The following is a 113,760-nucleotide window of genomic DNA, read 5'->3' on the forward strand; positions in this document are numbered from 1 at the left end:
CTACTACGGGGGGTAGGATTGCGGGGTGACTCGGCTGGGGGATCTTGAGCGTGCGGTGATGGACGTGCTGTGGGACACGGTTCCCGCCACGTCGGATGGTGTCACCGTGCGCGAGGTGGCCGAGGCGCTGGACGGACGCGAGTTGGCGTACACCACGGTGATGACCGTGCTGGACCGGCTGGCCGGTAAGGGCATGGTGCAGCGCGAGCGGGAAGGGCGGGCGTGGCGTTACCGTGCCGCGGCCAGCCGTGAGGCGTACATCGCCCAGCTCATGCTCGATGCGCTCGATCTGGGCGGCAGTCGGGACGCGGCGCTGGTCCGATTCGCCCGTTCGGTGACCGGCACCGAGGCCGACGTGCTGCGCGCCGCGCTCTCGGCACAGGCCGGGTTGGCGTCCGACACACCTGGGCAGGTGGCGGACAGCCCGGACCGCGGGCTGTCCGACCGGGTCGAGTCGCCACCAGACCGGTCGTCGCGCGCCGGCCTGGCCGACGAGGCCGCGGAACGGTAGGGGCGAGGCCGTGGCGCACACCCTGCACTTCGCCGCCTCGATGGTCGCGTGCTGGCTGCTCGCCCAGGTGCTGGCCCGCTCCACCTGGACGTGGCGCAGCCCTCGGGTGGCGATCCTGTGCTGGCAGGCGATCGGTCTGGGGGTCGGTCTCTCCGCGATGGGTCTGCCGATCGCGCTGGGTCTCGCCCCGTACCAGCGGGGCACCGGCAGTGCACTGCTGACGCTCGCTGACGACCTTTGGCACGGCACCCTGCCGGCCGGTCTCGGTGCCGTGCACCTGGGGCTGGTCGGCGTCGGTCTCGGCATCGGGGCGGTGCTGCTGACCACGACGGTACGCAGCATCCACGGCGCGGTACGCGCTCAGCGTCGGCACCGGGAGCTGCTCACCCTGGTCGCCCGACGGGATCCGACCGTGCCGGGCGCGCTGGTGCTCGACCATCCGGGTGCGGCAGCGTACTGCCTTCCGGGGGTCAAGCCCCGGGTGGTGGTCAGCGCCGGCACCCTCAGCCTGCTCGACCGGGCCGAGTTGGCGGCGGTGCTGACCCACGAGCGGGCGCACGCGCAGGAGCGGCACGATCTGGTGCTGCTGCCGTTCACCGCGCTCTGTCGGGCGCTGCCCTGGTTCCGCTGGGTCCGGGAGGCACACGAGCGGGTTTCGCTGCTGGTCGAGATGCGCGCCGATGACAAGGCCCGCGAGCTGCACGCCGAGGCCCCGCTGGCCGGTGCGCTGCGCCGGTTCGCCGCCGCCGGGAACCGGATCACGCCGGCCGGCGCGCTCGGCATGGGCGACCGGGATCTGGACGTACGGGTGCAGCGGCTGCTGGTCACCGCACGCCCGCCTCGGCTGCTCGGTGCCTTTGCACTGTCCGTGACCACGACCGTGGCCGCCCTGCCCGTCTCGCTCTTCCTCAGCTGACGGACCCTGAACTAACCCTGATCATGCCGGCCCGGCTCGCATTGCGGACCTATATGTAGCTTCGCTACGTGTAGCCTTCCTATCCGCATCGACGTCCGCCCCGGGAGAGCCGACATGGACACCCTGCTCCTCGCCCGCCTACAGTTCGCCACGACCGCCTCGATCCACTTCCTCTTCGTGGCTGTCACGCTCGGCCTGGTCACCCTGCTGGTCGGGATGCAGACCGCCTGGGTGGTGACCGGCAACCAGCGCTGGGAGCGGCTGACCCGATTCTGGGGTCAGCTCTACGTGATCAACTACGTGCTCGGCATCGCCACCGGCATCGTGATGGAGTTCCAGTTCGGGCTGAACTGGAGCGGGCTGTCGCGCTACGCCGGCAACGTCTTCGGCGCGCCGCTGGCGATCGAGACCCTGGTCGCCTTCTTCCTGGAGTCAACCTTCCTCGGCATGTGGATCTTCGGCTGGCACCGGCTACGTCGCGGCGCGCATCTCGCACTGCTCTACGGAGTCGCGATCACCGCGTACGCCTCGGCTTTCTGGATCATGGTGGCCAACTCCTGGTTGCAGAACCCGGTCGGCTACGAGGTACGCGACGGCGTGGCCCACCTGACCGGCTTCGCGGCACTGCTGACCAACCCGGCCCTGTGGATGGCGCTCGGGCACGTGGTGTCGGCGGCGCTGCTCACCGGCGGCCTGCTGATGGCGGCGGTCAGCGCCTGGCACCTCAACCGGCGCACCACCGACCACGCGCTGTTCCGCACCTCGCTGCGGATCGGGCTGGTCACCGCCGCGCTGGCGATCACCCTCGTGCAGGGGTTCGGCTTCGCCCAGTTCGGGCCGGTGGGCGGCGTACAACCCACCAAGTTCGGGGGCAACCCCGAAGCCGACGCGCTGATCGCCGACTGGACCGCCAGGTTCGGCCCCGGCGACTACCTGCCACCCACGCTGGCCAACGTCGGGCTCGGCTTCATGATCCTCATCGGTTTCGCCCTCGGCCTGCTCTGGCTGCTCGTCCCGCTGCTCTGGCGGGACTGGATCATCCGCCTCCGGTTCCCGCTCTGGCTGATCATGCTCACCCTGCCCCTGCCGTTCGTGGCGCTGATCCTCGGCTGGATCGCCCGCGAGGTCGGCCGCCACCCCTGGGTGGCGTACGGGCTGCTGCCGGTGGACCAGGCGGTCTCGCCGATCAGTCCGTGGTTGATGGCGACCTCGCTGATCGGCTTCACCCTGCTGCTCGGCACGCTCGCCGTCACCAACTGGACGCTGCTCGCCCGGCACGCCGCTCGGGGTGCTGGCGACCCCGCTCTCGGCCGCCCGCCGGCCCAACCGCCGGCCGACGACCCCCGCCCCGAACCCGCGTTCGCCTGAGGAGCCGGAGATGGAACTCGCCTGGTACGCCCTGCTCGGCCTCTTCTTCGCTGGCTATCTGGTGCTCGGCGGCTACGACTACGGCGTCGGCCTGCTGCTCGCCCGGGGTGCCGACGCGCCGCGCCGACGCGCCGCCCTCAACGCGGTCGGTCCGTTCTTCCTCGGCAACGAGGTGTGGCTGGTCGCCGCCGTCGGCATCCTGTTCGGCGCGTTCCCCGTGCTGGAGGGCGAACTGCTCGCCGGCAGCTACCCGGCGGTGGCCGCCGCGCTCGCCGGGGTGATCCTGGTGACCGCCGGGGTGCAGCTGCGCAGCCGGCCGGGCGGCAGATCGGCCCGAACCGCGTGGGAGCGGGTGATCGTGATCGGCAGCCTGCTCGCCGCGCTCGGTTGGGGCGTGGTGCTCGCCGGACTGCTCCAGGGGGTACCGCTGCGGGCCGATGGACACGTGGCCGGGGTGACGCACCTGTTCACCCCGTTCGCCGCCGCCACTGGGCTGGCCGTGCTGGCACTGGTCGTGGCGCACGGTGCGACCTTCCTCACCCTCCGGCTACCCACCGTGGAAAGTGACCGGCTCCGTCCGCTGGCGCGCCGTCTGCTCCTCACCGCGATCGTCGCGGTCGGCGCAGCCGCCGTCGTCGCTCTGTTCTCCGACCGGGTACGCACCGCCGCGCAGCGCCCCGCGGTCGGCGTACTGCTGGCGCTGTTGCTGGTGGCGGCCCTGCTGGCGGCGCGGGTGGCGCTCGGGCGGCGACGGCCCGGCGTGGCCTTCGCCGCCACCGCGACGGCGCTCGCGCTACCGGTGCTGCTGGTCGGGGTGACGCTCTGGCCGTACGTGCTGGTGTCGACCGTGGAACCGAGCGCATCACTGACGGTGACCGACGCGGCCGCCAGTGGTCCCACCCTGCGGCTGCTGGGCTGGCTGGCGGTTCCGCTGCTGCCGGCCCTACTAGGCTTCCAGGCGATGTGCTGGTGGATTTTTCGAGGACGAACCGACGGCAGGGCACCGGTGTACTGGTGAACCGCCGCCCCTTCGACCCGCGGCTGCTGCGCCGGGTTCCTGCTGCCCGACGCGACCTCGCCCTGCTCGCGCTGCTCGGCGTACTCGCCGCCGGGCTGGTCGTGGCGCAGGCGACCGCCCTGGCCGTGCTGCTGGCCACGGCCTTCACCGGGCAACTGGACCGCGCCGCGCTGGTCGGGCTGCTGGCCGCGGTCGCGGCCCGCTCGCTGGTGGTCTGGGCGCAGGGCGCGGTGTCCGCGCGGGTGGCCGCCACGGTCAAGGCGGCGCTGCGCGCCGACCTGCTGGGAGCCGTCGCCCAACACGGACCCGGCTGGGTGGCCGGACAGCGAGCCGGCCAACTGGCCACGCTCGCCGGTCGGGGTCTGGACGCACTCGACGCCTACTTCACCGGCTACCTGCCACAACTCGTGCTGAGCGTGACCGTGCCGGTCGCGGTGCTGGGCCGAGTCCTCTTCGCCGACTGGAGTTCGGCGGTGATCATCGCGCTGACGCTGCCGCTCATTCCGATCTTCGGGGCGCTGCTCGGCTGGCAGGCCCAGGCCGCCACCGAGCGCCAGTGGCGGCGGCTTTCCCTGCTCGGCGGGCACTTCCTGGACATGGTGGCCGGGCTACCCACACTGCGCGCGTTCGGTCGGGCCCGGGCGCAGACCGACGCGGTACGGCGGATGGCCGACGGGCACCGGATCGCCACCATGAAGACGCTGCGGATCGCCTTCCTCTCCGCGCTGGTGCTCGAACTCGTCGCCACCCTGTCGGTGGCGCTGGTCGCCGTACCGGTCGGCATCCGGCTGCTCGGCGGCGGGCTGGCCCTCCAGACCGCGCTGCTGGTGCTGCTGCTGACCCCGGAGGCGTACCTGCCGCTGCGCGCGGCCGGCAGCCGCTTCCATGCCAGCATGGAAGGGCTCACCGCGCTGGACGAGGCGCTCACCCTCTCCGGCTCGGCACCGCCGGCACCGGCGGGTCGAGCGGGCGCGCGACCGGACGGACCAGCCGAGATCCGCTTCGAATCGGTGACGGTGGCGTACGAGCGCACCACGGCGCTGCGCGACGTGACGCTTACCATCCGGCCCGGCGAGCGCATCGCGATCATCGGACCGAGCGGCGCCGGCAAGAGCACCCTGCTCAACCTGTTGCTCGGCTTCGTGCGCCCGACCGACGGCCGGGTCACCGTCGGCGGGATCGACCTGACCGAGATCGACCTGGACGGCTGGCGGCGACAGGTGGCGTGGGTGCCGCAAAGGGCGCATCTGTTCGCGGCGTCGCTGGCCGACAACATCCGGCTCGGCACCCCCGAGGCCACGCCCACCGCCCTCGCCGCCGCGGTCCATGCCGCCGCGCTGGACGAGGTGGTCGCCACCCTGCCCGACGGGCTGGACACAGTGCTCGGCGAGCGCGGGTACGGCCTGTCCAGCGGCCAGCGGCAACGGGTGGCGCTGGCCCGGGCCTTCCTGCGGGACGCGCCGGTGGTGCTGCTCGACGAGCCCACCGCGCGCCTCGACGCCGCCGCCGAGGCGGTGGTGCTGTCGGCCACCCGCAAGCTGGTCGCCGGCCGTACCGCCCTCCTGGTGGCCCACCGACCAGCGCTGCTCACCGACGTCGACCGCATTCTGCGGGTCGAGGACGGGCGGGTCACCGAACTGACTCCGGTACCGGCCGGTGAGCGCCCATGAGCGAGCGGATCGTGCTGCGGCTGGCCCGGCCGTACCTGAGACGCCTGATCGGTGCCGGGCTGCTCGCCGCGGCCACCGAGTTCGCCGGGCTTGCCCTGATGGCGACCGCGACCTGGCTGCTGATGACCGCCGCCGGTCAGCCCCCGCTGGATCGGCTCACCGTGGCGATCGTGGCGGTACGGGCGCTGGCGGTGAGCCGGGGCGTGCTGCGTTACACCGAACGCCTGGCCGGGCACGACGCGGTGCTGCGTCTGGTAACCGACGTCCGGGCCCGGGTCTTCGACACGCTGGCGACGCGGCGCGGCGCCCCGCCCCGCAGTGGGGACGCGCTGAGCCGACTGGTGTCCGACGTGGACGCGGTACAGGACCTGCTGCTGCGGGTGCTCGTGCCGGCTGCGGCGGCCGGGCTGGTGAGCGTACTGGCCGTCGGGCTGACCGCCCTGGTTTCGCTGCCGGCCGCGCTCGCGCTCGCCGTCGGGCTGCTGGTGGCCGCCGTTGCCCTGCCGGCGTTGGCGACCGCGCTGACCCGACGGGCCGCCGCGGAGGTGGCGCCCCTGCGCGGAGCGCTCGCCACCGACGCGGTCGATCTCACCCACGGTGCCGCCGACCTGGCCGCCTTCGGGGCGACCTCGGACGCGCTGGCGGCTGCCGGGCGGCGGGCCCGCCGACTGGCGCGGCTGGAGCGGCGACTCGCGGCGCTCGGCTTCGCCGTCGACGCGGCCGGGGTGCTGGTGGCGGGCCTGACCGCCGGGACGGTGGTGTACGTGGCCCTCGGCGCCGGTGTGGACGGGGTGCTGGTCGGCGTCCTGGCCGTCGGCACGCTGGCCGCCGTGGAGATCGCCCTCGCGCTGGTCGGCGCGGCCCGTCAATGGACCGGGCTGCGGTCCGGCCTGGCCCGGGTCGCCCAGCTCCTGGCACCTGGCGACGCCGGCTCCGAGGCCCCGGGGACCTCCATCAGCGCTCCTGCGGTCGACCCGGCCCCGACGGCCCGGTTCGAAGCGGTGACGGTTCGATACCGGGTCGGTGCTCCCGCCGCGCTCGACGGCGTCGACCTGGAGCTGCCACCCGGACGGCGGGTCGCGGTCGTCGGTCCGAGTGGCGCGGGCAAGAGCACCCTGGCCGCCGTGCTGACCGGCGCGGTTCCCCCCACCGCCGGGCGGGTCACCCTGAACGGGCGGGACGTGTCGGCGTACCCGTCCCAGGAGTTGCCCTACCTGGTCGGGGGGTTGCTCGCCGAGGCGTACGTCTTCCACGCCACCGTCCGGGACAACATGCTGCTCGGTCGGCCGAATGCGGACGAGGACGCGCTGCTCACCGCCGCCACCGCCGCCGGGCTGGCGGACTGGGTCCGGGCCCAGCCGGACGGCTGGGACACGGTCGTCGGCGAGGAGGGCGGACAGCTCTCCGGTGGTCAACGGCAGCGTCTCGCGCTGGCCCGCGCCCTGCTCGCCGCGCCGGGCGTCCTGGTGCTCGACGAACCCACGGAGGGCCTCGACCCGACCGCCGCCGACCAGGTGCTGGCCAGCGCGTTGGCCGCGACCGTCGGGCACTCGGTGCTGCTGATCACCCACCGGCTCAGCGGCCTCGCCGAACTCGACGAGATCGTGGTGCTGGACGCCGGCCGGGTCGTGCAGCGGGGCCGACACGCGGCGCTCGTGGCGACGCCCGGCTGGTACCGGGAGCAGTGGGTGTTGCAGCAGGCCGCCGAGCACGGCTACCTCGCGCTGTCGGGCTGATCCGTCGGGGCCGCCTCCGGGATGTCCCCGAGGCCCGGACGCCAGCGGACATGGCAGGGTTGGGGCCATGCCGGTCAGGGATGACGTGTTGGTCGAGGAGCACCTGCGGCAGCTCGCCGGCCGGCTCCGTGGGCCACGCCGGCTGCGGGCCGATCTGATCACCGAGGCGCGGCACGGGCTGCTCGACGCCGCCGAGGCGTACCGGGACAGCGGCCTGCCGGCGGGTGAGGCGTCGCGCCAGGCGGTCGCCGATTTCGGTACGCCGGATCAGCTTGCCCCGGCCTACCAGGCCGAACTCGCGGTGGCCGCGCTGCGCGGGTTGTCTCTGCGAGTGGTCGCAATCGCCGCGACCGGCTCGATCGCAGGTGACCTGAGCTGGCGAGGATCAAGCTGGAGCAGCGGACCGCGACCGCCCTCCGGTTACCTGCTGTTGTCGCAGTCGGTGGAGTGGATCTGGGCGGGTGCGTTCCTGCTCGGTCTGGCCGGACTCGTGCTGGTCGGGGCCACCGCCCGCTCGGCGCGTCCCGCACTGACCGCGCTGGCGCGCAGCGCCGGTGTCGCGCTGACCGGGACCGCTCTGCTGGGCGCGGTGGCCGGGGCCGGGCTGTTCACCTGGTCGATCGTGCTGTGGGACGCGGCCCTGACCTGGCCACCGATGATCATCGGCATGGCCGTCGGCGGCGCCGCCCACGTGTGGCTGGGCAGCGCTGCCCGCACCTGGCTGCTGGCCGCTCGCTGACGGGTCAGCCCGCCGGGGTGGGTGTGGTGCCCGGGTCCAGGAAGCGGCCGACCGTCGAACTGAACTCACGCCACCCCGACCGCTGGTCGGCCAGCGCCCGCCGCCCGGAGTCGGTCAGCTCGTAGGTCCGCCGTTCCCGCCCGTTGACGGTGCTCCACGCGCTGACCACGTGTCCGGCCCGCTCTAGCCGTCGCAGCGCCGGGTAGACGGTGCCGGTGGGCAGGTCGAGCCGACCGTCACTGCGCGCCCGCAGGGCCTCGATGATCGCGTAGCCGTGCCGGGCCCCCTGCTCCAGCACGGCCAGGAGCAGGGCGTCGAGGTGTCCGTGCAGCGCCTGGGCGTTCATGCGTAGACACGCTACTTGTTATCCGCGTGGCGAGCCATCGGGGTGCGGCCAGCGGTTACCGAGCGCAGCCAACTAGGGTATGTGCCCAGAGTCACTCACCGGCATCAGCGCCGGGGGTGGTAGCCCGACGCACACGGAGGTCACCGTGGCACGCCAGTCGCCCCAACGGCCGGACGCCGACGAGCCCGAGCTCGATGACACGACCGGCACCAGCGAGCCGGACGTCGCCGAGCCGGACGTCGCCGAGCCGGACGTCGCCGAGCCGGCCGACGCCGCGCCCGACGTCGCCGCGGCGGAGACCGCGAACCGCGCACTCTGGGACGAGCTGCGGATCGATCCGGTGGAGATCGCCCTGCCGGCCGGCACCGGCTTCACCCTGCGCGCGTACCGGTCGGCCCGTGAGCTGACCCCGACCGACGTTGCCGAGCGCGACGCCGACGACCCCTTCCTTGCCCGTCGACAGGTCGGCCCGACCGAGAGCGACGACGAGGAGGAGGGTGACGTCGTCATCCTCGACGAGGACGTCGCCCGCGAGTTCGCCGAGAGCGAGGACGAGGAGAAGCAGGCGCAGCGCGGCGACGCCGCCGAGGACGGGAAGGAAGACGCCGACGAGGTCACCGCCGACGAGGCCGGTGACGAGGAGGTGCCGGTCTTCCTGACCCACAAGGGTCGGCTGCTGCTGTTCAAGACGCCCGAGTCGCTTGTCAGTTTCGTCCGTTCCGGCGCACCCAACGATCTGTCTCAGCTGGACAGTTGGGATGAACTGTCCGAACGGGTGGAACCGGCCGACATCGCGCCGCTGGACGATGACGTCTACGAACTCGACCTCGTGGTGGAGAACCTCCGCGGCGGGCACGACACCTGGGACCCGACGCTGCTCATCGAGGCCGGCGAGGTCGCCCGCGACCTGGCGTACGCCCTGCGACTGCCGGCGGTGCTGGACATGCTCTCCACCGGCTCCAGTCTCGACGACCTGGACGAGGCGCTACGGGCATCGGTCGGCGGCGGCATCGGCGGCTTCATGGGACGGCGTAGGCTGAAGAAAATCGGGGCACAAACCGCAAGTTTGGGTTGGCGGACCATTGTCGGAAAGATCTCTGCGGTCGTGGACTGGCGCGACTGACCCGCACCAGGGAGCATCAGTCTCTGGCAGAGAAAGCCCTGTGTCCCGGGAGGAGGACGACGCCGTGGCGCTCGTGCGCGTGTACTGCGGTCTGACCTCGGCGGACCCGGCCGACCGACCGGTCTCGACCGGATCGGCGCTGACGTCCGCTGTGGTCGACGACGCAGGCCGTCTGCTGCATGTCTGCGAGATCGGCGACGACCCGACGGGCTACGCCCGGCTGGTCACGCTGCTCGTGGAACGCTCGGGCGGGCCGAGCGGTGCGGCGATAGCCGCCGACAGCGACGACCACACCATCACCTCTCTGCTCAGTGCCGCCGGTCGCCCGCTGGCGATCGCCGACGACGACTCGGTCGACGACTTCGCCGAACGGTTCGCCGACGACGACTCGCTGGAGGAGATGCAATCGCCGCCGGCCGTCCGGCGGGCCGTCGGTCTCGCCCGGGCGTTGCAGGCCGGGGCACTGTCGGCGGTGACCCTGCCGGCTCCCCGTGAACTCGCCGGGTACAAGCAGGTCCTCGCCGCACACGCCGCGCTGGCCAGCGGTCGGCACTCCGCCGCGGTCGCGCTGCGCGAGGTGCTCCGCGAGCTCTACCCGGCCGCGTTGCGCGCCTACCCCGACCCGGCCGAGTCGATCCCGCTGGCCGTACTGGACGCGCTGCCCGAGCCGGGCATGCTTACCGACGCGGCCGGCCGGGGCCGCGACGCCGCGGTCACCGCGGACGCCGTCACCGCTCAACTCACCGCCGAAGGGGCAGGCGACGCGGAGGCGATCGACGAGGCAGTCACCGCGCTACGCGTCGCCATCTCCGAGACCCCACGGCGGGCCACCGTCAACCGGGCCCTCACCTCAGCCGCCGCGGAGACCATCCGACAGGCGGTCGCCTCGGTCCGCGCCTGCGACGCCGGCTGCGAGGCGCTCGTCGGTGCGCTGCGCGCCCGTACCGCCGGACCAACGGCGGCGTCCGGCCGGCGAGCCGCCGCGCGACGCGGCGAACAGGTCGGCGAACTGTCGGCGAGCACTCCCGGCACCCAGACCGGCCTGCGGTCGGTGCGCCCCGGCGGCCCCGAGCCGGCCGGTGGCCGTCGCAGCCGGCCGGAGCCGGTGCCGGGCAACGCCCAGCCGGCCGCTCCGCGTCCACTCGGCCCCCCGCCGGTGGCACCCGCGCCGATGACTCCCCCACCGGTCGCGCCCGCGCCGGTGACGCCGGCCGCCGTGGCCGGCCCGCCCGCCTCGCCGTCGCGGGCCGAGTCGCACCCGTCCCGGGTGGACGGCCCGACCAACCGGCCGATCTCCGCGCCGCCACCGCCGCCGCCCGGCATCACGCCGATCGCGCCGACGCAGCGCGGCTCGATCCCGCCCGCCGAAGCGGGGGAGCCGTTCCGGCCGACCCTCACCACGGCGGCGATCAACAACGCCCGCGCCGAGCGCCAGCGCACCGTCATTCCGCCCCGGCCGAAGACGAACGGCGAGCCACCGACGCCGACCGGCGGATTCAGCGCCACCGACCTCAGCGTTCCGGTGCCGGCGCCCCGCCCCGAGCAGGAGAAGACCGCTCCCCCGGGATCCCGCTCGAACTGGCCTCTGGTCAACAACCCGGAGAACCCGGCCGACACCTCGCCCCGCAATCCGGTCGTCGGTTCGTACGACGACCGTGGTCGGCGCGGTGCTCCGGAGCCTCCCAGCAACCAGGGTGCAGACCGCCGGGTCACTCCGCCGTGGCTCGCCGACGACCTGCCGCCGGAACCGCCCGTGCTGCGGCTGGTCGAGCCGCCGCCGCTGGCCGACCGGGCGTTGCGCAACGGCACCCAGCCGCCGCCGGAGACGCCGCCGCTACGGCTCGTCGACCGCAGCGGCGCCGAACGCGGCAACCGGGGGGACGAGCGACTGGAGCTACCGGCCCGCCGTCCGGCGGAACCGCCGGTCGAGCACCGGCCGCCGCCGGTCTCCGACGAGGGCGACGGCGATCTGCTGATCTTCGCGCAGGCCCGTTCCGCCTGGTTCGTGGGGCACGGCGAAGAGGCCGACCTGGACTGGTCGACCACGGCCGACACCGGTTGGCAGGCCGCCGAGCAGGCGGCCCGTCCCGCAGTGGGGGCCGAGACGAACGCGGGGCTGCCCAAGCGCGTACCGCAGGCCAATCTGGTGCCCGGCTCGCCGCTACGGGAGGAGCGCCCGCTGCGGATAGTGCGTGACGCCGCCAGCCTGGCCGAGAACACCACCGGATACTTCCGTGGCTGGCGTCGGGGGCAGGAGATCGGCGGGTTCGCGGTCGGCGGGCGTCCCGGGCGGGAATCGGCCGGCGGCTGGGACTTCAGCCGCGACACAGGTGATCGCGACGACGACCGGGAGTACGAGTACCGCTCCGCCGGCTACCGTTCCTGACCCGCGCGCAGTGCTGCCGGTGGGCTGCCCAAGGCCGTTCACCTGCGTGTTTCTGCCCACACCCGGATAATTTGACGTCGGGTCGGCAGGGCCGGGAGCATACCCGCGAAACATCCGGCGGCAGTTCGCCGGGCGGGAAGGCGACTCATGGCGACACCGGTAACCGGCCCATCCGTGGTCACTCGACGCGGCGTACTGGCTGCGGCGGCGAGCACCCTGCTGCTGAGCGCCTGCGGGCGCGACGGCGGACGGGAGGACGCCGTCGCCCGGCCCACCCCCGGTCATGAGTTGGTCGTCGGTGCCACGCTGGAGCTGAGCGGCCCCGGTGCGGCGCTGGGCGTGCTCCAACAACGGGCGCTGGCCATCAGTGCGGCGGCCCTCAACGAAAAGGGCGTGGCGGTCGGCAACCTCCGCCGGACGGTACGCGTCGAGGTGCTGGACAACCGCAGCGACCCCCGACTGGCCGCCCGGCAGGCGACCGAGCTCGGCCGCCGGGACGACGTGCACGCCCTGCTCGGTGCCACCCTGGCGGAGACCTCCATGTCGGTCATCGGGGTGGCGCAGAAGCTCCGGCTGCCGTTCGTGTCGTTGGCGTTCGGCGACTCCATCGCCGTGCCGCTGGCCCAGCGGGCCTACGTCTACAAGGTCACCCCGGACGCTGGCGACGTGGCGCGGCGGCTCGCCCAGCTGATCAGCTCCGAAGGACTACGCCGGGTCGTGGTGCTGGCCGAGGACGGGCTGCACGGCGACTCGGGTGTCCGGGCCATGCGAGGCGCGCTGCGCACCGCAGAGGTCGGTCTGGCTCGCACTGTACGGCTGCCGGCCGGCAGGGCCGGCATGGCCCGCGCCGCCGAGCAGGCCGTCGCGGCCGGCGCGGACGGTGTGGTGGTCTGGGCCACCGCACCCCATTCCGGTGCCGCCGCACGGGCACTACGCGCGGCCGGACATGACGGCGAGTTGTTCTTCGACGCCGGGGCGGTGGCCGAGGAGACTCTGGACCGTCCCAATCTGCCCGCCGTCGAGGGCTCCTACGCGGTCCACCCGTCCTCGCTGGGCGGCTCCACCATCGCCAACAGCAGCGCCGCCGGGCGCGCCTACCGCGACCTCGTCTCGGCGTACATCCGCGCGCACGGCGCCTACCGTGGCTTCGCCCCGTACGCCTCCGACGCGCTGCTGCTCATCAGCACGGCGGCCCGGTTGGCCGACAGCGTGGACCGTGGTCGGCTACGGGCGTACCTGCAGAACCAGGTCACCGATGGCCTGGCCGGGATGTACTCGTTCACGCCGATCCGGCACAGCGGCATGGACCGCCACTCCCTCGGGGCGTACCGCGTCGACGGCGGTGCCTGGAACCGGCTCAGCTGACGACGGTGGGTGCCCTGGGGCACCCACCCACGTCACCGGGGCACCAACCAGCGCCCGGTGTCGGCGGTGGCCGTCACCGGACGCTGGTGCCGAACGTCAGGCGGGCGCGACGGCCCGGGAGCGACGCATCGTGAGCACGTACTCGACCAGCGAGATCAGTACGTGCTTCGTCGACTCCCGGTTCCGGGCGTCGCAGGCCACCACCGGCACGTCGCTGGAGATGGCGAGCGCATCCCGGACGTCCTGCGGATCGTGGTACTGCATCCCGTCGAAGCAGTTGATGGCCACCAGGTACGGCAGCCGCCGGTGCTCGAAGAAATCGATCGCCGCGAAGCAGTCGGCCAGCCGGCGGGTGTCCACCAGCACGACCGCGCCGATCGCACCCCGCACCAGCTCATCCCACATGAACCAGAAACGGGTCTGACCCGGCGTACCGAACAGGTACAGGATCAGGTCACGATCGATCGAGATGCGGCCGAAGTCCATGGCCACCGTGGTCGTCGTCTTGCCCGGCACCTGCCGGGTGTCGTCGACGCCGACTCCGGCGGAGGTCATGATGGCCTCGGTGGTCAGCGGCGTGATCTCCGAGACCGAGCCGACCAGCGTCGTCTTACCGACGCCGAATCCACCGGCGATAACGATCTTCGCCGACGTCACGCGCCCGCTCGGGGCCGGCGGCCGGTGCGACATGTCAGAGCCTGCGAAGTCCACTCAGCACCCTCTCCAGCAATTCAGTGCCCACCGCGTCGTCCGAGTCGTCCAGGATGGTCGGCTCGTGGACCGCGACCAGGCCGTCCGTCGCCATGTCGGCGATGAGCACCCGGGCCACGCCGAGCGGAAGCTGCATCCGCGCCGCGATCTCCGCGAGCGACTGCACGCGTCCGTCACACAGCGCGGCGATGTACTGGTGCTCACGGCCTTGGCCACCATTGCCAGTGGCAGCGGCCCGACCGCGCACCGTCGTCTCGACAAGCGCCTCCAGGGCGATGTCGAGGCGGGGACGGGTACGACCGCGGGTCACGGCGTATGGACGGACCAGCGCGCCGGTCGGCTCGTCACGATCAGCCATGTTGCCGCTCACCTCCTTCGTACCCGGCACCGGTTGGACCGGTGCTACCCGTCGTATGCAATGTTGTCGCCTCGCCTGCCCCCACCGGCCGGCGCGACGATCAGCCCATCATCCCCACAGCCGTACGCGGCTGCGGGGTCAGGGCGTCGCCCACCCGGTCAACGAGCAGGGCCATTTCGTAACCGACCTGTCCCACGTCGCAACTACGCGCGGCGAGCACCGCGAACGACGAGCCGTCGGAAATCGACATCAGGAACAGGAAGCCATTGTCCATCTCGACCACCGTCTGCAGGACGGCGCCTCCCTCGAAGCAACGGGCCGCACCCTGGGTCAGGCTGACCAGGCCGGAGGCGATCGCCGCCAGCTGGTCCGCCCGGTCCCGGGGGAGGTCTCGGGACGACGCCAGGAGCAGGCCGTCCGCGGAGACGGCGACCGCATGCGCGACACCGGGTACCCGATCGGCGAAGTTGGCCAGCAGCCAACCGAGATCCTGCGTACTAGTCATCCTTCTTGCTCCTTCTGCCCGCTCCCGGCCACCGGGCCAGAGCCAGACTGCGAGGATTGCTGCCCGCCCGGAGTTCCGTCCGGGCCGGTCGGGTTGCTGTCCGAGGGGTGACTACGTCCCCGTTGGACACCCCGGTGGTAGGCGGACAGCAGACCGCGTACCGATTCCGGGTTACGACGCTGCACCGAGGTGGTGGGCTTCTCCACCGCCCCCGGCACGAGCTGTGCCATCGGCGTACGCTTCGGCAGCCCGGTCTCGGTGGTGCCGGCCGCCGGCGCCTGGCTGGCGGCACTGGCCGCGCGCCAACCGTCGTCGGCCGCGGTCCGCCACATGTTCTCCTGAGGTGTCGGGCGGTGCGAGGGCGCGCTGTCGGCAGCGCCGGGCCGGGGCCCGCCACTCGCTGCCGCGCCGTTCCCGCCGGAAGCGCCCGCCCCCGTCGGAGTCTTTGGTGCCATCGGTGCGTTACCTGTCGTCCCGGTCGGGGTCTGCTGCTGGGCCGGCCGATTGACGACGTCGACCGTGGAGAGCTGCTGGGTCGTCGCGGCGGCCGTGGCGGACTGACGCGCGCCCGCAGACTCCTCCGGACCCGGCCGACGGGTGCGGAACCACGCCGACTCCAGCTCCCGGAAGATCGGCAGTTCCATCGTCTCGTCGGCGTACCGCTGCCGGTTCTGGGCCTGCGGCGGCGTGGGGGCGGTCGGCTGGTTCTGCGCGGGAGCGGGTCGGCCTGCCGGGGTCTGACGCTGCACCCGCGGCAGTTCGGTGGTCATGTCCAGGGCGGCGGCCAGCCGCTCGGGCACGGGCGGTGCGGCCGGCTCCCCGGCGACCGGCGGCCAGGCCGGGGGTGCCGAGGACGCACCCGCGCTGGGCGCTGCCGAGACGGGCCGCTGCGGCAGCGGACCACCGGGCGGAGTCGAGACGGGCGAGCCCGACACGGGGTGACCGGAGACCGGGGCCGCCGAGACCGGCGGGGCCGAGTACGGCGTGCCGGAGACCGGGGGCGACGACACCGGGGGCACCGGCGGCGCCGAAACCGCCGGCGGGGCGTACGAACCGGTCTCGGGGCTGCTCGGCAGCTGACGCGGGATGGCCGGTGGCTGACCATGCGGCTCGTCGGTGGACCGGCGCTGCGGCAGCGGATCGATCGGGTGACCGTTCGAGGTGAGCGGCGCGAAGCCGTTGCCGTTGCTGGTGCCGCTGGCACCGGTCAGATCGGACCAGGCGGGCAGGTTGCCGCCGCTGCCCACGGTGGTCGGCGTGCCGGAGCCGTTACGGCTGGCCGGGTCGAAGGGCCGACCGCCGAGGGTCACCTGGTTACCCGAGCCGCCCGGGGTACGCGCGGCGGGCGGGGCCGGTGGGTGAGCGCCGTTGCCGAGCGCGGCCAGCGCGCCGAACGCCGGGGTCGGCCCGGACGACGGGCCGGCTGCGGCCGGCAGTGCGGGAGGCTGCTGCCCCCGGCCGGACAGTGCCCGAGGCACCAGCACGGTGGGCGGCAGCGTGACCTCGGCGACGGTGCCCCGGTCGCCGCCAGGCCGCAGCTCGACCTTGACGCCGTGCCGGGAGGACAGGCGGGCGACCACGACCAGGCCCATCATCCGGGAGACGGCGACGTCCACCTGCGGCGGCGTGGCCAGTCGCTCGTTCAGCTCGGCCAGCTGCTCGCCGCTGATGCCGATACCTCGGTCCTCGACGTACAGCGAAGCACGGTCGCCGACCCGGCGAGCCTCCACCAGCACCTGAGAGTCCGGCGGCGAGAAGGCGGTCGCGTTGTCGAACAGCTCGGCGACGAGGTGGACGAGATCGTTGACCGCGTGTGCGGCGACCTCGATGTCCCGGTCGATCACCCCGAACTCGATCCGGGTGTAGTGCTCGACCTCGGACTGGGCGGCCCGCAGCACGTCGATCAGTGCGGCCGGCTCGCGCTGCACGCGGGTCGAGTCGGCGCCGGCGAGGACCAGCAGGTTCTCGTCGTTGCGGCGCATCCGGGTGGCGAGGTGGTCCAGCTGGAACAGCTCCGCCAGCCGGTCCGGGTCCTCCTCGCCGCGTTCCAGCCGGTCGAGGTGGCCGATCAGCCGGTCGACCAGGATCTGCGACCGGCGGGCCAGGTTGACGAACATCGTCGCGACCGACGACCGCAGCGCGGCCTGCTCGGCCGCGGTACGGACCGCCTCCAGGTGGACCGCGTTGAACGCCTCGGTCACCTGGCCGAACTCGTCCTTGCTGCGTACCGGCAGCGGCTCGGCGATCTGGTTGGCCAGCTGCACCGGCGAGAGCTGTCCGGTGACCTGCGGGTCGCGCAGTCGGGCCACGGCCTGGGGCAGCCCGTACTGGGCGATGGAGAGCGCACCCTGACGCAGCTCACGCAGCGAGCGGGCCATCGAGCGGGCCACCAGGAACGCCAGGAAGATGGCCAGCAGCAGCATCGTGAGCAGCAGGCCGGTCTCCAGGAACACCGTGCGCTGCACCTCGGAGCGCAGCTCGCCGGCCTGCTCCACCACGTCGGAGTCGAACTTCGACTCGACCGAGCGGATCAGTTGGCCGTTGGCGACCAGCGCGTCGTCCCACTGCTCAGGGGTGAACGAGATGCCGGCGAGGTTCTGCGAGTTGTCGGCGTTGACCTGGCTGATGTAGATCGTGGCCTGCCGGCGGTCACCGCCGCCGATGGTCTGGGCGTGGAACTCGGCCTCCGCCTCGGTGGCCACCGCGTCGAAGCTCTGCTGCGCCTGCTGCTGACCGGTCTCGCTGGAGATGTAGTCGGTCCGCAGGGTCGAGCTCATGCCGCCCAGGATCAGCGCCCGGTGCACGACCACCCGGCGGACGGAGAGCCACTCCTTCTCCCGGGCCACCGCGGCGGCGGCCCGCATCCGGTCGCTCAGGTCGTTGTCACCGGCCAGCTGGCTGGCCGAGTCGCGAACGGTGAGCAGCTGATTGATCAGCTCGTCGTACGACTGGATCGCGTCGGTGATCCGGAACTTGCCGTTCAACACCTGGCTGCGGGCGCCGGGCAGGTCACCGAGACCCTCGTCGATCTGCTCGAGCAGCCCGTTCAGGCTGACCGGCAGATCGCTGAGGTCGGACCGCTGCTGCGAGTAGGGGGCCTTCTCCTGGTCGACCCGCGACGAGACGTCGTTGTAGCGGGTGGCCGCCGCCTCCTTCTGCGCCGCGGTGGCCGTCTCCGGGTCCAGGCCCAGCAGCAGCACCGCCGCGGTCCGTTCGTCCTGCAGCCCGTCCACCAGGCCACCGGAGTGACTGATGAGTTCGGCGAGGTCGCCGGCCCGGTTGGCGTCGTCGAGCGCGTCCAGGTGGTCGACCAGACCGCTGGTACCCACGACGACCGTGGCGATGGTCGGCACGATCATGATGAGACCGAGCTTGGACCAGATCGGCATGTCGCGGAGCCGACCTGCCGGCCGGCGTAGACGCGACAGGAGAGAACCTGCCGTCTTCGGCCGTTTGCTCACGTCACCGCCCTCGTGATTGCAGCGTCCGCGTTGCCCCCGGACAACGCCCAGCAGCCGACCCGGCGGGTCGGACCATCCGAGATTCCATCACGCCGCCACGGAAAGAGAAAGCCCAGGTTGGCCGCAGCCGGAGGTGTGATGAGATGTTGATGCAATTTGATCGCGGTCCGTCTGTTCGGAGTTACTTGAAGTAATGAGCAACCCGCACCGAGTCGTCCTTCTCGCCGGCCCCTCCGGCTCCGGAAAGTCGTATATAGCGCAGCAAACCGGGCTGCCAGTGCTCTGTTTGGACGATTTCTACAAGGATGGCGATGACCCAACGTTACCGATACGGAACGGTCAGATCGATTGGGAGTCGCCCGATTCGTGGGACGCCGAAGCAGCGGTGGAGGTTATTGACCAATTGGTCCGACACGGCCGGGCGGACGTGCCGGTGTATGCCATCAATGAGGATCGCCGGGTAGCCACTCGGCGCTTCGAGCTGGCCAGTTCGCCACTTTTCGTAGCCGAAGGGATCTTCGCCGCCGAGATCGTCGGGGAGTGTCGGCGACGCGGGCTCCTCGCCGGGGCGTACGCCCTGCGCCGGCCGCGCAGCGCGACCTTCCTCCGTCGGCTGGCCCGGGATCTCGCCGAGCAGCGAAAAGGCCCACGGGTCCTGCTGCTGCGCGGCCTGGCGCTGCTGCGCGCGGAGCCGGCCGTGCTGCGTCGGCAGACCGGCCTCGGTGCGGAGGCCGCCCGTGGCCGGGATGTGCTGCGCCGGGTGGCCGGTCTGCTCGCCGCCGGCCACCCGCCGCAGATCGGCTGACCGCCGACCGGACGTCGGTCAGCCCAACAGCTTCGCGTACGCCGGCTTGATCACCTCGTCGATGATCCGTAGCCGCTCGTCGAAGGGGATGAAGGCGGACTTCATCGCATTGATCGTGAACCACTGAAGCTCGCGCCAGCCGTAGCCGAACGCGTCGACCAGCAGCGCCATCTCCCGGGACATCGAGGTGCCGCTCATCAACCGGTTGTCGGTGTTGACGGTCACCCGGAAACGCAGATCCCGCAGCAGTCCGATCGGATGCTCCGCGATGGACGCGGCGGCACCGGTCTGCACGTTCGACGACGGGCACAGCTCAAGCGGGATCCGCTTGTCCCGCACGTACGCGGCCAACCGGCCGAGTTGGGGCTGCGGGCCGGGGGTGATGTCGTCGACGATGCGGACTCCGTGGCCGAGGCGGTCGGCGCCACACCACTGGATCGCCTGCCAGATGGAGGGCAGTCCGAACGCCTCACCGGCGTGGATGGTGAAGTGGAAGTTCTCCCGCTGGAGGTATTCGAAGGCGTCCAGGTGCCGGGTGGGTGGGAAACCCGCCTCCGCACCGGCGATGTCGAAGCCCACCACGCCGTGGTCGCGGTGCCGTACGGCCAACTCGGCGATCTCCTGCGAACGAGCCGCGTGCCGCATCGCGGTGAGCAGCGTGCCCACCCGGATCGGTGTGCCGGCCTCGGCCGCGAGCGTGCTGCCCTCCACGAAACCGGCCAGCACCGCCTCGACCACCTCGTCGAGGGTCAGGTCCTGCTCCAGGTGCTGCTCCGGAGCGAACCGGACCTCGGCGTAGACCACCCCGTCGGCGGCCAGGTCGAGGGCACACTCCCGGGCCACCCGACGCAGCGCGGCGGCGGTCTGCATCACGGCGACGGTGTGCGCGAAGGTCTCCAGGTAGCGCTCCAGGGAGCCGGAGTCGGCCGCCGCCACGAACCAGCGCCCCAGCTCCGCCGGGTCGGTGGTGGGCAGTTCATGACCGATTTCCGCGGCCAGGTCGACGATCGTCGCGGGGCGCAGGCCGCCGTCCAGGTGATCGTGCAACAACGCCTTCGGAGCCCTGACGATGTCCTCGTACCCGATATCCGTGCTCATCGCCCCTCGCCCCGCTCACAGCCCATGCTCCCGACCCTAGTCCGCGCGTCCGGCCGGGTGCCCGCGCAGGGCGTGTTCGAGGCCCTCCGTCGGCCAGGATGGCTCCGATGCACGCCCTAGACTCGACGCGTGAGACAGCCGTGATGCCTTCCCGCGTCGTGGCGCGGCTGCGTTGCCCCGTCTGCCAGGACCCGCTCGCCGAGGTCGTCACCGGTGGATCCCGGGCGTTGCGGTGCCCGCGCCGACACAGCTTCGACATCGCCCGGCAGGGCTACGTCAACCTGCTCACCGGCCGCGCCCCGCACAGCGGTGACACCGCCGAGATGGTCACCGCCCGGGCGGACTTCCTGTCCGCCGGTCACTACGACGTCATCTCCGCCGCCCTGGCGGCCGCCGCCGACACCGCCCTCGCCGCCGCCGACCCGGGTGGCTCCGACGCGTACCCGCTGGTGGTGGACGCGGGCGCGGGTACCGGCCGGCACCTCGCCGCAGTGCTGGCGGCCGTGCCCGCGGCCGTCGGTCTCGCGCTGGACATCTCCAAGCCGGCGCTCCGTCGGGCCACCCGCTCCCACCCGCGGGTCACCGCCGCGCTGGCCGACACCTGGCAGCGACTACCGCTGGCGGACGCCTCGACAGCGCTGCTGCTGAACGTCTTCGCACCCCGGAATGGCGCCGAGTTCCGCCGGGTACTCGCCCCGGGCGGGCGGCTGCTGGTGGTGACCCCGGCCGCCGACCACCTCACCGAACTGGTCACCGCACTCGGCCTGCTGCGGGTCGATCCGGCCAAGGCGGACCGGGTGGCGGCCAGCCTGGCCGGGCACTTCACCGAGGAGTCGACGACCGTGCACCGGCAGGAGCTGACGCTCTCCGGCCCGGAGGTCGCCACCCTGGTCGGCATGGGTCCGAGCGCCTGGCACACCGATCCGGCGGGGCTGGCCGCCCGGATCGAAACGCTCGGCGAGCCGGTCCGGGTGACCGTCGCGGTGCGGCTCGGGACGTACCGCCCTTAGGTCGAGAGGTCGACCTCTTCCCAGCCCGGGGGCTCGTCGTGGTACGGCCCACGCAGGATCACCGCCCACTCCAGCGCCCACCGCCGCTGACCGATCGCGTTGGCGTCCACCAGCCCCGGCAGACTCCGGCCGGCACGGCTCACCTCCAGGTATGACCAGTCCAGGCAGTAGTGCAGGTCGAGCAGGGCAGCCGCGTCCGCCGGATGTTGCGGCGCGGCCAGGATCCGGGACCGCCACCGCCGGAAGGTCTCCCCCTCGGCGATGTGCGGCAGCCGCTCCACCAGCCGGTCGTCGGCCGGCATGGTGGGATCCAGCTGCTTGGTCAGGCCGAGCACCCAGGCCAGCGAGAACAGAGCGTCATGGTGCAGCACGAAGGAGCGGTGGTCGCCCTTGGCTCCGGTGACGAACTGGAACTCCGGTGGAGTGACCATCTCCACCAGGTGCGAGGCGAGCAGCCAGCTCATCGCGGCCTGGGGCGGCATGCCGAAGCACCGGGCCAGGATCAGGTGCAGCACCGCGATCCGCGCCTCGATCTCCGCCGTCGGCCGCAGCTCGATGTCATCGCCCGGCTCCCAGACCAGCGGAAACTGCGGCGGGGGCAACGGCAGCCGCAACCGGGACAGCTCGTCCAGGCTCGCCTCACGCACCTCGCGGGGGTCGGGGGCAGGCACGATCACGGCAACATCCCTGTCTGATCACGATGTCTCGGCGCCGACGGTCCCCCCTGGCCTGCGAGAATAGCGGCCCTCACGCTCCGACACCATGGCCGGGACCGGGGTTTCGTCACTCGACGCGTTCGATGACCAGCGGCACCGCGGCGGGTGGCCGGGCGGCGACGGTCACCGCCGGGGCGGCCTCCGCCAACGCCGCCGGGAGCAGCTCCGCCCGTTCGGCCCGCAGCTCGTAGAGGGGTTCCCCGGCGCGTACCGGGTCGCCGGGACGCTTGTGCAGCAGCACGCCGGCCGGCACGCTGACCGGGTCCTCCTTGCGCGCCCGACCCGCGCCGAGCCGCCACGCGGCCACCCCCATGGCGTACGCGTCGACCGCCGCGACGTGACCGTCCGTGTCGGCGCGGACCACCTCGACCTCAGGTGCCCTGGGCATCGGAGCGTCCGGGTTCCCGCCCTGTGCCTGGATCATCGACCGCCAGACGTCCATCGCCCGTCCGTCGCGCAGGGCGGCGGCGGGGTCGGCATCGGGCAGCCCGGCCGCGTCGAGCATCTCCCGGGCCAGCGCCAGGGTCAGCTCCACCACGTCCGCCGGCCCACCGCCGGCGAGCACCTCCACCGACTCGGTCACCTCGATGCCGTTGCCGATCGCCCGACCCAGCGGGGTGGACATGTCGGTGAGCAGGGCGACGGTCTTCACCCCGTGGGCGCCACCCAGCTCCACCATGGTGCGGGCCAGCTCCCGGGCGTCGTCGACCGACTTCATGAACGCGCCGGAGCCCACCTTCACGTCCAGCACCAGCGCGCCGGTCCCCTCGGCGATCTTCTTGCTCATGATGGAGCTGGCGATCAGCGGGATGGCCTCGACGGTGCCGGTGACGTCACGCAGCGCGTAGAGCTTGCGGTCGGCCGGGGCGAGACCGGAGCCGGCAGCGCAGATCACCGCGCCGACGTCCCGCAGTTGGGCGGTGAACTCCTCGTTGCTCAGCGCCGCCCGCCAGCCCGGGATCGACTCCAGTTTGTCAAGCGTGCCGCCGGTGTGGCCGAGGCCCCGCCCGGACAGTTGCGGAACCGCGGCGCCGCAGGCCGCGACCAGCGGGGTGAGTGGCAGAGTGATCTTGTCACCGACCCCGCCGGTCGAGTGCTTGTCGACGGTCGGCCGGGTCACCGAGGACAGGTCGAGCCGTTCGCCACTGGCGATCATCGCGGCCGTCCAGCGGGCGATCTCCGGGCCGGTCATTCCGTTCAGCAGGATCGCCATGGCCAGCGCCGACATCTGCTCGTCGGCCACCACCCCCCGGGTGTACGCGTCCACCACCCAGTCGATCTGCCCGTCGGAGAGCACTCCGCCGTCCCGCTTGACCCGAATGACATCAACCGCCGCAAAACCACTCATCAAAAGATCTTTCCTAGTCGTCTGCAATGCAAGATTCCCGCACCGTGCCCATCGAGGGACGAAATTGCCCTCACCGCCACGCGGCCGGTGACCACGACGGGCCGGGGGCCTGCCGTGCCCGGCGGAGGGATCAAGCCTGACCGCCCGGAGCCGGGTACGGCAGGCCCCCGGCCCCAACCGCAACCGCGGTCGCACGGTCGGCCCCGGCCCCAACCGCAACCCGCGACAAGATCAACCCCAGCGAACCGGGATCTCCGACGGCGGCTCGCCCTCACCGGCCCAGAAGATCGTGCCGGACGCGTCGACCACCACCACCCGGGGCGTACGCGCCAACCCCCAGCCGATCGCCTCCGCCGGGTCGTCCCAGCTCGGCCCCTCCTCCAGCACCCCGGTCTCGGCACCCGCGTCGTCACCGGCCGAGCGCTCCCAGTAGGCCGTCCAGACCTGCTGGCCGTCCGACAGGTCCGGGTGCACGAAGACGGTGCCCCGGCCACGCCAGGCGGCCAACCGGTCGGGCACCACCGGCACCGGCCGCTCCCCGGTGACCGCCTCGATGTCGGCCACGTCGAAGGCGTGCGGCAGCAGTTCGGCCATCCGCAGCGGGCCGCCCTTGGCTTCGACGAGACATTCCGGCCCGCCCTGCTCCCAGAGCAACTGCCGGCAGCGCCCGCACGGCATCAGCGGTTCGCCGGTGGCGTCGACGCAGGACAGCGCGACGATCCGACCGCCGCCGGTGGCGTGCAGTGAGGAGACCACCCCGCACTCGGCGCAGAGCACCACGCCGTACGCCGCGTTCTCGACGTTGCAGCCGACCACGACCCGGCCGTCGTCGACAAGCGCCGCGGCTCCGACCGGAAACTTCGAGTACGGCACGTACGCGTGCCGCATCACCTCGGTCGCGGCGGCCCGCAGCCGCTCCCAGTCGACCTCACTCATGCCAACATTGTGCCGCATGGCTGCTGACCAGCTTCAACGCGATGCCACCCACGGCATTGGATCACGCTCCCAAGATCCGCACAGTTTCCGGGATGTTGCTGCCTCAACTCCGGTCTCCGGCCGAGGCAGCAACATCAGGAAAGTTGTGTGGATCATGCGCGGTCAACCCTTGATGTACGGCTTGCCGTCGGCGGCCGGTGCTCGTACCCGACCGACCAGCCCGGCCACGGCCAGAATCGTCGCCAGGTAGGGCAGCATGGCCAGGAACTGGCCCGGAATCACACTGTTGATCGCGCTGAGGTAGGTGGCCAGCTGGTCGGCGAACCCGAAGAAGAGCGCGGCGAGCAGCGCGCCGGTCGGGCTCCACCGGCCGAAGATCAGTGCCGCCAGGGCGATGAAGCCCTTGCCACCGATCATGTTCTTGGTGAACGAGAAGAGCGCCAGCGTGTAGGAGGCGCCACCGATGCCGGCGACGGCACCGGCCATGATCACGTTGCGGTAGCGCAGACCGAGCACCCGTACGCCCAGGGTGTCCGCCGCCGTCGGGTGCTCACCGACCGACCGGGTCCGCAGGCCCCACCGGGTCCGGAACAACGCGATGTGGATCACGAGCACCAGGAGCAGGGCGAGGTAGAGGAAGATGTTGCCCCGGAACAGCGCCGGTCCGAGCAGCGGAATGTCCGACAGCAGCGGGATCTCCCAGTTGCTGAACCGCGGTGCGCTGTTGTACCGCGCGGCGTCGGTCTGCATCAGCCGCTCGTAGAGGAAGCCGGTGATGCCGACCGCCAGCAGGTTCAGCACGATGCCCATGACCACCTGGTCGACCAGGTAGCGGATGCTGAACACGGCCAACAGCAGCGAGATGAGCGAGCCGCCGATGGCGGCGGCGACGAGTCCCACCCAGACACTGCCGGAGATGCTGCCGAACAACGCGCCGCTGAAGGCACCCATCAGCAGTTGCCCCTCGATGGCGACGTTGACCACGCCGGAGCGCTCGCAGAGCACGCCGGCCAGCGAGCCGAAGATCAGCGGCAGGGCGAGCAGGAAGGTGCCCCGCACGATGTTGACAAGCGGCATGAAGTTCTGCCCGGTCGGTGCGGCGGAGACCTGCCAACACAGGAACGACAGCACGAAGGCGACCAGGCCGACGGCGAGCACCGGGACGAACCAGCGCTTCGGCAGCCCGGCGAGCATCGCGCCGCCGGCGGCGAGCGCGATCAGGCCGAAGACGATCGCGCCGACGGTGCCGTTGACCTCCAACGCGGCCCCGGCGGCATCCTCGCTGAGCGTGAAGCGGGCCTGCTCGCCGGTGGCGAGCGCGCCGAACAGCACGGTGGCCAGCAGGCCCAGGGCCACCAGCACCAGGCCGACCTTGCGGTTACGGGTCCAGAAGCCCTCGTCGACCGACGCGACCGCGACGTCGGGAACAGCCGTGGTGGACATGCCTCACCAGCCCTTCGCGAGGCTCGTCTGCAACCGGGCAGTGCGCGCGGCCCGGAGCTGGAAGATCGCCTTCACAAGTGCCGGCGCGGCGATGAAGATGACGATCAGGGCCTGGAGCACGGTGACCAACTCCAGCGAGATCCCCGAGTACGACTGCATCCGGTTGCCGCCGGCCTGCAACGCGCCGAACAGCAGCGCGGCCAGCGCCACGCCCCACGGTTTCACCCGGCCGAGCAGGGCGACCAGGATGCCGTCGAAGCCGATCTGGGCGACCACCAGGGGGGTCAGGGCCGCGGCGGTGGTGCCGAGCACCATCTGCGAGCCGCCGAGTCCGGCCAGCGCCCCGGCGAAGACCATGATCAAGACGTACGTCCGGGTGACGCTGATGCCGGCGGTGCGGGCGGCGTCCGGGTTGGCGCCCACCGCCCGCAGCTCGAAGCCGAGCGTGGAGCGGTTGAGCAGCCAGGCGACCGCCCAGGTGGCCAGCACGGCCAGGATGATGCCGGCGTGGGCGCGCAGCCCGTCACCGAAGAGTCGCGGCAGTTGCGCGGAGGCGTCCACCGGCCGGCTGATCGCATCGGTACGGTTCGGGTCCTGCACCCCGTTCTGGACGATGAGCCAGGTGAGGAAGTAGACCGCGATGTAGTTGAGCATGATCGTGTTGATCACCTCGTGGGCGCCGGTCCGCGCCTTGAGGATGCCCGGGATGAAGCCCCAGAGGGCCCCGCCGAGCGCGCCGGCCAGGACGGCGACCAGCAGGTGCAGGCCCGGCGGCAGCGGCAGCAGGAAGCCGGCCAGCGCGGCCAGGATGACGCCCATCGTCGCCTGCCCCTGAGCGCCGATGTTGAACAGGCCGCCGCGGAAGGCCAGCGCCACCGAGAGACCGGTGAAGACCAGCGGCGCGGTGTAGGTGAGCGTCTCCGAGATGGGGCTCAACGCCGCGTTGAAGCTGCTCGCGGCCGGGTCGAAGACCGAGCCCTTGAACAGGTTCGCGTACGCCTCGCTGACCAGCGTCCAACTGGCGTTGATCGCGTCCGAGGGGCGGGCGGTGATGTAGCTGTAGGTGGCCAGCACCTCCGGGTCGGAGATGATCATCAGGACGGCGCCGACGACCATCGCCAGCACCAGCGAGAGCAGGGTCACCGTGAAGGTGTTGGCGGCCCACAGGTTCTCCAGGAAGAGCCGCCCCAGCGTGGGGCGCGGTCCCGGCTCACCGGGGGTGGTGGCCGCCTCCGCGCGTTCGGTGTTGCCGACCGCGGTCCGGGCCGCCTGGTCCTCACTCGCCGGTTCCTTGTCCGGGGAACCCGGCTGGGCGTTGGGGTCACTCATGCCGGCAACTCCGCTCCGCTCCGTGCCGCCGCAGGGCCGCCGTGCCAGATGGTTCGCTCGCTCATCGGTCCTTCTCGTCTTCGCTGCCTGGCCCCTCGGCCGACACCACGCCGTCGGTGGTGGCCGGGACGTCCCGGTCGGTGGTCGCCGGGGTGCCCGCGTCGGACACGACGTCCGCGTCGGTGGTGGCCACCACGTCCGGGTCGGTGGTCGCGGTCGGCGCGGATCCGTCCGCCGGGGAGCCGCCCGTGGCGTCGGGAGTGATGCCGGCCATCAGCAGGCCGATCTCCTCGCGGGGGGTGTCCGGGCCGACCACGCCGATGATCCGCCCGCGGTACATCACCGCGATCCGGTCGGCCAGGCCGATCACCTCGTCGAGTTCGCTGGAGACCACCAGCACGGCGGTGCCGGCGTCGCGCTCGCGGACGACCCGGCTGTGGATGAACTCGATCGAGCCGACGTCCACCCCTCGGGTCGGCTGGGCGGCGATGAACAGCGTCAGCGGCCGGGCAAGTTCCCGAGCCACGATCACCTTCTGCTGGTTGCCGCCGGAGAGGGTGCCCACCGGCGCATCGGCTGACGAGGTGCGTACGTCGAACTGCTCGATCCGTTCCCGGGCCGACCTGTTGATCTCGTCTGGCCGCAGCGACAGGCCCCGGCCGAAGGGCGGCCGGTCGTACATGTCCAGCACCAGGTTCTCGGCGACGGTGAACTCCTTGACCAGGCCGTCGACGCTGCGATCCTCCGGCACGTAGCCCACGCCCGCCCGGAGCACCTTCTTGGTGGACCAGCCGTCGATCCGTTGCCCGTCCAGGCTGATCGTGCCGGCGAGCACCGGGCGCAGCCCCATGATCGCTTCGATCAGCTCAGTCTGTCCGTTGCCCTGCACTCCCGCGACGCCGAGCACCTCGCCCGCGCGTACGGTCAGGTCGACGCCGTCCACCGCCCGCACCTGACGGTCGTCGTCGACCACCAGGCCGGAGAGTTCCAGGACCGGCTCGCCCGGGGTGGCCGGGGCCTTGTCCACGGTGAGCCGGACGGTGCGGCCGACCATCAGCGCAGCCAGCTCGTCCCGGCTGGCCTCGGGCGAGGCCGTACCCACGGTCTTCCCGCGCCGGATCACCGTGATCCGGTCGGCGATCGCCTTGACCTCGCCGAGCTTGTGGGTGATGAAGACGATCGACTTGCCGGCGGCCTTGAGCGACCGCATCACGGTGAGCAGTTCCTCGGTTTCCTGCGGGGTGAGCACGGCGGTGGGCTCGTCCAGGATGAGCAGGTCGACGTCCCGGGTGAGCGCCTTGACGATCTCCACCCGTTGCTGGACGCCGACCGGCAGGTCCTCGATCACCGCGTCCGGGTCGACCCGCAGGTTGTACCGCTCGGAAACCTCGGCGACCTCGCGCCGGGCGCGGCGCCGGTCCAGGAAGCCGGCGATGCCGCCGCGCACCTGCTCGGCGCCGAGCATGATGTTCTCGGTGACGGTGAAGACGGGCACCAGCATGAAGTGCTGGTGCACCATGCCGATGCCGGCCGCGATCGCGTCGGAGGGGCCGCGCAGCCGCAGCGGCTTGCCGTCGACCAGGATCTCGCCCTCGTCGGGCTGGTAGAGCCCGTACAGCACGTTCATCAGGGTGGACTTGCCCGCGCCGTTCTCGCCGAGCAGGGCGTGGATCTCTCCAGGCTCCACCGTCAGGTCGATGTGGTCGTTGGCGACCAGATCACCGAACCGCTTGGTGATGCCGCGCAGTTCGAGTCTCAGCGCAACCTCCTGGAGTGCGAAGCGATGGTGCAGCGTAGCTGCTGGCGGGCGGGCCTGGCGTCGGCCGGACCGGTGGCGCGGATCGGCCGCTGCGGCACGGCGGGTCTCCCCCCGCGCCGCAGCGGCCGGATCAGGTGTGGCTCTGCGCGCCGGCCGCCCTCGGTGATCGTCTCACCGGGGACGGCCGGCGACGGGTCACTTCGGCTGGGCGGCCGACTCGACCTTGACGGTGCCGGCGGCGATGTCCGCCTTCAGCTTGTCGACCTCGGCCTTCAGCTCGGCCGGAACCTTGCTGTCGAAGTCGTGGTACGGGGCGATCGAGACGCCGTCGTTGGCCAGGGTGCCGATGAAGCCCGGGTCCGCCTGGAGCTGCTCGCCACCGGCGGCCTTGAGCACGGCCTCCTTGACCGCGCCCGGGATGTTCTTCACCACGGTGGTGATGATCGCCGGGCAGTTCGGGGTGCTCTCGCAGCCGTCGACGTCCACCCAGATGGTGTTGTACTTGCCGTTGGAGGCCTGGGCCGCACCGGTGGTGCCGAGGCCAGCGCCGCCGGCCACCGGCATGATGATGTCCGCGCCCTGGGCGACCAACGCGTCGCTGACCTTCTTGCCCTCGTCCTGCTTGACGAAGTCGTTGGTGAAGGAGCCGTTCTGGGTCTCCTTGTTCCACCCGAGAACCTGGACGTCCTTGCCCTTGGCCTCGTTGTAGTAGGCGACCCCGTCGGCGTAGCCGTCCATGAAGATGGTCACCGGCGGGATCTTCAGACCGCCGTAGGTGCCCACCTTGCCGCTCTCGCTCATGCCGGCGGCGACGTAGCCGGCCAGGAAGGCAGCCTGGGCGGTGTCGAACTGCATCGGGTAGACGTTGGCCACCCCCGGGTCGGCGTCGACGATGCCGAACTGCTGGTCCGGGTTCGCCTCGGCGATCTTCTTGGTGGCCTCGCCCATCAGGCCGCCGACCGCCAGGATGAAGTCGCAGTCCTGGTTGACGTACTGGGTGAGGTTCGGCTCGTAGTCCGCCTCGGCCTTGGAAGCGACGTACTTGATGTCGATGTTGTCGTTCTCCGCCTTGGCGTCCTCCAGGCCCTTCCAGGCGGAGGCGTTGAACGACTTGTCGTCGATGCCGCCGACGTCGGTGACCATACAGGCGGTGTACGCCTCGCCGCCGGAGCCGGCGTTGTTGTCCTCATCCGGAGCCTCGCCACAGGCGGCGGCGCTCAGCACGAGCCCACCCGCCGCGATGATCGAGGCGATCCGCATCCCACGCACCGAGCGCAAGACGTCTCCTTCCCATTGCACACCGCGGGGTACGCGGTGGCAGCCCTTGAGCCGGCCTGCGCCTTGCCGCCGGCGTCCCACGTTACGGGAGCAGAGCGTACGCCCGCGCCCACCTGCCGACCGACAATCGTGCAGGACTGTTGGAGCCCTGTTACCCCTACGTAATGCTTGGGTGGGGCACATCACTCAGGGTGCCGGCAGGCGGGCGCACTCGCGCCGGAAAAGCCCTTTTTACCCGTCGGCCCGATGGTTCGCCGGCTATCGCCAGAAGACCGCCACCGCCGCGTTGGCCAGGGTCAATCCCACGATGGCGAGGAAGTGCCCCCGGTTGACCTCGGCCCGCTTACGGGAGAAGAACACCATTACAAAGATCAACAGGGCGAGCACCAGCTTTGTCACAAGCTTCGCCGGCGCCGGCTCGTCACCGTCGCGCAGCGGCGCGCTCAGGCCGATGCCGGTCAGCAGCTGGATCACCGAACCCCACAGCATGGCGGCGTTGATCCGGATCTTGCCACTGAGATATTGGGCGATCGCGCCGCCGAGCAGCAACGCGAACCCGATCAGATGGACGTAGAGGAGGATGAGTCGAAGTGCTTCCACCCGACCCATCCTGCCCTATCAACGACGGTTCGTAGTAGAGGCACCCCCGTGAATCCGGGATGCCACCAGCACCAGCGCCAGCCCGACCACCGCGTAGCCGCCCAGCACGGCGATCGGACGACCGGCGCCGGCACCGTCGAAGAACGCGACCGAGCGCAGCAGCGTGCCGCCGGCGCCCACCGGCAGCCACTGGCCGAGCGCGCCCCACGGCTGGGGCAGCAACTCCGGCGCGGCACCGACCGCGGAGAGCGGGTTGCCGACCAGGAAGACCAGCAACGCACCCAGTCCGATGCCGGGTCGCCCGAGGAGTGCACCGAGACCGGCCACGACCGCCGACGCGGCCAGGGCGAAAAGGCCGATGGCGGCGGCCTCGGCGAGCCAGTCCCCGGCGATGACGCCCAGCCAGCCATCCAGGACCACCACGCCCATCAGACCCGCCAGTACGCCGGTCGCCGCCAACCCGACCAGGCGCGCCAGGCCACCGGCGACCAGCAGGACGAGCAATGCACCGGCGAGCAGGCTCGTCATCGCCAGGGGCAGGAATCCGGCGGCGAAGCCAGCTCCCCGCGGATCGTCGGCGGTGGTCGGCACCACCTCGACCACGGGGACCGGCCGCCCGCCGCCCAGTTGGCCGGCCGCCTCGGTGAGCAGTGCGGCGACCGTGGGGCTGGCGGCCGACGCGGTGTGCAGGGTGACGCCATCGGCTCCGATCACGAATGCGCCGTAGACCTCCCGGTCGCGCAGCGCCCGGTCTGCCGCTTCCGCGTCGGGCAGCGTGGTCACCGAGAAGGCGCCGGGACGCGCGGCGGCGAGCCGCCCGGCCGTCTCGGCCACGGCGGGCGCCGGGCCGGCGACGGCGACCGGTAGGTCGCGTGGGGCCAGGTTCGCCGCCGGAGCCGCGAACAGGGGTACGAGCAGTGCCTGCCCGGCGACCGCGACGGCGGCGACAAAGACGGCTAGTGCCAGGGGTGGCCGGTTCCTGGTCGACATCGCTTCACTCTCCCAAAACGAATGCTCGTTCTTTTATAGACTGAGAGTCCTCTCGCTCATCGATTCCTGTCAAGAACGAACGCTCGTTCTACGATGTAACCCGTGCCACGTGTCTCGGAGGAACACCTCGCCGCCCGGCGCCGTCAGATCGTCGACGCGGCACGCCGGTGCTTCCTGCGTGAGGGTTTCCACCGCACGACGATGCAGGACGTGATCGCCGAGGCAGGGCTCTCGGTCGGCGCGGTCTACCGCTACTTCCCGAGCAAGGCGTCCCTGATCAGCGCCATCGCCGAGGAGACCGTCGGCGGCGCCGAAGAGGTTCTCGACGAGTTGGCCCGGCAGGATCCGCCGCTACCGCTGGACAAGGCGCTGGAGCACGCGCTCGCGTACATGGAGAATCAGGCCGGCGACGAGGGGATGCTGCGGATCGCGATCCAGGTGTGGGGCGAGGCCCAACGGGACCCGGCACTGGGCGAGTTCGCGGCGAGCAGGTACACCAAGCTTCGCGGTCACTTCGAGGTGCTGGTCAGAAGGGCTCAGGAAGCCGGCGAGTTGCCCGCCGACGCCGACCCGGCGGCCGTGGCCGCGGCCCTGTTCGGCCTCTTGCCGGGCTGGTTCCTGCAACGCATCATCACCGGTGGTCCAGATGTGGCGACCTATCTGTCCGGCGTCCGCGTCCTGTTCGGCCGGCAGCGCTGACGACCACCGTCGACGCGGGGTGGGCGCCGTCAAACTGCGCCCACCCGCGCCCGGCCGGTCAGCCCTTGGTGCCGCCGGCGGTCAGTCCGGAGACCAGGTGCCGCTGGGCGATCATGAACACCACGCCCGCCGGCACGGTCACCAGGACCGCCGCCGCCGTCAGGTACTCCCACTGCGGGTTGAACTGCGGCACGAACTGCTGGAGCCCGTACGCCAGGGTGAACTTGTTGTCGGTCTGGATGAAGGCCGACGCGTACATCACCTCGCCCCAGGCGGTGAGGAAGGTGTAGAAGGCGGTGACCGCGATGGCCGGCCGGGCCAGCGGCAGCACCACCCGCCAGAAGATCGCGAACGGGCCGCAGCCGTCCAGTGCCGCCGCCTCGTCAAGCGAGGTGGGGATGGAGTCGAAGTAGCCCTTGAGCATCCAGGCGCAGAACGGCACCGCGATGGTCAGGTACGCGATGATCAGCGCCGGCAGCGTGTTGATCAGACCGAACCGCGCCATGATCGTGTAGATCGGCACGATCAGGATGGCCGCCGGGAACATCTGGGTGATCAGGAAGGTCATCATCAACGGGCGGCGCCCGGGGAAGTTGAACCGGGAGACCGCGTACCCGGTGGTGGCCGACAGGAAGATGCCGATGAGCATTGTGAACGCCGCGACGATCACCGAGTTCAGCAGCCACTTCGGGAAGTTCGTGTCGAACAGCACGTAGCTGTAGTTGGCCAGGGTCGGGTCCTTGACCAGCGTCAGGTCGCTGCTCTGCACCGCGTACCCGGGTTTGAACGAGGACAGCAGCACCCAGACGATCGGGCCGAGCGCGATCAGCGAGGCGACGATCAGGGTGCCGTGCAGCAGCAGGGACTTCGCCGGGCTGCGCCGGCTGCGGCCGGGCCGCTTCGCGGTCTTCGCCGGGGCGGCCGGGACGGCGGCCGGCGTTGCGGCTGCGGGAGTGGTCAGTTGGCTCATGTCACCACACCTCGCCTTGCTTGCGCAGCGCCCGCCGGTAGAACAGCGAGAACACCAGCAGGATCGACAGGATCAGTACGCCGTACGTGGACGCGAGCGAGTAGTTGCGGATGCCCTCGAACGCCGCCCGGAAGGCACCGGTCACCAGGATCTCGGTTCCGCCCGCCGGCTGGCCCTCGGTCACCAGGAAGATGATCGGGAACATGTTGAACGTCCAGATCGTGCCGAGCAGGATCACCGTCATGCTGACCGGGCGCAGACCCGGCAGGGTGATGTTGCGGAACCGCTGCCAGGCGGACGCGCCGTCGATCTCGGCGGCCTCGTACAGCTCGCCGGGAATCGTCTGCATCCCGCCCAGCAGGGCGACCATCATGAACGGCACGCCGAGCCAGATGTTCGTGACGATCGCGGTGAGCAGCGACGTCCACTGGTTGGCGAACCAGTCGACCGGGTCGATGCCGAGCGAGGTGAGCAGCGAGTTGGCCAGGCCGAAGCGCTCGTTGAAGATGAACTTCCAGGCGAAGGCGCTGACGAAGGCCGGCACCGCCCAGGGCAGCACCAGCAGCACCCGGTAGAGGCCGCGGCCCCACATCGGGCGGTTGAGCATCACGGCCAGGCCCAGACCCAGGCCGTAGTGGAACACGACGCATCCGAGGGTCCAGATCAGCGTGATGCCGGTCCACTGCCAGAAGTTGCCGACGTTGCCGCTGAGAACGTTCAGGTAGTTGTCGAGGCCGACGAACTCCCACCTGTTCGGGTTCTCGGCACATACCTCACCACCGGTGATCGACCTGGTGCAGATCTCCGCGGCCTGGTTGGCCTCGGTGAGGTTGGTGAGTGAGAGCCAGATCCCGCGGAACAGCGGGTAGAAGATCAGAACCGCCAGGACGATGACGACGGGCAGCACCATCGCCCAGGCGTACCAGTGCTTCTCCCAGCTGCGGCGCAGCCGGGAGGGACGAGCGGATCGGCCGGACGGCGTCGAGGGAGGCACCGGATCGGCTGTCACGGTGGTCATCAGCTGCGCTCCATGCGGGGAGGTCCGACAGGGCCGCGCGATCGGGTACGGTCACGCGACCCTGCCGGGTGCCGAGAGGTCACCGGCGGAGAGCCGGCGGTGAGATCAGTTCTCGTAGGCGGGGACGACCTCGGCCTTGTACTTCTTGGCGACGGTGTCCAACGCGGCCTTCGGGTCCTTGTTCTGGATCAGGACCTCGGTGGCCATCTGGTCGAGCGGGCCGAAGAACTGACCGGCCTCGGGGATCCACGGGCGGCCCACCCCGGCCTCCACGACCGGCTGGAACGCGGCCACGGTCGCGTTGTTCTTGACCGCGTCGAGGTCGTACGCCGAGGTGCGGGTCGGCAGCAGGCCCAGCTTCTCCGAGAGGAACGCCTGCGACTCGGCGGAGCTCATGAACTTGACGAACGCGACGGCGGCGTCGACCTTCTCCTGCGGCATGCCGGACCAGATCACGTAGTTGTGGCCGCCGACCGGGCCACCGGCCTTGGCCGAGCCACCCGGCACCGGGGCGATGCCCAGGTTCTCCAGGCCGCCGAAGCCCGGCGCCTGCTGGACGTTGTTGACCTCCCACGGGCCGTTGATGATCATGGCGACCTTCTTCTCCTTGAAGAGGGTCATCATGGTGCCGTAGGCGTCGTTGGCGGACGGCTTGGCGGCCGCACCGCTGTCGATCAGGTCCTTGGCGATCGCCAGTCCGGCCGCGTTCTGCTCCGAGTTGATGACGATCTTCTTGTTCGCGGTGTCGACCAGGTCGCCACCCTCGCCGTACATGAAGGGCAGCAGGAAGTAGCCGGCCGGGTTGATGTAGACACCCTCGGCGTCGGTCTTCTCCTTGATGGTCTGCGCCGCGGTCTTCAGCTCGGCCCAGGTCTTCGGGGGCGCAGTGATGCCGGCCTGGCTCAGCAGTTCCTTGTTGTACATCAACGCCAGGCTGTCGGTGACCTGGGGAACGCCGTAGGTCTTGCCGTCGAACTTGTTGGAGGCGAGCGGGGTCTCCAGGAAGTCGGACTCGTCGGCGAGCAGCTCGGAGCCGTCCAGCGCGTACAGGTAGCCCAGCGAGGCGAACTCGGGCACCCAGGCGACCTCGGCCCGCAGGATGTCCGGTGCACCGGAATTCGCCTGTGCGGCGGTCTTGAACTTGTTCTGCGCCTCACCGAACGGGACCGACTGGTAGTTGATCTTTACGTTCGGGTAGGTCTGGTTGAACTTGGCGATCAGCTCCTGGAACGCCGGACCCTCGTTCTTCGGATCCGAGGTGTCCCACCAGGTCAGTTCTGCGGTGAGGGAAGCGGGGTCGACCGCCGGCTGCTCCTCGGCCGCCTGGTCATCGCCCCCGCCGCACGCGGCGACGGAAAGGGCGAGAGTGGCAGCGGCGAGTACGGCGGTTCCCCTGGCTGTGCGGCGCATGTTCGCTCCTAAGTTGCCTGCCGGGTAACGGCGGGGACAGTAGCAAGAACTTTCGTAACTAGAAACCCCTTGCGAACATCCCTGCAACAACCGTGCCTCATCCGCAACTTCAGCAGTCGACAAGTGTCGCCATCTGGGCATTTTGCCCTCGACTGGGGTGACCGAACTCCCAACCAGCATCACCTTGCGCATACCTTGAGACCACTCATCGTCCCGGTAAGGCTCGGCCCGGGCCGACGCTATGGGAACGCTCCCGACGAGGGCTGCTCGATTCTGCAAGTTCTTGCTGACTAATGCGCAAGAACTTGGCGGTGAGCTACAGTGCCGCCATGCGCGCTCGCCTGTCCGACATCGCCCAGCAGGCCGACGTCAGCGAGGCCACGGTGTCGCGGGTGCTCAACGACCGCCCCGGCGTGGCACCCGAGACTCGGCAGGCCGTCCTGACCGCCCTCGACGTGCTCGGGTACGAGCGTCCCGCCCGGCTGCGCAAGCGCAGCGCCGGGCTGGTCGGTCTGGTGGTCCCGGAGCTGGACAATCCGATCTTCCCGGCGTTCGCCCAGATCATCGAGTCGGCCCTGGCCCCCACCGGCTACACCCCGGTGCTGTGCACCCAGACCCCCGGCGGCGTACGCGAGGACGAGTACGTGGAGATGCTGCTGGACCGGCAGGTCTCCGGGATCGTCTTCGTCTCCGGCCTGCACGCCGACACCGCCGCCGACCACGACCGGTACCGGACCCTGCTCGCCCGCCCGCTGCCGATCGTGATGATCAACGGGTACGCGCCAGGCATCCCGGCGCCCTTCGTCTCCTGTGACGACCGGGAAGCCGCCGAGCTGGCCGTGGCACACCTGGTGGCTTTGGGCCACCGGCGGATCGGCCTGATCACCGGCCCCGACCGCTTCGTGCCGGTCCAGCGCAAGGTCAGCGGCTACAAGGCGGCGATGCAGCGCCTCGCCGGTGTCGACGACGACGAGCTGGCCGAGCTGACCGAGCTGTCGTTGTTCGGCGTCGAGGGCGGCGAGGCGGCGGCCGGCCGGTTGATCGAGCGCGGCGCCACCGGCATCGTCTGCGGCTCCGACCTGATGGCACTCGGTGCCATCCGGGCCGCCCGGCAGCGGGGCATGTCCGTACCGGAGGACCTCTCGGTGGTCGGCTACGACGACTCGCCGCTGATGGCCTTCACCGATCCGCCGCTGACCACGATGCGGCAGCCGGTGGCCGCGATGGCGGTCGCCGCGGTGCGGGCACTGGTCGATGAGATCAACGGACACGGCGCCCCGCACTCGGAGTACCTGTTCCGGCCGGAGCTGGTGGTGCGGGGGTCGACGGCGGTGGCCCGGCAGGACGCCACGTCCACGCCGAGCGGCCCGGGCCGACAGCGGCCGACACCGTCCGCACTCGCGGTCCCGGCCTGACCGGTCCCGGCGTGACGTAGCCCGCAGCAGGAGCATCACCAACCTTTCTTGCGCAAGAAATGCTTGACTCTTGCAGAGCTGGCGCGGCATTCTGCTCAGACACCCGTGCGTCCCCACCTCGCCAACGCCGGGTGACCGCCGTCCCGCCGCGCCACAGAACGGGGAACACCCGATGACCGTCAACACCCCCTCGCCGCTGACCTCCGACGCCGACTGGTGGCGATCCGCCGTCGTCTACCAGGTCTACGTCCGCAGCTTCGCCGACTCCGACGGCGACGGCATCGGTGACCTCCAGGGCATCCGGGAACGCCTGCCCTACCTGCGCGAGCTGGGCGTCGACGCGCTCTGGCTGACCCCCTTCTACACCTCGCCCATGGTCGACGGCGGCTACGACGTCGCCGACTACCGCGACGTGGACCCGATGTTCGGCAACCTCGCCGACTTCGAGGCGATGATCACCGACGCCCACGCGCTCGGCCTGCGGATCATCGTCGACATCGTGCCGAACCACACCTCCGACCAGCACCCCTGGTTCGCCGCGGCGTTGGCCGCCGCCCCCGGGTCGCCGGAACGGGCGCGCTACCTATTCGCCGACGGCAAGGGCGACGACGGCGAGCAGCCCCCCAACGACTGGGAGAGCATCTTCGGCGGCCCGGCCTGGACCCGGGTCCCCGACGGCCAGTGGTACCTGCACCTGTTCGACCCCGCCCAACCCGACCTGAACTGGCGGCACCCCGAGGTACGCACCGAGTTCGAGGACATCCTCCGCTTCTGGCTGGACCGGGGTGTCGACGGATTCCGGATCGATGTGGCCCACGGCATGATCAAGGCCGATGGGCTGCCGGACGTCGGCTTCAACTCGATGACCACCGGCCAACGCCAGTCCGAGCTGCTCGGCAAGGGCCGGCTGCCCTACTTCGACCAGGACGAGGTGCACGACATCTACCGCGCCTGGCGACCCATCCTGGACAGCTACCCGGGCGGCCGGATGGCCGTCGCCGAGGCGTGGGCCGAGACGCCGCAGCGGCTGGCCCGCTACATCGGCCCCGACGAACTGCACCAGGCTTTCAGCTTCGACTTCCTCGACGCCACCTGGTCGGCCGACTCGTTCCGCAAGGTGATCGACACGGCGCTGGCCGAGTCGACGATCGTCGGCGCCCCGACCACCTGGGTGCTGTCCAACCACGACCGGCAGCGGCACGTCACCCGCTACGGCGACGGCGAGATCGGGCTGCGCCGCGCCCGGGCCGCCGCGCTGCTGATGCTCGCCCTGCCCGGCTGCGCCTACCTCTACCAGGGTGAGGAACTGGGCCTGCCCGAGGTGCTCGACCTGCCCGACGAGCTGCGTCAGGATCCGGCCTTCCTGCGCACCGGTGAGAGCCGGGACGGCTGCCGGGTGCCGATCCCGTGGAGCGGTGACCTGGCGCCGTACGGCTTCGGACCGGCCGGCAGCGAGCTGAGCTGGCTGCCCGCCCCGACGACCTGGCGTGCCCTCTCGGTGGCCGCGCAGACCGGCACGCCCGGTTCCACACTTGAGCTGTACCGCGCGGCGCTACGGATCCGCCACACCCATCCGGCGCTGGCCGACCTCGGCGGCATCACCTGGTTGGAGTCCGGCCCGGGGGTGCTCGCCTTCCGACGCGAGGCCGGCGACACCGTGCTGACCTGCGTGGTCAACATCAGCGACGCACCGGTGGTGATCGACGGCTACGGCACACCGCTCGTCGCCAGCGCGCCCCTCAGCGAGCGCGACGGCGGCCACCTGCTGCCGGTCGACGCGGCGGTCTGGTTCGAGCGGAACTGACCGGGTAGGCCGGCCATCGACTCGGCCGTCCGGCGTGCTCCGCGCCGCCGGGCGGCTGGGCACGACCCCTTGTGGTGGGGGGTGCGACGGTGCCGGTGTCCTTGGGGCGATCCCCCGGGGCACCGGCACCTGTGTCGCGGCCACCGGTCGACCGGTTCAGCCGCTGGTGAGCTGGGCCGCGATCCGGACGAACCCGGCACGCAGTTCCGCCACGTCCGGCGCCGGCAGCGGGCCGGCGGCCCGGTCGTGCTCGGCCGCCTCCAACTCCTCCTCGTCGATGGTGTCCTCGTAGTCGCCGTAGAGGTCAGCCTGGTCCACCCGCGCCACCTCGTCCTGGGCGGCGAGTTGCGCGGCGGCGATCTCGCCCCGGATCTGCTCCAGCGACACCGCCGGCACCAGCGGTTCCACCACCGCCATCAGCTGTTCGTCGGCGACCACCGCCTCGGCCAACGCCAACGCGTGCGGTCGCTCGTACGGGCCGCACACCACCGGCTCCCACTCGTCGGCGTCACTGAGCGGACCGAACGTGATGATCCACGGCAGCTCCAGCATCGGCGAGTCGGCCGGCAGGTCCAACGTCACGAGTGCCCCCACGAGCCCCATCATCGTCGGTGTCCGGGCAGGCGGGGGTGGGTTCGGCGGAACGTTCAGCCGGCCGGATCAGCGGCTCAACCCGCCCCGCCGGGTGTGCCGGGATCGGTGTCCACGTCAAGGTCGACCGGTGGACGCCGACCGGCCAGGTCCACCGTCCGCCCGCGCCGGCTCGTCGCCGCCAGCGCGGCGCCGAAGAGCACCAGCTGATTGAGCAGGTAGAGATAGACCAGCAGCCCGACGGCGGTGGCCACCACCGTGTACGCGGGGTTGTGTTCGATTCGGCCCACCCAGAACCGACCGACGGTGTTGAGCAGGGTGATGCCGACCGCGACGATCAGCACCACGGGCCGCAGCCGGGACCGGCTCATCCGCACCCGAGGGACCGCGACCAGCAGCAGTGTGGCCAGTACCGCGTTGACCAGCACGCTGAGCAGCGCACTGACCGTGGTGAGCGCGAACGAGCCGGTGCTGCGCAGCAGGAACCGCAGCAGCGTCTCCAACGCGTCCACGGCCGCCACCGAGAGGCCGAGCAGCACGAAGACGACCAACAGCACACCCAGGTCGACCAGGCGGCGCACGACCAGGTTGCCCGGGTGCTGATTGAGGCCGTGGATCAGCCGCTGCGAGGAACGGATCGCCTCCACCCAGCCGATCCCGGTCAACACCAGGATCAACAGACCGACCACCCCCGCGGTGCCGCTGCTGTCGGCGACCTGGGCCGGATCGAGGAACGGCAGGTTCTCGCCGAGGAACTCCTCCGCGGCCGCGCTCACCTCGTAGTTGTCCTCCAGAATCGCGCCGAAGATCGCGTACGCGACCAGGGCCAGCGCGAAGACCGCGAAGAAGCCGTAGTAGGCGATCGCGGCGGCCAGCCGGCCGCCCTGGAGATCGGTGTAGAGCACCCCGGCACGCCACAGGTGGCCGAAGGCCGGGGAGCGGCGGCGCATGGCGGTCAGCCGACTGTCGACGGCCGCCTCGACCCGCCCCAGAACGTTCACGTCGTCATCCTCACCGATCCGTCGTCGCCGTGTCAGAGGTACCCGACGTGCCGGCCGGGGCGGTCAGCCGCCCAGTCGGAAGTCCCGGCGTGGCTGCCAGCGCGCCTGTCCGCTGTGCGAGAAGAGGGTGAAATGGTCCACCTCGAACATCGCGGAGAAGTCCGCCAGGTCCTCGTACGCCTTGTCCAGCGCCTCCGGCGCGACGTCCTGAGCGACCGTCACATGCGGATGGTAGGGAAACCGAAGCTCCCGGCGTAGCTGCGGGGCGGCGTTGATCGCGGCGGCGAGCAGTTCGCATTCGCTGATGCCGGCGGCGACCGCGACGAAGACCACCTGGGTCACCGGCCGGAAGGTACCGGTGCCGCGCAGATGCAGGCTGAACGGTAGGTGAGCGGCGGCAACCCGGGCGAGGTGCCGCTCCACGGCCGGCAATCCGGTCACCGGGATCTCGGTCGGCCCGAGCAGGGTGACGTGGGCCGGCACCGCGTTCGGGTCACCGGCCTCCAGCCGACGCCGGGTCAGCAGACTGCCCCACGGCTCCGGGATGTCGACCGCGATGCCGATCTGGACGCTTTCACCGACCGCAGGCGCTTCGGTCCCCTGCTCCACGCTGCACGCCACCCCTCCGGCCATCGACCCCTGCCCGCACCGCCGCCCCCGCTCGGACGCTCACTCGCCGCGTACCGGTGGAAAGAAACCCACCCGCTCGTACGCGGTCCGCAGCGTCGGCGCCGCCACCGCGCGGGCCTTCTCCGCGCCTGCGGCGAGGAGCTTGTCCAACTGGGCGGGGTCGTCGAGATACGAACGGGTGCGCTGCTGGATCGGGCTGACGAATTCCCGGACCACCTCGGCGAGATCCTTCTTCAGGTCGCCGTAGCCCTTACCGTCGTACGCCGCGACCAGGTCGTCGATGCCCCGACCGCTCAACGCCGAGAAGATGGTGAGCAGGTTGGAGATCCCGGGCTTGGTCACCTCGTCGAAGACGATCTCCCGGCCGGTGTCGGTGACCGCCGACCGGATCTTCTTCGCCGAACGCGCCGGGTCCTCGAGCAGGTCGACGATGCCGCCCGGGGAGGAGGACGACTTCGACATCTTGGCGGTCGGGTCCTGGAGATCGGTGATTTTCGCCGTCGCCTTGACGATGTGTGGTGCCGGGACCGTGAACGTCCGGCCGAACAGCGAGTTGAACCGCTGCGCCAGATCCCGGGAAAGCTCCAGGTGCTGGCGCTGGTCCTCACCGACCGGTACGGCGTTGGCCTGGTAGAGCAGGATGTCGGCGGCCTGCAGGATCGGGTAGGTGAACAGGCCGACGCTGGCCCGCTCGTTACCCTGCTTCTGCGACTTGTCCTTGAACTGGGTCATCCGGCTGGCCTCGCCGAACCCGGTGATGCAGCCCAGCACCCACGCCAGCTGGGCGTGCTCGGGCACCTGGGACTGCACGAACAGGGTGCAGCGTTCCGGGTCCAGGCCGACCGCGAGCAGCTGCGCGGCGGCCACCCGGGAACGCTGGTGCAGCACCTCAGGATCGTGCCCGGCGGTGATCGCGTGCAGGTCGACCACGCAGTAGAAAGCGTCGTGCGACTCCTGCAACGCCACCCAGTGCCGCACCGCGCCGAGGTAGTTGCCGAGATGGAACGAGTCGGCCGTCGGCTGGATGCCGGAAAAGACGCGGGGGCGGACGGGAACGTCGGACATGCCGGCAATTCTGTCAGCTGGCTCGGCGTACGTCATGACGGGCCGGCGGGTCGGGCCCGGTCGGCCGCCGGGACCACCTCGCGCCGCTGCTCGGGCAGGCGGGCGACGGTGACCGCCAGCCGGGCCACCCGTCGCCCCTCCAGGGTCAGCACCCGGAGCAGCCAGCCGCCGGCCGGCGGCTGCGCCGATTCGGCGGGGACCGGTATCTCGTCACCCGGCGCCGGCAGCCGCCCCAGCGCGGCCATCACGAACCCGCCCACCGTCTCGTACGGGCCCGTCGGCAGGGCAACGCCCGTGCGGTCGGCGAAGTCGGCGAGATTGAGCCGACCGTCCACCACCGCGGGCAGCCCGGTGTACGCGGGCTCGGGGACGTCCGCGTACTCGTCGTGGATCTCACCAACCAGTTCCTCGATCAGGTCCTCGCAGGTGACGATGCCGGCGGTGCCGCCATACTCGTCGACCACCACCGCCAGGTGATGCCCCTCCCGTCGCATCTCGGTCAACGCGGCGAGCACCCGTTTACTGGCCGGCAGCCGCTTGACCTCGCGGGCCAGCTGACCGACCGTGGTGCCCGACACCCGGTCCGGGCCGAGCAGCAGGTCTCGCAGGTGCACCACACCGACCACATCGTCGTGGGTGCCGTCGACCACCGGGTAACGGGTGTGCGGACCGGCCCGCACCAGCGGCTCCGCCTCGGCGATCGTCAGCGCTGCGGAGAGGAACACCACCTCGGTGCGGGGCATCATCACCTCGCGTACCAGGCTCGCACCGGCCACCAGCACGTCGTCGATGATGCGCTGCTCCACCGGATCCAGGACCGTGTTGGCGGCGACCAGGTCCCGCAGTTCCGCCATACTGATCCGCTCCCGGCCGGCGGTCGGGCCGGCACCGAGCAGGTCGGTGACGAGCCGCAGGGCGCCGTCGGCGGCCCGGACCACGACCCGGGCGACCGCTCTGGCCACCGGTCCCGGCTGACGGCGGTGCGGGTCGTGGCCACGCCGTCGGGGTATGCGCCGACGCGAGGCCCGCATGGGAGTGATGGTAGCCAGCCCCGGGCCGTAGGGTGACCATCAAGGCCGCGACCGTGTCGGCCAGGCGGGAGGAACGACGTGAAACTGCTCGTCACCGGCGGGGCTGGTTTCATCGGCAGCGTGGTGACCCGGATGCTGCTCGACGCCGGGCACGAGGTGGTCGTGTTGGACGACCTGCGCACCGGTCACCGGGCCGCGCTCGCCCCCGACGCCACCCACGTCGAGGCCGGCATCCACGACGCGGCCAAGGTGCTCACCCCGCAGGCCGGCTTCGACGGGGTACTGCATTTCGCCGCGCTGATCGCCGCCGGCGAGTCGATGGTCGCCCCCGAGCGGTACTGGCACAACAACACGGTCGGCACCCTGGCGCTGATCGACGCGGTGCGGGCCGCCGGCGTGCCGCGGCTGGTGTTCTCGTCCACCGCCGCCGTCTACGGCAATCCCACCGAGCTGCCCATCCCGGAGACCGCCGTCAAGGCCCCCACCAACACGTACGGGGCGACGAAGCTCGCCGCCGACATGATGCTCACCTCCGAGGCGATCGGGCACGGCCTGGCCGCCGTCTCGCTGCGCTACTTCAACGTCGCCGGTGCTCACCTCGACGGTGACGTGGTACTCGGCGAACGGCACGACCCCGAGACCCACCTCATCCCGATCGCGCTGGAGGTGGCCGCCGACCGGCGGGACAAGCTGCAACTCTTCGGCGACGACTACCCCACCGTCGACGGCACCTGCGTCCGCGACTACATCCACGTCTCCGACCTGGCCCGGGCCCACCTGCTCGCCCTGGACGCGGCGACCGGCGGACAACACCGCATCTACAACCTCGGCAACGGCAACGGATTCACCAATCGGCAGGTGGTCGAGGTCGTCCGCGAGGTCACCGGGCACCCGGTGCCGGTCGAGGTGGCGCCCCGCCGTGAGGGCGACCCGGCCGAACTGGTCGCATCCTCCGCCCTGGCCCGCGCCGAACTGGGCTGGGAACCCCGCAAACCCACCCTGCACGACATGGTCACCGACGCCTGGGCCTTCTACCGCGCGCGGGTTCTGGACCGCCCGTGACCAACCACCCCGACGAGGTGGCCGGCCGCGCCACCACCTGCTTCCAGCACGCGTACGGCCAGGCACCCGCCGGCCGCTGGGCGGCGCCCGGCCGGGTCAACCTGATCGGCGAGCACACCGACTACAACGACGGGTTCGTGCTGCCGTTCGCGCTCCCGCTGCGTACCGTCGTCGCGGCCTCGCCGCAGCCGGCCGGCAGTTGGACGGTCTGCTCCGAGCTGACCGACGAGACGGTCAGCTTCGGCACCGACGAGGTGACCCGCCCCGGCGGGGTGACCGGCTGGGCGGCGTACGTGGCCGGCGTGGTGTGGGCGCTGCGGGAGGCGGGGTACCCCGTGCCCGGTGCCCGGCTGGCCATCGCCTCCGACGTGCCGCTCGGCGCCGGGCTCTCCTCCTCCGCCGCGCTGGAGGCTGCCGTGCTCGCGGCGCTGGTCGACCTGGGCGGGTTGGCGCTGCCGGCCGAACAGCAGCCCCGGCTGGCCCAGCGCGCCGAGAACCAGTACGTCGGCGCGCCCACCGGCATCATGGACCAGTCGGCGGTGATCCGCTGCCGGACCGGACACGCCCTCTTCCTCGACTGCCGCACCGAGCAGGTCGAACACATCCCGTTCGACCTCGACGGCGCCGGCCTCGCGATCCTGGTGATCGACAGTCGAGCCCCGCACCGGCACGCCGACGGCGAGTACGCGGCCCGCCGCGCCAGCTGTGAGAAGGCAGCCGCGCTGCTCGACGTACCCGCCCTCCGTGACGTGCCGCCCGCCAACCTCGACGACACGCTCGCCCGGCTCCCCGACGACGAGACCCGCCGCCGGGTTCGCCACGTGGTCACCGAGGACCAGCGGGTACTCGACACCGTGGCGCTGCTCCGCGCCGGGCAGGTCCGGCAGATCGGGCCGCTGCTCACCGCCTCGCACGCCTCCATGCGTGACGACTTCGCCATCACCGTCCCCGAGGTCGACACCGCTGTCGAGGCCGCGCTGGCCGCCGGGGCGCTCGGCGCGCGGATGACCGGTGGTGGCTTCGGCGGCTGCGTGCTGGCCCTGGTCGAGGCGGACCAGTCCGACCGCGTCGGCGCCGCCGTCACCGCGGCCTACGCCAACCGCGCCTTCACCACCCCCACCGTCACCCCCGCCACCCCCGCCCCCGGCGCCACCCGCCTGGACTGACCCCCCGAACCCCGCTGCTCGCTACGCCGCACGGGCAGCCCAGGGGTTGATCAAGAAGTTTTGGTCGGGATCGCGCTGGATCCCGACCAGAACTTCTTGGTCAACTGGGGAGTCACGGTGGGGTCAGGGAGTTTCGACGATCATGCCGGCGCCGACGGTGCGGTTGGTGGCCTCGTCGATGATGATGAACCCGCCGGTGGTGCGGTTACGGCGGTACTCGTCGGCCAGCAGCGGGATGGTGGTCCGCAGGCGGACCCGACCGATCTCGTTGAGCCGCAACTCGTTGGCCGACTCGTCGCGGTGCAGCGAGTTGATGTCGAGACGGTAGTGCAGGCCCCGCACGATGGCCCGCGCCGCGCGGGTCGTGTGCTTGATCGAGTACTTGCCGCCCACCTGCAACGGACGCGTCTCGTCCATCCAGCAGACCATCGCCTCGATGTCCTGCGCCACCGCCGGCGCGTTGTTCGGCCGGCAGATCATGTCACCACGCGAGATGTCGATCTCGTTCTCCAGGCGTACCGTCACCGACATCGGCGGGAACGCCTCCGCGACCGGCCCGTCGGCGGTCTCCACCGCGGCGATCCGGCTGGTGAAGCCCGAGGGCAGCACCATCACCTCGTCACCCGGCTTGAGCACCCCCGAGGCCACCTGGCCCGCGTAGCCCCGGTAGTCGGTCACGGTGGTCGACTGAGGACGGATCACGTACTGCACCGGGAAGCGGACATCGACCAGGTTACGGTCGCTGGCGATGTGCACCCGCTCCAGGTGATGCAGCAATGCCGGGCCTTCGTACCAGGGCATGTTCTCCGAACGGCTGACGATGTTGTCGCCCCGCAACGCGGAGATCGGCACCACCGTCAGGTCCGGCACGTCCAGCTTCGCGGCGAACGCGGTGAACTCGTCGGCGATCCGCTCGAATACCTCCTGCGAGAAGTCGACCAGATCCATCTTGTTGACGCAGAGCACCAGGTGCGGCACCCGCAACAGCGAGCAGAGGAAGGCGTGCCGGCGGGACTGCTCGACCAGACCCTTGCGGGCATCCACCAGGATCAGCGCCAGGTCGGCGGTGGAGGCTCCGGTGACCATGTTCCGGGTGTACTGGATGTGCCCGGGGGTGTCGGCGATGATGAACTTGCGCCGAGGCGTGGCGAAGTAGCGGTACGCCACGTCGATCGTGATGCCCTGCTCCCGCTCCGCCCGCAGTCCGTCGGTGAGCAGCGCCAGGTTGGTGTACTCGTCACCCCGGGCGGCGCTGACCGCCTCGACCGCCGCCAACTGGTCGGTGAACAGCGACTTCGTGTCGTAGAGCAGCCGACCGATCAGGGTCGACTTGCCGTCGTCCACACTCCCGGCCGTGGCGAAACGCAACAGATCCATCGGCCGGCCCTCGGCCACGGGAGCGGCGTCCAGAGTCTCGGTGCTCATCAGAAGTAGCCCTCCCGCTTGCGGTCCTCCATCGCGGCCTCGCTGACCCGGTCGTCACCCCGGGTCGCACCACGCTCGGTGATCCGGGTCGCGGCGACCTCCTCGATGACCTTCTCGACCGTGTCCGCGTCCGAGCGCACCGCCGCCGTGCAGGAGGCGTCGCCCACCGTGCGGTACCGCACCCGAGCCTTGAACCGCTCCTCACCGGCCCGCGCCGGCAGGAACTCGTTCACCGCGTAGAGCATCCCGTCGCGCTCGACCACCTCACGCTCGTGCGCGTAGTAGATCGACGGCAACTCGATCCGCTCGCGGGCGATGTAGTGCCACACGTCCAACTCCGTCCAGTTGGACAGCGGGAACACCCGGATCGACTCGCCCGGATGATGCCGGCCGTTGTAGAGCGCCCACAGCTCCGGCCGCTGGTTCTTCGGATCCCACTGGCCGAACTCGTCCCGGAAGCTGAACATCCGCTCCTTCGCCCGGGCCTTCTCCTCATCCCGCCGGGCCCCGCCGAAGAGCGCGTTGAACCGGTGCTTCTCCACCGCCTCCAGCAACACCGGCGTCTGGATCCGGTTACGCGTCCCGTCGGCGGACTCCCGGACCAGGCCACTGGCCAGAGCCTCCGGCACGCTGGCCACCACCAGTTGCAGGCCCAGCTCGGCCACCCGCCGATCGCGGTAGTCGAGCACCTCCGGGAAGTTGTGACCCGTGTCGACGTGCATCACCGGGAACGGAATGTGACCCGGCGCGAACGCCTTCTGCGCCAGCCGGAGCATGACGATCGAGTCCTTGCCACCGGAGAAGAGCAGCACCGGCCGCTCCAACTCGGCGACCACCTCGCGCATCACGAAGATGCTCTCCGCCTCCAGCGCGTCGAGATGGGTGACCTGGTACGCAGCGCTGGTCATGACACCGGCTCGATTCGCTCGGTCATCCGCTTTCCAGACCTTTCCGGTCGGGGATGTCAGGAAGTAGCGACAGGCTACCCGCAATGCCGATGCAACGCCGCAAGTAACCGGCTGGCGAGATCCTTACGGCACACCAACAGGTCCGGCAGGCGCGGATCCGCCTCGTTGTATTTCAGCGCAGAACCATCGATCCGGGAAGCGTGCAGTCCGGTGGCCGTCGCCACAGCAACCGGCGCCGCCGAATCCCACTCGTACTGCCCGCCGGCATGGATGTACGCATCCACCTCACCGGTCACCACCGCCGCGATCTTCGCCCCGGCCGAGCCCATCGGCACCAACTGCGCCCCGACCTCCTCCGCGAGATCGGTCAGGAACACCGGCGGCCGACTGCGGCTCGCCGCCAGCCGCAACCGCCCCGCACCGCCCGCCGTCGCCGCCTCCGGCGTCATCGGTGGATAGGCCGGCGGCAGATCCGTACCCAGCACCCGATGTTGCGCCGGCAGCCCGACCGCACCGGCGACCAGACCATGCGAGGTGGTCGCGTTACGCGCCCAGAGCGCCACGTGCACCGCCCAGTCCGCGCGCCCCTCCTCGCTGAACTCCCGCGTACCGTCCAACGGGTCGATGATCCAGACCCGGTCGGCGGTCAACCGCGAAACGGCACCGGTGTTCACCTCGGCCGCCCACGCCAGCCGGGAGCCCTCGTCCTCCTCGGAGAGCACCGCGTCACCCGGGCGCCACCTCGCCAACTCGGTACGGATCAGGTCATGCGAGACCTTGTCTCCCGCCGACTTCAACGCACCGGCATCGGCGAACCCCATCTCCGCCCGCAGGCCCAGCAGCGCCTGCCCGGCACGATCCGCCAGCCACCGCGCGAACGCCCCGTCGATCATCGGTGGACCGCTCATGCTTCCGCTCCCGTCGCCACGATCCGCGTACGCCGAGCGGCCGGCCCCGCCCCGACCGCCGAACCCGCACACTACCGGGCCACCGGCGAACCCGACCGCCGCAGTCCGCCCCCGGCACGTGTGTCGGAACCTCCGTGGTGGCGAGGCCGAGGTCGAACGGGCACCTTGGCACCCGCGCTAGACCCCGTGATAGAGGTTCTGAGTCGGCTCCACACCCCGACTGACCACGGATTCCACCACGTCCGCGGCGCGATCCACCAGAAAGTCCAACTCCTTGCGTTCCGCCGTGCCGAAATCCGACAGCACGTAGTCCGCCGGATCCTGCCGTCCCGGCGGTCGACCGATCCCGAACCGCACCCGCACGTAATCCTTCGTGCCCAACGACTTCGACATCGACCGCAGGCCGTTGTGCCCGCCCTCACCACCGCCGCACTTGACCCGCACCTGGCCGTAGCCGATGTCCAGCTCGTCGTGCACCGCGATCACCCGACCCGGCGGCACCTTGTAGAACTGCGCCAGGCTGGCCACCGGCCCGCCAGACAGATTCATGTAGGTCAGCGGCTTGGCCAGCACCAGCTTCGGCCCGCCCAACCCCAGCCGCCCCTCCGCGACCTCCGCCACCGCCCGCCGATGCCGGCCGAACTTCCCAGCCAGCCGACCAGCCAGCAGGTCGGCGACCATGAACCCGACGTTGTGCCGGTTGCCCGCGTACTCCCGACCCGGGTTACCCAGGCCGACCACCAGCCACGGCCCGGTCTCGTCCGTCACCGCCCGCCCCTCCCGCTCACACCGGCGGCCAACCACCGCCCACGCCGCCGATCATCCGATACGCCGACAGGCGCCCCCGAAGAACCCGGTGACGCCTGCCGCAGAACTGAGAGACTGTCAGAGCGTGTTTGAGGAGGCTCGCCCGTCGCGAGCCGAGTCCCAGGCGGCGTCCGGCAAGGCGGAGGTTCGCCCGGATACCGGTGTTGTATCCGGGCGAACCGACAACGCCGCCGGTCGTCGGCTGGGGCCGGCGCAGCAGGGCACGGCCTTCTCAAACACGCTCTCAGGCCTCGGTACGAGCCTCGGTGCCCGCCTCGCCCTCGGCGGACGGCGCCTCGGCAGCGCCCTCGGTGACCTCGCCGACCTCGGCCTCGGCCTCCTCGGTGGCCTCCTCGACCTCGGGCAGCGTCGACTCAAGCTGCTCGGCGGTCGGCGCGGCGGTGATCGAGGCGATCAGCAGCTCCGGATCGGCGGCCAGTTCCACACCCGCCGGCAGCGTCACGTCAGCGGCGGTGATCTGGGAACCCGGCTCGGCACCCTCGATCGAAGCCTCCAGGTGATCCGGCACCCTGGTCGCGTCGGCGCTCACCGAGAGGGTGTCGTGGTCGTGCACGATCAGCGTGTCACGCGCAGCCTCACCCGTGAGCTGGACCGGGACGTCCACGGTGACCTTCTCGCCGCGACGCACCAGCAGCAGGTCGACGTGCTCGAAGGTGTCCTTGATCGGGTCCCGCTGGATCGCCTTCGGCAGCGCCAGCGCCTGCGTACCGTCGCTGATGTCCAGCGCGAGGAGCTGGTTGGCACCACCGTTACGAATGGCCGCCGCGAACTCGCGGGCCGGCAACGCGATGTGCTTGGGCTTCTCGCCATGGCCGTACAGCACGGCGGGCACCATGCCGGCCCGGCGGGTACGACGGGCACCACCCTTGCCGAACTCGGTGCGGGGCTCGGCGCTGATCTTTACCTCGGACACGGGGAAACTCCTGATGCTTCGCTGCGGCAGCTTGTCGTCTGGCGGTGCTGGGCGGGGGGCTCGCAGGGGCTCATGCGTCAGCAGACTGCCCGGAGCACCGCGTCGATCACGGTGCCTCCGTGCGGCGCTTCTCAGCAGCCCGCAGGGCACCCTCGCCGTGGCAACCGCACCAGTCTACCCGAGCGGTTTCCCGGGTTTCCGGCAGTCCCCGGTACCCGCCGGGGCACCCCGCCCAGCCGACTCAGTCGTGAACCGCGCTCAGCTCAGCCCACCGAAGAGCGTGGTCACCGAGCCGTCGTCGAAGACCTCGCGGATCGCCCGGGCCAGCAGCGGCGCGATCGACAGCACGGTGAGCTTGTCGAGCTGCTTCTCCGGCGGCAGCGGGAGCGTGTTGGTCACCACGACCTCGCTGATCGGGCTGTTCTTCAACCGCTCCGTCGCCGGGTCGGACAGCAGCGCGTGGGTGGACGCCACGATCACGTCCGCCGCCCCCGACTCCTTCAGGATGTCCGCCGCCCGGCAGATCGTGCCGCCCGTGTCGATCATGTCGTCGACGATCAGGCAGACCCGATCCTCGACCTCACCGACCACCCGGTTCGCCACCACCTGGTTCGGCTTCATCGGGTCCCGGGTCTTGTGGATGAACGCCAGCGGGCAACCACCCAGCCGGTCCGTCCACCGCTCGGCCACCCGCACCCGGCCCGAGTCCGGCGCGACCACCGTCATCGGCCGGCCCGCGTACTTGCGCTCCACGTACTCGGCCAGGATGTCCATCGCGAAGAGATGGTCCACCGGGCCGTCGAAGAAGCCCTGGATCTGCGCGGTGTGCAGGTCCACGGTGAGGATCCGGTTCGCCCCGGCGGTCTTCAGCAGGTCGGCGACCAAGCGCGCCGAGATCGGCTCCCGGCCGCGGTGCTTCTTGTCCTGGCGGGAGTACGGATAGAACGGCAGGACGACCGTGATCCGCTTGGCCGAACCACGCTTCAGCGCGTCCACCATGATCAGGGTCTCCATGACCCACGTGTTCACCCCGTGCGTGACCGACTGCACCACGAAGGCGTCCGAACCACGTACCGAGTCCTTGAACCGTACGAAGATCTCGCCGTTGGCGAACTCGTACGCGTCGGCCGGCGTCGGCGCGACGCCGAGCACCTCACCGATCTCCTTGGCCAACTCCGGAAAACCACGTCCGGAGAAGAGCATCAGGCTCTTGCGGTTTTCGGCGACGATGCTGCCCATGGGCCCGTCTGCTCCCGTATTCGGTCGGCGGTACCCGGCCTGCGGTGGTGGTCGGCCGGGGACTATTCGGTTGCAGTATCTCCCGGCCCGGGCGTACCGCCCACCGACTCGGCGGTGCCGTGGATTGCCTCACCTTCGCTTGCGGAGGACGTCGCGGCCGGAGCACCCTGCCCACCCCGAAGGGCACGCTCGGCCGCCTCGGCGGAAGCCGTGCCCGCGCGCTTGCGCGCCACCCAACCCTCGACGCTGCGCTGCGGCGCCCGGGTCAGCCCCAACGCCCCCGGCGGCACGTCCTTGCTGATCGCGCTACCCGCCGCCACGTACGCCCCGGCACCCACCTCGACCGGTGCGATCAGGCTCGTGTCGCAGCCCACGAACGCCGCCTCGCCGACCACGGTGCGGTGCTTGTTCACCCCGTCGTAGTTCACGAAGATCGTCGCCGCGCCGATGTTCGCCCTCGCCCCGATCGTCGCGTCACCCACGTACGACAGGTGCGGCACCTTGGCGCCGGCACCAAGCTCGGAGTTCTTCACCTCGACGAAGGTGCCGACCTTCGACCGCTCCGCCAGCCGGGCGTCCGGCCGCAGGTACGCGTACGGCCCGACGCTGGCGCCCGGCCCTACCTCGGCACCGACCGCGTGGCTGCGCAGCACCGTCGCGCCGGGCCCCACCACCGTGTCGATCAACGTCACGTCCGGTCCGACCACCGCGCCGCTGCCGACCACCGAACCGCCACGTAGCTGGGTGTTCTGATCCACCACCGCGTCGCGGTCCAGGGCCACCGTCACGTCGATCCAGGTGGTTTCGGGGTCGAGCAGACTGACGCCGGCCCGCATCCACCGCTCGTTGATTCGGTCACGCAGCAGCCGGCGCAACGCCGCCAACTCCACCCGATCGTTACAACCGAGCGTCTCGGTGTGGTCGGCCGCCAGGTGCACCCCCACCGGCTCGCCGGCGGAGACCAGCATCTTGAAGACGTCGGTGAGGTACTCCTCGCCCTGGTCGTTGTCGGTCGACAGCTTGCCGAGCACGTCCCGCAGCCGGGCTGCGTCGAACGCGTAGATCCCGGCGTTGATCTCCCGGACAGCCAGCTGCGCGGGATTGGCGTCACGCTGCTCGACGATCTGCTCCAACCGGCCCGCCGCGTCCCGCACGATGCGTCCGAGCCCGGTCGGGTCCGGCACCTCCGCCGCGAGCACGGTCGCCGCGGCGCCCTCGCTCTCGTGGGCCGCCACCAGCGCACCGACCGTCTCGGGTCGCAGCAACGGCACATCACCGTTGAGCACCACCACCGTGCCGGTGACCTCCGGGGCGGCCTCCAGCGCGATCCGCACCGCGTGCCCGGTGCCGAGCTGTTCCGCCTGGTGCACCGCGGTGGCCTCGGGGGCGATCCCGGCGAGGTGGGCGCGGACCTGGTCGGCGCCGTGCCCGACCACCACCAGGGTGCGCGCCGCAGCCAGCGGGTCGGCCGCGTTGAGCACGTGGCCGACCAGCGTCCGACCGAGCAGCGGATGCAGGACCTTGGGCAACGAGGACTTCATCCGCTTGCCCTCACCGGCGGCGAGTACGACGACGGTACGGGTGTGGGGCTCGGGCACGACGTGGCTCCCGTCGGAACGCGGACAGTCTCGCGGCCATGCTAACCAGACAATCCGGCCCGTTCGGCAGGGGCACGAGGATCGGCAGCTGAGGGTGCTTGCTGGGGTGCCTGGATTCGAACCAGGAGCTCAAGGCTCCAAAGGCCTGCGGGTTGCCGTTACCCCACACCCCATAGAAATGTCAAGCCGACAGGCCGCATCAAACCGCCGAAGTGTGTTCAGCCGCGGACCGGAACAGCTCGGCGATCATACCCTCTATTCGCCAGTAGAGCTCGCGGCTACGCGGCACATTGATCACCAGACAGCCCTTGTACTCGTCACCGGCGTTTCGCCGGACGGTCGAGGGTCTGTGCTTCTTCAGGGTCGCCCGGCGAAAGCGCTCGCGTGGCACTCCGAGCTCGGCCGCCCACCACTCGGCCGCCACCTCCGGATCAGCGGTCTCGTGGATGCTCACCCGGTAGGTCGGCACAGCGCGGTCGACGCCGCAGACTTCGAGAAAACGCAGGAAGAGAGCGTGCAGGCCCGGATCGCTGTTGACGAACTGAAGATGGTCATCGCGACGCCACGGCTTCGACTTGGTGCCCTCGCACCAGTAGATCGCCGCACCGAGGATGAGCAGATCACGCTCGTCGAGTTGACCAACCACCCGCCCGGCCACCGCGCGCGCCTGCCTCTGGGCTTCGTCCCGCGCCCGACGGTGATCCGCCCACCGCGCCTCGGCAATCGTCTTCGAGTGGGCACGTCGGCGCTGGCGTTCCTCCTCCGGGTCGCGTTCGAGCGGGATATGCCGGACCCAGAGGTAAGCCGTCGACCGGCTCACCCCGAGCTGCCGCGCGATCTCCGGCACGGGACGGCCCGACGAGCGCAGCGCCACCGCCTCCGCGCGCAGGTCGTCCTTTGCCCTGGGGCGTCGGACCCGGTCCGGCGCGGGGGTGCCCCGCAGCATCTCGTAGATCCGGTTACGGCCGAGTCCGGTGCGGGCCCGGATCTCCTGGACCGACAGCTGCTCCTCGGTACGCAGTCGGCGTACTTCGGTGGCGTCGAAACCAGTCATGTGGTGCAGGTTAGGACGAGCGTACGACACATCAGGAATCCATTCATGTCGCTGTCTGATGTGATCTTCCGGGCCCTTAAGTTACGGTGACGTAGGCGTAGATTGCGAACCGATCGTCCCCTGCGAGGTGCCATGTCCGCCGCCGTTCTCGACCCGCAACCGACCAACCCGAAGCCCCTCACCCAGGGCACCCAGTCACGCGGCATCCTGATCGCATTGTGGTCCTTCGTGGTGATCCCGTTCGCGGCGCTGATCGCCGCCGTGCCGGTGGCCTGGGGTGGCTGGCTCAGCTGGGTCGACGTGGGCGTCGCCGCCTTCTGGTACGTGCTGTCTGGCCTGGGCATCACGGTCGGCTATCACCGCTACTTCACCCACGGCTCGTTCAAGGCGAAACGGTGGCTGCGCATCGCGATGGCCGCCTCGGGCTCACTAGCCGTGCAGGGCGAGATCATCCAGTGGGTGGCCGATCACCGGCGCCACCACGCCTTCTCCGACCTGGAGGGGGATCCGCACTCGCCGTGGCGCTTCGGCGCGACGCTGCGCGGCCTGGTCAAGGGGTTGTTCCACGCGCACATCGGCTGGCTGTTCGGCCGGGAGCTGTCCAACCGGGAGCGTTTCGCACCGGACCTGCTGGCCGACCGGGACATCCGGCGGATGGACCGGTTCTTCCCGGTGCTGGTGATCGTGTCGGTGCTCGGGCCGGCGTTGATGGGTGGGTTGTTGACGTGGTCCTGGCAGGGCGCGTTGACCGCGCTGTTCTGGGCCGGTCTGGTCCGCATCTCGTTGCTGCACCACGTCACCTGGTCGATCAACTCGGTGTGCCACGTGTACGGGGAGCGCCCGTTCATGATGCGCCACGGCGACCGGGCGGCGAACTTCTGGCCCCTCGCGCTGCTCTCTTTCGGGGAGAGCTGGCACAACCTGCACCATGCCGATCCGACGAGCGCCCGGCACGGTGTCCTGCGGGGGCAGATCGACATCTCGGCCCGGGTGATCTGGCTGTTCGAGAAGGTCGGGGCGGCGTGGGACGTGCGCTGGCCGAAGCCGGAACGGATCGCGGCGAAGCTGGCCAAGCCGGCGACCCAGCGGTAACCGGGCGACCAACCCGCAAGTTACCTGGCAGTATGTTCGGGTGACCGGGCGGAAGACAGGCAGCATCCCACGACAGGGCGTCACTGAGCGCCAGCGAGGTGACGAGATGGCCGAGACTCCCCACGTGGAGGGCGGCAAACGGCGGCGGTCGGTGCCCGCCCCAGCGACCAAGCCGACGTCCCGGGTACGCATGTCCGCCGCTCAGCGTCGCGAGCAGTTGATCTCGATTGGTCGGCAGATCTTCGCCGAGCGTGGTTTCGACGCCACCTCCATCGAGGAGGTGGCGTCGCGGGCGAAGGTTTCCAAGCCGGTGGTCTACGAGCACTTCGGCGGCAAGGAGGGGCTCTACGCGGTGGTGGTGGACCGGGAGGTCCGGTCCCTGCTGGACCGGATCACCACGGCACTGACCGCAGGTCATCCGCGGGAGTTGCTGGAACAGGCCGCGCTGGCCCTGCTCGGCTACATCGAGGAGGAAACCAGTGGGTTCCGGGTGCTGGTACGGGAGTCGCCGGTGCTCTCGGCGACCGGCAACTTCAGCAGCGTGATGAACGACGTGGCACACCAGGTGGAGCACATTCTCGGCGCGGAGTTCTCCAGTCGCGGTTACGACCCGAAGCTGGCCGAGTTGTACGCGCAGGCATTGGTGGGGATGGTCGCGTTGACCGGCCGATGGTGGCTGGAGGTGCGTAAGCCGCGCAAGGAGACGGTCGCCGCGCACCTGGTCAATCTTTCCTGGAACGGGTTGTCGCATCTGGAGGCCAAGCCGGGTCTGATCACGGCAGGCGGACGTTGACCGGCCGGCGTACCGGTCAGCGGCGGTGGATCTCGGCGACGGGGTGGTTCCGGCGGTTCCGCTCGGCCTCGGCGTCCTCGTGCGGGCCGATCTTGTCGTAGAGGCCGGTGCCGAGCAGGATCAGCCCGAAGAGCATCGAGACGATCACCGTCGACATGGAGAAGTTCAGGAAGTTGGCGTCGGTCTGGAGCACCGACATCATCAGGATGCTGGTGACCAGGAAGACAGCTCCGGCGGTGAGATTCATGTAGTGGCCGAGGTTGGTTCGCCGGGACGCACCGATGATGAGCACGATCCCGAAGGCGATGGAGGCCAGTGAGAAGGCCAGGTTGGTGCGCAGGCCCAGAGCCCAGTTGCCGTTCCGGCCGAATAGCGGGTCGCCCCAGGTGAGCGCGGTCCCCCAGACACCGAAGATCAGGATGTAGAGCCCGACCAGACCGGACAGCGCCCGGTAGAACGGCCGCGCCGGATGGTTGACCGGAAAGTGCGGCATCGACTCCTCCACGCAAAGCGGAACAACAACGACATTGTCCCCCAATCACGCGGTTCGCGTCCCCCGAACACCACCTCAACAGCAGCAACCCGCCGCGGGGCTGGCCGAGGTACAACCAGCCCCTCAAAATCCCCCGCCCGGCCGGGCGCTCCGGACGGATGCGCAACCCCGACAGGTTTCGCCGGAGCCCGACCCGCGCAGGGATCAAGCCTGACCGCCCGGAGCGGGTCGGGCTAGGGAGAACCCAACCGAGACAAACCCGGTCGGGCTCCGGCGAAAACCCCAACCGGAACCAGAAGCAAAACCTCAGAGCACGAGCCGAGCCTTCTGCCACGCCTCGTGCTCCTCGTCGCTACCGACCTTGCCGTACATGCCGGCCATCAGCAGCACCAGGCTGAGCACCATCTGGACGATCACCGTGGCGACGCTGAGGTTGAAGATGTTGGCCTCGGTCCGGATGAAGGCGAGGCCCGCCAGGCTCACCACCATGATCAGGTACGCCGACCACTGGTTGACCAGCACGTCGAGGTTGCGCCCGATCGCGGTGCCGGCCAGCACGATCGCGCCGACCACGATGTTGAACAGGGAGAAGCCGAGGTTCGTGCCCTGCCCCAGGATCTGGGTGTCGCCCTGGCTGAAGAAGGGCTCGCCGGTGCTGGTCAGGAGGCCGATCACACCGAAGGCCACCAGGTACAGACCGATCAGCCCGCCGATCGCCCGGTAGATCGGCCGCGCGGGGTGGTTGACGGGGGTGTGGGCCATGTCTGTGTCTCCAACGCCGTTGGGTGAGGGTCGACGGCGATTCTCCCGCATCCGGCCCTGTGACGCCGCACACGGGGTCCCACGAGCGCCACGTCGGAGCAGCGCCGGCGGCGGGTGGGATGGTTCAGCTCGCGGGGATCTCGTCGGCCAGAGCGAGCCAGGCCTGCTCGACCTCCTCCCGCTCACCGCGTACCTGGGTGAGCTGGGCGTCCAGCTCGGCCACCCGGGTGTAGTCAGTGGCGTTGGCGGCGAGCTGGTCCAGCAGGGCGGCCTCCTTCTGTTCCAACTTGCCGACCTGCCGTTCGAGACGGGCCAGTTCCTTGCGGGCCTGCCGGGCCTCGGCGGCACTCATCCCGCTGTCGGCCGGGGCGGTGGTTGGTGCCGAAGCTGCCGGCGTACGCCCGAGCCCCGGCCGGTCGTTGGCGCGGGCGAGGTACTCGTCGACACCACCAGGCAGGTGCACCAGCCGGCCGTCGCCGAACATGCCGTACGCCGAGTCGGTCACCCGCTCGATGAGGTAGCGGTCGTGGCTGGCCACCACGATCGTGCCGGGCCAGGAGTCGAGCAGGTCCTCCAACGCGGCGAGGGTGTCGGTGTCGAGGTCGTTTGTGGGTTCGTCGAACAGCAGCACGTTCGGTTCGCCGGCCAGCAGGCGCAGCATCTGAAGCCGACGCCGCTCGCCGCCGGAGAGGTCACCGACCGGAGTCCAGAGGCGCCGGTCGTCGAAGCCGAACACCTCGGCGAGCTGGGCGGCGGAGATCTCCCGATCGCCGAGGCGGACCCGCCGGGCGACCTCCTCGACTGCTTCGAGAACGCGCAGGTCGCTGGGGAGCTCGGCGAGTTCCTGGGAGAGGAAGGCGGGCCGTACGGTGCTGCCGGTGGCCATTCGTCCACTGTCGGGGCGGGTGACGCCGGCCAGCATCCGTAGCAGGGTGGTCTTGCCGGCGCCGTTGGCGCCGAGGATGGCGACCCGGTCGCCGGGGCCGACCTGCCAGGTGACGTCGTCGAGGATGGTCTTGGGGCCGGCGTGCAGCCGGACGTCTTCCAGGTCGTAGACCTGCTTGCCGAGCCGGGCGGTGGCCAGCCGTTGCAGCGACATGGTGTCGCGCGGCGGCGGCACGTCGGCGATCAGCGCGTTGGCCGCGTCGATGCGGAACTTCGGCTTCGAGGTGCGGGCCGGGGGGCCGCGGCGCAGCCAGGCGATCTCCTTGCGGAGCAGGTTCTGCCGGCGGGCCTCGGTGGCGGCGGCGATTCGTTCGCGCTCGGCGCGGGCGAGGATCCAGGCGGCGTAGCCGCCTTCGTAGGCCCGTACGGTCTGGTCGGCGACCTCCCACGTGGTGGTGCAGACGGCGTCGAGGAACCAGCGGTCGTGGGTGACCACGACCAGAGCGCCTTTGCGACCGAGCAGGTGCCGGGCCAGCCAGTCGACGCCACTGACGTCGAGGTGGTTGGTGGGCTCGTCGAGGATGAGCAGGTCGGCGTCGCGGACCAGCAGGGCGGCCAGCGCCACCCGGCGGCGCTCACCGCCGGACATCGGCCCGACCGGGGCGTCGAGACCCAGGTGCGGCATGCCGAGCCCGTCGAGGATGGCGCGTACGCCGGCGTCGCCGGCCCATTCGTGCTCCGCGCCCATGCTCTCGGCGAGCCACTCGGTGCCGAGGACGACGTCCCGGACGGTGGCCTCGGGGCTGAGGGTGAGGTTCTGTGGCAGCCAGGCGACGCGCAGGTCGCGGCGGTGGGTGACCCGGCCGTCGTCGGGCTGCTCGGTCCGGGTCAGCAGTCGTAGCAGGGTGGACTTGCCGGCACCGTTGAGCCCGACGACGCCGATCCGGTCGGCGTCCTCCAGGCCGAGCGAGACCTCGGTGAGCAGTGGCCCGGCCGCGCCGTAGCCCTTGGACACCCGGTCCAGGTTGACGATGTTGGCCACGTACCCACCTTCCATGATCAAGGCGTCCCGGTGCCGGGGGCACCTGGGGACGCCTGTCGTTCCAGGGTACGCGGGCGGGTCGCCGTTGCTGCGGGTCGGCTATCCCCCGTCGGGCAGGCCGATCAGGTCGGCCATCTGCCGGGTCTGGTGTTCGAAGTACTCCTCCCGGGCTTCGATCACGCCGTTGAGCTGGCCGAAAAGTTCGAAGCTGACAGCTCCGAAGCAGTGGATCCAAGCGGTGGTGGCTCGGGCCAGTAGCGCTTCGGGCAGTTCGGGGAAGAGTCGGTCGCGGACGGTGGCGAGGTCGGACCGGACGGGACCGGGCAGTTCTCCCGGGTCGGGATCGGCCAGCGCGCCGGTGGCGAGGCCGTCGGTGAGGATGCCGATCAGGACGGCCGGGGTCCGGGCCGCCGCGGCGGTGGTTTCCGGTGGGGCCGCGTACCCGGGCACCGGGCTGCCGAAGAGCAGGGCGTACTCGGCGGGGTTGGACAGCGCCCAGCGGCGGATCGCATGGCAGACGGCGAGCCACCGGCCCCGCAGGTCGGCCCGGTCGGCCACCTCGGTGTCGGCGGCTTCGGCGGCGTCGCCGAGGGCGTGGTAGCCGTCCACGATCAGCGCGGTGAGCAGCTCGTCCCGGCTGGGGAAGTACCGGTAGATCGCCGAGGAGACCATTCCCATCTCCCGGGCGACTGCGCGCAGGGAGAGGTTCGCCCCCTCCGCCGCGAGGTGTCGGCGGGCGATCGTCTTGATTTCGTTGATCATTTCGGCCCGGGCCCGGGCCCGGATGGCGGCGGCGGGCATACCAGTGAGTGTCGCACACATTCGAGAGCACTGCTCTTGACGGCTGGCACCTACATGAGTGAGCATTGGTCTCCACAGAGAGCGCCGCTCTCACTTAGGGGGATTTATCATGGCCGCACACCTGATCGTCGGCGCCGGGATGGTCGGTTCGACCACCGCGCGACAGCTCGCCGAACGGGGTGAGCAGGTGGTGATCGTCAGCCGCTCCGGGCGTGGCCCGGTCCACCCACGGGTCGAGCGGATCGCCGCCGACGCGAGCGACGCCGACCGGCTGGGTGAACTCGCCGACGGCATGACCGCCATCTACAACTGCCTGAACCCGGCCTATCACCGATGGCTCACCGACTGGCCGCCGATGGCTGCCGCGCTGCTCACCGCCGCCGAACGCTCCGGTGCACCGCTGGTGATCGCCGGCTGCCTCTACGGCTACGGCGAGATCACCGGCCCGATGACCGAGGAGAACCCGCTCGCCGCCACCCACCCGAAGCTGAAGATGCGCGCCGACATCTGGCGCGCCGCCCTCGCCGCCCAGCGTGCCGGTCGGATCCGCGCCGTGACGGAGGTACGCGGCAGCGACTACCTCCAGGCACAGTCGATCTTCAGCTTCTTCATCGGGAAGCCGCTGCTCGCCGGCCGTCGCACCTTCGTCCCGGCTCCGCTCGACGTGCCGCACACCTGGACGTCGATCAACGACATGGCGGCGATGCTGGTCACCGCCGCAACCGACGAGCGGGCCTGGAACCGGCCCTGGCACGTGCCGAGTGCGTCACCGCTGACGGTTCGGGAACTCGCCGCCCGCTTCACCGAGGTGGCCGGCGCGCCCGCGCCGAAGCTCACCACCATTCCCGGCGCGCTCTTCCGCGCCGGTGGGGTGCTCTCCCCGATGCTGCGTGAGTTCCAGACCACGGCGTACCAGTTCGCCCGGCCGTTCGTCATGGATTCCACCGCCGCCACCGCCACCTTCGGTCTTCGTCCGCAGCCGCTGGACGAGGCGCTACGCGAGACGGCCGCGCTGCTCGGCGGCGTCCCGGGCAGCGGGTACCGGCGGACACGACCGAGCACGACCTGATCCGCGCCGGGTCGGCGGGTGCCGTCAGGTGATCCGGGCGCCGTGTACCGGGCCATTGGCGACACGGGCCTGCCGGCACACCCCCGCGGCCTCCAGTTCGGTGGCGACGCGTTCCGCGTCGACGGCGTCCGCGGTGAGGAACACGCAGGTGGGCCCCGAGCCGGAGACGATGCCGGCCAGCGCCCCGGCGGCCTCGCCGGCCTTCAGGGTGTTCGCCAGCGACGGTCGCATGGCCAGGGCGGCGTCCTGAAGGTCGTTGCCGAGGGTCGGGGCGAGCACCCGGGGGTCGCGCTGTCGCAGCGCGGCGAGCAGCCCGTCGGTGCTGCCCAGGGGCGGCCCGGCAGCACCGGTCTCGCGGAGCCGGTCGAGTTCCCGGTACGCCTGTGGCGTGGACAGGCCGCCATCGGCGATGGCGACCACCCAGTGCCAGGAGGTGGGCCGGGCCAGCACCGGACTGACCGCCTCGCCCCGGCCGGTGCCCAACGCGGTGCCGCCGTGGATCAGGAAGGGCACGTCCGAGCCGAGGTCGGCGGCGATGCTCGCCAACTCGTCACGGGACAGGCCGGTGCCCCACAGCGCGTCGCAGGCGACCAGGGCCGCCGCCGCGTCGGCGCTGCCGCCGGCGAGCCCACCGGCCAGCGGGATCTGTTTGCGCAGGTGCAGCCGGGCGTGCGGCATCACCCCGGCGTACCCGGCGAGGGCGTGCGCCGCCCGGATGATCAGGTTGGAGTCGTCGAGGGCGAGTTCGCCGGTGCCTTCGCCCTCCATGGTGAGGGTCAGCGTGTCGCCGCGCCGCGCGGTCAGCTCGTCGTAGATCGAGATCGCGTGGTACACGGTGTTCAGCTCGTGGTAGCCGTCCCGGCGCAACGGGCCGACCCCCAGGTGCAGGTTGACTTTGGCGGGCACCCGTACCCGGACCGGACCGGTCGCCCCGCGCGGCTCGTCGTCGTCCGGTCGCCAGGCCTCGGTCACGGGGTGATGTCCCGGACGGGCAGCCGAACGTCGAACGGCTTGGTCACGATCAGCTCCTCGGCGGAGTCGGCGACCAGCTCGTAGCGGCCGTCGACAAGGTCGTACGCGTACACGTGCACGGGATTCTGCTCGATCCGCCAGTAGTGCGGGATGCCGGCGTCGGCGTAGTCGGCGGGCTTCTCCAACCGGTCCCGACGCCGGGTGCCGGGCGACACGACCTCGACGGCGAGCACCACCTGCTCGGCGTCGAAATAATGACTCTCGGCCACGACCGGCCGCCTGAGCAGCACCACGTCCGGTTCGAACGTGTTGCGGTGACTCATCACCACCCCCACCGCGGTGGCCGGGGAGACATCGAACGGGGCGTTTCGCCGGAACCACATCCACAGCAGGTTGCTGATGGTCTGGTCACCGTAGGTAGGGGAAGGGACCAAGACCAGGACTCCGTCACGCAACTCGACGCGGGGGGCGTCGTCGGGGAAGGCCAGCACGTCCTCGATGGTGTAGTTGGCCAGGCGTTGCCGAAGCGGGTCCGGGCCCCACATGCCGGACACGTCGGGATCGATCGGCTGGGCGGTCACTGGTACACCTCCTCGGCGGGCACGGCCTCAGCCTACTGGGCTGCCGGCGTACGGCTCGGGGCCGACGCGGCCACGGCGGCGAACTGCTCGACGGTGAGTGACTCGCCGCGTGCGCCGGGGTCGACGCCGGCGGCGGTGAGCGCGGCGGCGGCCCGGTCGGCGCCGCCGGCCCAGCCGGCCAAGGCAGCGCGCAGGGTCTTGCGTCGCTGTGCGAAAGCGGCGTCCACCACCGCGAAGACTCGGTCACGGGGTACGTCGGCGCGGGGCGGCTCGCGGCGGGAGAAGGCGACCAGACCGGAGTCGACGTTTGGCACCGGCCAGAACACGTTCGGCGGCACCTTCCCGGCGGCCCGGGCGCGGGCGTACCAGGCCAGCTTGACCGACGGTATGCCGTACACCTTGGAGCCGGGACCGGCGACGAGCCGGTCGGCGACCTCCTTCTGCACCATCACCAGTCCGTGCCGGAGGCTGGGCAACGCGGCGAGCAGGTGCAGCACCACGGGTACGGCGACGTTGTAGGGCAGGTTCGCCACCAACGCGGTGGGCGCCGGGTCGGCCAGGTCGGCGGCGGTGATCCGCAGGGCGTCCGCGTGGTGCACGGTGAGTCGGTCGGCGGCCGGGCCGGCATGCCGGGCGGCGGTGCCGGTCAGCGCGGCGGCCAGCGTGGCGTCGATCTCGACAGCGTGCACGTGGGCGGCGGCGGGCAGCAGGGCGAGGGTGAGCGAACCCAATCCGGGGCCCACCTCCAACGCCACGTCATCGGGAGCGAGACCGGCGGTGGCGACGATCCGGCGGACCGTGTTGGGGTCGTGCACGAAGTTCTGGCCGAGTTTCTTGGTGGGTGCGACGCCGAGCCGGGCGGCGAGGTCCCGGATCTCCGCCGGGCCGAGCAGGTCTGCGGCCATAACCCGACAGCGTACGGGTCAGCCGCCGACGCCGGCCGGGTGCCAGGGACCGAAGGCCCGTTCCCCGGTGGCCGAGATGGCGGCACAGAGTTCGTCGAGGTCGGCGCCGGTGGCGGCGGCCAGCGCCCGGACGGTCAGCGGGATCAGGTACGAGGCGTTGGGCCGGCCACGGTGCGGGACGGGAGTGAGGTACGGCGCGTCGGTCTCCACCAGGATCTGATCCAGCGGAGTCAGCGCGGCGGCCTCCCGAAGTGCCCCGGCGCTGGCGAAGGTGACCGTACCGGCGAAGCTGAGCAGGTAGCCCCGGCGGACGCACTCGGCCGCGAACTCGGCGTCGCCGGAGAAGCAGTGCATCACCACCGTGTCCGGTGCGCCCTCGTCGTCGAGGATGCGCAGCACGTCAGCGTGCGCGTCCCGGTCGTGGATCACCAGCGTCCGGCCGTACCGCTTGGCGATGGCGATGTGCGCCCGGAAGCTCTCCTCCTGCGCGGCGCGGCCCTCGTCGCCGGTGCGGTAGCGGTCCATCCCGGTCTCACCGACACCGCGGACCCGCTCCTGACCGGCCAGTGCCTCGATCTCGCGCAGGGCGCCGTCGAGGTCGGCCAGCCGGGGCGCCTCGTTGGGGTGCAGCGCGACCGTGGCCAGCACCGCCGGGTAGCTACCGGCCACCTCGGCGCCCCAGCGGGAGGAGGCGACGTCCACACCGACCTGCACCAGCCGGTCCACCCCCACGGCGGCGGCGACGTCGATGGCGGCGGCGACCGGGTCGGCGGGATCACCGCCACCGGGTACCCCGGCCTCGCTGACGGTGATGTCGAGGTGGGTGTGGCTGTCCAGCACCGGTCGGGGCAGCGGCTCGGGTACGGGTGGGAACTCTCCGGCGCGGCGGGCCGCACGCTGGCTACGGGACTCGGTCGATTCGCTCATCTCCTCGACAGGATCACACACCGCACGAGTCCATCCGGAGGCCACCCGGAGTTCACCTCGGCTACGCCCCGCGCACCTACCGTCGCGGCGTGGACGCGCGAAGCGAGCTTTTCCGGGCCGGAGGTGCGGTGCCGGAGCGGACCGGTCTGCGGGTGGCGTTCGGCGGCGCGGTGTACCCGGCGGAGGAGATCGCCCGGGGCGCGGCGTACGAGTTGTTCAGCGCCGACGAGGTGGCCGGTTTCGAGTGGGCGCCCCGGGTGAACTCGGCGCTGCCGTGGCGACGGTTCGTGCACGTCACCGAGGTCGGCACCGTGTACGGAGCGACCGAGCAGGCCGAGGACCCGGAGACTCCCCTGCTGGTGCCACTGCACCGCGAGCGGGGCTGGGCGGAGGTGCACCGGCTCGCCCAGCAGCCGGCCGCCGCGGACGATCCGCTGGTCACGGCGGTACGCGCCTCGGCCGGCGTACGGCGTGGCACCCGGATGATGAAGATCCTCTCCGCTCGGCAGCTCGCCGGATACGTACGCGGCTGGCTGCCGCACGGTTTCTGCTACCGGGAACACGACGTGGCGCACCTGCGCACCCCGGTGACGACGAGTGTGCTGCGTACCGACGGCGAAGACAGCCGGGACGGTGCGGACGTGACGTACGCGTTGCGCTGGCGTGCCGCCGACCCGGGCGACTACGACGTGCCGGCGGGCGCGGCGTACCGCGGGCTGACCGCGTTGGGTGCCCGGGACCGGTTGGGCCCGGCGGTGCTGGGCACCGGCTTCACGCCGAGCAGTCACCACCTGATCCCCGAGTTCGTCACCCGGGACTTCGCCGACCTGCCGATGCCCGCGAACGCCACCCTGCTGGCCTACCCGGCGGAGGGCCTGGAGGTGGTGCTCTACGCGTACCAGGCGGAGCAGCGGGGCTGGCTGCGGATGGTCGGGCCGCAGTGGCGACACCTGCTCGCCGCGGTGCCGGGTCTGTCGCCGGATCAGGAGTACGTGCCGACCGGGGAGGCGCCGCGGTCGACCCGCCTGGTGGGCACGTACGCGGGCGGGGAGTACGAGGCGGTCGCCGACCTGCCCGGCGATTTCCGGGTGCTGGCGCTGACCCGGGCCGCCCGGTACCCGGTCGACGGGGTGAGCCGACGGTTGCGCCTGGCCGCCTGGCGGGGGGTGCCGTGTCTGGTGTTGCGGGAGGAGGCGGGCTGGCTGCGGCTGCGGCTGCGACGCCCGGATCCGGACGCGGTCGCCGTGACCGGCGCACAGTGTCACGAACGGGGCGTCTACGAGACGTGGGCCCCGGGCGGTGAGGTCACCGACGACCAGGTGGTTGACCACCCGTACCTCCTCTGACCTGGTCCTGTCAGGTGGGGTGGCGCAGGAATATCGGATGCCCGCCGGGGAAGCCTCGGTTTCCCACCCTGACAGGAGGACGAGATGCCCTTCATCACCGTCGGCACGGAGAACTCCGCGCCCATCGACCTGTACTACGAGGACCATGGGTCGGGTCAGCCGATCGTGCTGATCCACGGCTTCCCCTTCAACGGGGCGACCTGGGAGAAGGTCTCCGGACCGCTGCTCGACGCCGGCTACCGGGTGATCACGTACGACCGGCGCGGCTACGGCAACTCGGCGCAGCCGGCGTTCGGCTACGACTACGACACCTTCGCCGCCGACCTCGACGTGCTGATGACCGAACTGGATCTGCGCAACACGATCCTGGTCGGCCACTCGATGGGTACCGGCGAGGTGACCCGCTACCTGGGCGCGTACGGCTCGGATCGGGTGGACCGGGCGGTGCTGCTGGCGCCGCTGGCGCCGTATCTGCGGCAGGCGCCGGACAACCCCGAAGGTGTCGAGGCGAGCCTCTTCGAGGGGTTCAAGCAGGCGATCACGCAGGACCGCTTCGCCTACCTCACGCAGTTCTGCAACAACTTCTTCAACTACGACGAGAACAAGGGCAAGTTGGTCAGCGAAGAGGCGTACCGGGCGCACTGGAACATCGGCGCGATGGCCTCCGCCAAGGCCACGCACGACAGCGTGGACGCCTGGGGCACCGACTTCCGGGCCGACGTGTCCCGGATCGACGTGCCGGTGCTGATCGTGCAGGGCGACAAGGACAACGTGCTGCCGTACCCGAAGACGGGCCAGCGGTTGCAGCCGATGCTCGCCGACAGCCGGTTGGTCACCCTCAAGGGCGCGCCGCACGGCACCCCGTGGACCAACGCCGACGAGGTGAACAAGGCGATCATGGAGTTCATCGGCTCTCCGGCCATGGCCCGCGCCTGATGCGGGCCGGGCCGACGTCCGGCGCACGCCGCGCCGGACGGGCGGCCGGACACGTCACGCCACGGGCGCGACCCCGAGCGGGTCGCGCCCGTCGCGGACGGCCGGAGCGTCAGCCTTCGAGCCGGGCCAGCTCCTCCTCGACGATCGAGGGATCGAGCTTGCGGAAGACCGGCTTGGGCGCCGCGAGCGCCCGGCCCACCACGAGTGGCACGGACTCCCATCGCGCGCCCTGGGTGTAGTCCCCGGTCAGCACCGGGTACGCGGGCCCGGCGTCGAGGTCGGAGACCTCCTCGATCACCGGCATCGGCGCGTGCACCCCGGTGCCGCCGAGCAGCTCGTGGATCTTCTGCGCGGAGTGCGGCAGGAACGGGGTGAGCAGCGTGTTGGCGTCGCTGACCACCTGGAGGGCGACGTGCAGGATGGTGCCCATCCGGGGCTTGGCGGCCTCGTCCTTGAGCTTCCACGGCGCCTGCTCGGAGAGGTACTTGTTGGCCTCGGCCACCACCTTCATCGCTTCGCCGATGGCCTGCTTCTGCCGGTGCCGGGCGATCAGGTCGCCGACCGTGCCGAAGCCGGCGCGCGCCACGGCCAGCAGCGCCTCGTCGGCCTCGGTGAGCCCGTCCGGGCCGATCGGTGGGATCTCGCCGAAGTTCTTCGCCGCCATCGAGACGGACCGGTTGACCAGGTTGCCCCAGCCGGCGACCAGCTCGTCGTTGTTGCGGCGGAGGAACTCGGCCCAGGTGAAGTCGGTGTCGTTGTTCTCCGGCCCGGCCACCGCGATGAAGTAGCGCAACGCGTCGGCGTCGTAGCGCTGGAGGAAGTCGCGCACATAGATGACCACCCGGCGCGACGAGGAGAACTTGCGTCCCTCCATGGTCAGGAACTCGCTGGAGACCACCTCGGTGGGCAGGTTGAGCCGACCGAGCCGACCCGGCTCACCGTCGCGGTCACCCTCACCCGAGTAGCCGGCGAGCAGCGCGGGCCAGATCACCGAGTGGAAGACGATGTTGTCCTTGCCCATGAAGTAGTAGGCCTGCGAGTCCTTCCCCTCCCCATCGGTGGACCACCACTTCCGCCAGGCCTCGGGGTCGCCGGTGCGGCGGGCCCACTCGATGGAGGCGGACAGGTAGCCGATGACGGCGTCGAACCACACGTAGATCCGCTTGTCGGCGCGGTCCCGCCAGCCGTCGAGCGGGATCGGCACCCCCCACTCCAGGTCCCGGGTGATGGCCCGGGGGTGCAGGTCGTCCAGCAGGTTCTTGGAGAAGCGCAGGACGTTCGGGCGCCAGCCCTCCCGGGTGTCCAGCCACTGCCGCAGCACGTCGGCCAGGGCGGGCAGGTCGAGGAAGAAGTGCTCGGTCTCGACGAACTCCGGCGTCTCCCCGTTGATCTTCGACCGTGGGTTGATCAGGTCGATCGGGTCGAGCTGGTTGCCGCAGTTGTCGCACTGGTCGCCTCGGGCGCTGTCGTAGCCGCAGATCGGGCAGGTGCCCTCGATGTACCGGTCGGGCAGGGTCCGCCCGGTGGACGGCGAGATGGCCCCCATGGTGGTCTTCGGCACGATGTACCCGTTGCGGTACATCCCCTCGAACAGCTCCTGCACGACGGCGTAGTGGTTGCCGGTGGTGGTGCGGGTGAACAGGTCGTAGGAGAGGCCGAGGCCGTGCAGATCCTCGACGATCACCCGGTTGTACCGGTCGGCCAGTTCCCGTGGCTTCAGTCCTTCGGCGTCGGCCTGCACCTGGATCGGGGTGCCGTGCTCGTCGGTGCCGGAGACCATGAGCACGTCGTGGCCGGCCATCCGCATGTACCGGGCGAAGACGTCGGAGGGAACGCCGAAACCGGAGACGTGGCCGATGTGGCGCGGGCCGTTGGCGTACGGCCAGGCCACTGCCGCGAGAACGTGACTCATGGACAGAAAGCCTAGTGACCCCCGGAAGGTGACCGCGAACCAATAGGGGTCCCTGGTCGGCATGATGGGCCAACAACCCTCGGCAAATAGTCCGAATTGTCATCGACACGCTGCCTGAGCTGCCCGATCAACCCCGCTCGGCGGTGTCCAATGAAACGCGTGACTGGCAGCCGAGCCGCCCGAGACCACTCCGACGGCACTCCTTCCGACCCGGGAGTGGATCCCACCGCGTCGCCGCGTACCCAGACGGTGGCACCTCAGCCCCGGGCGGTGCCCTCGGCGGCACCGGAGCTTGAGACCGGCGCGGCCGGACCGGAGCGGGCCGACTCCGCCACGGTCGAGCCATACACCGGAGTCGAGGTGGAGCCGACGACCGGCGCGCCGGTGGACACGCTGCCGCGGCGCGTTCCGGTCCGGCCGGCCGGACGTCGGGGCCGTCGGGGCCGATCACCCGACGGCGGTACGCCGGACGAGGACACCTTCTGGGCACCGATCGAGCAGGTGCACTGGGACGGCACGCCGGTGCGGCAGGAGGAGCCTGGCGACGTCGAGCCGTGGTGGCGGCGGTTCTGGCCGGTTCACCGGCGTCGGGAGCGCGGCAGCCACCCGCCGGATCCCCTGGCGGGGTTGTCCGCGTTGATCGGGTTGAGCCTCGCGGCGGCCTTCTTCGCCTGGGTCAGCGCCGGTCCGCTCTGGCTCGCCGTCGGGCACGCCACCTCCGGCACGGTGGTTGTCACCAGGTGCACCGGCGACGGCCTGACCCAGCGGTGCCGAGGCATCTTCACGGCGGCGGAGGAAGAGTTCCGGATCCACGGCGTACGGGTCAGCGGGGTGTCCCGGGACCGCGCGGTGCCCGGCTCGGCCCTACCCGCCCGGGTGACCGGCCCGGACGGTCACGTCGCGTACGCCGACGGTGGGGTGGGTGCTCAGTTGCGCTGGCTGCTCGGGATGCTCGGGGTGCTCGGCTGCGCGGTGGGCATCGCCCGTTGGACCGGTGCGACCCGGCTGCCCGATCCGACCGAGCGGCGTTGGGCGATCGCCGCCTCGCTGGCCGGCCCGCCGCTGACCGCCCTCGGTTTCCTGATCGCCGCCTGGTAGCACCCGGCCTCACTGGTGGACCAGCGCGTAGACGTCGCGCCGGCGCAATCCGTACTCGGCCGCGACGTCCGTGATCGCGTCCCGGCGGCTCCGGCCCGCCGCCTCCCGCTCGGCCACCGCAGCGCGCAGCGCGTCGTCGTCGGGACGGACGACGGGTACGGCGGGCGCACCGGCCACCACCAGAGTGATCTCGCCACGCGGGTCGCCGTCGGCGGCCCACCGGGCCAACTCGCCGAGCGGGCGACGCAGCACCTCCTCGTACGTCTTGGTCAGTTCGCGGCAGACAGCGGCGGGTCGGTCCGCCCCGAACGTGTCGGCCAGGTCGGTCAGCGCGGCGGCGATCCGGTGCGGCGCCTCGAAGAGAACCAACGTCCGTTCCTCGGCGGCCAGGGCCCGCAGCCGGGCGCGCCGGGCGCCGGGGGCACGGGGCAGGAAGCCTTCGAAGCAGAACCGGTCGCAGGGCAGCCCGGACAGGGCCAGGGCGGTGGTAACGGCGCTGGGACCGGGCGCGGCGGTGACCGGCACCCCGGCGTCCAGGGCGGCGCGGACCAGCCGGTAGCCGGGATCGGAGACGCTTGGCATGCCGCCGTCGGTGACCAGCGCTACCACGTATCCCTCGGTGAGCACCTCGACCAGTTCCGGGGTGCGGCGCTCCTCGTTGCCCTCGAAGTACGAGACGATCCGGCCGGCGATGGTCACGTCGAGGTCGCGGGCGAGCCGGTTCAGCCGGCGGGTGTCCTCCGCGGCGACCACATCCACGGCAGCGAGAGTGTCCCGCAGTCGGGCGGAGGCGTCGGCGGGGTTGCCGAGCGGCGCGCCGAGCAGAATCAGGCGACCGGTTTCGGACATTCCACCCACGGCAGCGCACTCCTTCATCGACGGGCGTACCGGATATGGGGACGACAGGCACCACCGACCCCCTTGGCAGCCTACGATCGCCGGGTGACGAGTGCGTCGACAGCACAGAGCGCGAGCCCCGACCAGCCCTCGGAGCCGGGAGCGACCACAGCCACCGCCTCCGGTCCGGCGGCGGGTGGCGTACCGGCGGCGATCCGCCGCCGGCTGGCCACCGTCGAGGCCGGGGTGGACGACCGTTCGTGGCTGGCCACGGCGGTGGTCGTGGTCATCGCGGCGGTTCTCCGGTTCGCGAATCTCAGCCATCCGCCCGGCAAGATCTTCGACGAGGTCTACTACGCCCGGGACGGCTGGGGGCTCATCGACAAGGGCGTGGAGTGGAACTACACGAACAACGCGCCGTCGTACGTGGTCCACCCGCCGCTGGGCAAGTGGTTGATCGGCTTCGGCGAGTGGGCCTTCGGCTACAGCGACGCCGAGCACGGCATCTCGGTACCCGGCCACCTGTTCACCACCGCGCCGGAGTTCGGCTGGCGCTTCTCGGCGGCGCTGCTGGGCACCCTGTCGGTGCTGCTGCTGGTCCGCATCGGCCGCCGGATGTTCCGCTCCACTGTGCTGGGCTGCGCCGCCGGCCTGCTGCTCGCGGTCGACGGGTTCCACCTGGTGCTCTCCCGCACCGCGCTGCTCGACATCTTCCTGCTCTTCTTCATCCTGGCCGCCTTCGGCGCGCTGGTGCTGGACCGGGACGCGACCCGCCGCCGATGGGCAAGGGCCCTGGAGTCCGGGCTGGATCCGACCGCCCGGGGGCGGGCCGGTCGCCCGCCCGGCGGATGGCGGAACTGGCCCTGGTGGCGGCTGGCGACCGGGGTGCTGCTCGGTTGTGCCTTCGCCGTGAAGTGGAGCGCGCTGTTCTTCGTACCCGTCTTCGCCCTGCTGATGTTCCTCTGGGACGTCGGTGCCCGGCGGTCGGCCGGGGTACCCCGGCCGTGGCGGGACACCCTGCTCGACGGCGTGCCCTGGATGGTGCTCGCCGGTCTGCTGATGGCGGTGACGTACGTCGCGACGTGGTCCGGTTGGTTGTTCAGCCAGGAGGGCTACTACCGGCTCGCCGAGCGGTACCCGGACGCCGGGCTCAGCGATGCGCCTGTCGTCGGCCCGCTGTGGAACCTGATCCAGTACCACCAGGCGGCGCTGGGCTTCCACAGCCAACTCGACGATCCGCACAAGTACCAGTCATGGCCGTGGCAGTGGCTGCTGCTGGGGCGGCCGGTGGCGTTCCACTGGACCGGCGAGGGCCCCTGTGGCGCGGCGAGCTGCGCCGAGGAGGTGCTGCTGCTGGGTACCCCGCTGCTGTGGTGGTCCTTCCTGCCGGCACTGGTGGCGCTGGTCTGGCTCGGCCTGGCCCGGCGGGACTGGCGGGCCGGAGCGATCCTGCTCGCCGTGGCGGCGGGGCTGCTGCCCTGGTTCTGGTTCGCCCTCGACGGCCGGACGATGTTCTCCTTCTACGCCGCGCCCACGCTGCCGTTCCTGGTGCTCGCCGTGGTCTACGTGCTGGGCGCCATCGCCTCGCCGGCCGGGCCGAGTGGCACCAGGGCCGTGACCGGCGCCGACGAGGAGGCCAGCCGGGACCGCCGGCTGGTCGGCGGGGTGATCGCCGGTGCGTACGTGGCGCTGGTCGTCCTCTGCTTCGCGTACTTCTATCCGATCTTCGTGGGCTTGGTTCTGCCGTACGAGGACTGGTCCGCGCGGATGTGGTTAAACGGCCGCTGGATCTGACCCGACGGAGGGCCCGTACGCTTCGGCGTACGGGCCCTCCGTCGGAAATAGGACGCGCCCCGATCGCCTGCCACGGGGGAAGCGGGCGATTGGGGCGCGCACCAGCAGCTTAACCACCCGCGACCGAGGGCACAACGGGGCGGCGTGGGTCAGATTTCCGACGAATGCTGAATGCGACAAGAAGTTGCGGCCACTGTTGCCACAGCGTGACTCGTCGCGGACTCTGCGCCGCCCGGAGCCACCGTCCGGCGGATGGCTGAACCGTTACGTCCAGCCACTCAGCATCCCGCGACATAGCCCGACATCGAAGCGACGTCCGGTCTGGACGATCGTCCGGACGAGAGAGTCAGTGTCGTCTCGGGCGACGCGGCAACCAGCCGAAGAACCTGTCCTGCAACGACGTCGCCCCGGCGAGATGCAGGTCCTCGGCGGCGGCCGCGAGACAGGCCCCCAGGTAGACACTGAGCATCGGCCGATCCACGCCGTACTCGGTCAGCAACTGCTCCCGTTTCCGGGCGCAGGGCCACTCGGCGCCACAGGTGCCACACGTCCATTCGGGGGTCACCGGGGCGTGCTCGCCCACCCGCCCGGGCGACGCGGCTCCGCCCGCCTCTGCCACGGTGACACCCGAGCGATCCGTAACACCCGTCATCGCGCTCCTCTCCGCCTCCACCGGTGACGGCGGGCCTGCCGCCCACCGCCGCTTCGAACGTGCCCGTGCTCATCTACAGCGTCCGGGAACGCTGCGGCGTTACGCCGTTGCGGTACGTTGACCAACCATGGCCGCCGCGACCCGCCCCAGGAACTGCATCGACCGTAAGCATCCATCGTTGCCGGTCGCTGGTACCGGCAACACTGGCCGAAAGCACTACGCCGGAGCCGCAGGTGCGTGATCTGCTCCCGCCCGCCGTCGCGGTGGCCGTGGCGGGTCCGGACGACTGGTCCGGACAGTTGCACGCGGCCGAGGCGGCCTGTCTCGGGGACCGCGCGGTGGACAGCCGCCGCCGCGACTTCACCGCTGGCCGGATGTGCGCCCGCCGCGCCATGGCCGCGCTCGGTCTGCCACCGGCCGCCGTACCGGCTGCCGCCGACCGCTCACCCGTCTGGCCGGCCGGTCTGGTCGGCACCATCACGCACACGCGGGGCTACTGCGCCGCAGCCGTCGCCCGCAGCGACGAGATCCGGGCGGTCGGGATGGATGCCGAGCAGCACCGGGAGCTCAGTGCGGGGGTACGGCGACTGATCTGCCTGCCCGAGGAGGACGAGCAGGTCGCACAACTGCCACCGGGCGTCCACTGGCCGGCGGTGATCTTCAGTGCGAAGGAAACCGTCTACAAGGTGTGGCATCCGGTTGTCGGCAACTGGCTCGACTTCCACGACGCCCTGGTGCGTCTTGATCCCGACGCCGGGACGTTCACCGCGCGGATCTCCCCCGCCCGGGTCGCCGAGGCTCCGGTCGACCATCCGCCCACGCTGATCAACGGCCGCTTCGCGGTCGACACCGACCTGGTACGCACGGCCGCCACGCTCACCCCCCGGTAGCGAACGGCGCGGCGGCACCGCTCGCACCGGCGACCGGCGACCGGCGACCGGCGACCGGCGACCGGCGACCGGATGATCTGTCCTGAGTGGACTTGTCTACACTCCGCTCGGTGATCAACAAGAGATGGTCGTCAGCCACCCTCCTCGGGCTGCTGACGGCGACCACGCTGGCCGGCCCGGTGCCGGCACTCGCCGACGACCGAGCGGAACCGCCCACCGAGCCACCCCGGGTCCAGCTCGTCCTGGACGTGAGTGGCTCGATGCGGGCCACCGACATCGACGGACGCAGCCGGATCTCGGTGGCCCAGCAGGCGTTCGGCGAGGTGGTGGACGCCCTACCCGACGAGACCCAGCTGGGCATCCGGGTGCTGGGCGCCACCTACCAGGGCAAGAACAAGCAGCAGGGCTGCCTGGACACCCAGCAGATCGTGCCGGTCGGCCCGGTCGACCGGACGCAGGCCAAGGCCGCCGTGGCGGCCCTGCGCCCGACCGGCTTCACGCCGGTCGGGCTCGCCCTGCGCGAAGCCGCCAAGGATCTCGGTACCGGAACCACCGCACGCCGGATCGTGCTGATCACCGACGGCGAGGACACCTGCGCTCCGCCGGACCCCTGCCAGGTCGCCCGGGAACTGGCCGCCAAGGGCACCACGCTGGTGGTGGACACCCTCGGTCTCGCACCGGACGAGAAGGTACGCCGGCAGTTGCTCTGCATCGCCGCCGCGACCGGCGGCACCTACACGGCCGCGCAGAGCGCCGAGGATCTGACCGACCGGCTGAAGCAACTGGTGGACCGGGCCCGCGACACGTACGCCACCACCCCGGCGAAGGTCGACGGGACGAACGCCTGCCCGGGTGCGCCCCTGCTCTCGCCCGGCGTCTACACCGACCGGGAGACCTTCTCCGAGCATCGTTGGTACCGGGTGCCGGTACGGCCGGGACAGGAGCTGCGGGCCTCGGTCAGCATCGCGCTCGACCGCCCCGTCAACCCCGATCACGGCGTGCTGCTGCGGGCCACCGCGGCGGACGGCCGGGAACTGGTCCGCGGGGTGGACGCCGGCAGCGGACGTACCGACGTGGTCTCCACCGGCCTGCGGTGGTCGGCAGGGGACGACGCCGAGCGGGCCGAGGCCAGCGACCCGACGCCGGAAGCCAGCGCGCCCTCGGCCGTCACCACCGTCTGCCTGGTGGTCAGCAACATGTTCGCACCCCGAGCGGATACCGCCGCCGACCCCGGCATGCCCGTCGAGTTGACCATCGACGTGGTCGCCGCAGCGTCCGCCCCGGAGGGGCCGGACCTGGGCCGCGGCTGGGTGCTGCTGCTCCTGCTGACCCTGGCCGGCCTGCTCACCGGGCTCGTGACCGGCCTGCTCACCCGCTGGTGGGTAGCCACCTGGAGGAACTGACAGATGCGTATCCGTTGGGCTACCGCCGCCGCGCTGATCGCCGCCGGTGTCGCCCTGACCCCCGGCACGGCGCTCGCCGCGCCCACCCCCACCCCTTCCCCCGGTGCCGTCACCGTCACCAGGGCCGGCACCTCGTACCTCACCGCCACCCCGGTCGCCGCCGGCCAACCCGTCCGGGTCGCCGCCTCGACGGGTGAATACCTCTACTGGTCGTTCCCAGCCGCCGCGGGTGAGGTCCACGAGATCACCGCGACGGTCACCCTCGCGCAGAACCGCAACGGCCGATCCACCTGGACCGTGGAGGTCTTCGACGGGCTGCGCCGCCGGCAGGCGTGCACGGCCGGCGCGCAGACGCCGACCGCCGACGCCGCGGCGCGTACCGTCGGCATCAACTGCACGATGCGACGGGTGCGCCCCTGGGCCGAGCCGTGGTCCGGCGACCCACTGCCCGGCACCTACTACGTGCGCCTGGCCGTGGTCGACGTGCCCGAGCCCGACCTCGGCCTGCCGATCGACGTGGACCTGCTGGTCTCGACCACCGACGACGCCGGCAGCTCCGCCGAGGACGGCAGACTGGAGGCGGCACTGGTGCCACCGACCAACGCCGGCACCGTTCTGGACGCCGAACCGACGGTCGCACCGGAAGGCGACGAGGACGACGGCTGGGACTTGAGCCTCACCCGCTGGCTGCCCGAGGCCGGCTCCCGCTGGATCTGGACCACCGCCGGCGGAATGCTGGCCGCGGTCGCGGGCGTGGTCGGATTCGCCCTCACCCGGCGTCCCGCCACCAGGTGAGCCCCGCCGGCAGGTCGTGCTGAGGTGCCCACCCGACCTGCCGGCGGTCCCCACAAGCGGCCGTTGGCGGCAGCGGATCAGCGCCAACGGATCCGGAAGCGGTCGGCGGTGCGGAACGGTGCCCGGGCGGCGGGAGCGCTCGGGCACCGGTCGGTGTCAGAGCCGGGCGAGGATCTTCCTCATGGTGTCGATCTCGGCCTGCTGCGTGGTGACGATCCGCTGCGCCAACGCTCTGGCGTCCGGGTTGACACCCTGGGCTGTCTCCTCCTCGGCCATCGTGACGGCCCCATCGTGATGATCGATCATCATGGTGAGGAACTGTCGATCGAACTCGGTGCCGGAGGCTGCCGCGAGACGGGTCATGTCGGCCTCGGACATCATGCCCGGCATCTCGTGGTCCATCTCGGGCATGCCATGGCCGTCGCCACTGGCCACCGGCATCGGTGCGCCCCAGGACGTGAGCCAGGTCCGCAGCTGGGCTATCTCGGGCGCCTGAGCGTCCTTGATCTGCGTGGCGAGCTGCTTCACCTCCGGGTCGGACGCGCGGGTGGTGGCCAGGTCGGACATCTCGACCGCCTGCTCGTGGTGCGGAATCATCATCTGCGCGAACATCACATCGGCCGCGTTGCTGGTGGCGGATTCTCCGCTGATCGCGCTGGCGGACGGGTTACCCGGCATGGCGTGGCCAGCACCGGCCGGATGGTCGGTGCCGCAGCCGGCAAGACCGATCGCCACGGTGAGGCTCACGCCGACCCAGACGGCACGGCGTGGACGGGTGCGATTCATGGTTGACAGGACCTTTCGGAGTCGGTGGACGGAAGCGGGTCGGCGCGGTCACCCATCGGGGTGCGCGCTGGTCGCTCCTATATCCGCAGTACCGACACGGTGGCCGTGGTCAGGCCGACCATGGGAAAGGCGGGCGGGGCACGGCCGCCCAGGGCTCGGGTGAGCCGACGATCCCGTGGCAGCACGCTGCGCGTACGCCGAAGGAGGCGGACGGCGAGCGCGACGGCGAGCGCGAAGCCGGCGACGACAGCCAGACAGACCGCCCAGCCCGAGGGATGACCGTGCCACGGAGGTTCCTCGGTGCTCTGGGCCGCCGGTGCCACACACCGCTCGTCGTGGCAGCCGTCGACGTGAGTTGCCGAGGTCGGCGCGGCATGGCTGCCGTGGCCGGGCGCACCGAGGACGGGATCGTGGCCCAGGCTGTGCATCACGGCCAGCCCGAACAGGGTGCACGCCAGCAGCACGAACCGGAGCCATCGCCCGTTGGTCGCCGCCTCGCCGCGCACCCGATCACGGTATCGCGCGGCAGACCACCAGCACCGCGATCCCGGTTTCAGTTACCCGGCCGGTCTGATCTGGCGGGTGATCGTCGTGTCGGTGATCTCGGCGTCCTTCGCCAGCAGCATCGCCTTGCTGAGGATCACCGCGAGCAGGCCGTCCCCCTCGAACGGGAGGAACTGCTGCTCCCCCGTCCGGCCCGCGCCCCGGTCCGGCACGATGCAGAGGTACTCGTCGTTCGGGCTCATCAGGATGTTGCCCGACCCCAAGTGGATCCGGTACGTGCGCAGGTCGCCGTCGACCACCAGGAAGCGGCCGTCGATGCGGGCCCGCTGGCCCACCGCCAGTCGGGGCAGCAGCCGGGCCAGCAACTCGCGCCGGGTCTCGGCGGTGGCGGACAACTCCCCGAAGCTGTACGACGACCAGTAGTCCCGGAAGCGGCCCTGCGGGCCGCCGTCCGACCAGGTTGGATCGTTGCCGACGCTGGCCACCCCGACGAAGAGGTCGACGTCCCGCATGATCTCGCTGAACACCAGCGGCGGGATCCGGTCCAGCGGTAGCGGATCCCCCGGCTGGGCGTCCGTCCACCGTGCCGCCGAGTAGCCGCCACCGGAGGCGTGCGACCAGTTCTGCGCGGCGGCGATCGGGTAGAAGCGCACCTGGTCGGTGACCAGCCGCAGATAGGATCCGCTGTCGGTGGTGTCGGTGTCCCACTCGTCGCCGATCCCCTCCACCCAGTATTCGGCCCGCAAGCCCCAGTCCGGCAGCTCGCGGAAGGTCGGCGGATAGGAGTCGTCGACCATCAACCGCAACCGGTCCGTCCAGCCCCGGGCTGCGGCCAGGGCGTGGAACTGGTGCTGCCGCAGGATGTGCCCGGCGAACCGGTTCGAGTACGTGCCGGTGGTCTCCTCGGCCGGCGTGAGCAGGTAGACCTCCCGATGTGCCTGCTTGAACGGCTGGACGATCCGGTGCCGTGCCAACCATTCCCGCCAACCGACCACCTCCGGCACCGGCCGACCGATCGGGTGCCAGATCCGCACCTCGGCGTCGTCGCCGCCGACCACCGTGGTGTCGTCCACGGTGCGCAGCGCGCCGTCGGCCCAACCGCAGGGCACCCCGTCGACAAGCCACAGCAACCGACGGGCCAGCGTGCCGACCAGCGGGTGATCCAGGTAGCGCTGCCGCCACTCGGCCAAGGTCCAGGTGCGCTGGGCCAGGAAGAGCCGGTCCAGCCGGGCCACCTGGGCGGTCAGCATGCCGGTGATCTCCTTGGCCAGGCCCTTCAGGTCGGCCAATTCCACCGCGTGATCCCGGCGTACCGCGGCCGGTGGGCTCTTCACCTGCCGGCCGGCCTCCGTGCGCCAGACCAGGGCGACGCTGGTGGACACGATCGACAACTCGGCCCGACAGCCGCCCAGGAGCACCTCGTGCCGCCCGACCCCGGTCAGGCCGTAGTCCGGAACGGCCAGTTCCTCGATCTCGTCCCGGCTGATGCCGAGGGCGTCGGCGCGAGCGTCGAGCGCCTTGTCGATCTCCTTGCGGGTGCCCTTGTAGGTGACCCGGGCCGACAGCCGGGCCAGCTGCGCCAGCGCCGGCTCGCCGTCGAGCCGCCCGAGCACCCCGACCGCCGCGTTCGCCACCTTCGGGCAGGCTGGCCCGACGCCGGGTAGCCGACGCAGCATCGCCTCGACCAGGCCGCCGACGCGGCGTACCTGTTCCGGTGTCGGTCCGGTCCGCTCGACCAGCCAGAGCAGGCCACGCAGCAGGTCGGCGTTGACCGAGGTCGGCTGCTGGTGGGGGGCGCGGGAGGCGGTGGCCAGCCACCGGTCGAAGAGCTGCCCGGCCTCCCCCAGGTCGACCTCGGCGAGCAGTCGGGTCGCCTCGGCCGACCAGCCCGCCGTCGGACGGGGCGTGGTGGCGGTGCTGGCGTGGGCGACCAGCTGCCGCCACGAGGTGTCGAGGGTGGGTAGCTCGGTGAGGATCTGCCGGGCCCAGGGGTCGTCCGGGTCGAGGCGTGGCCCGGCCACCTCGGCGATGAACTGCCGCAGCCGCTGGCTCTCGTCGGAGCGGTCGACCAGCACCTCCATCAGGTCGGCGGAGATCGGGCCGGTGGCGGCCAGGCCCCGGGCCACCGTCTCCAGCGCGGTCGGTGACAACGCGTACGGCTCCTCGACGGCGAACGCGGCGAGCTCCTGAAGTTGCCCCGGCGCCAGCTCGCTGGGCAGCCGGCGGGCCAGCTGGCCGATCAGGTCGCGCGGCGGCCAGAAGTGCTTACGGTCCTGCCGCAGGCGGGCTGCCATGGCCAGCACGAGAGGCGCCACGTCCGCCCGGGACAGCGTGCGCAGCGCGGCGCGTACCTCCGGATCGTCCCGGCAGATGCGGGCGTGCGTGTGGAGGTGGGCCGCCAGGCCACCCAGGTCGTTCGCGGCGACCAGCTCGCGGGCCAGGTCGGCGTGCCGGACGGTGTCGCTGGTGGCGGTCATCAGCCACCGACCAGCGGCACGAGCTTGAGGAAGGTGACCTCGGTGTCGCGACGCAGATCGACCTCGTCGTCCAGCTCCTCGATCTGCCGATCGCCGACCAGCACCACGAAACCGTTTCCGCGGAACGCCTGCTCGGCGAGGGCGATCTGCAGCTGCGGGTCGACGCGGCGCCGAGGCTGCTCGCCCCGGTCGCCGTTGAGGGCCCGTTCGGTCGAGGTGGGCTGCACCAGCAGCCGGCGTGGCTCCGGGCTGGCCGCGTTGTGCTCGGCCACCTCCTGGTGGATCCGTCGGCGGATCAGCTCACGAAGCGTCAACCGTTCCTCGAAGATCTGCAAGGCCCACGCGGGAGTCCGAGCACCCACAGTGCTCTCATCCACAAAGGTCACCGTCGCCATGCCGCGAGAGTCTAGGTAGGCCCTCCGACAGACCGGCCCGGCGTGGGCCGCGGCGGTCTACTCCAGGGCGAAGGTGGCCGACGCGCGTCCGGCCGTATCCGGTACCGCCTCCAGGTAGAGCAGGCCGTCGCGGTGGCGGACGTACTGGCCGGGGAAGTTCACCGACTCCAGGGACACCTTCGTCGCGTCGGCGAGCCCGGCCCTCCGGGTGAAGGTGGCGTCCTGCCGGAAGAGATTCGAGCCGTCGTTGCGTTCCACCCAGATCTGGTGGTTGCGGTGCCGTAGGAAGTAGCCGGGATAGTTGGTCGACTCCAGCGAGATCGCCGCGGAGTTCGACAGGCCGGCGACGATCCGGAACTGCGAGTCGGCCAGGTTTGTCACGTTCGGCTCCAGCCGGACCCGGAACTCCCAGTGCCGCAGGTAGCGATCGGGCAGGTCGTGGGCGCGCAGCCGGACCGGGGTCAGCCCGTCCGGCACCGGCACCCCGAAGTTCGGGGTGCCGTCGGCGTTCCAGTAGACCCGCTGGATCCGGGTCCGCCGGTTCGGGTCGTTGAGCGGGTCGTAGCCGTTGCCGAGGTACCGCTCGTAGTTGCGGGAGTGGTAGACGATCACGTCGCTGCCGTCCTCGGCGACGGTGAACGAGTTGTGCCCCGGACCGTACTGGCCGGTCCGGCTGTCGCTGGCCAGCACCGGTGTGGCCCGTTTGGTCCAGGACGCCGGGTTCAGCAGGTCGCTGTTGGCCGAGGCGGTGAGCAGCCCGACGGCGTAGCTGGCGTCGGTGGCGCTCGCCGAGTAGGTCATGAAGACCCGGCCGTTGCGGATCAGCACCGCCGGTCCCTCGTTCACCCGGTAACCCCGGGTCTCCCAGGCGTACGTCGGGGTGGCGATCAGAGTCGGGATGCCCGCGTACGTCCAGGGGTTGACGGCTCGGGCGAGGTAGATGTTCGAGTTGTTGCCGGCGTACTCCGCCCAGGCCAGGTAGCGCTGGCCGTGGTGCACGAAGGTGGTGGCGTCGAGGGAGAAACTGCTGCGCGCCGGCTGGAGTTGGCCACGCTCTGTCCACGGGCCGTCCAGCGGGTTCGCGGCGCTGCTCTCCAACACGTACGGCCGGATGGCCCAGATGTCGTCGGTGCGGCCGGCGGCGAAGTACACGTACCACCGGCCGTCGATGAAGTGGATCTCCGGGGCCCAGATGTGCGCGCCCATCTCGCCGCTGCTGTGCCGCCGCCAGATCACCCGCTCGGTCGCGGTGGCGAGCCCCTGGAGGGTGGTGGCGCGGCGCAGCACGATCCGGTCGTACTCCGGCACCGTCGCGGTGAGGTAGTAGTAGCCGTCGGTGTGCCGGTAGATGTGCGGATCGGCACGCTGCTCGGCCAACGGGTTGGTGAATGTGAGGGCGGCGGCCCGCGCCGGGGCGGCCGGCCCCGCCAAGGAGCTGATCGCCGCCATCACCAGGGCGGCGATCACCGCTGCCCAGCTGCGGTACGTGAGCTTCCGACGCGCCATCGCCTCCGCCCTCCCGTCGACCGCGAGCCGGCCATCCGGGACGGGCACGGTCCCCGTCCGACCGTGCCCGCCGTGCCCGCTCCTCATTGATAGCGTTAACATTTATCAACGTCAAGGCAATGACATGTATCTGAATCCTGGCCGTAACGCATTGACGGCGGCAAACGCCGTCGCCCGTCCGACCGCATCGAAGGGTTTGGGCATACGCGCGGGGCAGGACGGCCGAGCCGCACCGCCGACGCCGTGGCGGGCCGGCACCCGGCCCGTGACGGCAGGCCGCTCAGGCGGTCGCGCCGCCGTCGATGGCGATCGAAGCGCCGGTGATGTGCCGTCCGCCGTCGCCGACCAGGTGACTGACCGTGGCCGCCACGTCGGCCGGCGCCCCGTACCGACCGAGAGCGATGTGCGACCGCTGGGCGTGCGCGCCGACACTGTCCGCCGGGTTCATGTCGGTGTCGGTCGAGCCGGGCAGGATCAGGTTGACCGTGATCCCGCGCGGCCCGAGTTCCCGGGCCAGCGCCCGGGTCAGCCCGTTGACCGCACTCTTGGTCATCGCGTACGCGCTGACCCCGGGAGCCGGGACGCGGCTGGCGAAGCTGCTGCCGATGTTGACGATCCGGCCCCCGTCGCCCAGGTGGCGTACCGCCGCCTGGGTGGCCAGGTAGACCCCGCGTACGTTGACCGCGACAGCTCGATCGAGGTCGTCGAAGCTGACCGACTCGATCGGCCCGCCCGCGAACACCCCGGCGTTGTTCACCAGGATGTCCAGCCGCCCCAACTCGGCGACGGTCTGCTCCACGGCACCGACGACCGCCGTCGGATCCGCGCTGTCCGCACGGATCGGCAGGCCCGTACGCCCGTACGCCTCGATGTCGGCGAGCACGGATTTCGCGCCGTCCTCTGCGGCGCGGTAGGTGAATGCGACATCGATGCCGTCAGCGGCGAGCCGCCGCGCGACGGCGGCACCGATCCCCCGGCTGCCACCCGTGACCAGGGCGACCCTGGTGCCACATTGGACCGTCATGCCGATAATCCTGACAGTTCACTCAGGACAGCGGCGCGGTGGGGCCCTGGTCAGAAAGGATGAAACCGCTCGAAGGGCGGCTCGACCAACGACTCGGGCAGCCGGATGGCCCGGCAACGGGGCACCAGTTCCGCCGCCGGGTCGTCGCCGATGTTGCGCAGCGTTCCGCCAGCGAACGCTTCGGGCATCGCGGTCCAGCCCAGGTTCTTCTCGTAGTACCGCACAGCCGTACGAACCGACGGCGTCCAGTCGTCATCCAGCACGATCAACCCACCCGGCCGGACGATCTTGCGTAGGAAGTAGAGATCCACGAAGACCTCGTGAAAACGGTGGCTACCGTCCACGAACGCCGCGTCGACGACCAGACCGTCGGTGACGAGTTCCGGAAGCGCGATCGAGGACCATTCGCGCACCAGTTGCACGGTGGAGTCGAGACCGGCGGCACACAGCAGATCCCAGCCGACATTCGCGTACGCCGGCTCCTGAAAGGGATCGACAACGATGTGCCGGGGATGCGGCGGGTCGATCGTGACCAGCGCCTCCCCGATCGCGAGCGCAGAGCTGGCGTACGCGAGCCCGACCTCGACGACAGCCTCGACCCGAGAGGAGATCAACAGGTCACGGAGCAGGTCACAGTCCCGTTCCGGCAGGGTGACCGTCTCGAAGTCCCGCTCATGATCTCGCGTCCACGGCGGACCGTACTGCGCGAGCCGGCGGCGCACCCTGCGAACACGTGCTGCCCGGTCGTCATCCCGCATCCCGCCAGTCTGAACCAGCCTGGGCTCCCCCGCCGTGATCAGCTGCCGAGAAAGACAAAGGGCAGGTGCTCGATTTCCGAGAACCCGCCCATTCTCCTGCTTCGGTGGTGGAGCTGAGGGGATTTGAACCCCTGACCCCCTCGATGCGAACGAGGTGCGCTACCGGTCTGCGCCACAGCCCCTCCGCCGGTCAACCGGCGTCGGTCCCACCCGGCTTTCACCGGGCGGGCCGGCGACAAGGCTAACAGGTCGAGCGCTCCCGCCGCGAACCACCCCGCCCACCGGGCCTCGCGAGATCCGCCACTGCCGGCCACGCTATCGCCGTCGGCGATCCGTCCATGCCATCAGCAGTTTCCCCGATAATGCGGCCTTCGGCCCGGGTGAGGCAGCGTCTTCCCCGAACTTGTCGCCTCGCCCGAGCGAGGGGTCCGCGCGTGGGGTGGGTCAGGCGCTGTGGGAGCCGGGGCCGGCCTCGTAGGGGCGGCCACGCAGGCCACCGGCACGACGGTAGGACACCGAGCCGCCGCCGCTGGCTGCCTGCGGGAGGTCGGCGGGGCGGTCCAGGCCCATCGCGCTGCGCCGGACGGATTCCCGCTGGGCCGCCAGGCGGCGCTGCGCCTCCCGGCGGGCAGCCGCCCGGCGCGCCTGCTCCCGGCGTACCTCGGCCTGGCGGGCGGCCAGCCACGCGGCCTCGCGGGCCAGGGCCCGGCGTCGGCGACGGTCGGCCACCGCGCGGGCGCGCAGGTGTACGACGTACACGATCAGCAGGGTGGCGGTGACCGCGAAGCCGATCCAGAAGCCGGGGCCCACGACCAGCACGCCGACCAACTCGACGGCGTTGAGCAGCACCAGCGCGGCCAGCACCCGGCGGCGGCGGTAGATGGCCGGGGTGTGGTGGTGCCGCCGGTCGGGGCGGCGGCGGGACCGGCCCCCACCCGCCGGTACGGCGCGCAACCGGCTCGGCCGACCGGAACGTCGGGGCAGCGCGCGCCCGGCCGCCCCACCGCGCGCCGCCCCACCGCGCGTCGGGTCATCGCCGGAGCGGCCGTCACCTGCGTCACCAGTGGGACGTGAGCGCGGTACCCGGCCGGGCGCCTCACCCGAACGGGGCGGGGTGGGAACCGCGCGCCGCAGGGCGGGCGGGCCGGAGACCGGGGTGGCGAGTTCTCCCGAGTCGGGATTCTCGCTGAGCGTGATCACCAGGGCGCGGGACGGGTTGACCGGTCGCCGGCCGGGGACAGTGCGACGGCGTCGGCGGCGCTGGAGCACCCGCGCCGTCGACTGCGCCCGCTCCGCCACCAGCCGCTCGGCGGCGTCGTACCGGCGGACCAACGCCGGCGCGAGAGCGAGCAGCCCGGCGGCGGCGAGGACGGCGAGGAGCACCGAGGTCGGCACCCTCACCCCTCCCGTCACCAGATTCGGAGCAAGCGCCGACCGGCCGCAGGATCTTTCACCGATCGGCGTCGGCGACGTGAATCGTGCGGGGCGGGCAGCGCCTGCCGCAGCTTGCAGTTACCTGAGGTTACGGGTCACCGCCGCCGGAACCGCCGCGCCGCGCCGATCCCGCACGTGGGACGGCTCACGGGGTACGGGCGCGCAGCCGGTGCCACCGGGCCAGCAGGCCGCCCTCGGCGGCAATCTCCTCGCTGGTCATCGCGTAGCCGATGTGATCGCGCCAGGCGCCGTCGATGTGCATGTAGCGCGCATGGTACGCCTCCTCGCGGAAGCCCAGCTTCTCCACCACCCGGCGGGACGGCCGGTTCTCGGGGCGGATGTTGACCTCGATCCGGTGCAGACCGCCGGAGCCGAAGGCGTGGTCGACGGCCAGCGCCAGCGCGGTGGGGATGACGCCTCGGCCGGCGACCCGCCGGTCCACCCAGTAGCCGACGTACCCGGAGCAGAAGGCCCGGCGCACGATGTTGCCCACGTTGATGTGACCGACCAGCCGTTCCACGCCGTCGGACTGCAGGCAGACCGCGAACGGCATCCCCTCGCCGGTACGCGCCGAGCGTCGCTGGTCGCGATAGACCCAGCGGAACGTCGCCGGGGAGTTCAGGTCGTCCCAGTCACCGGGTAACGACGACTCCCAGGGGGCCAGCCACTCCCGGTTGGCCCGGCGCACCTGCGACCAGGCCGCCGCGTCCGACCGCCGGTACGGCCGCAGCAGCACCGGGCCGTCGGAGAGCACGGCTGGCCAGCCAGGCGCCCGTCGGAACACCGAACCTCCACTCCCGAGCGTCACCGGTGGTTCACCGGCGGCGGTCCAGCAGCAACACGTCGACGGTGGAGCCGGCGGCGGCGGCGGTCACCCGCTCGCCGAGAACGAGAAGTCCGTTCGCCTCTGCCAGGCCGGAGAGCGTGAACGGGCCGCCATTGAGCGGCTGAACAGTGTAACCCCCGCCACGCCGCTCAGCGACGTGCGCTGGCCGGAACTCGCGCAGCCCGGCCGGCGAGGAGACGGTCTCCAGCAGGTGCGCCCGTACGCTGGGACGGAAGACCGGCTCGGCGCCGGCCAGCAGATTGATCGCGGGCCGGGCCAACACCTCGAAGCCGATCATCGCGGCCCCCGGGTCGCCGGGCAGGCACACCACCGGCACCTCCTCGGCACCGACAGTGCCGAAACCGAGGGCGGTACCGGGATAGAGCGCCACGTCGGTGAAGGTGACCGGACCGGCGCGGCTGCCCTCCCGGCGCGACAGGATCCGACGGACCATGTCGCCCGGCCCGGTGCCGGTGCCGCCGGTCGTAATGATCAGGTCGGCTCGCAGGGTCTGGTCCTCCAGCAGCCCGCGCAGCCCCTCCGGGTCGTCGTCACAGATGCCCACCCGGTAGGCCAACGCCCCCACCTCCGCCGCCGCGGCGGTCAGGGCGTGTGAGTTGGCGTCCACGACCTGGCCGGGCTGGCTGGCCCGGCCCACGTCGACAAGTTCGTCGCCGGTGGCCACGATCACCACCCGCGGACTCGGACGCACCACCACATGGCCGATGCCGGTCGCGGCGAGCACCGCCACCAGGGCCGGCGAGACGTAGGTTCCGGAGCGGGCGAGCAGCGCGCCGGCGGCCACCTCCTCGCCCGTCCGACGGACCCCGTACCCCCGCTTCGGAACCCGGAAGATCTCCACCGCCGCCATGCCCTGGTCGGTCCACTCCACCGGGACGACCACGTCGGCGCCGATCGGCAGCGGCGCCCCGGCCGCCACCGAGAAACATGAGCCCGGGGTGAGTCGGACCGGCCGCCAGCTCGCCGCGCCGAGATCACCTACGACATTGAGCCGTACGGTGCGACCGCCCGGCCGACTGGACTGGGCCGGGACGTATCCCACGCCCCGGCCCCCGCCCGAGATGTCCTCCCAGCGCGCGGCGTACCCGTCGACGGCCGCCTGGTCGAAGGCCGGGAACGAGTGCGGGGCGACGACGTCCTCGGCGAGGACGTTGCCGTACGCCTGGGTGAGGTCGAGGTCGAGCGGAGGCAGCGCGCGCAACCTGCGCAGCACGCTGCCCAGGTAGTCGGCGAGCGGCGTCAACCCGTTTTCGGCCGCCTCGGCGTCGGCCGTCGCGGTCATGTATTCGGACCGCCCGACGCGTCGGAGTTGACGAACTCGGCCAGCCACTTGCGGAACTCGCTACCCAGGTCCTCGCGGTCGGCGGCGATCTGGACCACGGTCTGCAGGTAGCCCAGCGGCATGCCGGTGTCGTAGCGGATGCCGCGGTAGACGATCGCGTGCACCGGTGTGCCCTCGGTACGCAGGATCTCCATCGCATCGGTCAGTTGGATCTCACCGCCGCTGCCGGGCTGCGTCCGCCGGATGGCGTCGAAGATCTTGCCGGGCAGTACGTACCGGCCGAGCACGGCGAGGTTGCTCGGCGCGTCCTCCGGCTTCGGCTTCTCCACCATGCCGGTCACCTTCACGACCTCACCGATGTCGGTCAGCTCGGACTCGGCCGGCTCGACGGAGGCGATCCCGTACCGCTTCGTCTCCGCCGGGTCGACCTCGAAGAAGGCGAGCACCACCCCGCCCGTACGCGCCTGGAGTTCCAGCATCGCCGGCAGCAGCGGCTCGCTGAGGTTGACGAACTCGTCGCCGAGCAGCACCGCGAAGGGCTCGTTGCCGACGTGCGACTCGGCGTACCCGACGGCGTGCCCGAGACCCAACTGCTCCGGCTGGCGGCAGGTGTAGATGGACGCCAGTTCCTCGGTGCGCTTGACGGCGGCGAGCAGGTCGGGCTTTTCCGCGAGCCGTTCCTCCAGGTCGGGGCGGCGGTCGAAATGGTCCACCATCGACGTCTTGCCTCGACCGGTGATCAGCAGCACGTCACCGATGCCGGCCTGGGCGGCTTCTTCGACGATGTACTGCAACACCGGACGGTCGACCACCGGCAGCAGTTCCTTGGGCACGGCCTTGGTGGCCGGCAGGAACCGGGTGGCCAGGCCGGCGGCCGGGATGACGGCCTTGACGGCACGGGGACGGCCGGTGGCGGTGGCCGCTGAGGGGTTCGCTGAGTGCTCCGACATGTCGCGAGACTATCGGCCATGGCCCTGCCCCGGCGGGTGAGGACCAGAAGACGCGCCGCCCGCCGGACCGGTTCTGCCGGTGCCGATGATCCGCTGATCCGGCGGTTGGACCGCCGGTGGCCGGCCCGTCCGGACCGGCCTCAGGCCCACCCGACGGGTCGTCACCGACGCGTCCGGGCCCAGCCCGACGATCGTCGCCGCCAGGTCAGGACCCGGTCGACGGGTCGCTGGCGGCGACCGGCATGTCGGGACCCGCCCTGGGCAGTCCGTCGACGGGGCTGCGGGCCGCCGCCGGCACCGGTACCTCGCGGGTCGGCGACGGCTCCCGGGCCGGTGCCAGTCGCCAGGTGTCCCGGCTGGCGGTCTTCGCGGCGTACAACGCCTCGTCCGCCGCCGCCAACACCTGCGGTCCGGTGTCGCCGTGGTCGGGGAAGACGCCGATGCCGATGGAGACGGTCACCGGGATCAACTCGCGAACGCCGGCGTGCCCCACCGCCGTCACCGGGGTGTCGCGGACGGCCGCGCCGAGCCGCTCGGCGACGATGGTCGCGCCCCGGGCGTCGGTCTCCGGCAGCAGCACCACGAACTCCTCGCCGCCCCGGCGGAAGGCCAGGTCCACCTCGCGGATCTCACCGCGAACCCGGCAGGCGAACTCGGCAAGCACGGTGTCCCCGGCCGCGTGCCCGTACGTGTCGTTGACCCTCTTGAAGCGGTCCAGGTCGAGGGCGAGCACGCTGACCATGCGGCCGAACCGGCTGGCCCGTTCCACTTCCCGGCGCAGCGACTCCCGCAGGTACCGGTAGTTCCACAGCCCGGTCAGCGGGTCGGTGAGCGACAGTCGTTGCGCCTCCTCGTGTACGCGTACGTTGTCCACGGCGACCGCCGCGTGCCGGGCGAAGGTGCGCAGGGTGGTCAGGTCGTCGTCGTCGAACTCCTCTCCGCCGAGGCGGTCGTAGAGGGCCAGCACACCCAGCACCACCTCCGCCGGTCGACCCGACGCGTCGGCCACCGAGGCCACCCCCGGTACGTCGCCGGTCGCGTCGGGGGCGGCGAACGGCACCGCGATGTACGTCCGGCAGCGCGGCTCGTCCGGTGCGACGCCTGTCGGTTCCAGCCGACCCCGCCGGGGCTGACCGGTCGCGGCGACCGCGCCGACCACCCCGCTGCCCAGCGGCACCCGCATCGGCGCGACACCGGGCCCCCGGTCGTCGAGTCCCGCGCTGCACCGGGCGACGAGTTGCTCGCCCTGCTCGGTGAGCAGTACGGCACCGGCCCGGGCCCCGGTCGCGGCGAGCGCGCTGTGCAGGATCACCCGCAGGATCCGGGGCAGGTCATGGGTGCTGGCCAGGGTGTCGCCGAGTACGGCAAGGTGGCCGCGCAGCTGGTCCCGGCTGCTGGCCAACGCCGCCAGGTAGCCACCCGTCTCGCGAGTCATCCGATTGAAGGCGACGGCCAGCCGACCGATCTCGTCGCCGCTGCGTACCGGCACCCGGGCGGTGAGATCGCCGGTGGCGACCCGGTCCGCCGCACCGGCGAGTTCCACAAGCGGCCGGGTGGTGACCCGGGCCAGCCGCCAGGCCACGGCCACCCCCAGCAGGGCAGCCATCAGCACCACGGTGACCAGCACCGCGTGCAGGCCGGGCGGCTGGTCGCTGGGCACCGAGAGCACGAGGGGCAGCGGCTGCCCGGCGGTCGGGCCGGCACGGCGCACGTACCGACCATCGGTGGTGCCGGTGACATGCTCGTCGCGCAGGGAGGCCGCAGCGGCGAGCACCGCGTCCCGACCGGTGCCGGACTCGGTGGTGTGGGCCACCTGGATGGGGGCGAGCCCGTCGAGCAGGGTCACCGCCACCCCGGTCACCGCGGCGAGCCGCGCGACGAAGGCGGGATCGATCGGAAGGGCGGCGGCGACCGTACCCAGTGCCGAGCCGGCGGCGTCACGCAGCTGCACCCGCACCACGAGGGCGCTCACCGGTCCGCCGGGCGCGGTCTGCGCCGTGCAGTCCCGCCAGGGTGCCGGGGGCGGGTCGGGGGTGGCGTAGCTGACCCGGCCGGTCACGTCGGTGACGAGCACCGCGGTGGCCAGGCCCCGACTCACCACCTGAGCGGCGGTTCCCGCGTGGTCGGCGGTGACGGCGACCGCGTCGGCGGCGGCGCGTAGCTGCTGGCAGAGGGCGTCGATCGAGGTACGGACGGCCGTGGCGGCCACCGCCAGCCGCTCGGTGGCACGGCTGCGGTCGACCGCCGCTACGGTGGAGGCGACGAAGACGGCACCGAGCAGGACCGGGCCGAGCGCCACCGCCAGGAAGGCTGCGGTCAACCGCCCGCGTAGCGTCAACGCTTCCCCTTCCCCCCGGAAGTTGCGCGACCGTTGCTTGCGATGCTGACACAGAGCGACGGCGAGACGAGCGTTGCGTGAGGAGTGTTGCGTGCCGGAATTTGCTGAAGGAGCGGAAGTGGCGCATGACGCGAAGCGCGTCGCGCGAGTCGGGCTGCTCGCGCGACGCCGCGCCCGCACCGAAGACGAACGCACGGCCGCTGCGGCGCGCGTCCAGGCCGAGCTGATCTCCCTGGTACGCCGGCTGCGGCCGGGCCGGGTGGCCGCGTACGCCCCGGTCGGCGGGGAACCGGGTGGGCCGGACCTGCCGACGCTGCTCGCCGACGCGCTGCCCGCCGGGGCGGATCTGCTGCTGCCGGTGCTCCGCGACGATCTCGACCTGGACTGGGCCGCCTGGGACGGGCCGCAGGCGATGGTCGCCGCCGGCCGGGGCATCCGCGAGCCGGCCGGGCACCGGCTGGGCGTCGCGGCCGTCGCCACCGCCGACCTGGTGGTGGTGCCGGCGCTGGCGGTGGACCGACGGGGGATCCGCCTGGGTCGCGGCGGCGGGTCGTACGACCGCGCCCTGGCACGGGTGCCGGCGACCGTCCTCACGGTGACGCCGCTGCACGACGGCGAGTTGCTTGCCGAGTTGCCGGCCGAGCCGCACGACCAGCCGGTACGGGCGGTGATCACGCCGGCCCACGGCCTGCTGACCCTCCCAGGTGTCGTGCCCCACACTTCCGCTGGACGAATCGGGGGGCGATGACGCACCATTGGCACTCGAATACGTCGAGTGCCAACCGGCCGTGCCAGATCCGGAGGAGAACGTGCCCACGTACCAGTACGCCTGCACCGCGTGCGGTCACCAGCTCGAGGCGGTGCAGTCCTTCTCTGACGAGCCGCTGACCGACTGCCCGGCGTGCGAGGGACGACTGCGCAAGCTGTTCAACTCGGTCGGCATCGTCTTCAAGGGCTCGGGTTTCTACCGCACCGACTCCCGCTCCTCCGCCTCGGAGACCACGTCGAACGGTTCCAGCGGCAAGTCGGAGTCGTCCTCCGGCTCGAACTCGTCGAGCTCCCCGTCGAACGGTTCCGGCTCGTCCGGTTCCGGCTCGTCCGGTTCCAGCTCGTCCGGTTCCGGCAACGGGTCGTCCGGGGCTTCCTCGGGTGGATCCTCCGGCGGCGCGAGCAAGGCGACTGCCACGGCCAGCCCCTCCTGACCGATCGGCGTGCCCTGGCCGCAGGGCTCGCCGCATGGCCATCCGGCAGGGGCACCGCTGCCGGGCAGCATGGCTGTTGGTCCGGCGCGCGGCCGAGGGCGTCATCCTGCACGGCGGCGGACGGGCTCAATCCCAGTGTGGCGGGCGCTCGGCGAGCAGCCAGTCGTCGTGGCCGCCAGCCCGCTCGCCCCACCCGTGGTCGGTGTCGTCTGCGGTCTGCTCCGGCAGCACCACGAAGTCGTCGGTCAACTCGACCGCGCGATCATCGTCGCCCCGCCCGTCGGGTTCGCGAATGCTCACGAACGGCAAGGCTAACGCAGCCGCGGTACTGAAGATCCGAGCAACTTCGGCGATAGTGCTGGGTCTCAGTCGCGGGAGACAGCACTATCACCGAAGTTGTCGAGTCGATCGCTGCGGGCGCGGCCTGACGGTGCGGCGATGAGGTGGTTGGTAGCGTCGGACGGCGTGACGATGCCCCGACCCGGTCCGGATCCAGACGATCCGTGGCGCCGGCCCGACTCCGGCGACGGGTCCTCCGGCCCTCCGGCGGAGCGTGTCCCGGCACCGACCGACGCCAGTCAGCCTCCGTCCCCGAATCCGTCCGTACCCGGTCCGGTTGCCGGGGCGACCGGCCTGAATCCGACCAGCGGCACAGGCCCCGAGGACGGCGGTGGTCTGACCGGCACCACCAACCCAACTCACACCCCGGCCCCGGGCACCCCAAGCCCGAGCCACGGCCTGAACCCGAGCGGCACCCCAGCCCCGAACGGCACCCCAGCCCCGAGCGGCACCTCAGCCCCGAGCGGCGGCCTGAGCCCCGCCGGCACCCCAAGCCCGGGCCCTGGGCAGGTCGTCTCGGGCGGCTACACCGGGCCGCCACCCACCACCGCGCCGCCGCCCGGATGGCGGCCCCCGGTGCACCTGCAAGCGGCACCGCCCCGCCAGCTACCGGCGCAGGACATGATCAGCCTGGACGCACAGGAGCAGCGGGCGCAGCGGGTCACCTGGACCGTCGGCGCGGTCGCCGGAGCCGTCCTGGTGGTGCTGACCTGCCTGCTCTGCACCCGGCTGCTGTTCTGACCGGTCTCGATGGCTACGTGCTCGTCGCTGCCGTGGACGGCCTACTCGTAGGTGTTGCCCCAGACCATCTCGGAACCGGAGTGACCGCTGAGCCAGACGTAGACGAGGGCTGCGACGCCCAGGCCCAGCACCACGACCGACAGCACCGCCGGCACCCAGCCGGGCAGCTTCGGCACCCGGGGGTGGTTGCTGGTGGCGACCAGCAGCAGGATGACCACCAGACCGAGCCCCAACGTCACGCGGAACAGCACTTCGCCGTGTGCCGCATGCTCGTTGATCTTGTCGAGGATCTCGCCGGAGAACCCCCGCTCGATCTGCCGGGCCTGTAGCGCCGCACCGGACCTCGTGGCGACCCACGCGGTGACCGGGGCGACCACCGCCAGGGCCGCCACCGCCCAGTCCAGCCGGGCGCGGAACCGGGGCAGCACGATGTACGCGAGGGCGAGCAGCACCAGCAGCGGCACGAACACGACGACCGCGTGCACCACCAGTACGTGTAGGGGCAGTCCCAGCGCCTTCTCGAACATCGGCACCTCCGAGGGTGATCGTGGGTGTCAGCGTACGGGCCCATGCTTGATCCGCCCAACGCCCTGTTGCTCCACACGCAGGCCCGACCCGACCGGTTCAGGTCGGTCGGCGTGGCACCCTTGACTGGTGGATCCCGTTGACGTCGGCCTGTTCGGTCCCGGTTCGGTCACCTGGAAGCTGCACCAGGAGCCCATCCTGTTCGTCGCCGGTCTGCGTTCCCTCTACCTTCAGGCGTTGCATCCACGGGCGATGGCCGGAGTGGCGCAGAACAGCAACTACCGTCAGGACGCCTGGGGACGTCTGATCCGCACCGCCGACTACGTGGGCACCATCGTCTACGGCACCACGGACGAGGCAGAGCGGGCCGGACAGCGGCTACGCCGGCTGCACGCCCGGATGACCGCGGTCGATCCGGCCACCGGCGAGCGGTTCCGGATCGACGAGCCGGACCTGCTCCGCTGGGTGCACGTCACCGAGGTGGAGTCGTTCCTCGACACCGCGCGGCGGGCCGGCGTACCGCTGGACGCCGACGAGGTGGACCGCTACTACACCGAGCAGCGACGGGCCGCTGCTCTCGTCGGGCTGGTGCCGGAGACCGTGCCCGGCACCGCCGCCGAGGTGGCCGACTACTACCAGCGGATCCGACCCGAGCTGCGGATGACCCGCGAGGCCGCCGAGACCGCCCTGTTCCTGACCGCTCCACCCCTGCCGTGGAAGCTCAGCCTGCCGGCCCGGATCGGATTGAATCTCGGCCCGCCCCGGTGGGCGTACCTGGGCATCGCCGGCACTGCGCTCGCCCTGCTGCCACCGTGGGCACGACGGCTGTACGGCGGACTGGGCCTGCCCACCACCGCGTTGTCGGCCGACGTGACCGTACGCGCGCTGCGGCTCGCTCTCACCGCCCTGCCCCGCGACTGGCGGGAGGGCCCGATGCAGCGCGCGGCCAAGGAACGCGCGGCGCGACTCATCGCCGCCTCCAGCGCCACCTGACCCACCGCCACCTGACCGTTCAGGTCGAACGGCCGACGCGGGTCAGTCCTCCTCGGTTGCCGGCCCGGCGAAGCGTTCCACGGCGGCCCACGGCTCTTTGCCCGGTAGGGCGGCGCCCGTCGGGCACGTGCGCCGATAGTCACACCAGGCGCAGCGCGGGCCGGGGGCGGTCGGAAAGGCGTCGTCCGGATCAGCGCCGTCGGCGACGGAGCGTTCGGCGGCCATGATGTCGCGGGCGGTTTCCTCAGCGCGGGTCACCTGCCGCGCCAGCGACTCGGCACTGTGCTCGTGTGCGGCGACGGTGCCGCTCGGCAGGTGGTGCAACTCGACCCGGCGGCAGGGGCGGCGGAACACCCGCTCGGCCGCGTACGCGTACAGCGCGAGCGCCTGCGAGCCGCGCGCGTCGTCGCCGTCCAGCCCGGCGCGGCCGGTCTTGTAGTCGACGATGACCAGCTCGGGCCCGTGCGGACCGGGCCGCGAGTCGATCCGGTCGGCGCGGCCGTTGAAGGCGAGCACCCCGGTTTTCACCGCCACCACCCGCTCCACCCCGATCGGCTCTTCGGCCGGATCGAGCCCACCGACGTACGCCTCCAGCCAGCCGAGCGCCCGCCGGTAGGCCTCGCGCTCCTGCTCGTCGTCGCGGTAGCCCTCGCGTACCCAGGTGCCCTTGAGCAGGGTCGGCAGCGCCTCCGGACGGCGTCGGTCAGCGGGCAGCGCATACCAGTTCTTCAGGGCGGTGTGCACGCTGGCGCCGAGCGAGTTGTGCGCCCAGGGCGGCCCCTTCGGCGGCGCCGGACGATCAACGTAGGAGTAGCGGTATCGCCGTGGACAGTCGGCGTACGCGCCGAGGCGGCTCGGCGTGCAGACGAACAGTCGCTCCGGCATGCCCTCGAAGCCGAGTTGCTCGGGCTGCGCGTCACGGGGCCGGGGCGCACGGCCACCGGCGGCCGGGCGTCCGGTTGGGGAGCTTCGTCGCACGACCTGATCCTGCCATCCACCCCCGACAGACCGGGCGAGCCGGTCAGCCGGCGCCGTTGTACTGGGCCACGAACGCCGCGATCGCGTCCGCGATGAGCTGTACGGCGATCGCCGCCAGCAACAGGCCGGCGATCCGGGTGAGCACCTCGATCCCGCCCGGACGCAGCACCTTCACGATGCCGCCGGAGAATCGCAGCACGATCCAGACGGTGAGCATCACCGCGACGATGGCGGCGGCGATCGCGGCGACGTCGCCCGCTCCGTCGGCCCGCTGGACGAAGAGCATCGTCGCCACGATCGCGCCGGGCCCGGCCAGCAGCGGCGTACCCAGCGGCACCAGGGCGATATTGGCGGTGGCCTGTTTGGTCGGGTCGTCGGTCTTACCGGTCAGCAGTTCCAGCGCCACCAGGATCAGCAGCAGCCCACCGGCCGCCTGCAACGCCGGCAGGTCGACGTGCAGGTAGGCGAGCAGGGTCTGACCCGCCACCGCGAAGATCACGATCACGCCCAGCGCCAGCGCGACCGCCTGCCAGGCGGCCCGGTTACGCTCCCGCGCGGACAGCGGACCGGTCAACGCCAGGAAGATCGGCATCATGCCGGGCGGGTCGACGATCACCAGCAGGGTCACGAAGACCTCGCCGAAGAGCTTGAGATCCACCCGGTCACCGTAGCCGTGCCGGTCGGCGTCGAAACCCAGGTCAGCCCGAAGCGACCTCGGTCACCCCGGAGGCGGCGGCGACGATCCGTTCGTACGCGTCGACGCCGGTGGTGAAGGCGCCGAGCCGTACCGTCTTGTGACTGCCGTGGAAGTCCGACGAACCGGTCACCAACAGGCCCAGTTCGGCGGCGAGACCGCGTACGTGGGCCCGCTCGGCGGGTGAATGGTCCTCGTGGTCGGCCTCCAGGCCGACCAGCCCCGCCGCCGCCAGTTCGGCGATCAGCTCGTCCGGCACGATCCGGCCGCGCCGACTGGCCCGGGGATGGGCGAACACCGCCACGCCGCCGGCCGCCCGGATCAGCCGTACGGCCCGAAACACGTCGATATCCTCCTTGGGCAGCCGGTACCGCTCCCCCAGCCAGTCCGGCCCGAACGCCTCAGTGGTGGTGGCGACCAGGCCGGCCCGGATGAGCGCCTGGGCGATGTGCGGCCGGCCCACCGTCCCGCCGCCGGCCAGGGCCAGGATCTCCGGCCAGTCGACATCGATGCCGTCAGCACGCAGCAGGTCCACCATCCGCTCTCCCCGGGCCAGCCGTGCGGCCCGCACCCGGGTCAGCTCGGCGACCAGTTCCGGGTGCTCCGGATCGAAGAGGTACGCCAGCAGGTGCAGCGGCACCGGGGGCTGCTCGCCGTCCCATCGGCAGGAAAGCTCCGCGCCGCGGACCAGCCGCAGCCCGGGTGGCAGGGCACGCAGCGCCGGCTCCCAGCCGTCGGTGGTGTCGTGGTCCGTGATCGCCACCACGTCCAGTCCCGCCGCGGCGGCGGCGCGCATCAGCTCGGCCGGGTCGAGCGTGCCGTCGCTGGCCGTGGAATGCGTGTGCAGGTCGATCCGCGAGGTCATCGCCCGTCGTCACCGGATGCCCGGTCAGCCACCGCTCACCACCACCGGTAGCTCACCGGCGGGGAGGCCGGGCAGGGCGGTCGGCACGGCGGGACGGCCTTCGGTGACCCGATCGACGGCCACCCGCACCAGGCCGCCGGCGGCGTCGGCGTAGTAGGCCGTGTCGGGCGTACTCCAGACCACGGTGCCGGTCATCGGCGGACCGGCGGACCGTACCCCGGTGGACGTGTCGAGCCTGGTCAGGTCCACCAGCAGCGCCGAGTCCTCGCCTGCCGACCGACCGTTGACCAGCAGCCAGCGCCCGTCCGGCGACACCGCACCCCGGCCGTCGCCGGCCGACTCCGGCCCACAGTCCGGCTTGCCCGGCCCGAGATCCGGGGCCGGGTCGAGCAGGGTCAGGCAGGCGGTTGGCCCGGCGCTCGGGGTGATCTCACCGACCAGGCGTCCGTCGGGCAGCGCACCGAAGATGTGGGTACTGGCCCGGTCGGCGCCCTGGGCCAGTGGGCCGGGCCGCAGTGACCACAGCACGTGGCCGGGGCGGTCAGGCGACAACCTGACCAGCACGGCACCGTTGACGAACCGCAGCGGCACCGCCTCGGCCGGCGCCTCGGCCCGTACGGTGCTGGCGAGTTCACCGTTGACGATCCCGGCTGCCGCCAGCACCGTGCCCTGTTTCCAGGCGACCTGCCGGCCGTCTGTGTCCAGGACGATCTCGTCGGCACCGGCCAGCAGCACCTGCGCGGTGCCGTCCGCAGCCACCGCCCACAGGAACCGCCCGGCCAGGGTCGGTGCCCCGACGGCCAACCAGCCACGGCCGTCGGTGAGTCGATGTGCCCGTTCCACCTTGCCGGTGCCCAGCAGCGCCACCCGCCGGCCCTGCGCGGTGGCGATCGATCCGTCAATCAGCAGGTCGACCTCGGCGAGCGGGGGCGCGGTGTCCGGCCCGGGCGGCGGGATGGTGCGATCGACGAGCGGCCGTTGATCCGGGTCTCCGATCACCACCGTGCCGCCCGTCGGCGGCCGGTTGTCGCGCAGTTGCAGGCTGCCGGCACTGACCGCAACGATCGCCAGTACGGCCAGACCCATGCCGGTCATGGTCCGGCGGCGCTGAATGCGGTTGGCCCGTCGGATCACCGCACCGGCTGGATCGGCGGCGACCGCACGCGTTACGGCTGCCCGGCGGGACAACATCTCCCGGAGGGCACCTTCCAGGTCATTGGGCGGCACGTCCAATGAACGATCCGGGAACCGGCTCTGGTTGTCATGAGCTGGTGGTCTGCGCTTCACCGTCGCTCTCCGACCAGCGCCGTTCCGGGCCGGCCGGCACTCTCCGGTTGCGGATTTCCGCTGCCGGTCCGGTTACCCGGCTGCTCGACCCGCCCCACCGTCCCGGTCGGCTGCGCAGCCTGCTCCGACCTGCCGGTCGACCGCGCGGTCGGCTCCGACTGGCGGGGCGACCGCGCCGTCGGCTCCGACCTGCCGATTGGCTGCTCGGCGCGCTCCGGCCTGCCCGCGCGGGAGCCGAAGGTCTCCTCCGCGCCGATCTGTCGACGCAGCGTGGCCAGTGCCCGGGAGGTCTGACTCTTCACGGTGCCCGGCGAGATCTCCAGCATGGCGGCGGTTTGCGCCTCCGACATGTCCTCGTAGAAACGCAGCACCAGCACCGCACGCTGCCGGGCGGGCAGCGCCCGCAGGTGCCGCCAGAGCACGTCCCGGTCCAGCTGGCGTTCGATCTCGTCGGTGGCGGCCTGTTCGGGCAGCACCTCGGTCGGACGCTCACCGTGCCAGCGACGCCGCCACCAACTCGTCGAGGTGTTGACCATGACACGTCGGGCATAGGGCTCGATTGCCTCGATCCCACCCAGCCGCTTCCACGCCAGGTAGGTCTTGGTCAGCGCGGTCTGGAGAAGATCCTCCGCCGTGCCCCAGTCCCCGGTGAGCAGGTACGCGGTACGCAGCAGGGCGCCGGAGCGGGCCGCGACGAAGTCGCGAAACTCCTCTTCCAGCGGGTTGCTGCTGGCCACACGCCACCTCCGTGCCTGATCCTGCCGCAGCCTGCCACAGCGTGACCAGCGGGTCGAGGACGGAAGGTGCGCAATATCTCCGATGTTCGGTCAGGAAGTTTCAGGCGCCGTCGTCGGCCTTCGCCTCGTCCTGCTCCTTGCCCAACCGGGCCTCGACAGCCTGCGGCTCGTACATCTCCTCGACGACGCGCAGATAGAGCTCGTTGGGGTTGGGCAGGTTCTTGACCTCGCGTAGCGCCTGCTCCTGACCGGCGGACTCCAGCACGAAGGTGCCGTAGTTGAATGCCCGACCCGCTGGCGTCTGCTCGTACTTCATGTCGGTCACCCGGACCAGCGGCATCATCGCCACTCGCCGGGTGATGATCCCGTTGACCACCATGACCCGTTTGTTGGTCAGGATGAAGCGGTCGTACCACCAGTCGGCGACCCGCCACGCCACCCAGCCCATCACCGCGAACCAGAGCAGCACCGCGATCGTGGTGAGCGCACCGACGTCCTGACCGGCGAGGAAGCCGGATAGGTAGCCGAGCACGAAGGTGGCGGCGATGCCGACGATGATCGGGGTGACGAGGTGGACCCAGTGCCGCTTCCACTCGCCCCGGTACCGCTCGGTCGGGAACAGGTATCGCGCGACCAGCGAGCTGGGCTCGTCCTCCAGCGGCAACACCCGGCGGGGGGTGGCACCGCTGGCATCGGCACGCAGGCCAGCCAGTTCCTCTTCGGAGATCTCCGGAGGCGGATAACCGGCCTCCGGATCGCGTACCCAGGCCCGACCCGACCGCCCCTCGCCGGCGTACCCCGGACCGTCGCCATAGCCGGCGTCGTCGGAGAAGGACGGACCGTCGGAGAGGCGAGGGCCGGAGCCGTAGCCCGGCCCCTCGTCCGGATCGATTCGGGGGATCGGCTCTGTGTCGCGTTCCCGGCGGGCCCGGTCGGGATCGTCGGGATCGAAGGGTGGGCCGGAGGGGCTTCCCATCGGAGGCTAGGCGACCAGTGAGGTGAAGAAGTCGCCGAAGCCCTGGGCGATGTCCATGATGCCGCCACCCAGCGACTTGAACACGTCCGCGGCGGAATTTGGCCGGTAGGCGACGAAGAAGATCAAGAATGCGATTCCGGCCCAGGTGAGGACCTTCTTGACCATGGCGGGCCATCCTCTCGCGCGGCGCCGGGTCCCATTACCGCAGCGGCACCCAGAGTATCAGCGTGGTGTCTTACCGTGAATATCTGCGTCCGTTCTCCGACATTCCGGGAGACTTGTCAAGCCTTCCCGTGCAGGTACGGAGATGGGGCGCCGTACACGAGCTCGGGCGGCGTCCACTCGACCAGGTCGTGCAGCAGCACGTCCTCCGCGAGCAGATGCCCCGCACTCGCCGGCCAGGCTATCGCATAGAGCCACATTCCCCGAGCCTCGCCGGCGTACGCGCTTCGATCCGGCAGTGAGTTCACCAACCACAGTGGAGTCGGGTGACCGGCCACCCTGATCCCGGCGCGTCCGACATGGCCGGGATGCCCCGGGCCCGGGTCGGTCAGCGCCTCGGCAAGTTCCGGTCCGGCATCCGGGCCGGGCACCCCGGCGAATCGCGTGCCCAGTCCCACGCCGGGCTCCTCGGCCACGAAGACCAGGTCCGCCGGCCCACCGCCCAACGGGGCGGGTCCGGCGCAGGCGACCGCCGTGGCGCGTACCCCGAGCCGGTCGTCGCCGGCCCACGCCACGCCCGTGGTGGTCCAACCCGGAGGCAGCGGCCATGGACACCACAGCGGAACCGAGGGCTGCTGCGGCTGGGCGGCGGCCTGGATGTGTTCCACCACGCTGGCCACGATCTCGGCACCGATGTGCTCGGGCACGTGCAGGGGGGCCACCGGTCCGCAGTCGGGGCAGCGGGATTCCGGATGCATGAGATCCGGTGCCCGGACCGACCCGCCGCATCTAGGACAACTCACCGCAACCGTCACCACTCCACCGTCACCTCCTGGCCGCCACCCGTCAAGCCGAGCGCCCGCATTGCCCCCAACCCACTGGCCCCCACCTCCCGCATCCCCGCCTCCCGCATCCCCGCTCGATCATGAAGTTGTCATCCCTCCCCTCGGCGTGTCGCGACAACAACGTCATGATCGACCGCAGACGAGGGTGGTGGATGCGGGGGTGGGTGGGCTGTTAGGTGGGGGGTGGGGTGGCATGGGTACGGATCCAGGTGTGCATGGCGATTCCGCTCGCCACCCCGGCGTTGATCGAGCGGGTCGAGCCGTACTGGGCGATGGAGAAGATCTCGTCGCACGCGGAGTGCGCGGCCTCGGAGAGTCCCGGACCCTCCTGACCGAACAGTAGGACGCACCGCCGCGGCAGCGTGGCGGTTTCCAGTGGACGACAGCCGGGCAGGTTGTCGATGCCGACCAGTGGCAGCCCGCGCTCCGCCGCCCAGACGATCAACTGATCGATCGTCTCGTGGTGGCGTACGTGCTGGTAGCGGTCGGTGACCATCGCGCCGCGGCGGTTCCAGCGCCGCCGGCCCACGATGTGCACCTCGGCCGCGAGAAACGCGTTGGCGTTGCGGACCACCGTCCCGATGTTCAGGTCGTGCTGCCAGTTCTCGATCGCCACGTGGAAGTCGTGCCGCCGCCGATCCAGGTCGGCGACGATCGCCTCGCGCCGCCAGTAGCGGTACCGGTCGACCACGTTGCGCCGATCCCCCGCAGCGAGCAGTTCCGGGTCGTAGCGGGGGTCCTCCGGCAGGTCACCTGGCCAGGGACCCACGCCCACGTCGAGCTGCTCACCGGTCACGGTCACGCAGGTTACGCCCAGCAGCGCGGGCCACACCCCGCCGCCCGGCCATCGAGCGACACACCGGTCAGCGCAGGGCGAGGGCGCCGCCGAGCCGGTCGAGGAAACGGCGGTCGGCGGGCGCCAGCAGGCCGCCGGGCACCGCCGAGGAGGCGGTACGACAGACGCGGGCGGCCACTGACTGCACCCACTGCCGGTAGGCCGCCGAGTCGGCGGGATCGGCATGACGGTCCAGTACCCGCACGACGGCCCGGCAGGCGGCGAGCACGTCCACCCGCTCGGCGAGCTGGGCCGCTGGTGGGGATGGGCCGTCGTGCCGAGCGTAGATCGCGGCCACCACCGCCCGGACCAGATCACTGTCGAAGGCCCGCCCGGCCGCCATCGCGTCCAGTCCGGCCAGGCCAGCCGCCACGCCCCGATGCGGACGCCCCGGGCCGGGCCGGGCAGCGGCCACGATCACCCGCCCGGGCAGACTGGTGAGCAGGTCCCACTCGGTTGCGGAGTAGGCGGTGGCGGTGGTGATTCGCTCGCTCATGGCGGGACCTCCGGCGCCAGCATATGCGCCCGGACCGGGAGCCGAACCCCTACGCCGGGAACCCGCTGCGGCGCGCCGCCGTGCCCCCACCGGCCGGGCGAGACGAGCCCGACCCTCAGACGAAACCACCCGCGTACGGGTCAGCGGGGCTCGGGAAAGCTCGGCCGCTCGGGGTCGACACCGTCGGGTACGGCTGCCGCCGCGTACTCGCGCTTGGGGACCATCACCTTGCGCCGGAAGACGCAGACCAGCGTGCCGTCCTGGTTGTAGCCGCGAGTCTCCACCGCCACCACGCCACGATCCGGCTTGGAGGCGGACTCCCGCTTGTCCAGCACCGTGGTCTCGCCGTAGATCGTGTCGCCGTGGAAGGTGGGGGCGACGTGCCGCAGCGATTCGATCTCCAGATTCGCGATGGCCTTGCCGCTGACGTCGGGCACCGACATGCCGAGCAGGAGGGAGTAGATGTAGTTGCCGACCACGACGTTGCGCTTGAACTGACTTGCCGTCTCGGCGTAGTGCGCGTCCAGGTGCAGCGGATGATGGTTCATGGTGAGCAGGCAGAACAGGTGGTCGTCGTACTCGGTGACCGTCTTGCCCGGCCAGTGCCGGTAGACCGCGCCGACCTCGAACTCCTCGTAGTAGCGGCCGAACTGCATCCTGGTCTCCTTCGACGGAGGCGGCGGAGTTCGGCACAGCATGCCTTATCGAGGGTTAAGGCGAGCCGCGGGGCGGGACAGGCATCGGAATGTCACACCGGCCGGCACCGGGACGGCTGCTCGATCAGCGTTGTGCGGGCGGAGCCGGCGCGCGTCGACCGAGGCCGGACGCAATGAGCGGCGGGGCCCTCCCCGGCACCCGCCGCCCACGCTCTGATGCCTCAAGATTCTGCCGTACGTCCGTCCGGCCGCACAGAGACCGAGGTCACATTTATCTTTTTGTTACATTACTCTGAGTGACCGATCATCGGTCAAAAAGCGATCTCCGCAGGTCGAATCCCCGCTCGTCAGCGCGGAAGTTACCGCTTCGTACCCGGTCAGAGCGTTGATCTCATTGGAAACGCTCCCATTACGGGCGGTTACGCAAATGCGACATGCATGTGCGATCTGCGGACACCTCTTTTAGACCGACACCCATCGATGTGGACAAAGGCCCCACCCGGACTGCGACCAGGGTTACGGTGGCACCACGGCGGGAATGCGATGGGGTACGCCCGAGTTCCACCAGACGTAGCTGTTCCGCGTGATCGGAGAGACTCACATGGCAACCGTCGAGCTGACCACGGCTAATTTCGACCAGGTGACCGAGGGCAACGGCATCGTGCTGGTTGACTTCTGGGCCGACTGGTGCGGTCCCTGCAAGCGGTTCGCTCCGGTCTACGAGCGATCGTCCGACAAGCATGCGGACATCACCTTTGGCAAGGTCGACACCGAGGCGCAGCAGGAACTCGCCGCCAAGTTCGACATCCGGTCCATCCCGACCATCATGGCGATCCGCGACGGCGTGATCGTCTTCGCTCAGCCGGGTGCGCTGCCGGAGTCGGCCCTGGAAAACCTGATCGAGCAGGTTCAGGCGCTCGACATGGACGACGTGCGCAAGAAGCTCGCCGAGCACAAGCACTGATCTCACAGACACGATGGCCGGGCCCGCTACGGGCCCGGCCATCGTGCTTCCTACTACTCCCACCAGGACGCCGGGCCTCGTCACAGCTGGGACACGGCCCGTCGATCAGGCCGCTTGAACGCGCGCCGGTGCCGTATCTTCAGCGGACGATGGATGTGTTGACGAGCCGCGGCCGTACGGCGCGGGTGGCGGTGACGGCACTCGGCCTCGCCGTCCTGCTCGCCGGCACGGTCTGGGGGGTGGACGACCACTTCCCGTTCGGCCCCTTCCGGATGTACTCCACCTCCGATCCGGCCGACGCGGACGCCCCGGACACCCGGGTCGAAGGAGTCGACCTCCGCGGCAACCTCGTCGACCTGGGCGAGGCAGCGACCGGCATCCGCCGAGCCGAGATCGAAGGCCAGCAGAGCCGGTACGTCGCCGATCCCAGCCGGTTGCGCGAGATCGCCGAGGCGTACGACCGGCGCCATCCCGACGCACCGGAACTGGCCGAGGTCCGGATCATCATCCGGTGGCACGACATCACCGACCGTCGGCCCACCGGCCGGTGGGCCGACGAGACCGTCGTCCGCTGGCAGGTCACCCGATGAGTCGCTGGCTCACCGAAGCGGTGCCACGCGGTCGGGTTGCCGCGTTCCGCACGCTGGTCTACCTGTTCGTCGCCGCCGACCTGGTCGTCTTCACCCCCTGGGTACGCGACCGTGTCGACGTGCCCGGCAACCTCTACCAACCGCTCTTCGTCGGGCGGGTACTGCCGCTGCCCACCCCCACCGCGACGCTGGTGAGCGTGATCTTCTGGGCCCTACTGCTCCTGGCCCTGCTCGCCGCGACCGGACGGGCCCCCCGACTGCTCGGCTGGACGGTCTTCGCGCTCTACCTGGAGTGGATGATCATCGCGATGAGCTACGGCAAGGTGGACCACGACCGGTTCGCCCTGCTCGTCGCGCTGGCCGTGCTGCCCACCGCGGGCCGGGCGCGGCACGGCGACCCGACCAGGACGGAGTCCGGCGGCTGGGCGCTGCGGGTCACCCAGATCTCGGTGGTCTGCACCTACTTCCTGGCCGCCTGGGCGAAGTTCCGCTTCGGCGGCCTGGACTGGGCGACCGGCTCGGTGCTCGCCAAGGCGATCATCCGACGCGGCACCGACCTGGCGGACCTGATCGCGCAGGTGCCCCACCTGCTGCTCGTCGCCCAGTTCGGCATCCTCGCCTTCGAACTGCTCAGCCCCCTGGTCTTCGTGCTGCCCGAGCGCTGGCGGCTCGCCATGGTCGGCTTCTTCTACTCGTTCCACCTGGTGACGATCGCGACCATCACCATCTCGTTCGCACCACACCTGGTCGCCATGACCAGCTTCCTGCCACTGGAGAAGGTCCGCCCGGTGATCGCGCTGCGACGGCTGCTGGCCCGCAGGTCCACGCTCGACAAGCGAAGGCTCAACCCGGACCCACTGCCGGCCGACACTCCGTCGAACAGCCGCTCCCCAGCGGCCGATGCCCCGCCTGTTGATGCTCAGCTGAGCGGGCGCGCGGACACCGCACCGATCACGGAGGACACCGGACCGGGTGGCGCGTTGACGACCCGCACGGTGCCGCCGGCCGGCACCGCCGCGCCCGTGAAGACACGACGCGGTGGCGGCGAGCCGGTGCCGGACCCGACAGCGCCCTGACCGGTCCACGATCCGTGCTCGGCACGAGACCCGGGCCGACAAGCAGCCGAACCGTGGCCGCCTCAACCACCGAGGGCATCGACAGCCGCGTTACGGGCGTCGCCCCGTAGACCTTGGACAGTTTCCGTTCGCGCTTAACGGAAACTGTCCAAGATTGCGCCGCGCGAGCCGTAGCGCGCGGGCGGGCGGTCCGCCCTGGCGAGGTGTCAGCCAGCGGATGGGCCGTAGAGGCGGTCCCGGGTCTCCTGGGGCAGGGAGCAGGCGGCCGTACCGCCGGGCATCCGGTGCCGGTTGCGGGCCACCCAGCGGTACACGGGCCAGGCGGCGGCGCGTACCGGCGGAATTCGTAGCCCCGCCCCGGCGATCCGCCACCCACGGCCGCTGCTGGTGAGCAGCGCGGCGATGGCGTCCGGGCCGGCGGCCTGGCGGCCATCGGCACCGACCCACTGCACCGCCTCCTCGCACTCCGCCTCGGTCAGACCGAGGCGGTCGAGATCGGCGAACTGCCAGGGCACCACCCGGGCGTCGGTCGGGATGCGGCGCTCGATGAACTCCGCGCAGCGGGTGCAGAAGGCGCAGTCCCCGTCGTAGACGAAGGTCGACATACCCTCATCCTGCCCCCAGCGTCGGCTACCCCACACCCGAGTGTCCGGCGAGTCACTTGCACGTCGATAGCACATGTGTTCGAATACTGGCCATGCGCTGGGACAACCTCACCGCTCCCCCGGTCGAGGGAGTTCCCGGACGGGCAGCGCCAGCGACGCCACCCCTGCCGCTGGCGCTGCCCGATGCGGTCGTCCGCACCTTCGACACCCCCGATTTCGCCGGCATGACCTTCTACGAGGTACGCGCCAAGTCGATCCTCAACAAGGTCCCGGGCACCTCCCGCGTCCCATTCGAGTGGACCGTCAACCCGTACCGGGGATGCAGTCATGCATGTTCTTACTGCCTGTCAGGGGACACTCCAATCCTGATGGCCGACGGAGGCATCAGGCCGATACGCGATCTGGAGGTGGGCGACCGCATCTACGGAACCGAACGGCAAGGTGCCTACCGTCGGTACGTGGTGACCACCGTCCTGGCCAAGTGGTCGACGACGAAGCTCGCCTACCGGCTCACGCTCGAGGACGGCACGACACTTGTCGCGAGCGGCGACCACCGCTTCCTGACCGAACGGGGCTGGAAGCACGTCACGGGCACCATGCAAGGCGACGGCCAGCGGCCCTACCTGACCACGAACAACCGCCTGATCGGCACCGGGCAATTCGCAGCGGGACCGAAGGAGAACGACGCCTACCGAAAGGGCTATCTCAGCGGCATGATTCGTGGGGACGGCAACCTCGGCACCTACGTCTACCCGTACGGCGTCGTGCACAGGTTCCGGCTCGCACTGGCCGACGAGGAGGCGCTGCACCGCACCCAGCAGTATCTGTGGGCGTTCGGAGTAGAGACGACACGGTTCTCCTTCACACCTGCGAGTTCACACCGCAGAGCGATGGAAGCGATCCGCTCCTCCAAGGCAGCGGATGTCGACACCATTCGAAGACTCATCACGTGGCCCGCGCAACCCGACGATGACTGGTACCGAGGTTTCCTCGCCGGCATCTTCGACGCCGAAGGGAGTTGCAGCCGGGGGATCCTGCGGATCTCGAATACTGACGACGCCATGCTGACCCGGACAGCGGACGCGTTACGTCACTTCGACCTGTCCGCCGTCCTTGAGGACCGTGGGCTGGCCAACCGGGTCCGCACCGTGCGGCTGACGGGTGGCCTCGCTGCACGTCTGCGGTTCTTCCACCTGACCGGCCCTGCCATCAGCCGCAAACGGTCGATCGAGGGGGCTGCGGTGAAATGCCAGGCCAGGCTCCGGGTCACCGCGATCGAATCTCTCGGATTGGAGCTTCCCCTGTGGGACATCACCACGGGCACCGGTGACTTCGTCGCCGACGGGGTGGTGAGCCACAACTGCTTTGCCCGGAACACCCACACGTACCTTGACTTCGACGCCGGGGCGGACTTCGACAGCCGGGTGGTCGTCAAGGTCAACGCGGGTGAGCTGCTGCGTCGTGAGCTGGCCGCGCCGCGCTGGCGCGGCGCGCACGTGGCGATGGGCACGAACGTCGACTGCTACCAGCGGGCCGAGGGGCGTTACCGGCTCATGCCGCCGATCATCGAGGCGCTGCGCGACTTCGCCAACCCGTTCTCGATCCTGACCAAGGGCACGCTGATCCAGCGTGACCTGCCGCTGCTGCGGCAGGCGGCCGAGGTCGCGCGGGTGGGCGTCTCCTTCTCTGTCGGTTTCCTCGACGAGCGACTGTGGCGCTCGGTCGAGCCCGGCACGCCGAGTCCACGCCGCCGGCTCGACGCGGTACGCCGGTTCACCGACGCCGGCTTCGAGGTGGGCGTACTGATGGCGCCGATCCTGCCCGGTCTCTCCGACTCGGACGAATCCATCGAGGCCACCGTGGCGGCGATCGCCGCCGCGGGCGCGGCCAGCGTGACGCCGCTTGCGCTGCACCTGCGCCCCGGCGCGCGCGAGTGGTACGCGCGGTGGCTCGGGCGGGAGCACCCCCGGCTGGTTCCGCGCTACCGGGAGCTGTTCCGGGCGGGCGCGTACGCGCCGCAGTCCTACCAGCGGGAGCTGACCGCCCGGGTCCGCATCGCCGCCCGCCGGCACGGGCTGATCCGGTCCGAGACCGGCGAACACCGTGCTGCCCCGCAGCCCGCACCAGCACCGGAGCAGCTGAGCCTGCTCTGAACCAGGGGAGGCCAAGCCGCTCCGGAAAGGTCGATCCGGGGCAGCCCGACGGCGACGCGGCTACAGTCGTCGGATGCGTTCCGCCAAGCAGATCCTCGCCGACGCCGCCGTGATCGCCGTCGTCGGCGCGTCCCGCGATCCGTTCAAGGCTGCTCACCGCGTACCGCTGGAGATGCAGCGGCATGGCTGGCGCATCATTCCGGTCAACCCGACCGCCGACGAGCTCTTCGGCGAGCCGGTGTACCGGTCCCTGGCCGACATCCCGCACCCGGTCGATCTGGTCGACGTCTTCCGGCCGGCCGACGACGCCGTCGATGTGGTGCGGCAGGCGGTGGCGATCGGCGCCCCGGCGGTGTGGTTGCAGCTCGGCATCGTCTCGCCGCAGGCCCGGCGGATCGCCGAGGAGGCCGGCATCGACTACGTGGAGGACCGCTGCCTGATCGTGGAGCGGGCCGCCGCCGGGCTGACCCGGCGGAGCTGAGCGCTCAGAGCTTGTACTCGCGGAGCAGGCCCCGGGAGATGATCGTCTTTTGGATCTCCGAGGTGCCCTCGCCGATGAGCAGGAACGGTGCCTCCCGCATCAGCCGCTCGATCTCGTACTCCTTGGAGTAGCCGTAACCGCCGTGGATGCGGAACGCCTCCTGGACGACCTCGGCGCAGTACTCCGAGGCGAGCAGCTTCGCCATCCCGGCCTCGACGTCGTTGCGCTGGCCGGCGTCCTTGAGCCGGGCCGCGTTGACCATCAGGGCGTGCGCGGCCTCGATCTTCGTACCCATCTCGGCCAGCTTGAAGGCGATGGCCTGGTGCTTCGCGAGCGGCTCACCGAAGGTGCGGCGCTGCTGGGCGTACCCGACGGCCAGCTCGAAGGCCCGGATGGAGATGCCGCAGGCCCGGGCGGCGACGTTGACCCGGCCGACCTCGATGCCGTCCATCATCTGGTAGAAGCCCCGGCCCACCTGGTCGGCACCGCCGAGGACGGCGCTGTCGGGGACGGTGACCCCGTCGAGCACCATCTCGGTGGTCTCGACGCCCTTGTAACCCATCTTCTCGATCTTGCCGGGGATGGTCAGGCCCGGGGCGGTCTCGCCGAAGCCGGGCTCCTTCTCCAGCAGGAAGGTGCTCATGTTGCCGTAGACCGTGTCGGCGCCGGTCTCGGTCCGGACCAGGGTGGCCACCACCGACGAGTACGCGCCGTTCGTCAGCCACATCTTCTGGCCGTCGACGACGAAGCGGTCGCCGTCGCGGACCGCCCTCGATTTGATCGCCGAGACGTCGGAGCCGCACTCCGGTTCCGACATCGAGAAGGCGCCGCGCACCTCGCCGGCGGCCATCCTCGGCAGCAGCCGGGCCCGCTGTTCGGCGGAGCCGTGCTGGGAGATCAGGTACGCCACGATGAAGTGTGTGTTGACGATGCCGGAGATCGACATCCAGCCCCGGGAGAGTTCCTCCACCACCAGGGCGTAGGTCAGCAGGGACTCGCCGAGACCGCCGTACTCCTCGGCGATGGTGAGCCCGAACAGGCCCATCTCCTTCATGCCGTCGAGGATGTCGGCCGGGTACTCGTCGGCGTGCTCCAGGCGTTGCGCGTGCGGAATGATCTCCTTGTTCGCGAACTCCCGGACGGTCTCCAGGATCGACTGCTGCTCGTCGGTCAGGCCGGGCGTCTGCGCGAGTCGAGCCATCTCAGCCTCCGGAAAGTCGGCGCACCTACTCACTGGTAACTAAACGCTCGATCAGTATCGTCGCCCCGGCCGGGACGGCCAAGGTGAGCAGTCCACACAACCGCTGTGAAAAGCTTCACCGCTGCGGGTAGCGTCCCGCACAGAGGGCCTTCCCACCAGGGCGGACGGGCCGCGCGGGACCCGTAGGTCGGTACGGAGGAGGAGAGCGTGGGCCAACCACCGGAGCCGGACCAGCCACCGTCGCCCTACGAGCCACCGCCCGGCGGGCAGCAGCCGCAGTACGGCCAACCGTACGGGCAGCAGGGCGAACAACCGGCGTACGGGCAGCCGTCGTACGAGCATCCGGGGCAGCCGCCGCACGGCCAGCAGTGGGGTCAGCAACCGCCGTACGCCCCACAGGTTCCCTACGGGCAGTACGGACCGCCGGCCGGCCAGGGCGGCGGACGCGGCACCAACGTGCTGGCCATCCTGTCGCTGGTCTTCGCCTTCGTCTTCGCCCCCGCCGGCATCGCCCTCGGTCACCTGGCCAAGCGGCAACTGCGTACCAGTGGCGAGGACGGCGATCAGCTGGCCACCTGGGGCCTGATCCTCAGTTACATCTTCACCGGCCTCTTCCTGCTGGCCTGCTGCGGCTGGCTGGCACTGGCGATCTGGGCCGGCTCCGATGGCACCAGCACCTGAGCGCGTTCAGCGGAACTGAGCCTCCCGGACGCTGTTGCCGCCGTCGACCACAAGCATCTGCCCGGTGATGTACGACGCGGCCGGCGAGCAGAGAAACGTGATCGCCGCGGCCACCTCGTCGGGGGTGCCGGGGCGTCCAACCGGCGTGCCCAGGCCCTGTTTGATCTCGGCCATGGTCGAGGCCGCGGTGTAGATGGTGCCCGGGGCCACCGCGTTGACCGTCACCCCGTCGGCGATCATCTCCATGGCCAGCGCCCGGGTCAGGCCCACCACGCCCGCCTTGGCCGCCGCGTACGCCGCCTCGGTGGGCAGCGCGTTGACCGGACCGGCGGTGGCGGCCAGGTTCACGATCCGACCCCAACCGCGCTCGGCCATACCGACGATGAAGGCCCGGCTGCACAGGAAGGCGGTGGTCAGGTTCCGGTCGATCTCGCCCTGCCACTCGTCGTAGCTGAGCTGCGCTACCGGGCGCAGCACCTCCGGGCTGGCCCGGCTGGCCAGGCCGGCGTTGTTGACCAGCACCTCGACATCACCGAGTTGCTCGGCCACCGCATCGGCCAGCGCGCCCACCTCCGACTCGTCGGTGAGGTCGGCGACGAAACCGGTCACCCCGAGTTCCCCGGCCCGCTCGTGAATGCGCCGGGTGGTCGACACGATCGCCACCCGGGCGCCGAGGTCGGACAGTCGGCGAGCGGTGGCGTACCCGATGCCGTCCGGGCTGCCCGCTCCCGTCACCAGTGCGACCTTGCCGTCAAGCCGCATGGTCACCGGTTCCGGCAGCGGCGCCGGAGCGTCCTGGTCGCCGGGTTCCGGTGCCGCGGCAGGGCGTGGCCGCCGGCTCATGCCCGGTCGGCTGACGTCCCGTCTCGGTCTGTTGCCGGAACGGTCCGCCGCGCGCGCGTCAATCCCCATGCCGAGATCCTGCCCTTCCCGCCGCTGTCGGGCAACGCGCCCCCGGTGCCGGGCGCGTCGCGGGGTGCGCGGCGGTGACTACCCTGACTGCGCCACATCATCGCGACGGAAGAGAAGCCCGATGACGCAACCCCCGCCGGCCGGCGGCTGGCCCGACCCCGCATCGACCGGCCAGCCGTCCGGCCCACCCGCCGACCCGACCCTGCCGGTCAGCCCGCAGCCACCGATTCCACCCCAGCCGTCCGGATACGAGCCGTATCAGCCGCCGGCCGACCCGTACGCCGGGATGAAGTCGGACCCGGCCACCGCGCCGTACCCGCCGGCCGGTTACCCGCCGGCTCAGCCCGCCGGTTACCCGCCGACGCCGCCCGGCTACCCGCCGGCTCAGCCTGGCTACGGCTATCCCCCACCCGGGTACGGCTACCCGCAGCAGAAGACGAACACCATGGCGATCGTCGCCCTGGTCCTCTCCCTGATCGGAATCGGCTCATGTATCACCGCCCCGGTCGGCGCGATCATGGGGCATGTGGCCATGCGCCAGATCCGAGAGACCGGTGAGAGCGGCGAGGGGATGGCCAAGGCCGCCATCATCGTCGGATGGATCCTCACCGGCCTGCTCGCGCTGGTGATCATCGGCTACGCCATCGCGATCGCTTTCGCCATCGCGAACTCGTCCTCCACCACCTGACCAGCGACGCCCGCCCCGGCCGAGGTCGGGGCGGGCGCGGGGTGAGTGGTACGGCTACTCGGCCGGCGGCTCGAACGTCGTGGTGCGGGTCATGCCGGCGGCCCGGCCCTTTGCGGCGATCACCAGCGCCATCTTGCGGGAAGCCTCGTCGATCATCTCGTCGCCGAGCATCACCGCGCCCAGTCGGCCACCCGCCTCCGAGGTGTAGTGCTGGTACGCGTCGAGGATCAGCTCGGCGTGGTCGTAGTCGGCCTGAGCCGGCGAGTAGACCTCGTTCGCGGCTTCGATCTGCCCGGGGTGCAGCACCCACTTGCCGTCGAAGCCGAGTGCCGCCGACCGCTTCGCCACCTCGCGGAACGCGTCGGTGTCCCGGATCTGCAGGAACGGGCCGTCGATTGCCTGCTTGTCGTGCATCCGAGCGGCCATCAGGATGCGCATCAGGATGTAGTGGTACGGGTCGCCCGGGTAATCGGGAATGAGGGCACCGACCACAAGCGACCTCATGTTGATCGAGGCCATGAAGTCGGCCGGCCCGAAGATGATCGTTTCGACGCGTGGCGACGCGGCGGCGATGCTGTCGACGTTGACCAGGCCGGCAGCGTTCTCGATCTGCGCCTCGATGCCGATCCGGCCCACCTCCAGGCCGAGGGTCTTCTCCAGCTGGGTGAGGGTCATGTCCAGCCACTGCACCTGCGCCGCGTTCTGCACCTTCGGCAGCATCACGCAGTCGAGGTTGGCCCCCGCCCCCTCCACCACGTCGATGACGTCCCGGTACGTCCACGGGGTGGTGAGGTCGTTGACCCGGACGACCCGGGTCTTGCCGGCCCAGTCGCCCTCGTTGAGCGCGGCCACGATGTTCTTGCGGGCGTCCGGCTTGGCGAGTGGGGCGACCGCGTCCTCCAGGTCGAGGAAGACCTGATCGGCCGGGAGACCCTGGGCCTTGCCGAGCATCTTGACGCTCGATCCGGGCACGGCCAGGCAGGACCGGCGGGGACGCCCAACAACGGCCATCGGCGGCGCTCCTTCCGGGTACGGCAGGTCCGCCGTCCCTTACTTAACGATCCCAAAGGTGCTTGTGACGCCACGGTAACCTCGTGCCGTGACCGCGGTGAATGGACCTGTGGAAGATGTCACTGGCCCTCGACTGGTCGTGATCACCGGAGCGAGTTCCGGCATCGGATTGGCCGCCGCCATCGGTCTCGCCTGCCGGGGTGACCGGGTCGTCCTGGTGGGCCGGGATCCGGCCCGGCTGCGGGCTGCCGCCGACGAGGTCCGCGAAGCCTCCGGGGAGCGGCCCGAGGTGTTCCGCGCCGACTTCGCCGTGCTCGACGACGTCCGGCAGCTGGCCGAGCGGCTGCGCGCCGCGTACGACCGGATCGACGTGCTCGCCAACAACGCCGGCGCGATCGTGCTTCAGCCGATCACCACGGTTGACGGTTTCGAGCTGTCCGTCCAGGCCAATCACCTGGCCCCCTTCCTGCTCACGAACCTGCTGGTCGACCGGGTACGCCGAATCGTGGTAACCGCCTCCG

At 71.2% G+C, this 113,760-nt stretch carries 107 protein-coding genes, 2 tRNA genes and 3 pseudogenes (1 of these 112 only partly in view); 38 read left to right on the forward strand and 74 right to left on the reverse strand.

Annotation, left to right across the window (positions count from 1 at the left end):
• The first annotated feature begins 25 nt into the window (after positions 1-25).
• The 7 genes and pseudogenes from KBX50_RS15005 to KBX50_RS15035 all read left to right on the forward strand — a co-directional run bounded on the left by KBX50_RS15005 (position 26) and on the right by KBX50_RS15035 (position 7,958).
• Positions 26-511, forward strand: a complete 486-nt coding sequence (locus tag KBX50_RS15005; RefSeq protein WP_210937654.1) for a BlaI/MecI/CopY family transcriptional regulator — start codon at positions 26-28, stop codon at positions 509-511.
• 10 nt (positions 512-521) lie between these two features.
• Entirely contained in the window at positions 522-1,427 is a 906-nt protein-coding gene (locus KBX50_RS15010; RefSeq protein ID WP_210937655.1) for a M56 family metallopeptidase, read from the forward strand.
• A 114-nt stretch (positions 1,428-1,541) separates the two neighbouring features.
• The gene (locus tag KBX50_RS15015) at positions 1,542-2,795 is read left to right on the forward strand and encodes a cytochrome ubiquinol oxidase subunit I (RefSeq protein WP_210937656.1); all 1,254 of its coding nucleotides are present in this window, start codon (positions 1,542-1,544) and stop codon (positions 2,793-2,795) included.
• Positions 2,796-2,805: 10 nt separating this feature from the next.
• Positions 2,806-3,813, forward strand: coding sequence for a cytochrome d ubiquinol oxidase subunit II (gene cydB, locus KBX50_RS15020; protein WP_210937657.1), 1,008 nt, complete (start codon positions 2,806-2,808; stop codon positions 3,811-3,813).
• Positions 3,810-5,483 carry a thiol reductant ABC exporter subunit CydD gene (gene cydD / locus KBX50_RS15025; RefSeq protein WP_210937658.1) on the forward strand — a complete coding sequence of 558 codons (1,674 nt, stop codon included), beginning with the start codon at positions 3,810-3,812 and terminating at the stop codon, positions 5,481-5,483. Before cydB ends, cydD begins: the two co-directional genes overlap by 4 nt.
• A pseudogene (gene cydC, locus KBX50_RS15030) lies at positions 5,477-7,219 on the forward strand (thiol reductant ABC exporter subunit CydC); the annotation flags it as partial. The gene cydD and the pseudogene cydC, both read left to right, overlap by 7 nt.
• 67 nt (positions 7,220-7,286) lie before the next feature.
• Entirely contained in the window at positions 7,287-7,958 is a 672-nt protein-coding gene (locus KBX50_RS15035) for a permease prefix domain 1-containing protein (protein WP_210937660.1), read from the forward strand.
• 4 nt (positions 7,959-7,962) lie between these two features.
• Here the strand turns inward: KBX50_RS15035 and KBX50_RS15040 are convergent, their stop codons facing one another.
• Complete coding sequence (locus KBX50_RS15040) at positions 7,963-8,304, reverse strand: PadR family transcriptional regulator (RefSeq protein ID WP_210937661.1); 342 nt, start codon at positions 8,302-8,304, stop codon at positions 7,963-7,965.
• A gap of 79 nt (positions 8,305-8,383) precedes the next feature.
• Here KBX50_RS15040 and KBX50_RS15045 point away from each other — a divergent pair, with 79 nt between their 5' ends.
• The 3 genes and pseudogenes from KBX50_RS15045 (at position 8,384) to KBX50_RS15055 (ending at position 13,178) form a co-directional block, all read left to right on the forward strand.
• Positions 8,384-9,427 carry a DNA primase gene (locus KBX50_RS15045; protein ID WP_210937662.1) on the forward strand — a complete coding sequence of 348 codons (1,044 nt, stop codon included), beginning with the start codon at positions 8,384-8,386 and terminating at the stop codon, positions 9,425-9,427.
• A gap of 1,069 nt (positions 9,428-10,496) precedes the next feature.
• Positions 10,497-11,813: pseudogene (locus tag KBX50_RS33810) on the forward strand (transposase); the annotation flags it as partial.
• A 147-nt stretch (positions 11,814-11,960) separates the two neighbouring features.
• Positions 11,961-13,178 (forward strand): ABC transporter substrate-binding protein, encoded by a 1,218-nt coding sequence (locus KBX50_RS15055; RefSeq protein WP_210937664.1) that lies wholly within the window; start codon positions 11,961-11,963, stop codon positions 13,176-13,178.
• 96 nt (positions 13,179-13,274) lie between these two features.
• Here the strand turns inward: KBX50_RS15055 and KBX50_RS15060 are convergent, their stop codons facing one another.
• The 4 genes from KBX50_RS15060 to KBX50_RS15075 all read right to left on the reverse strand — a co-directional run bounded on the left by KBX50_RS15060 (position 13,275) and on the right by KBX50_RS15075 (position 18,213).
• A complete protein-coding gene (locus KBX50_RS15060; protein ID WP_091260490.1) occupies positions 13,275-13,868 on the reverse strand; it encodes an ATP/GTP-binding protein in 594 nt (197 codons plus the stop codon).
• 1 nt (position 13,869) lies between these two features.
• A complete protein-coding gene (locus KBX50_RS15065) occupies positions 13,870-14,247 on the reverse strand; it encodes a DUF742 domain-containing protein (RefSeq protein WP_091634396.1) in 378 nt (125 codons plus the stop codon).
• A gap of 100 nt (positions 14,248-14,347) precedes the next feature.
• Complete coding sequence (locus KBX50_RS15070) at positions 14,348-14,752, reverse strand: roadblock/LC7 domain-containing protein (RefSeq protein ID WP_013731521.1); 405 nt, start codon at positions 14,750-14,752, stop codon at positions 14,348-14,350.
• Positions 14,749-18,213 (reverse strand): sensor histidine kinase, encoded by a 3,465-nt coding sequence (locus tag KBX50_RS15075; RefSeq protein WP_210937665.1) that lies wholly within the window; start codon positions 18,211-18,213, stop codon positions 14,749-14,751. Before KBX50_RS15075 ends, KBX50_RS15070 begins: the two co-directional genes overlap by 4 nt.
• A gap of 433 nt (positions 18,214-18,646) precedes the next feature.
• Here KBX50_RS15075 and KBX50_RS32850 point away from each other — a divergent pair, with 433 nt between their 5' ends.
• Complete coding sequence (locus tag KBX50_RS32850; RefSeq protein ID WP_232511365.1) at positions 18,647-19,018, forward strand: hypothetical protein; 372 nt, start codon at positions 18,647-18,649, stop codon at positions 19,016-19,018.
• Between the two features lie 18 nt (positions 19,019-19,036).
• On the opposite strand, the gene KBX50_RS15085 is transcribed toward KBX50_RS32850, so the two are convergent.
• Positions 19,037-20,116 (reverse strand): adenosine deaminase, encoded by a 1,080-nt coding sequence (locus KBX50_RS15085; protein WP_210937667.1) that lies wholly within the window; start codon positions 20,114-20,116, stop codon positions 19,037-19,039.
• A 143-nt stretch (positions 20,117-20,259) separates the two neighbouring features.
• On the opposite strand from KBX50_RS15085, the gene KBX50_RS15090 reads away from it, so the two are divergent.
• A complete protein-coding gene (locus tag KBX50_RS15090) occupies positions 20,260-21,126 on the forward strand; it encodes a putative RNA methyltransferase (protein WP_210937668.1) in 867 nt (288 codons plus the stop codon).
• Here KBX50_RS15090 and KBX50_RS15095 read toward each other — a convergent pair.
• From KBX50_RS15095 to KBX50_RS15135, 9 genes are all read right to left on the reverse strand, one after another.
• Complete coding sequence (locus KBX50_RS15095; protein WP_210937669.1) at positions 21,123-21,803, reverse strand: DUF4272 domain-containing protein; 681 nt, start codon at positions 21,801-21,803, stop codon at positions 21,123-21,125. The two genes, KBX50_RS15090 and KBX50_RS15095, sit on opposite strands and share 4 nt — an antisense overlap.
• Positions 21,804-21,909: 106 nt before the next feature.
• Positions 21,910-23,190 (reverse strand): thymidine phosphorylase, encoded by a 1,281-nt coding sequence (locus KBX50_RS15100; protein ID WP_210937670.1) that lies wholly within the window; start codon positions 23,188-23,190, stop codon positions 21,910-21,912.
• A gap of 231 nt (positions 23,191-23,421) precedes the next feature.
• Positions 23,422-24,126, reverse strand: coding sequence for a cytidine deaminase (locus KBX50_RS15105; RefSeq protein ID WP_210937671.1), 705 nt, complete (start codon positions 24,124-24,126; stop codon positions 23,422-23,424).
• Between the two features lie 162 nt (positions 24,127-24,288).
• On the reverse strand, positions 24,289-25,569 hold the full coding sequence (locus tag KBX50_RS15110) for an ABC transporter permease (protein ID WP_210937672.1): 1,281 nt from the start codon (positions 25,567-25,569) through the stop codon (positions 24,289-24,291).
• A 3-nt stretch (positions 25,570-25,572) separates the two neighbouring features.
• Positions 25,573-26,898 (reverse strand): ABC transporter permease, encoded by a 1,326-nt coding sequence (locus KBX50_RS15115; RefSeq protein WP_210937673.1) that lies wholly within the window; start codon positions 26,896-26,898, stop codon positions 25,573-25,575.
• Positions 26,899-26,959: 61 nt separating this feature from the next.
• On the reverse strand, positions 26,960-28,690 hold the full coding sequence (locus KBX50_RS15120; protein WP_307870964.1) for an ABC transporter ATP-binding protein: 1,731 nt from the start codon (positions 28,688-28,690) through the stop codon (positions 26,960-26,962).
• A 162-nt stretch (positions 28,691-28,852) separates the two neighbouring features.
• On the reverse strand, positions 28,853-29,917 hold the full coding sequence (locus KBX50_RS15125) for a BMP family protein (RefSeq protein WP_210937762.1): 1,065 nt from the start codon (positions 29,915-29,917) through the stop codon (positions 28,853-28,855).
• A gap of 276 nt (positions 29,918-30,193) precedes the next feature.
• Positions 30,194-30,535, reverse strand: coding sequence for a hypothetical protein (locus KBX50_RS15130; RefSeq protein ID WP_210937674.1), 342 nt, complete (start codon positions 30,533-30,535; stop codon positions 30,194-30,196).
• 18 nt (positions 30,536-30,553) lie between these two features.
• Positions 30,554-31,525, reverse strand: coding sequence for a hypothetical protein (locus KBX50_RS15135; protein ID WP_210937675.1), 972 nt, complete (start codon positions 31,523-31,525; stop codon positions 30,554-30,556).
• A gap of 102 nt (positions 31,526-31,627) precedes the next feature.
• Here KBX50_RS15135 and KBX50_RS33605 point away from each other — a divergent pair, with 102 nt between their 5' ends.
• The gene (locus KBX50_RS33605; protein WP_210937676.1) at positions 31,628-32,224 is read left to right on the forward strand and encodes a TetR/AcrR family transcriptional regulator; all 597 of its coding nucleotides are present in this window, start codon (positions 31,628-31,630) and stop codon (positions 32,222-32,224) included.
• A gap of 58 nt (positions 32,225-32,282) precedes the next feature.
• On the opposite strand, the gene KBX50_RS15145 is transcribed toward KBX50_RS33605, so the two are convergent.
• The 3 genes from KBX50_RS15145 to KBX50_RS15155 form a co-directional block, all read right to left on the reverse strand.
• Positions 32,283-33,194, reverse strand: coding sequence for a sugar ABC transporter permease (locus KBX50_RS15145; RefSeq protein ID WP_210937677.1), 912 nt, complete (start codon positions 33,192-33,194; stop codon positions 32,283-32,285).
• Position 33,195: 1 nt separating this feature from the next.
• Complete coding sequence (locus KBX50_RS15150) at positions 33,196-34,212, reverse strand: carbohydrate ABC transporter permease (protein ID WP_210937678.1); 1,017 nt, start codon at positions 34,210-34,212, stop codon at positions 33,196-33,198.
• Positions 34,213-34,317: 105 nt separating this feature from the next.
• Positions 34,318-35,622 (reverse strand): extracellular solute-binding protein, encoded by a 1,305-nt coding sequence (locus tag KBX50_RS15155; RefSeq protein ID WP_210937679.1) that lies wholly within the window; start codon positions 35,620-35,622, stop codon positions 34,318-34,320.
• A 329-nt stretch (positions 35,623-35,951) separates the two neighbouring features.
• Between KBX50_RS15155 and KBX50_RS15160 the strand changes: the two genes are divergently transcribed.
• Both KBX50_RS15160 and KBX50_RS15165 read left to right on the forward strand, forming a co-directional pair.
• On the forward strand, positions 35,952-37,037 hold the full coding sequence (locus KBX50_RS15160) for a LacI family DNA-binding transcriptional regulator (RefSeq protein WP_247673755.1): 1,086 nt from the start codon (positions 35,952-35,954) through the stop codon (positions 37,035-37,037).
• 172 nt (positions 37,038-37,209) lie between these two features.
• Positions 37,210-38,841, forward strand: coding sequence for a glycoside hydrolase family 13 protein (locus KBX50_RS15165; protein ID WP_210937681.1), 1,632 nt, complete (start codon positions 37,210-37,212; stop codon positions 38,839-38,841).
• A 156-nt stretch (positions 38,842-38,997) separates the two neighbouring features.
• On the opposite strand, the gene KBX50_RS15170 is transcribed toward KBX50_RS15165, so the two are convergent.
• From KBX50_RS15170 to KBX50_RS15190, 5 genes are all read right to left on the reverse strand, one after another.
• Positions 38,998-39,435, reverse strand: coding sequence for a hypothetical protein (locus KBX50_RS15170; protein ID WP_210937682.1), 438 nt, complete (start codon positions 39,433-39,435; stop codon positions 38,998-39,000).
• A 74-nt stretch (positions 39,436-39,509) separates the two neighbouring features.
• A complete protein-coding gene (locus KBX50_RS15175) occupies positions 39,510-40,433 on the reverse strand; it encodes a YhjD/YihY/BrkB family envelope integrity protein (RefSeq protein ID WP_210937683.1) in 924 nt (307 codons plus the stop codon).
• Between the two features lie 63 nt (positions 40,434-40,496).
• Positions 40,497-41,066 carry a 2'-5' RNA ligase family protein gene (locus KBX50_RS15180; RefSeq protein WP_210937684.1) on the reverse strand — a complete coding sequence of 190 codons (570 nt, stop codon included), beginning with the start codon at positions 41,064-41,066 and terminating at the stop codon, positions 40,497-40,499.
• 36 nt (positions 41,067-41,102) lie between these two features.
• Entirely contained in the window at positions 41,103-42,128 is a 1,026-nt protein-coding gene (trpS, locus tag KBX50_RS15185; RefSeq protein WP_210937685.1) for a tryptophan--tRNA ligase, read from the reverse strand.
• A 32-nt stretch (positions 42,129-42,160) separates the two neighbouring features.
• Complete coding sequence (locus KBX50_RS15190; protein ID WP_210937686.1) at positions 42,161-43,159, reverse strand: hemolysin family protein; 999 nt, start codon at positions 43,157-43,159, stop codon at positions 42,161-42,163.
• Between the two features lie 78 nt (positions 43,160-43,237).
• Between KBX50_RS15190 and galE the strand changes: the two genes are divergently transcribed.
• Both galE and galK read left to right on the forward strand, forming a co-directional pair.
• A complete protein-coding gene (galE, locus tag KBX50_RS15195; protein WP_210937687.1) occupies positions 43,238-44,221 on the forward strand; it encodes a UDP-glucose 4-epimerase GalE in 984 nt (327 codons plus the stop codon).
• Positions 44,218-45,387, forward strand: a complete 1,170-nt coding sequence (gene galK, locus KBX50_RS15200) for a galactokinase (RefSeq protein WP_374224638.1) — start codon at positions 44,218-44,220, stop codon at positions 45,385-45,387. The genes galE and galK overlap by 4 nt, the downstream gene beginning before the upstream one ends.
• A gap of 123 nt (positions 45,388-45,510) precedes the next feature.
• Here the strand turns inward: galK and cysN are convergent, their stop codons facing one another.
• From cysN to KBX50_RS15245, 9 genes are all read right to left on the reverse strand, one after another.
• Positions 45,511-46,812 (reverse strand): sulfate adenylyltransferase subunit CysN, encoded by a 1,302-nt coding sequence (gene cysN / locus KBX50_RS15205; RefSeq protein WP_210937688.1) that lies wholly within the window; start codon positions 46,810-46,812, stop codon positions 45,511-45,513.
• Positions 46,812-47,720 (reverse strand): sulfate adenylyltransferase subunit CysD, encoded by a 909-nt coding sequence (gene cysD, locus KBX50_RS15210; RefSeq protein WP_093408204.1) that lies wholly within the window; start codon positions 47,718-47,720, stop codon positions 46,812-46,814. The genes cysN and cysD overlap by 1 nt, the downstream gene beginning before the upstream one ends.
• A gap of 74 nt (positions 47,721-47,794) precedes the next feature.
• On the reverse strand, positions 47,795-48,628 hold the full coding sequence (locus tag KBX50_RS15215; RefSeq protein ID WP_210937689.1) for an inositol monophosphatase family protein: 834 nt from the start codon (positions 48,626-48,628) through the stop codon (positions 47,795-47,797).
• Between the two features lie 177 nt (positions 48,629-48,805).
• A complete protein-coding gene (gene pth / locus KBX50_RS15220; RefSeq protein ID WP_093408210.1) occupies positions 48,806-49,396 on the reverse strand; it encodes an aminoacyl-tRNA hydrolase in 591 nt (196 codons plus the stop codon).
• Between the two features lie 283 nt (positions 49,397-49,679).
• Positions 49,680-50,369, reverse strand: a complete 690-nt coding sequence (locus KBX50_RS15225; RefSeq protein ID WP_210937690.1) for a 50S ribosomal protein L25/general stress protein Ctc — start codon at positions 50,367-50,369, stop codon at positions 49,680-49,682.
• Between the two features lie 258 nt (positions 50,370-50,627).
• The gene (locus KBX50_RS15230) at positions 50,628-51,608 is read right to left on the reverse strand and encodes a ribose-phosphate diphosphokinase (RefSeq protein WP_093408215.1); all 981 of its coding nucleotides are present in this window, start codon (positions 51,606-51,608) and stop codon (positions 50,628-50,630) included.
• A gap of 62 nt (positions 51,609-51,670) precedes the next feature.
• Positions 51,671-53,206 carry a bifunctional UDP-N-acetylglucosamine diphosphorylase/glucosamine-1-phosphate N-acetyltransferase GlmU gene (gene glmU / locus KBX50_RS15235; protein ID WP_210937691.1) on the reverse strand — a complete coding sequence of 512 codons (1,536 nt, stop codon included), beginning with the start codon at positions 53,204-53,206 and terminating at the stop codon, positions 51,671-51,673.
• Between the two features lie 101 nt (positions 53,207-53,307).
• A tRNA-Gln gene (locus KBX50_RS15240) sits at positions 53,308-53,379 on the reverse strand.
• 26 nt (positions 53,380-53,405) lie between these two features.
• Positions 53,406-54,260, reverse strand: a complete 855-nt coding sequence (locus tag KBX50_RS15245; RefSeq protein ID WP_210937692.1) for a helix-turn-helix domain-containing protein — start codon at positions 54,258-54,260, stop codon at positions 53,406-53,408.
• 132 nt (positions 54,261-54,392) lie between these two features.
• On the opposite strand from KBX50_RS15245, the gene KBX50_RS15250 reads away from it, so the two are divergent.
• Complete coding sequence (locus KBX50_RS15250) at positions 54,393-55,352, forward strand: acyl-CoA desaturase (RefSeq protein WP_210937693.1); 960 nt, start codon at positions 54,393-54,395, stop codon at positions 55,350-55,352.
• A 106-nt stretch (positions 55,353-55,458) separates the two neighbouring features.
• A complete protein-coding gene (locus tag KBX50_RS15255) occupies positions 55,459-56,145 on the forward strand; it encodes a TetR/AcrR family transcriptional regulator (protein WP_210937694.1) in 687 nt (228 codons plus the stop codon).
• A gap of 16 nt (positions 56,146-56,161) precedes the next feature.
• Here KBX50_RS15255 and KBX50_RS15260 read toward each other — a convergent pair whose 3' ends face one another.
• From KBX50_RS15260 to KBX50_RS15275, 4 genes are all read right to left on the reverse strand, one after another.
• Positions 56,162-56,638: a DUF4383 domain-containing protein gene (locus KBX50_RS15260; protein WP_093408571.1), complete on the reverse strand. Its 477-nt coding sequence runs from the start codon at positions 56,636-56,638 to the stop codon at positions 56,162-56,164.
• Positions 56,639-56,944: 306 nt separating this feature from the next.
• The gene (locus tag KBX50_RS15265; RefSeq protein WP_093408227.1) at positions 56,945-57,400 is read right to left on the reverse strand and encodes a DUF4383 domain-containing protein; all 456 of its coding nucleotides are present in this window, start codon (positions 57,398-57,400) and stop codon (positions 56,945-56,947) included.
• A 124-nt stretch (positions 57,401-57,524) separates the two neighbouring features.
• Positions 57,525-59,327, reverse strand: a complete 1,803-nt coding sequence (locus KBX50_RS15270; RefSeq protein ID WP_210937695.1) for an ABC-F family ATP-binding cassette domain-containing protein — start codon at positions 59,325-59,327, stop codon at positions 57,525-57,527.
• Between the two features lie 99 nt (positions 59,328-59,426).
• Positions 59,427-60,128 carry a TetR/AcrR family transcriptional regulator gene (locus KBX50_RS15275; RefSeq protein ID WP_210937696.1) on the reverse strand — a complete coding sequence of 234 codons (702 nt, stop codon included), beginning with the start codon at positions 60,126-60,128 and terminating at the stop codon, positions 59,427-59,429.
• 109 nt (positions 60,129-60,237) lie between these two features.
• Here KBX50_RS15275 and KBX50_RS15280 point away from each other — a divergent pair, with 109 nt between their 5' ends.
• The gene (locus KBX50_RS15280; protein ID WP_210937697.1) at positions 60,238-61,197 is read left to right on the forward strand and encodes an NAD-dependent epimerase/dehydratase family protein; all 960 of its coding nucleotides are present in this window, start codon (positions 60,238-60,240) and stop codon (positions 61,195-61,197) included.
• A gap of 24 nt (positions 61,198-61,221) precedes the next feature.
• Here KBX50_RS15280 and KBX50_RS15285 read toward each other — a convergent pair whose 3' ends face one another.
• The 4 genes from KBX50_RS15285 to KBX50_RS15300 are packed head-to-tail and all read right to left on the reverse strand — an operon-like array spanning position 61,222 to position 64,582.
• On the reverse strand, positions 61,222-62,169 hold the full coding sequence (locus tag KBX50_RS15285; RefSeq protein ID WP_210937698.1) for a 4-(cytidine 5'-diphospho)-2-C-methyl-D-erythritol kinase: 948 nt from the start codon (positions 62,167-62,169) through the stop codon (positions 61,222-61,224).
• Entirely contained in the window at positions 62,166-62,750 is a 585-nt protein-coding gene (locus tag KBX50_RS15290) for a Uma2 family endonuclease (protein WP_307870961.1), read from the reverse strand. Before KBX50_RS15290 ends, KBX50_RS15285 begins: the two co-directional genes overlap by 4 nt.
• A 32-nt stretch (positions 62,751-62,782) precedes the next feature.
• The gene (gene rsmA, locus KBX50_RS15295; RefSeq protein ID WP_210937699.1) at positions 62,783-63,655 is read right to left on the reverse strand and encodes a 16S rRNA (adenine(1518)-N(6)/adenine(1519)-N(6))-dimethyltransferase RsmA; all 873 of its coding nucleotides are present in this window, start codon (positions 63,653-63,655) and stop codon (positions 62,783-62,785) included.
• Positions 63,656-63,673: 18 nt separating this feature from the next.
• Positions 63,674-64,582: a TatD family hydrolase gene (locus tag KBX50_RS15300; RefSeq protein WP_210937700.1), complete on the reverse strand. Its 909-nt coding sequence runs from the start codon at positions 64,580-64,582 to the stop codon at positions 63,674-63,676.
• Positions 64,583-64,671: 89 nt separating this feature from the next.
• Between KBX50_RS15300 and KBX50_RS15305 the strand changes: the two genes are divergently transcribed.
• Both KBX50_RS15305 and KBX50_RS15310 read left to right on the forward strand, forming a co-directional pair.
• Entirely contained in the window at positions 64,672-65,928 is a 1,257-nt protein-coding gene (locus tag KBX50_RS15305; RefSeq protein ID WP_210937701.1) for a hypothetical protein, read from the forward strand.
• Between the two features lie 84 nt (positions 65,929-66,012).
• Positions 66,013-66,864, forward strand: coding sequence for an alpha/beta fold hydrolase (locus KBX50_RS15310; protein ID WP_093408251.1), 852 nt, complete (start codon positions 66,013-66,015; stop codon positions 66,862-66,864).
• 109 nt (positions 66,865-66,973) lie between these two features.
• Here KBX50_RS15310 and metG read toward each other — a convergent pair whose 3' ends face one another.
• Positions 66,974-68,776: a methionine--tRNA ligase gene (gene metG / locus KBX50_RS15315; protein ID WP_210937702.1), complete on the reverse strand. Its 1,803-nt coding sequence runs from the start codon at positions 68,774-68,776 to the stop codon at positions 66,974-66,976.
• Between the two features lie 150 nt (positions 68,777-68,926).
• On the opposite strand from metG, the gene KBX50_RS15320 reads away from it, so the two are divergent.
• Positions 68,927-69,874 carry a hypothetical protein gene (locus KBX50_RS15320; RefSeq protein ID WP_210937703.1) on the forward strand — a complete coding sequence of 316 codons (948 nt, stop codon included), beginning with the start codon at positions 68,927-68,929 and terminating at the stop codon, positions 69,872-69,874.
• A gap of 9 nt (positions 69,875-69,883) precedes the next feature.
• On the opposite strand, the gene rsmI is transcribed toward KBX50_RS15320, so the two are convergent.
• Complete coding sequence (gene rsmI, locus KBX50_RS15325; RefSeq protein WP_374224639.1) at positions 69,884-70,750, reverse strand: 16S rRNA (cytidine(1402)-2'-O)-methyltransferase; 867 nt, start codon at positions 70,748-70,750, stop codon at positions 69,884-69,886.
• 66 nt (positions 70,751-70,816) lie between these two features.
• Between rsmI and KBX50_RS15330 the strand changes: the two genes are divergently transcribed.
• A complete protein-coding gene (locus tag KBX50_RS15330; protein ID WP_210937705.1) occupies positions 70,817-72,505 on the forward strand; it encodes a phospholipid carrier-dependent glycosyltransferase in 1,689 nt (562 codons plus the stop codon).
• Positions 72,506-72,851: 346 nt separating this feature from the next.
• On the opposite strand, the gene KBX50_RS15335 is transcribed toward KBX50_RS15330, so the two are convergent.
• The gene (locus tag KBX50_RS15335; protein ID WP_247673758.1) at positions 72,852-73,157 is read right to left on the reverse strand and encodes a hypothetical protein; all 306 of its coding nucleotides are present in this window, start codon (positions 73,155-73,157) and stop codon (positions 72,852-72,854) included.
• Positions 73,158-73,390: 233 nt separating this feature from the next.
• Between KBX50_RS15335 and KBX50_RS15340 the strand changes: the two genes are divergently transcribed.
• From KBX50_RS15340 to KBX50_RS15350, 3 genes are all read left to right on the forward strand, one after another.
• Positions 73,391-74,047, forward strand: coding sequence for a 4'-phosphopantetheinyl transferase superfamily protein (locus KBX50_RS15340; protein WP_210937706.1), 657 nt, complete (start codon positions 73,391-73,393; stop codon positions 74,045-74,047).
• A 110-nt stretch (positions 74,048-74,157) separates the two neighbouring features.
• Positions 74,158-75,450 (forward strand): VWA domain-containing protein, encoded by a 1,293-nt coding sequence (locus KBX50_RS15345; RefSeq protein ID WP_210937707.1) that lies wholly within the window; start codon positions 74,158-74,160, stop codon positions 75,448-75,450.
• 3 nt (positions 75,451-75,453) lie between these two features.
• The gene (locus KBX50_RS15350) at positions 75,454-76,245 is read left to right on the forward strand and encodes a peptidase (protein ID WP_210937708.1); all 792 of its coding nucleotides are present in this window, start codon (positions 75,454-75,456) and stop codon (positions 76,243-76,245) included.
• Positions 76,246-76,401: 156 nt separating this feature from the next.
• Here the strand turns inward: KBX50_RS15350 and KBX50_RS15355 are convergent, their stop codons facing one another.
• The 13 genes and pseudogenes from KBX50_RS15355 to KBX50_RS15415 all read right to left on the reverse strand — a co-directional run bounded on the left by KBX50_RS15355 (position 76,402) and on the right by KBX50_RS15415 (position 90,546).
• Positions 76,402-77,031 (reverse strand): DUF305 domain-containing protein, encoded by a 630-nt coding sequence (locus KBX50_RS15355; RefSeq protein WP_210937709.1) that lies wholly within the window; start codon positions 77,029-77,031, stop codon positions 76,402-76,404.
• 77 nt (positions 77,032-77,108) lie between these two features.
• A complete protein-coding gene (locus KBX50_RS15360) occupies positions 77,109-77,537 on the reverse strand; it encodes a DUF6153 family protein (protein WP_210937710.1) in 429 nt (142 codons plus the stop codon).
• Positions 77,538-77,588: 51 nt separating this feature from the next.
• The gene (locus tag KBX50_RS15365) at positions 77,589-80,012 is read right to left on the reverse strand and encodes a DUF4132 domain-containing protein (protein WP_210937711.1); all 2,424 of its coding nucleotides are present in this window, start codon (positions 80,010-80,012) and stop codon (positions 77,589-77,591) included.
• Positions 80,012-80,407 (reverse strand): hypothetical protein, encoded by a 396-nt coding sequence (locus KBX50_RS15370; protein ID WP_247673759.1) that lies wholly within the window; start codon positions 80,405-80,407, stop codon positions 80,012-80,014. The genes KBX50_RS15365 and KBX50_RS15370 overlap by 1 nt, the downstream gene beginning before the upstream one ends.
• A gap of 57 nt (positions 80,408-80,464) precedes the next feature.
• Positions 80,465-81,913, reverse strand: coding sequence for a family 43 glycosylhydrolase (locus tag KBX50_RS15375; protein WP_247673760.1), 1,449 nt, complete (start codon positions 81,911-81,913; stop codon positions 80,465-80,467).
• A gap of 280 nt (positions 81,914-82,193) precedes the next feature.
• Complete coding sequence (locus KBX50_RS15380) at positions 82,194-82,937, reverse strand: SDR family oxidoreductase (RefSeq protein WP_210937712.1); 744 nt, start codon at positions 82,935-82,937, stop codon at positions 82,194-82,196.
• Between the two features lie 50 nt (positions 82,938-82,987).
• Positions 82,988-83,695, reverse strand: coding sequence for a class I SAM-dependent methyltransferase (locus KBX50_RS15385; protein ID WP_210937713.1), 708 nt, complete (start codon positions 83,693-83,695; stop codon positions 82,988-82,990).
• Positions 83,696-83,800: 105 nt separating this feature from the next.
• Positions 83,801-83,877: transfer RNA gene (locus KBX50_RS15390), tRNA-Ala, on the reverse strand.
• 262 nt (positions 83,878-84,139) lie between these two features.
• Positions 84,140-85,096, reverse strand: coding sequence for a hypothetical protein (locus KBX50_RS15395; protein WP_374224640.1), 957 nt, complete (start codon positions 85,094-85,096; stop codon positions 84,140-84,142).
• A gap of 178 nt (positions 85,097-85,274) precedes the next feature.
• Positions 85,275-85,883, reverse strand: a complete 609-nt coding sequence (locus tag KBX50_RS15400) for a GNAT family N-acetyltransferase (protein WP_210937768.1) — start codon at positions 85,881-85,883, stop codon at positions 85,275-85,277.
• 61 nt (positions 85,884-85,944) lie between these two features.
• The gene (gene glp / locus KBX50_RS15405) at positions 85,945-87,258 is read right to left on the reverse strand and encodes a gephyrin-like molybdotransferase Glp (protein WP_093408287.1); all 1,314 of its coding nucleotides are present in this window, start codon (positions 87,256-87,258) and stop codon (positions 85,945-85,947) included.
• On the reverse strand, positions 87,255-88,208 hold the full coding sequence (locus KBX50_RS15410) for a UTP--glucose-1-phosphate uridylyltransferase (RefSeq protein ID WP_210937715.1): 954 nt from the start codon (positions 88,206-88,208) through the stop codon (positions 87,255-87,257). Before KBX50_RS15410 ends, glp begins: the two co-directional genes overlap by 4 nt.
• A gap of 9 nt (positions 88,209-88,217) precedes the next feature.
• Positions 88,218-90,546, reverse strand: a pseudogene (locus tag KBX50_RS15415) (diguanylate cyclase).
• 91 nt (positions 90,547-90,637) lie between these two features.
• Between KBX50_RS15415 and KBX50_RS15420 the strand changes: the two are divergent.
• Positions 90,638-91,294 (forward strand): 5-formyltetrahydrofolate cyclo-ligase, encoded by a 657-nt coding sequence (locus tag KBX50_RS15420; protein WP_210937717.1) that lies wholly within the window; start codon positions 90,638-90,640, stop codon positions 91,292-91,294.
• Between the two features lie 216 nt (positions 91,295-91,510).
• On the opposite strand, the gene KBX50_RS33615 is transcribed toward KBX50_RS15420, so the two are convergent.
• Complete coding sequence (locus KBX50_RS33615; RefSeq protein ID WP_307870967.1) at positions 91,511-91,732, reverse strand: hypothetical protein; 222 nt, start codon at positions 91,730-91,732, stop codon at positions 91,511-91,513.
• Positions 91,733-91,874: 142 nt separating this feature from the next.
• Entirely contained in the window at positions 91,875-92,057 is a 183-nt protein-coding gene (locus KBX50_RS15430) for a hypothetical protein (RefSeq protein WP_374224641.1), read from the reverse strand.
• Positions 92,058-92,663: 606 nt separating this feature from the next.
• Between KBX50_RS15430 and KBX50_RS32855 the strand changes: the two genes are divergently transcribed.
• On the forward strand, positions 92,664-92,828 hold the full coding sequence (locus KBX50_RS32855) for a hypothetical protein (RefSeq protein WP_247673762.1): 165 nt from the start codon (positions 92,664-92,666) through the stop codon (positions 92,826-92,828).
• Positions 92,829-92,869: 41 nt separating this feature from the next.
• Here the strand turns inward: KBX50_RS32855 and KBX50_RS15440 are convergent, their stop codons facing one another.
• Positions 92,870-93,355 (reverse strand): DUF2231 domain-containing protein, encoded by a 486-nt coding sequence (locus KBX50_RS15440; protein WP_210937719.1) that lies wholly within the window; start codon positions 93,353-93,355, stop codon positions 92,870-92,872.
• 127 nt (positions 93,356-93,482) lie between these two features.
• On the opposite strand from KBX50_RS15440, the gene KBX50_RS15445 reads away from it, so the two are divergent.
• On the forward strand, positions 93,483-94,346 hold the full coding sequence (locus tag KBX50_RS15445; protein WP_210937720.1) for an oxygenase MpaB family protein: 864 nt from the start codon (positions 93,483-93,485) through the stop codon (positions 94,344-94,346).
• A 42-nt stretch (positions 94,347-94,388) separates the two neighbouring features.
• Here the strand turns inward: KBX50_RS15445 and KBX50_RS15450 are convergent, their stop codons facing one another.
• From KBX50_RS15450 to KBX50_RS15500, 11 genes are all read right to left on the reverse strand, one after another.
• Entirely contained in the window at positions 94,389-95,231 is an 843-nt protein-coding gene (locus tag KBX50_RS15450) for a PD-(D/E)XK nuclease family protein (protein ID WP_247673787.1), read from the reverse strand.
• A 136-nt stretch (positions 95,232-95,367) separates the two neighbouring features.
• Positions 95,368-95,982 (reverse strand): MarC family protein, encoded by a 615-nt coding sequence (locus KBX50_RS15455; RefSeq protein ID WP_210937722.1) that lies wholly within the window; start codon positions 95,980-95,982, stop codon positions 95,368-95,370.
• A gap of 40 nt (positions 95,983-96,022) precedes the next feature.
• Entirely contained in the window at positions 96,023-96,883 is an 861-nt protein-coding gene (locus KBX50_RS15460) for a PHP domain-containing protein (protein WP_210937723.1), read from the reverse strand.
• A gap of 24 nt (positions 96,884-96,907) precedes the next feature.
• Positions 96,908-98,110: a hypothetical protein gene (locus tag KBX50_RS15465; protein ID WP_210937724.1), complete on the reverse strand. Its 1,203-nt coding sequence runs from the start codon at positions 98,108-98,110 to the stop codon at positions 96,908-96,910.
• Positions 98,111-98,166: 56 nt separating this feature from the next.
• Entirely contained in the window at positions 98,167-98,907 is a 741-nt protein-coding gene (locus KBX50_RS15470; RefSeq protein WP_210937725.1) for a SigE family RNA polymerase sigma factor, read from the reverse strand.
• Between the two features lie 100 nt (positions 98,908-99,007).
• Entirely contained in the window at positions 99,008-99,883 is an 876-nt protein-coding gene (locus KBX50_RS15475) for a PH domain-containing protein (RefSeq protein WP_210937726.1), read from the reverse strand.
• Between the two features lie 6 nt (positions 99,884-99,889).
• Entirely contained in the window at positions 99,890-100,048 is a 159-nt protein-coding gene (locus tag KBX50_RS15480; protein WP_007455302.1) for a hypothetical protein, read from the reverse strand.
• 116 nt (positions 100,049-100,164) lie between these two features.
• Positions 100,165-100,863 carry a DUF6758 family protein gene (locus KBX50_RS15485; RefSeq protein ID WP_374224642.1) on the reverse strand — a complete coding sequence of 233 codons (699 nt, stop codon included), beginning with the start codon at positions 100,861-100,863 and terminating at the stop codon, positions 100,165-100,167.
• A gap of 199 nt (positions 100,864-101,062) precedes the next feature.
• On the reverse strand, positions 101,063-101,686 hold the full coding sequence (locus KBX50_RS15490) for an RNA methyltransferase (RefSeq protein WP_210937728.1): 624 nt from the start codon (positions 101,684-101,686) through the stop codon (positions 101,063-101,065).
• Between the two features lie 67 nt (positions 101,687-101,753).
• Entirely contained in the window at positions 101,754-102,221 is a 468-nt protein-coding gene (locus KBX50_RS15495; protein ID WP_210937729.1) for a hypothetical protein, read from the reverse strand.
• Positions 102,222-102,361: 140 nt separating this feature from the next.
• Positions 102,362-102,877, reverse strand: a complete 516-nt coding sequence (locus KBX50_RS15500) for a MaoC family dehydratase (RefSeq protein ID WP_210937730.1) — start codon at positions 102,875-102,877, stop codon at positions 102,362-102,364.
• A gap of 601 nt (positions 102,878-103,478) precedes the next feature.
• On the opposite strand from KBX50_RS15500, the gene trxA reads away from it, so the two are divergent.
• The 3 genes from trxA to KBX50_RS15515 all read left to right on the forward strand — a co-directional run bounded on the left by trxA (position 103,479) and on the right by KBX50_RS15515 (position 105,507).
• Positions 103,479-103,841, forward strand: coding sequence for a thioredoxin (gene trxA, locus KBX50_RS15505; protein ID WP_093408323.1), 363 nt, complete (start codon positions 103,479-103,481; stop codon positions 103,839-103,841).
• Positions 103,842-103,990: 149 nt separating this feature from the next.
• Positions 103,991-104,431 (forward strand): hypothetical protein, encoded by a 441-nt coding sequence (locus KBX50_RS15510; protein ID WP_210937731.1) that lies wholly within the window; start codon positions 103,991-103,993, stop codon positions 104,429-104,431.
• A complete protein-coding gene (locus KBX50_RS15515; protein ID WP_247673763.1) occupies positions 104,428-105,507 on the forward strand; it encodes an HTTM domain-containing protein in 1,080 nt (359 codons plus the stop codon). The genes KBX50_RS15510 and KBX50_RS15515 overlap by 4 nt, the downstream gene beginning before the upstream one ends.
• 206 nt (positions 105,508-105,713) lie before the next feature.
• Here the strand turns inward: KBX50_RS15515 and KBX50_RS15520 are convergent, their stop codons facing one another.
• A complete protein-coding gene (locus tag KBX50_RS15520) occupies positions 105,714-106,112 on the reverse strand; it encodes a thiol-disulfide oxidoreductase DCC family protein (RefSeq protein WP_210937732.1) in 399 nt (132 codons plus the stop codon).
• A 92-nt stretch (positions 106,113-106,204) separates the two neighbouring features.
• Between KBX50_RS15520 and KBX50_RS15525 the strand changes: the two genes are divergently transcribed.
• Both KBX50_RS15525 and KBX50_RS15530 read left to right on the forward strand, forming a co-directional pair.
• Positions 106,205-108,265 carry an intein-containing Rv2578c family radical SAM protein gene (locus tag KBX50_RS15525; protein ID WP_210937733.1) on the forward strand — a complete coding sequence of 687 codons (2,061 nt, stop codon included), beginning with the start codon at positions 106,205-106,207 and terminating at the stop codon, positions 108,263-108,265.
• A gap of 73 nt (positions 108,266-108,338) precedes the next feature.
• On the forward strand, positions 108,339-108,746 hold the full coding sequence (locus KBX50_RS15530) for a CoA-binding protein (protein ID WP_210937734.1): 408 nt from the start codon (positions 108,339-108,341) through the stop codon (positions 108,744-108,746).
• 4 nt (positions 108,747-108,750) lie between these two features.
• On the opposite strand, the gene KBX50_RS15535 is transcribed toward KBX50_RS15530, so the two are convergent.
• Positions 108,751-109,947: an acyl-CoA dehydrogenase family protein gene (locus KBX50_RS15535; RefSeq protein WP_210937735.1), complete on the reverse strand. Its 1,197-nt coding sequence runs from the start codon at positions 109,945-109,947 to the stop codon at positions 108,751-108,753.
• 207 nt (positions 109,948-110,154) lie between these two features.
• Here KBX50_RS15535 and KBX50_RS15540 point away from each other — a divergent pair, with 207 nt between their 5' ends.
• The gene (locus KBX50_RS15540; protein WP_210937736.1) at positions 110,155-110,628 is read left to right on the forward strand and encodes a DUF4190 domain-containing protein; all 474 of its coding nucleotides are present in this window, start codon (positions 110,155-110,157) and stop codon (positions 110,626-110,628) included.
• A 6-nt stretch (positions 110,629-110,634) separates the two neighbouring features.
• On the opposite strand, the gene KBX50_RS15545 is transcribed toward KBX50_RS15540, so the two are convergent.
• Positions 110,635-111,540, reverse strand: coding sequence for an SDR family NAD(P)-dependent oxidoreductase (locus tag KBX50_RS15545; protein WP_374224645.1), 906 nt, complete (start codon positions 111,538-111,540; stop codon positions 110,635-110,637).
• 121 nt (positions 111,541-111,661) lie between these two features.
• Between KBX50_RS15545 and KBX50_RS15550 the strand changes: the two genes are divergently transcribed.
• Positions 111,662-112,228, forward strand: a complete 567-nt coding sequence (locus tag KBX50_RS15550; protein ID WP_210937737.1) for a DUF4190 domain-containing protein — start codon at positions 111,662-111,664, stop codon at positions 112,226-112,228.
• Positions 112,229-112,282: 54 nt separating this feature from the next.
• Here the strand turns inward: KBX50_RS15550 and KBX50_RS15555 are convergent, their stop codons facing one another.
• Complete coding sequence (locus tag KBX50_RS15555; protein WP_210937738.1) at positions 112,283-113,239, reverse strand: CoA ester lyase; 957 nt, start codon at positions 113,237-113,239, stop codon at positions 112,283-112,285.
• 109 nt (positions 113,240-113,348) lie between these two features.
• Here KBX50_RS15555 and KBX50_RS15560 point away from each other — a divergent pair, with 109 nt between their 5' ends.
• Positions 113,349-113,760, forward strand: the beginning of a protein-coding gene (locus KBX50_RS15560) for an SDR family NAD(P)-dependent oxidoreductase (RefSeq protein WP_210937771.1). Its footprint extends 413 nt past the window's final position; only the first 412 of its 825 coding nucleotides appear in the window; the start codon lies at positions 113,349-113,351; its stop codon lies off the right edge, out of view.

Origin of the sequence: Micromonospora sp. C51 (assembly GCF_018070435.1) — a bacterium.
GTDB lineage: Bacteria > Actinomycetota > Actinomycetes > Mycobacteriales > Micromonosporaceae > Micromonospora > Micromonospora sediminimaris.

Coding starts and splice junctions, on each gene's coding strand:
- KBX50_RS15375 (WP_247673760.1), bottom strand. CDS start 81,913: ATGGCGCGTCGGAAGCTCACGTACCGCAGCTGGGCAGCGGTGATCGCC.
- KBX50_RS15545 (WP_374224645.1), bottom strand. CDS start 111,540: ATGGGGATTGACGCGCGCGCGGCGGACCGTTCCGGCAACAGACCGAGA.
- KBX50_RS15495 (WP_210937729.1), bottom strand. CDS start 102,221: ATGAGCGAGCGAATCACCACCGCCACCGCCTACTCCGCAACCGAGTGG.
- KBX50_RS15215 (WP_210937689.1), bottom strand. CDS start 48,628: ATGAGCGGTCCACCGATGATCGACGGGGCGTTCGCGCGGTGGCTGGCG.
- KBX50_RS15280 (WP_210937697.1), top strand. CDS start 60,238: ATGGCCGCACACCTGATCGTCGGCGCCGGGATGGTCGGTTCGACCACC.
- cysD (WP_093408204.1), bottom strand. CDS start 47,720: ATGACCAGCGCTGCGTACCAGGTCACCCATCTCGACGCGCTGGAGGCG.
- KBX50_RS15100 (WP_210937670.1), bottom strand. CDS start 23,190: ATGAGTGGTTTTGCGGCGGTTGATGTCATTCGGGTCAAGCGGGACGGC.
- KBX50_RS15370 (WP_247673759.1), bottom strand. CDS start 80,407: ATGGCGACGGTGACCTTTGTGGATGAGAGCACTGTGGGTGCTCGGACT.
- KBX50_RS15245 (WP_210937692.1), bottom strand. CDS start 54,260: ATGACTGGTTTCGACGCCACCGAAGTACGCCGACTGCGTACCGAGGAG.
- KBX50_RS15335 (WP_247673758.1), bottom strand. CDS start 73,157: ATGACGGGTGTTACGGATCGCTCGGGTGTCACCGTGGCAGAGGCGGGC.
- KBX50_RS15070 (WP_013731521.1), bottom strand. CDS start 14,752: ATGACTAGTACGCAGGATCTCGGTTGGCTGCTGGCCAACTTCGCCGAT.
- KBX50_RS15090 (WP_210937668.1), top strand. CDS start 20,260: ATGCCTTCCCGCGTCGTGGCGCGGCTGCGTTGCCCCGTCTGCCAGGAC.
- KBX50_RS15385 (WP_210937713.1), bottom strand. CDS start 83,695: ATGCGGGATGACGACCGGGCAGCACGTGTTCGCAGGGTGCGCCGCCGG.
- KBX50_RS15190 (WP_210937686.1), bottom strand. CDS start 43,159: ATGCGGGCCTCGCGTCGGCGCATACCCCGACGGCGTGGCCACGACCCG.
- KBX50_RS15535 (WP_210937735.1), bottom strand. CDS start 109,947: ATGGCTCGACTCGCGCAGACGCCCGGCCTGACCGACGAGCAGCAGTCG.
- KBX50_RS15530 (WP_210937734.1), top strand. CDS start 108,339: ATGCGTTCCGCCAAGCAGATCCTCGCCGACGCCGCCGTGATCGCCGTC.
- KBX50_RS15525 (WP_210937733.1), top strand. CDS start 106,205: ATGCGCTGGGACAACCTCACCGCTCCCCCGGTCGAGGGAGTTCCCGGA.
- KBX50_RS15275 (WP_210937696.1), bottom strand. CDS start 60,128: ATGCCCGCCGCCGCCATCCGGGCCCGGGCCCGGGCCGAAATGATCAAC.
- KBX50_RS15145 (WP_210937677.1), bottom strand. CDS start 33,194: ATGAGCCAACTGACCACTCCCGCAGCCGCAACGCCGGCCGCCGTCCCG.
- KBX50_RS15105 (WP_210937671.1), bottom strand. CDS start 24,126: ATGAGTGAGGTCGACTGGGAGCGGCTGCGGGCCGCCGCGACCGAGGTG.
- trpS (WP_210937685.1), bottom strand. CDS start 42,128: ATGTCCGACGTTCCCGTCCGCCCCCGCGTCTTTTCCGGCATCCAGCCG.
- KBX50_RS15115 (WP_210937673.1), bottom strand. CDS start 26,898: ATGAGTGACCCCAACGCCCAGCCGGGTTCCCCGGACAAGGAACCGGCG.
- KBX50_RS15515 (WP_247673763.1), top strand. CDS start 104,428: ATGAGTCGCTGGCTCACCGAAGCGGTGCCACGCGGTCGGGTTGCCGCG.
- KBX50_RS15550 (WP_210937737.1), top strand. CDS start 111,662: ATGACGCAACCCCCGCCGGCCGGCGGCTGGCCCGACCCCGCATCGACC.
- metG (WP_210937702.1), bottom strand. CDS start 68,776: ATGAGTCACGTTCTCGCGGCAGTGGCCTGGCCGTACGCCAACGGCCCG.
- KBX50_RS15055 (WP_210937664.1), top strand. CDS start 11,961: ATGGCGACACCGGTAACCGGCCCATCCGTGGTCACTCGACGCGGCGTA.
- KBX50_RS15365 (WP_210937711.1), bottom strand. CDS start 80,012: ATGACCGCCACCAGCGACACCGTCCGGCACGCCGACCTGGCCCGCGAG.
- KBX50_RS15500 (WP_210937730.1), bottom strand. CDS start 102,877: ATGCAGTTCGGCCGCTACTACGAGGAGTTCGAGGTCGGCGCGGTCTAC.
- KBX50_RS15440 (WP_210937719.1), bottom strand. CDS start 93,355: ATGTTCGAGAAGGCGCTGGGACTGCCCCTACACGTACTGGTGGTGCAC.
- KBX50_RS15410 (WP_210937715.1), bottom strand. CDS start 88,208: ATGTCGGAGCACTCAGCGAACCCCTCAGCGGCCACCGCCACCGGCCGT.
- KBX50_RS15060 (WP_091260490.1), bottom strand. CDS start 13,868: ATGTCGCACCGGCCGCCGGCCCCGAGCGGGCGCGTGACGTCGGCGAAG.
- KBX50_RS15450 (WP_247673787.1), bottom strand. CDS start 95,231: ATGCCGGAGCGACTGTTCGTCTGCACGCCGAGCCGCCTCGGCGCGTAC.
- KBX50_RS15460 (WP_210937723.1), bottom strand. CDS start 96,883: ATGACCTCGCGGATCGACCTGCACACGCATTCCACGGCCAGCGACGGC.
- KBX50_RS15230 (WP_093408215.1), bottom strand. CDS start 51,608: ATGGGCAGCATCGTCGCCGAAAACCGCAAGAGCCTGATGCTCTTCTCC.
- KBX50_RS15150 (WP_210937678.1), bottom strand. CDS start 34,212: ATGACCACCGTGACAGCCGATCCGGTGCCTCCCTCGACGCCGTCCGGC.
- KBX50_RS15160 (WP_247673755.1), top strand. CDS start 35,952: ATGCGCGCTCGCCTGTCCGACATCGCCCAGCAGGCCGACGTCAGCGAG.
- KBX50_RS15015 (WP_210937656.1), top strand. CDS start 1,542: ATGGACACCCTGCTCCTCGCCCGCCTACAGTTCGCCACGACCGCCTCG.
- KBX50_RS15260 (WP_093408571.1), bottom strand. CDS start 56,638: ATGCCGCACTTTCCGGTCAACCATCCGGCGCGGCCGTTCTACCGGGCG.
- KBX50_RS15320 (WP_210937703.1), top strand. CDS start 68,927: ATGAAACGCGTGACTGGCAGCCGAGCCGCCCGAGACCACTCCGACGGC.
- KBX50_RS15475 (WP_210937726.1), bottom strand. CDS start 99,883: ATGGGAAGCCCCTCCGGCCCACCCTTCGATCCCGACGATCCCGACCGG.
- KBX50_RS15355 (WP_210937709.1), bottom strand. CDS start 77,031: ATGAATCGCACCCGTCCACGCCGTGCCGTCTGGGTCGGCGTGAGCCTC.
- KBX50_RS15310 (WP_093408251.1), top strand. CDS start 66,013: ATGCCCTTCATCACCGTCGGCACGGAGAACTCCGCGCCCATCGACCTG.
- KBX50_RS15065 (WP_091634396.1), bottom strand. CDS start 14,247: ATGGCTGATCGTGACGAGCCGACCGGCGCGCTGGTCCGTCCATACGCC.
- rsmA (WP_210937699.1), bottom strand. CDS start 63,655: ATGGCCGCAGACCTGCTCGGCCCGGCGGAGATCCGGGACCTCGCCGCC.
- KBX50_RS15520 (WP_210937732.1), bottom strand. CDS start 106,112: ATGTCGACCTTCGTCTACGACGGGGACTGCGCCTTCTGCACCCGCTGC.
- KBX50_RS15255 (WP_210937694.1), top strand. CDS start 55,459: ATGGCCGAGACTCCCCACGTGGAGGGCGGCAAACGGCGGCGGTCGGTG.
- KBX50_RS15110 (WP_210937672.1), bottom strand. CDS start 25,569: ATGTCCACCACGGCTGTTCCCGACGTCGCGGTCGCGTCGGTCGACGAG.
- KBX50_RS15250 (WP_210937693.1), top strand. CDS start 54,393: ATGTCCGCCGCCGTTCTCGACCCGCAACCGACCAACCCGAAGCCCCTC.
- KBX50_RS15035 (WP_210937660.1), top strand. CDS start 7,287: ATGCCGGTCAGGGATGACGTGTTGGTCGAGGAGCACCTGCGGCAGCTC.
- glp (WP_093408287.1), bottom strand. CDS start 87,258: ATGACCGCGACGGCCGACGCCGAGGCGGCCGAAAACGGGTTGACGCCG.
- KBX50_RS15180 (WP_210937684.1), bottom strand. CDS start 41,066: ATGGCCGGAGGGGTGGCGTGCAGCGTGGAGCAGGGGACCGAAGCGCCT.
- trxA (WP_093408323.1), top strand. CDS start 103,479: ATGGCAACCGTCGAGCTGACCACGGCTAATTTCGACCAGGTGACCGAG.
- KBX50_RS15350 (WP_210937708.1), top strand. CDS start 75,454: ATGCGTATCCGTTGGGCTACCGCCGCCGCGCTGATCGCCGCCGGTGTC.
- KBX50_RS15125 (WP_210937762.1), bottom strand. CDS start 29,917: ATGCGGATCGCCTCGATCATCGCGGCGGGTGGGCTCGTGCTGAGCGCC.
- KBX50_RS15510 (WP_210937731.1), top strand. CDS start 103,991: ATGGATGTGTTGACGAGCCGCGGCCGTACGGCGCGGGTGGCGGTGACG.
- KBX50_RS15555 (WP_210937738.1), bottom strand. CDS start 113,239: ATGGCCGTTGTTGGGCGTCCCCGCCGGTCCTGCCTGGCCGTGCCCGGA.
- KBX50_RS15480 (WP_007455302.1), bottom strand. CDS start 100,048: ATGGTCAAGAAGGTCCTCACCTGGGCCGGAATCGCATTCTTGATCTTC.
- KBX50_RS15380 (WP_210937712.1), bottom strand. CDS start 82,937: ATGACGGTCCAATGTGGCACCAGGGTCGCCCTGGTCACGGGTGGCAGC.
- KBX50_RS15040 (WP_210937661.1), bottom strand. CDS start 8,304: ATGAACGCCCAGGCGCTGCACGGACACCTCGACGCCCTGCTCCTGGCC.
- cysN (WP_210937688.1), bottom strand. CDS start 46,812: ATGAGCACCGAGACTCTGGACGCCGCTCCCGTGGCCGAGGGCCGGCCG.
- KBX50_RS15135 (WP_210937675.1), bottom strand. CDS start 31,525: ATGTCGACCAGGAACCGGCCACCCCTGGCACTAGCCGTCTTTGTCGCC.
- KBX50_RS15300 (WP_210937700.1), bottom strand. CDS start 64,582: ATGAGCGAATCGACCGAGTCCCGTAGCCAGCGTGCGGCCCGCCGCGCC.
- KBX50_RS15165 (WP_210937681.1), top strand. CDS start 37,210: ATGACCGTCAACACCCCCTCGCCGCTGACCTCCGACGCCGACTGGTGG.
- KBX50_RS15045 (WP_210937662.1), top strand. CDS start 8,384: ATGTGCCCAGAGTCACTCACCGGCATCAGCGCCGGGGGTGGTAGCCCG.
- cydB (WP_210937657.1), top strand. CDS start 2,806: ATGGAACTCGCCTGGTACGCCCTGCTCGGCCTCTTCTTCGCTGGCTAT.
- KBX50_RS15265 (WP_093408227.1), bottom strand. CDS start 57,400: ATGGCCCACACCCCCGTCAACCACCCCGCGCGGCCGATCTACCGGGCG.
- KBX50_RS15155 (WP_210937679.1), bottom strand. CDS start 35,622: ATGCGCCGCACAGCCAGGGGAACCGCCGTACTCGCCGCTGCCACTCTC.
- KBX50_RS15085 (WP_210937667.1), bottom strand. CDS start 20,116: ATGAGCACGGATATCGGGTACGAGGACATCGTCAGGGCTCCGAAGGCG.
- rsmI (WP_374224639.1), bottom strand. CDS start 70,750: ATGAAGGAGTGCGCTGCCGTGGGTGGAATGTCCGAAACCGGTCGCCTG.